The organism is Candidatus Krumholzibacteriota bacterium (assembly GCA_016931295.1).
Classification (GTDB): domain Bacteria; phylum Krumholzibacteriota; class Krumholzibacteriia; order Krumholzibacteriales; family Krumholzibacteriaceae; genus JAFGEZ01.
This window is the reverse complement of sequence record JAFGEZ010000022.1, coordinates 1-107,105: the sequence shown is the minus strand read 5'-3', so window position 1 is coordinate 107,105 and position 107,105 is coordinate 1. Positions and strand designations below refer to the sequence as shown.

The following is a 107,105-nucleotide window of genomic DNA, read 5'->3' as shown; positions in this document are numbered from 1 at the left end:
GTTCACGAGGAGATTGACGAGCACCTGTTCGATCTTCTGCGCGTTCCCGGTGAAGGTCGGGATGTCGGCGCCGAGATCGAGCTCGATCTCGGCCTTCTGGTGCACCTGGTTGTGCACGAGGCGGGCGCTCGCCTCGACGAGCGTGTTGATGTCGACCGTGTCGACGAGCAGTCCCTCGTCCTTGCGCACGAAGGTCCGGAGCCCCTCGACGATCGCCTTGATGCGTTCCGAGCCGTGCGCCATGTCGTCGACGAGCGTCATGATGTGCTCGCGAAAGAACCCGTACTGGAGCCTGGCGATCTTCAGCTCGGGGTGGGTTCGCTGGTAGTCGTCGACGATCGGGAGCATGTCGTCGAGCGCCTGCTTGATGATCTTGATGTTGCCGCGGATGAACTGGTTCGGATTGTTGATCTCGTGGCCGATCCCGCTGACGAGCTGGCCGAGGGAGGCGAGCTTGTCCGCCTGCTGGAGCTGCTGGTCGTAGGTGTGCTCGAGCGTCACGTCGCGATAGAACTCGAGGATGCCGTCGACCTCCCCCTCCTCGCTGTAGACGACCGGGAGCGCATGCACCTGGAGGAAACGGTCTTCGTGCTTCATCGTGAGGGTCAGGGGCGTCTTCTCGCTGAGGATACGGGCGAGCCGGCAGTTCTCGCAGGGCTTGTCGCGGCCGAAGAACCCCTCGTAGCAGGTGACGCCGGGCGTCACGTCCTCCCGGTTCGTCATCACGACCCGCCGGTTCCGATCGATGAGGACGACCTCGTCCGGGATCGCCTTGAACATCGTCTCGAGCTGGACCTTCGACTCCTCCCAGCCCCGGTTCACCCGGTTGATGTAGGAATCGACGATCTCGAGCTTCCGTCGCTGCCCGTCGAGCTCGATCGTCTTGGACGCGATCTCGGAGGTCAGCTCCTCGAGACGCCGGCTGTACTCGGCCTCCTCCTCCTGCTTCAGCACGAGGCGTTCCTTGAGCTCCTTGCGCTCGAGTGCGAGGTTGAGGATCCTCGCGATCTCGTCGAGCATCTTCTGCTCCTCGGGGAGGAGCTCGTGATCATCGTCGTGGTAGCCGACGCGGATCTCGCCCTTGTCCTGCCCGCCGACGACGAGGCGCACGGAGATGTAGTTGCCGGAGGAGGGCTTCTGCCCGTATTCCGTCCCCTGGTAGGCCGAGTAGACGACCGTCTCGTCGGGAAAGAGCATCCCCGGGGAGAGGAACTCGGGCAGTCGCGTGAAGAATTCGTGTATCGAGGAGGAGACGTCGATGAACTCGGCGACGTCGTAGAGGCAGGAGAGCTCCTTGACCCGCTCGTTCTTCTCCCATTCGGCGTCGGCGTGGAGCCCCTCGAGCCGCTTGCCGAAGAAGACGAAATCGATCCCGGCCTCGCCCTCGGTCATCCCCGCCTTCAGGGGGATGGAAACGGCGCTCTCGCCCGCGGGGGATATGACGGCGATGCCGCGATGTCCCCCGCGCGCCTGGGCCATCGCCGAGCGGACGGTGTCCAGCGAGGCGGGCGTCAGGATCTCCCCGATACCGCGGCCCTCGAGCGGGGCGCCGCCGGGATTCACGTCCCGTTCGAGCAGCGGGCTCGCGTGGAGGATCTTCTCCTGCTCGTCGAAGACGAGCAGGTAGTCGAAGTTGCTCTCCATGAACCTGAAGAAGCTGGGTATCCTGAGCATGCGAGCCCCCTTCGTCCGGGCCCCCGGAACGGGCCGGGCGCCGGTGTCGATCCGGTCACCGCACCCGGTAGCGCTGCGTCCCGACCTCCCTGATCTCCCGCTTGTAGTTTTCCGCGTGCGTGACGGGAGGCTGTATCGCGGGGGATTCGACCTCCGCGGCGACCCCGACGAGACGCGCCCCGCCGGGGGCCGTCCTCGCCTCTCCCGTATTCCAGTAGAAGGCCGCGAGGCCGTCCAGGTTCGCGGCGACGGCGCGTCGGAGTCCGCCGGCGTCGCCGCCGTCGATCCCGATGCCGAATTCCGCCGCGAGGCCGCCGAGGATCTCGCGGCCCGAGACGCCCGCGGGCGGTTCGACCGCGCGGGCGTATTCGACGACCCGCCCCTCGAAGTTGCATCGCGTCCCCGCCGTCTCCAGGCAGGTGGACCCGGGAAGGACCACGTCGGCCGAACTCGTCGTCTCGGTCTCGGTCCAGTCCATCGCGGCGAGGAACTCGACGTTCCGCAGCCATGCGCCGGTCTTGTCCCAGGCCAGCGGGTCCTCGCCGATGACGAAGGCCGCCCTGATCAGGCCGTCGTCGAGACGCCGCCTGAGATCGGCGTGGCTCCGCGCCCCGGCGAGGTTTGCCGGACTGGGGACGCGTCCCGCGGCGAAGGCCGGGTCGGCTCCCGCCACCTCGAGGGCCGCGCTGTTCGCGATGTTCCGCGGCAGCAGCAGGTCGGCCCTGGCGCCGGCGGCGCGGAGCAAGACGACGAGGTTGGCGAGCGCGGCCATGTCGCCCGTCGCCGCGTCCTGCGTCCGGTCGGGGCTGTGCACGAAGACGATCCGTTTCGCCGCAGCGATGAGTCCGGCCGCCCGGCGGATCCGTTCCTCGTCGACGCCGGACATCGATGCCGCCCCGGCGGCGTCCGCGGCTTTCTCGAGGAGATCCTTCGCGCCGGGAAGCTTCCCGACGACGTCGGCGGCGATGTGCCCCTCGTCGATCAGGACGCGGGCGACCCCGCTCCAGAGGATCGCGGCGCGGCCGCGCATCGGATCGAGCGCGAGAGTCGAGAGGATCTGGTCCGCCGGATCGAGCGTCGAGTTGGCGACGATCATGCCCGCGCCCCGCCTGACCGCGTCGATGACGTCGACGGCGAGGACCAGGTGGTCCGACTCCATCGACGTGTTGTTGCAGACGACGAGATCGGCGTCGGCGAGGCAGGACCGGTCGGCCGTGGACGCGGTGAATCCGAATGACGCGTCGAGCGCGCCCGCCTCGTTGCCCGTCCCGATGATCGAGAGGGATGCGACGTTGTTCGTGCCCAGCCCCTCGCGGGCGATCCGCCCCGCGAGGTAGAGTTCCTCGCTGGTCAGCTCGGGCGAGACGAAGACGGCCACGGCATCCGCGCCCCCGGCGGCGACGGCGGCGCGCATCCCGGCGACGATCCTGCGATGGGCGTCGCAGGTCTCCACCGCGCGCCGCCCGGAGCCGTCGCGGATCCCCGCGGCGGCGATGCGGGCGCGCTTGACGAAGAGCTCGTGCCCGAACCGCCCGTAGCGGCAGAGGTACTCGCCCGGCGTCCCGGACGGCCCGATGTAATACCGCCCGTCGCCGAACCGCTTCACCGTGATCGGGCAGGCGAGCGAACAGAATCCGCAGTGCGTGGGCACATCCACGGTGGCGAGCGAGGCGCGACCGGCGAAGGGATACTTGACGGTGAGCGCCCCCGTCGGGCAGGCGTCCACGCAGTTGCCGCAGCTCACGCAGCTCGTCTCGACGAGCGGGTCGTTCATCGCGGGCCGCATCTCCGTGCGGAATCCGCGGTTGACGAGGCCGATGGCCGAGATCGGCAAAACGCGCGCGCAGGTGCGGATGCACCGCGAGCAGAGGACGCACTTGTTCGGGTCGTAGACGATGTACGGATGCCGCTCGTCCACCTTGTGCTTGCGCACGTATCCCTTGTACTTCTCCATGTCGACGCCGTACTCCTCGGCGTAGAGGCGGAGCGAGCAATCCTCGAACCGCACGCAGCCGCAGGAGAGGCAGCGGGCCGTCTCGTGGACGTTGTCCTCGTACTCGAAGCCCGTCGCCACCTCCGTGAAGGAGCCGCGGCGGTTTTCGACGTCGATCAGGTGAACCTCGTGGCGCGGGCTCTCGGGCACCTCGCCGAGCTCGGCCGTGCCGGGCTTGCTCCAGAATTCCTTGCGCACCACGAACGGTCCGGCGGCCGGCTTCTCGCCGGTCAGGAAGGCGTGGATCGCCCTCGCGGCGCGCTGGCCGTCGCGGATCGCGTCGATGACGACCGTCGGCCCGTCGTCGGCGGCGTCCCCGCCGGCGAAGACGCCGTCGACGCTCGTCTTCATCGTCGCCGTGTCCACGACGAAGGTCTTCCATCTCGTCAGTTCCGGGCCGTCGCCGTCGCCGGCGAGGCCGTCCATGACGGTGTCCTGCCCGATCGCCGCGACGGCGAGCTGGCAGGGCTGGTCGAACTCGGATCCCTCGATCGGCACGGGACGGCGGCGGCCGGAGTCGTCCGGCTCGCCGAGCTTCATCCGCCGGCATCGGAGCGCCTTGAGACGGCCCTTCTCGGCGACGATCCCGATCGGAGCGGCGAGCTCGAGTATCTCGATGCCCTCGTCGATCGCGTCCTCGATCTCCATCGCGTCGGCGGGCATCTCGGCCTTCGTGCGGCGATAGAGGATGATCACCTTGTCGGCGCCGCATCGCCAGGCGGTCCGGGCCACGTCCATGGCGGTGTTGCCGCCGCCGACCACCACGACCGTCCCCGCGACGGGGGAGGGGTCGTCGGCCTTCTCGACGAGGAAATCCACGCCGGAGACGACGCCCTCGGTCTCGAACTCCCCCTCGACGCGCATCGGCTTGCCCGTCCAGGCGCCGTTGGCGACGAAGACGGCGTCGTGCTTCCGCCTGAGCTCCTCCATCGTGACGTCTTTCCCGACGCGCACGTTGTATTTGATCTCCGCGCCGGCGCGGCAGATGTAATCGACCTCGTTGTCGATGACGTCGTCGGGGAGCCGGTAGGTGGGGATCCCGTAGCGGAGCATGCCGCCCGAGCGGGGCATCGCCTCGTACATGACGGCACGGTGTCCCCTGCGGCCGAGGAACCACGCGGCGGTGAGCCCCGCGGGCCCGGCGCCGACGATCCCGACCGTCTTGCCCGTGTCGGGCTCCCGGGCCGGGTCGGCGTCGTAGATGCCCGGCGTGTCGGTGACATGCCGCTTGATCGCGTTGATGCCGACGGCGCGGTCGACGTCCTCGCGCCGGCAGACGACCTCGCACTTGCGCACGCAGACGCGCCCGCAGACGGCCGGAAGCGGGTTGGCCTCGCGGATGAGATCGACGGCCTTCTTCGGAAGCCCCATCGCCGAGAGGGCGATGTAGCCCTGGGCGTCGACGTTCGCCGGGCATCCCTCCATGCAGGGAGAGACGCAGTCGGCGTAGTGATTGGAGAGCAGCAGCTCCAGCGCGGTCCTTCGCGAGGCGACGATCCGCTCGTTGCGCGTGACCACTTCCATCCCCGGCGCGATGCGCGTGGCGCAGGCGGGGACGAGGTTGGCCCGACCCTTCACCTCGACGACGCAGAGGAAGCACGAACCGTAGGGCGCGAGCTCGTCCGAGTGGCAGAGGGTGGGGATGTCGTCGAGGCCGAGTTCCCTGACCACCTCGAGGATCGTCTTCCCGGGAGCGGCCTCGATCTCCTGTCCGTTGATTGTGACGTTGATCTTCTCCATGGCCTCGCTCCTCCTACCGCTTGTACACGGCGCCGAAATTGCAGCTCGTCACGCACTTGCCGCACTTGACGCATTTCTCGACATCGATCGTGTGCGGCTGTTTCCGTTCGCCCGAGATCGCGTCGACCGGGCAGTTCTTCGCGCAGACGGTACAGCCGACGCATTTTTCGGGATCGATCACGAAATCGACGAGCGCCTGGCAATCGCCGGCCGGGCACCGGCGATCGGCGATGTGGGCGTCGTACTCGTTGCGGTAATACCGGATCGTCGAGAGGACGGGATTGGGCGCCGTCTGGCCGAGACCGCAGAGGCTCGCCTCCTTGATCTTCTCGCCGAGCTCGGCGAGCTTCGCGACGTCTCCCTCGCATCCCTCGCCCTTGGTGATCCGCTCGAGCACCTCGAGCATCCGCAGGGTGCCGATGCGGCAGAAGGTGCACTTGCCGCAGGATTCCTTCTGCGTGAAATCGAGGAAGAAGCGGGCCATCTCGACCATGCAGGTCGATTCGTCGAGGACGACCATGCCGCCCGAGCCCATGATGGCGCCGGTGGCCGGGATCGACTCGAAATCGACCGGCGTTTCGCCGAGAGAGGCGGGGATGCAGCCCCCCGAGGGGCCGCCCATCTGGACCGCCTTGAATTCCTTGTCCGCCTTGATGCCGCCGCCGATCTTGAAGACGAGGTCGTTGATCGTCGTCCCCATCGGCACCTCGGCGAGACCGCCGTGGCGCACCTTGCCGGCGAGCGCGAAGACCTTCGTCCCCGGGCTCTTCTCCGTGCCGAACTTTCTGTACCCGGCCGCCCCGTTCATGAGGATCCAGGGAACGTTCGCGTAGGTCTCGACGTTGTTGTTGTTCGTCGGCTTCCGCCAGAGCCCCTTTTCGGCCGGGAAGGGGGGACGGATGCGCGGCATCCCGCGCTCGCCCTCGATCGACGCGAAGAGGGCGGTCTCCTCGCCGCAGACGAACGCGCCGGCGCCCTGCTTGATCTTGATGTCGAAATCGAAGCCCGAGCCGAGGATGTTCGTGCCGAGGTACCCCTTCTCGCGGGCCGCATCGAGGGCGATCGTGAGGCGGTGGATCGCCATCGGGTACTCGGCCCGGCAGTAGACGTATCCGTAGCTCGCGCCGATCGCGCGCCCGCAGACGATCATCCCCTCGAGGACGGCGTGCGGATCGCCTTCGAGGACGGAGCGGTCCATGAAGGCGCCGGGATCGCCCTCGTCGGCGTTGCAGACGACGTACTTCCGGTCGGCGGCGTTCTTCGCGGCGAAGGACCACTTGAGCCCCGTCGGGAACCCCGCGCCTCCGCGGCCCCGCAGCCCGGCCTCCGACACCTCCCTGACGATCTCCTCCGGCGTCATTTCGAGGAGGGCCTTCCGGGCGGCCGCGTATCCGCCGGTCGCCTCGTACTCCTCGATCGACTCCGGGTCGATCACCCCGCAGTTGCGCAGCACGATCCGGTGCTGCAGATCGTGGAAGACCTTCTCGTCGCCGCCGGTCGTTCCGTCGGCGGCGATCGAGTACGCGACGTGGTCGCCGAGGACCTCGCCGCCGAGGACGTGGCGCGAGACGATCTCGCCCGCGAGCTCGGGGGTGACGTCGCCGTAGATGACGCGGTCGTCGCCGTCGCGGATCTCCACGAGCGGCTCGCGGTAGCACATGCCGATACAACCCGTGCGGGAAAGCTCGAAAGCGCCCGGGGAGGACTCGAGCAGCCCCGCGATCGCGTCGTAGGTCTGCTGGGCGCCGGCCGAGAGCCCGCACGTGCTCATCCCGACTATTACTCTCTTCATGGAAGGACTCCAGACTGTTCGTTGGTACCGGATCCGTCGACCGGGCCCGCTCAGGCCGACTCGCGGCAACTCGCCGCGGACGATTCGCCGGCCGCCTTCGCCTCGCGCCGGCGGTAGTCCCTGAGGAGCTTCCGCAGCGATGCGGGGGTGAGCTGGCCGTGCGTATCCTCGTTGATCATGACGACGGGGGCGAGCGAGCAGCACCCGATGCAGGCGACGGTGTTCAGCGTGAACAGGCCGTCCTTCGTCGTTTCGCCGACCTCGATGCCGAGTTCGTCCTGGATCGTCTCGATGATCATCCGCGATCCGGATACGTGGCACGCCGTGCCCGCGCAGGCGCGGATCACGTACTTGCCCATCGGCTGCAGCCTGAACTGGCTGTAGAACGTGATGACGCCGTACACCTCGGACTCCGGTATCCCCGTGACACCGGATATGTGGCTGATCGCCCTCCGGGGAATGTATCCGAAATGATCCTGAGCCGACTGGAGCAGCGGGATCAGTTCCCCGGGAGCGCCGTCATACCGCCACAGGCGGTAGCCGAAATTCTCTTTCCTGCCTGCCGTAGCGATCACTCCCTTCTCCGGCCTCGCGGCGCGTGAAGCGAAAACGGGCAAGACAGCCGCCCCCCCGGAAGGGAACGGCAGTCTTCGTCATTGATTCCGATGTGTCCGTCCCGGCCGCGTCCCGGAGGACGCGGCGATCAGTCGTACATCTTGATGACCTTGGCCTCGCGGACGCGGAGCACGCCGTCGATCTGGCTGAGCTTCTCGATGATGCGCGGCGTCTTGCCGACGGCCCCCTGGCCGGTGATCATCCCGACGAGCTTGGCGCCGTCCTCGATGACGTCGCAGAAAACGACCTCGTCGATGAAGAAGACGGTCGTGAAGATCTGCTGTATCTGGGCCGGGTCGACGTCGACGATGATGTAGCTCGTCGTCCCGGGCTGTTTCGCCGGCGTCGTCTTCTCTCCCTGCTTGACGGCCTGGGAGTAGATGTCGATGAACTCGTCGACGTCGCGGTCGAGCTTGGGACGCTCCACCCGCGAGACCGAGACGACCTCGACGCCCTTCATGGCGCCGATCCGGTCGAACAGGTCGTCGATCTCGTTCCGGGAGTTGCCCTGCGCGAGAACGATGATGTCGAAGTCGCCCCGGACGGCCTCGCAGGACTGGACGCCGGGCATGTCGTAGAGCTGCTGGTAGATCTCCATGCTCCGGCCGGGATCGGTGATGCGGATCGTGAGATAGGCGCTGACCGATTCGCGGATCGCCGGCTCCTCCTTCGCCGCCTCGACGGACGCGTCGGTCGAGCCGGGAGAGAGGGCCTCGAGGGCCTCGACGAGATCGGGGATCTCGAAGGGCTTGTCGAGGTAGCCGGTGTTGTGCTCGGAGAGGGCGGTCAGCTTGAGGGATTCGTCGCCGAATCCCGTGATGACGAGAACGGGCACCTCGGGGTACTGGATCTTGATCACCTTGAGTATCTTCAGCCCGTCGATGTCGGGCATGAAGATGTCGGTGACGAGATAATCGTAGTTGATCCCCTTCTCCCGGGCGGCGTTGAGCTCGTGGATCGCGGAGATCCCGTCGGGACAGGCGACGGCGGTGTAGCCTTCCTGGGTGAGACCGACGGTAAGGTTTCGCCTGATCTCGGCCTCGTCGTCGATGATGAGAACACGGCCTTTCAACGGGACCCTCCTGTTCGTCAAAACCTCGAGTCGCGGGCGGAAAACGCTCTCCCGCCTCCCGGTTCGAATCGCGGTAAACGGCATCCGTGTAAGGATACCGGGCGAAAAAAGCGATGTCAATTGAAATGCGGTTTTTCGGATTTTCCTGCGTTTTGCGTACGAGCCGGCCTGTCCGGGGATCGGAATCGACCGACGACGCGCGGCCGCATCGACGGCGCCGGCGGCGAGGCGACCGCCCCCGGTGTCAAAAAAAATCTCGCCGAGCGCACCCGTTTCCCGGCGCCGCGCAACCTCTTTTCGCGCTTGTCGTTCCCCGGCGGGCGCCACGGCGGACGGAAACCGTCGGGGCGTGCGCGCGCCGGCGGTCACGGCTCCGTAACATCCATGTACAAAATTCGTTACACGTGGCGTGCCGCCCGCGACGCACTGCCGGGACCGTCGCGGGGGTCACCACATTTAGTGTTGACATGAAAAAGTGACCCCCAATATATTGGGTCTTGCTCCCGGGGAACATCCCTGGACATCGAAACGCGAGACGGGAGATCCGGGGTTGGAGAGGCCCCGACACGACGGTTATCGCCCGGGTTCCCGAGGGTTGTTTTGCCGCCGGCCGACGCGTCGCCGCCCGGCCCGTTCCGGCGCGGACGCGGCCTCGACAAAACCGCCTTCGATCGACGGGGCATCCCGTCCGCCCTATCGCCGTCGCCACCGACAACAGAGAGGACATGGCATGGACGTTCTCACCCCCGGCGAACGACAGGACGCCGCGGCGGGGGGGACCGTCGGCTTCGACACGATCAGGAAGCGCGACGGCCGCCTCGTTCCCTTCGACGCATCGAAGATCACCTCGGCGATCATCAAGGCCGGCAGGGCGACCGGGGAATTCGACGAGGAGACGGCCCGGCGGCTGTCGATCCGCGTGCTCACCCTCACCCAGGCGATCATCGAGGGCGACGTCCCGATGGTCGAGCAGATCCAGGACATGGTCGAGGAGGTCCTCCTCGCCTCTCCCTTCAAGAAGACGGCGAAGGCGTACATCCTCTACCGCGACCAGCACGCGCGCATACGCGAGATGGTGCAGAAGGCCGACCTCGACCTCATCGACTCCTACCTTGAGAAGCTCGACTGGAAGGTCCGCGAGAACAGCAACATGGCCTACTCTCTCCAGGGGCTCAACAACTACATCTCGAGCGAGATCAGCAAGGTCTACTGGCTGAACAAGATATACACGCCGGAGGTCCGCGAGGCGCACCTCGACGGCGCCCTGCACATCCACGACCTCGGCCTCCTCTCGGTCTACTGCGTTGGCTGGGACCTGCAGGACCTTCTGCTGAGCGGGTTCCAGGGAGCCCGCGGCAAGGCGGAGAGCAAGCCGGCGAAGCATTTCCGCACGGCCCTCGGCCAGATCGTCAACTTCTTCTACACCCTCCAGGGGGAGGCCGCCGGAGCGCAGGCCTTCAGCAACTTCGACACACTCCTCGCCCCCTTCATCCGGTTCGACGGTCTCGACTACGAGCGGGTCAAGCAGTGCCTGCAGGAATTCGTCTTCAACGTCAACGTGCCCACGCGCGTCGGGTTCCAGACGCCCTTCACGAACCTCACCCTCGACCTCCAGCCCCCCTCGACGCTCGCCGGCCAGCACGTCATCGTCGGCGGCGAGTATCGCGAGGAGGTCTACGGCGACTTCCGGGAAGAGATGACGATGCTGAACCGGGCCTTCCTCGAGGTCCTCTCGGAGGGCGACGCGAAGGGCCGCGTCTTCACCTTCCCCATCCCCACCTACAACATCGCTCCCGATTTCGACTGGGACGCCCCCGGTCTCGAACGGCTCTGGGACGTCACGGCGAAGTACGGGATCCCCTACTTCGCGAATTTCGTCAACTCAGACATGTCGCCCGACGACGCCCGCTCGATGTGCTGCCGGCTCCGGCTCGACCTCCGGACGCTGGAGAAGCGCGGCGGCGGCCTCTTCGGCGCGAACCCGCTCACCGGATCGATCGGCGTCGTGACGATCAACATGCCGCGCCTCGGTCACCTCTCCGCGGACGAGGACGAGTTCCTCCGGCGGCTCGGGCACCTCATGGAGATCGGCCGGACGAGCCTCGAGACCAAGCGGAAGGTCCTCGAGCGCTTCACCGACAATGATCTCTACCCCTATACGAAATTCTATCTGCGGAACATGAAGGAGAGGAACGACTCCTACTGGCACAACCACTTCTCGACGATCGGCCTCGTCGGGATGAACGAGGCGTGCCTGAATTTGCTGGGCGTCGACATCGGCACGCCGGCGGGAAGCGGCTTCGCCGGCCGCGTCCTCGATTTCATGCGCGACCGCCTCATGCGCTTCCAGGAGGAGACGGGCAACATCTACAACCTCGAGGCGACGCCCGCCGAGGGGACGGCCTACCGGCTGGCCAGGCTCGACCGGCAGCTCTACCCCGAGATCCGGTGCGCGAACGAGCGCGAGGTCGTCGACGGCGCGGAGCCGGTCTACTCGAACTCGACGCAGCTGCCCGTCAACTACACGGACGACATCTTCACCGTCTTCGATCTCCAGGACGAGCTGCAGGCGAAATACACCGGCGGCACCGTCCTCCACGTCTTTCTCGGCGAGGCGGCGGCCGATCCGTCGGCGGTCAAGAGCTTCGTCCGGCGGGTCTGCGACCGCTATCGCCTGCCCTACTTCACCCTCTCCCCCACCTTCTCCGTCTGCCCGACGCACGGGTACCTGAAGGGACGCAGCGACACCTGCCCCGAGTGCGGGGCGGAGACGGAGGTCTACTCGCGTGTGGTCGGCTACCTGCGGCCGATCAACCAGTGGAACGAGGGCAAGCAGGCCGAATTCGAGCTCAGGCGGAATTTCACGATCGGCGTATAGGATGAGAATCGGCGGATTCCAGCGGTTCAGCCTCAGCGACTTTCCCGGCCGCGTCGCCGCGATCGTCTTCACGCAGGGGTGCAACTTCCGCTGCCCCTTCTGTCACAACGGCGCCCTCATCCCCGGGGAGGCCGGCGACGGCGCGGCCGTCGCCGAGGAGCTCGTGCTGCAGTACCTCGACAGCCGGCGCGGCCGGCTCGACGGGGTCGTCGTCACCGGCGGCGAACCGACGCTCCAGCCCGACCTGGCCTCGTTCCTGGGAAAGCTGGGATCGATGGGATTCGCCGTCAAGCTCGACACGAACGGCAGCCGGCCGGACGTCATCCGGGACCTGCTATTGCGCGGAGTCGTCGACTATCTCGCGATGGACGTGAAGGCCCCCGAGAGGCGCTACGACCGTCTCGTCGGCGTCCGGGCCCCGCTCGGCCGGATCCGGGAGAGCATCGCCCTCATCGCCGGAAGCGGCCTGCCGCACGAGTTCCGCACGACCCACGTTCCCGCCCTGCTCGACGAGGCCGACCTGCGCGAGCTGGCGCGGCTCGTTCCGCGCGGCTCGCCCCACCGCATCCAGCCCTTCGAGCCGGCCAATGCGCTCGACCCGGCCCTCCGGGAGAGCGCCCGCGCCGCGATGGAGGAACTCGGCTCGGCCTGACGGCCCTCCCCGCCTCCCCGAGAATCCTATATGGCCCAGACGGAATCGACGTAGACGATCTGCGCCTTCTCGCGAAGCTCGTTCAGCAGTCTGCCAACGACCTCCTGCTGGCGGGACCGCTCGAAGTCGGCCTCGATGTGCTGCCGGGCCTCGTCGAAGGGCACGGTCCGCGCCGGCTTGCGCTCGGTGACCTTGATGACGTGGAAGCCGAACTGCGTCTCGACGATCGGGCTGATCGAGCCGACATCGAGCGCGAAGGCCGCGTCGGCGAAGGGCTTGACCATCGAACCGTGCTCGAAGAACCCGAGATCGCCGCCGTTGGCGCTGCTCGGGCATTCGGAGGCCTCCCGCGCCTTCTCGGCGAAATCGGCGCCGAGGAGGAGCTCCTCCCGGATGTTCTTGATCTTGAGGAGCTTCTCGGCCTTCATCGCGTCGGTGTCGCTCGGCTCGACCTTGACGAGGATGTGGCTGGCCCTGACCTGCTCGGCCTCCTTGAAGCGGTCGACGTTCTCCTCGTAGAAGGCGAGGAGCTCCTCGTCGGTCTTCTTCGGCGCCTTCTCGAGCTCGGCCTCGAGCATCTCCTCGATGCCGATCCCCGACTTCATCTCGCCGCGCAGCTGCTCCATCGTCATCCCGCCGGCCGCGAGGCGCTCGTCGAAGGCCTCCGGCGAGGGATACTGCGCCCGCAGATCGGCGATCCGCTGCTCGACCTTCTCGTCGCTCGCCACGAATCCCCGTTCTCTCGCCGCCGCCTCGAGCAGGCGACGGTTGATGACGTTCGTCACCGACTGCGTCTTGATGGCGCTTTTCATCGCATCGACCTGCTGCGCCCCGAGCCGCTGCTCGTACTGGCTCTTCAGGCGCGAGACCTCGCCGGCCAGCTCGTCGGCCGTGATGGCGCTGCCGTCAACCGTGATCGCGACGTCTCCCGTGACTTCCTGCATGTCGCCCTTCCCCGCGGTCTCTTCCTTCTCGGAGCACCCGAATGCGGCGAGTACCGCGACCAGGAAGGCGACCGACACGAGTGCCTTGAAACGCATGGTATTCGTCCTTTCGACGAATGAGACGAGAAAAAGGCACCCCGACCGCGGGCATGCCTCGCCGTTGAGTGGACCGGATCCGTTGAACAAGGGATCGGCCCCCGCGCACGGAATGATAACAGACGGGTATGGCGATGTCCAGCGGCTTGGAAATCACCCCTCGCGCATCGAGAGGGAGATGCGCCCGCGGTCGAGATCGACGTCGAGAACGGTGACGACGACCCGCTGCCCCGCGCGGACGACATCGGCCGGGTCGGCGACGTAGCGGTCGGCGAGCTTGCTGACGTGGACGAGGCCGTCCTGGTGGACGCCGACGTCGACGAACGCGCCGAAGGCGGTCACGTTGGTCACGATCCCGGGAAGCCGCATCCCCGCGCGAAGATCCCCGATCTCCTCGATTCCCTCGGCGAAGGAGAAGGATTCGAAGGCCTTTCGCGGATCGCGGCCGGGGCGCGCCAGCTCGCGCATGATGTCCTCGAGGGTGGGCAGCCCCGTCTCGCCGTCGACGTAGCGTTCGAGCTCGATCTCCTCCCGCAGGGACGCGTCGCCGACGAGATCGGCCACGGCGCAGTCGCGGTCGCGGGCCATCCGCTCGACGACACCGTAGCTCTCCGGGTGGACGGCGCTCCTGTCGAGCGGATGGGCGCCGTTCCGGACGCGGAGGAATCCCGCCGACTGCTCGAAGGCCTTCGGGCCGAGCCGGGGCACGCGTCTGAGCTCGTCGCGCGAGGCGAAGGGCCCGTTCTCCTCACGCCACGCGACGATCCCCGCCGCGAGGCCCTCCCCCAGGCCGGAGACATAGGAAAGGAGTCGCCGGCTCGCCGTGTTGACCTCCACGCCCACGCTGTTCACGCAGGAGACCACGACGTCGTCGAGGGCGCCGCGGAGCCTCGATCCGTCGACGTCGTGCTGGTACTGACCCACGCCGATCGATTTCGGCTCGATCTTGACCAGCTCGGCCAGGGGGTCCATCAGCCGCCGGCCGATCGAGACGGCCCCGCGCACCGTCACGTCCTCGTCGGGGAATTCCTCCCGCGCCGCGCCGGAGGCGGAATAGACCGACGCCCCCGATTCGTTCACGGAGACGATGTCGATTCCCGCGTCGAGACCGAGCCCCCGGACGAAGCGTTCCGTCTCCCGGCCCGCCGTCCCGTTGCCGATCGCGATCGTCTCGGTTTCGAACCGTCCGACGAGCGAACGGACCCGCGCGGCCGCCTCGGCGGCCCGCTTCTCCCCCGTATGGGGAAAGATCGTCTCCCGGTGGAGGAGCTTCCCCTGGCGGTCGAGGCAGACGAGCTTGCACCCCGTGCGGAATCCGGGGTCGATCGCCATCACCCGCCGCTGCCCGAGCGGCGGCGCCATCAGCAGCTCCCGGAGGTTCGCCGCGAAGATCTCGATCGCCCTGGCGTCGGCGCGCTCCTTGAGCCACCGGCGGGTCTCGTTCTCCATCGAGGGGGCGATGAGCCGCTTCCACGCGTCCACGACCGCCTCGCGCACCTGGTCGGCGGCCGGGGACCGCCCCGTGACGAACCGTTTCTCGAGAAGGGCGACGGCCGCCTCGTCGTCGGGGAGCACGTGCAGGGAGAGGACCTTCTCCCGCTCGCCGCGGAACATGGCGAGCACGCGGTGCGACGGAGCCGACGCAGCGGGCTCGCGCCAGTCGAACCAGTCGCGCCACGTCGCCCCATCCTCTTCCCTTCCCTTCATCACGCGGGAGACGATGACGCCCTTCCGGCGGAAGAGTTCGCGCATCCCTTCGCGGATCCCGCGATCCTCGCTCGCCCGTTCGGCGATGATGTCGCGCGCCCCCTGGAGTGCGTCCGCGGCTGAGGGAACCTCTCCCGCCGGATCGGCGAACGGCCGCGCGGCAACCTCCGGATCGAAGGCGGGATCGGTCCGGTGGGCGAGGATCGCCTCGGCGAGCGGTTCGAGCCCCCGCTCGCGCGCGATGCTCGCGCGGGTGCGGCGCTTCGGCCGGAAGGGCAGATAGATGTCCTCGAGGACGGCGAGGGTGTCGGCCCCGTCGATCTCCTTCCGCAGCTCGTCGGTGAGGAGCTCCCGCTCGTCGAGCGACCGCAGGATCGCGTCCCGCCGGGCATCGAGCTCGAGGAGCGCGGCGAGCCGGTCGCGGACCGCGGCGACGGCCACCTCGTCGAGCGAACCGGTCCGTTCCTTGCGGTACCGGGCGATGAACGGGACGGTCGCCCCGTCGTCCAGGAGCGCGGCCGTCGCCTCGACCTGCCCGGCGGCGATGCCGAGCTCGCGGGCGATCCGCATGACGCGCCCTGCCCGTTGCGTATCGGTGGTCTCTCGCATATACTGCAATTACGCATGGAAGAGGAAAAGCACAAGGGAAAACTGGCCGGCGAGCCCGGATCGGCGGACGGCAAGGAGCCGGGCGACCCCTTCGACGGGCCGGTCGAGCTGCCGATCGACGGCGTTCTCGACCTGCACGCCTTCCCCGCGCGGGAGGTCGCCGACCTCGTTTCCGACTACCTCGGCGAATGCCGCCGGCGCGGGATCCTCAGCGTGCGGATCGTGCACGGGAAGGGGACGGGCGTCCTCCGCCGCGTCGTCCAGTCGATCCTCGAGGGGGATCCCCGCGTGCGATCCTTCCAGACGGCTGACGAATCCGGCGGCGGATGGGGCGCCACGCTCGTCGAGCTGTCAAAGCCGGACCGATGATCTACCCGCGTTCCCCCGACCTCTTTCCGCCGAAGAAGAGCCTGCCGAGCACCGCCTCGGCCGGGCAGAACCCCGTGAAGGACGACTGCACGAGGTTCAGTCCCACGAAGACGGCGAGCAGGAGCCACCTCGTCGAGGCGACGGCCGCCAGCGACAGGGACGCCAGTACGAGAAGACCGGCGAGCAGGCGTATCGATCGTTCGAGCGTCATGTTTTCTTCCTTTCACCCGGCGGCCCGGCGGCCCGCTCCTAGAATCCGTACGTGATCTTCGCCCAGACGTTGTCGTTGCGGTCGAATCCGCCGAAGGGGGTCCACGCGTCGCCGCCGAAGAGATTGGCGCCGAGGGCGAGGGTGACGGCGTCGGTGTACCGGTAGCTCGCCGAGACGCGGACGTAGCGATCCTCGTCGGAGGGCGACCAGAAACCGAATCCCGAGAGCTCGAGGTTCTCCATGAAGAGGCGCGCGGTCACCCGCGAGGTGACGAGGTGGCGCGTCTCGTCGGCCGCGGTTAGGCCCGGCGCGAGATTCGCCGCGTAGCGATCGTGGTCGAGCATCGTCTCGGCCAGGTACTGGACGTTCGCCGTCAACACCGGCGTGATCTGCCGCTCGAATCCCGCCAGACCGAGCATCGAGGAGTTCGGGACGGCGGGATCGTTTCCCCCGTCGTCGTCGAGCGAGTCGTAGAGGCCGCCCTCGAGCCAGGCGATGCCGCCGAGCGCCGGCAGGCGGAACGAGAATCCGGTCGCCTGGAGGGCCGGGTGATACGCCTCGAAGGTGGCCATGTCCATCGCGACGGGATCCTTGTAGAACCCCCGGTAGAAATAGACCGCCACGTCGAGCGAGCGGACGTACCGGCTGAACCGGACGGCCGCCTCCCCGTTGCCCAGTTCGGCGCCGGGGAGCCGCCCCTCGAACAGAACGTCCCCGCCGCCGACGATGCCGCCGGCGAGGGGGTCGTAGTAGGAGAGCCGCTCTCCCGTCGGCACCCGGTTCGGGGTGAAGCGCGGCGTGTAGACGACCGTGAAGCCGCCGAGCCCGGTGTAGAGCTCGGCGCGCAGCGCGTTCTGCGGCGCCTTGAGATACTGGTCGTCCCGCCCGCTGAAGAAGGAGCGGTAGTCCTTGGCGAACAGGTCGTTGACGAACACCATGTCGCCTGTCCCCCACGTGGCGATCTGCCGGCCGATCTTGAGGTCGAGCCGGTCGAAGAGGGTGATCTTCGCGTAGCCCTCGCGGAGCTCGAAGCGCTGCCGCGGCTCGAGATAATCCTCGTAGACGAAGTCGAGACGGCCGAAGAAGGCCGCTCCGTCGGCGAAGGATTCGAGACGCAACTGCAGCCTAGTCTCCGCCGCCGACAGGTCGGAGGAAACGGGATTGCCCGCGTCCGTGCCGGCCCCGTAGAGCCCCTGGAGGAATCCGCTCAGTTCGACCTCGCCCGCCGCGGCGGGCGGGTGAAGGAGGGCGAACAGGAGCGCGACGACCGCCGTCGATACTGTCAGTCGGTTCATGACGCCACCTCCCCTACCTGATGTACTCGCGGGGCGGGTTCTTGAGGTACCGCTCCGTGAAGATGCCCTCGTCGACGCCGACGTCGTACCGGATGTTCGAGAAGGTGACGAGGGTGTGCTGCCCCTTGCGGACATCCTCCATCCGCCGCAGCGTGGCCGTCGGCACGCCGGCGACCTCCTCGACGCGCTCGGCCGTGTAGATCCGCTCGAGGTCGCCGCCGGACCCGTAGTACTCCTCGCGGACGATCACGAAGTGCTCCCGGTTTACCCAGGAGACCTTGCGCGCGAACCCCCCGCCCGGGGCGCGGGGCGTCGACTCGATGACGTACGTATCCCGGCCGTCGAGCGCCTCCTCGCGGAGCAGCCGGTGCTCGTCCTCGCTCCAGTGGCGTCCGGAGACGTCCTCGTAGGTGAAATCGGAGCCGACGAAGCTCGACGTGCGGTCGTCGGCCGAGATCCGCTTGACGAGATCCACCGAGGGCACGTAGAGCCACCGCTTGTCGGTCTCGCCGGGAAGCTTGTGGACCATGAAGGTGAGACGCGACACGTCGTAGGGCTTGCGGAAGTAGGTGTAGTAGTCCTGCGCGCCGCCCTCCTCGAGGTCGAGCCGCACCATCGTGAACTCCCGCACGCGGACCTTGCCGCGCGAGTTGACGATCTGCATCTCGACGTCGGCGATGCCGTCCGTGGCGGCGTAGTAGGTGGCCAGATGGGCCTTCCTCATCAGCTCGTCGGCCGAGGGCCCCGGCGCCGCCCCGGGCTCGCCGGCCCACGCCGGGGCCGCGGCGAACGCCGCCAGGATCAGCGCGAGAATCATTCCGGTGGTCTTCATGACAGTGCCTCCGTTCGAGTGGTGACGGGTCAGGCGGCCTTCCGCTCCGCCCGGTCGAGTTGCCTCGCGGGGAACATCCGCTCCCCGAGGGCGATGAAGATCGACGGGAGCAGGAACATCGTCACGGCCCCCGAGACGATCATGATCGCGAAGAAGAAGGATCCGACGGTGACGTAGGGAACGAGCACCGAGAAGAACATCGGGACGAAGCCGATGGAGATCACGAGCACGTTCCTGCTGATCGCGCGGGCGAGTCCCTCGAACATCTCGGCGTACGTCTTCGCGAAATCCCCCGTCTCCCGGTGGATGCCGTGCGAGCGCTTGATGAAATGGATCGCGAAGTCGATCGACAAACCGAGGGTCAGCGACGAGAGGACCGCGACGGGCATGTCGTAGGGCTTGCCGGTGAAGCCGAGCGCCGCGTAGATCGCCATGATCGTGATGCTGAGGGGCAGCATCGAGACGAACCCCAAGAGCGGCGACCGGAAGAGCAGCATCATCATGAGAAAGACGACGCCGAAGGAGGAGAGGAGCGCGTTGCGCATCCCTCCCACCATCTTCTGCTGCCAGACGATGTTGATGTAGGGAAGCCCCGCCCATTTCACGTCCATCTCGACCGGCGGAGGCGTCTCGCGGATGAAACGCTCGGCGTCCTCGACGACCGACACGACGGCGCGGTTGTCCCCGTCGCGGAGCTGCACCCAGAGATTGGCCTTCGCGTAGTCCTCGGTGACGAACTTGTAGAGATCGTCGGCGTCGCCGCCGGAGATCTCGAAGAGGAAGAGCGACTGCGCGATCTCCTCGGAACGGTCGGGAATGTCGAATTTCGTGCGGTCGCCGTCGAAGAGCTCGTACCGCACCTTCTTGACGACGTCGGTGATGCCGGTCACGCCCCCGACGTGGGGATTCCTCTCGAGACGCCGCTGCAAGCGCTCGACGTACCGCAGCACGTCGGGATTCTTCATCGCGTCGGGCTCGAGCCCGTCGATGACGAGGTAGTTCATGTAGGTGCCGGCGAGGTGGCGGTTCAGCGTGGCATCGGCCACGCGCAGGGGATGGCCGGCCTTGAACCACTTCACCGGGTTGTCGTTGACGACGATTCGCCCGAGACCGACCGCCGATACGACCACGACGACGGCCGTCGCGGCGAAGACCTTGCGGTAGTGGCGCGCGTTGAAATCCCGCAGCGCGTGGAGGACGCGCGACAGCACCCCGTGGGCGTCGTCGTGCCGGCCGAAGTTGCGCAGCGCCCGGTCGGGGATCAGCACGGCGAAGGCGGGATTGAAGGTGATCGAGAGCAGCCAGGAGACGAAGATGCCGAAGGCCACGAAGATGCCGAAGACGCGGACCGGCGGGATGGGCGTCAACGCGAGCGAGGCGAATCCGACGATCGTCGTCAGGGAGGTGAAGAGCATCGGCGTGAAGAGCTTGAGGATCGTGTTGCGGATCGTCGTCTTCTTGTGCTTGTACCGCCGGTACTCGTCGTGGAACTCGGAGATGATGTGGATCGAGTTGAGCACGGCGATCGGGATGAGGAAGATCGGGATCATCGAGCTCATGATATGCACGGTGTTTCCCGTCGCCACGAGGAGCCCCATCGTCCAGATCGTGGAGACGACGGCGACGATCATCGGGGCGACGATGATCCTGAGATTGCGGAAGAAGACGAAGAGCAGCAGGAAGATGACGAGCCCGGCGAGGGGTGCGCTGATCGCCATCTGCCGGAACATCTCCGTGCCGAAGCTGTCCTCGGCCACCGGAAGGCCGGCGATGTGGTACCGCTCGGCGCCGGCGTGACGGTGGATGATCTCCTGCATCTCGCCGGCGATCCGGTGGGACATGCTCTTCGATTCGATCGGCACGTACAACGCGATGGCCTTGCCGTCGTCGGAGGCGAGCTTGCCCCGGAAGATCGGATTCTCCCGGATGCGCTCGAGAACGAACGCGGCCTCGGCATCGTTCGCCGGCTCGTGCGGGAGAAGCGCGGAGACGACCATCACGCCGTCGTCGTCCTGCCGGATGTCGTCGACCATCGACGGGGCGAGCATGTCGTCGGCCACGACGCCGTCGATGCGGGCGATCTCCGCCGCTATCCGGTACACTCTCCCCAGTGCCTCCTTCGTGAAGACGCCTTCCTCGGAGACCACGCCGACGGCGATGATGTCGGAGATGGCGAACTCCTCCTTCACCTCGTGATCGAAGAGGCGGGCCGGTTCGTCCGCCTCGAGCATGTTCTCCGGGTCCGTGTCGATACGGATGCCGGGGAGCTGGAACGCGAAGAAGACGGTGATGACGGCGACCGCCACGATGACCGCCCAGGGATGATCGATCGAGAATTCCTCGAGTTGTCTGCGCATGTCCTGCCTCCTGTGTAGGCCGGGCGGATGTCCCGGCATGTAACCCTTTTGATGGAACGGGAGGCGGAATGATTCTCGATTTATTCGTTTCGGTAGAAGAAAGTCTGTAACATGTAGATGGGGAAGGGATTGGAAAATGCCCGGCACGCGCGGCGCCGGTGGCGACGGGGTCGATGCCGGGCACGGCGCCGGTCGCGCGGGGAAACGGGGAAATCGACCCGGGGGCCCGCCGCTACGATCCGCCGCCGGGCTTCTCGCCGTCGCCGTCGCCGAACTTCTCGCGCCACTTGCGGTCGAGGAGGAGCTTGAGCTTGTCGCCGAGCGCGATCGGGATCGGCTCGGTATCCCCCTCGCGGCAGAGGAAGACGGTCTTGCGGAGGGTGTCCACCATGACGCGGCACCCTTCGCAGTCCTTCAGGTGCGTCTCGATCTCCTTGCAGGCCGCGTCGTCCGCCTCGCCGTCGACGTAGGCGCAGAGCTTTTCGAGGTAGTCCCTACAGTGTTTCATCGATCTTCTCCCTGAATCTCTCGCCCAGCCGCTCCCGCAGGGCCAGGCGTGTGCGCAGGATCCGCGACTTGGTGGCCGCCGGGGTGAGGCCCATGACCTCGGCGATCTCCTTCACCGGCAACCCCTCGACGTAGCGCAGCACGAATGGCATCGCGTGCTCCTCCGGAATCGCGGCGAGCGCCTCGTCGACGAGCCGGCGGAGTTCGCGCTCCTCGTAGAGCCGGTGGGGATCGCCCCAGTCGAAGAGCCGCGGATCGTCGTGCCCGTCGCCGGGCACGTACTCCTCTATCGGCTTGAGCTGCATCCGCTTCCGCGTGCCCGCCGCCGCCCGGACCGCGTTGAGCGCGATCGCGTACAGCCAGGTGCCGAAGGAGGACTCCATCCGGAACCGGTCGATGTTGTCGACCGCCTTGAGGAAGGTCTCCTGGAGGATGTCCTGCGCCTCGTCCTCGTCCCCGGTGAGCTTGAGGCCGAGCCGATAGATGCGGTCGACCCAGGCCGACGCGAGCTCGTCGAACGCGGCCCGATCGCCTCCCTTCGCGCGGATCACCAGCGTCTTCTCGTCCATGGGCCCGAATATACCCGGTCGCCCGCCGCGCGGCAACGGGGCATTCGCCGCCGCGCGCACACGGGGCGCCGCGGGTCGGACTGTGTGCCCGCGACCCGCGCCGCACCGAACCCGATTGTCATCCGGGCGCGAAAGGGGTATCATGCGCGGAGCGGGACGCCGCGGGACGCCGTTTGGTCGCGGCGCGTCCCGGGCAACCACTTCACGGATGACGATCGAACGATGAGCAACCCGGAAATCCGACGCCGCCGTCGCCCGTCCGCCGCCCCGCTTTTAGCGGCGGCGCTCGCCGCATCGATCCTCGCCGCCGGCCTCCTTTCCGTCCCCGCGCGCGCCGGCGGCGAAGAGGCGAGGCGGCGGCACATCCTCCTGCTCCTCTCGTACAATCGCAGCGTCGAGTGGGAGTATCGCGCCGAGCGGGGATTCCGCGCGCATTTCCGCTCCCGCGTGCCCCTCCCGGTGACGATCGACACCGAGTTTCTCGACCTCTCCCGCTACGACGGCACGCCCTACCGCGAGACGCTCGTCCACCTCATCGAGGCGAAATACCCCCCGGGATCGCTCGACGTCGTGGTCTGCATGGAGACCGAGGCGGTCACCTTCGTGATGCGCTACGGCGAACGGCTCTTTCCCGGCGTGGCGTACGTCTTCGCCGCGGAGGAGCAGCGCTTCATCTACAAGGCGATGGGGGATTTCGACATGACCGGCGTCTTCCGGAACGAGGATTTCGCCGGCACCATGAAAATCGCGCTCGACCTCTTTCCCGGCACGCGGCGCGTCTACCTCGTATCGGGGACGAACGCGTCGGAGTACATGCTCCGCAACAAGGCCCGCCGGGAGTTCGCGCTCTCCGGGGATTGCCCCGAGATCGTTTCCTGGGACGACCGCTCCCTCGCACGGATCCTCGACGAGGTCGCTTCCCTTCCCGCCAACTCGATCGTTTTCTACCTCGGGCTGCAACGCGACGCCGACGGCGTCGGCCACAATCCCCGGGAGGCGCTGCAGTCGATCGCCGCGCGCGCGAACGCGCCGGTCTTCGGCCTGTACGACACGGATTTACTCGGCCACCAAGGCATCCTCGGCGGATCGACCGTCTGCGCGCTCGACCAGGGCCATGCGGCGGCCGCCCTCGCCGCCAGGATCCTGAACGGCGAGGAGCCCGATTCGATCGACGTAGAGCGCCTCGAACGGTCGGTGAACTTCAACTGGAACCAGCTGCAGCGATGGGGAATCGACAAGAAGCGGCTTCCCCCGGGCAGCAGGATCCGCAACGTCATGCCGACCTTCTTCCGGATACACCGGAAAAAGGTCGTCGTCACCGCGATCCTCGTCATCGTGCAGGCGATGTTCATCGTCCTTTTGGTCATCAACAACACTCATCGGCGGCGCATGCAGAAGGCCCTCTCGGAATCCGAGCGGAACTACCGCGAGATCTTCAACGGCGCGAACGACGCGATCCTCATTCACGACGACGCCACCCTGTCGATCGTCGATGTCAACGAGCGCGCGGCGGTGCTGTTCGGATTCTCGCGAAACGAGATGATCGGGAAATCCCTCGGCCTGCTTTTCCCCGGCGAGTCCCCCCGGTCGGAGGATGAGGCCGAGAAACGACTCTCGCTGGCGCGGGAAAAGACGCCGCAGATCTTCGAGTGGCGCGCCAGGCGGAAGGACGGCGGCCGTTTCTGGGTCGAGGTGACCGCCCGGCGGGCCGTCATCGGCGGCAGGAACCGGATCCTCGCAGTCGCGCGGGACATCGCCGAGCGGACGCGGGCCAAGGAGGCCCTCCGGGAGAGCGAGGAACGGATGAGCGTCGTCTTCGACGCATCCGAGGCGGGAATCGCCCTCGTCGACGCCGAGGGCAGGATCGATTTCGCCAACCACCGGATGGCGCGCATGCTGGGGCACCGGTCGCGGGGCGAGATCATCGGCGTGGATTTCCGGTCGTACCTGCACCCGTCCTCTCTCGAGGCGAACGAGCGCACGACCGGGCAGTTGCGGGACGGATCCCTCGATCATCTCCTCTTCGAGCGGCGGTTCGTCCGGGCGAACGGCGAGGAATTCTGGGGGCACGCCTCGGTCCGGGCGCTTCCCGGAACGGACAAGTCGTTCCGGGGCATGGTCGTCGTCGTCACAGACATCACCGAGCGGAAACACATGGAGGAGATGACGGCCCGGCTCGAGGAGCAGGTCCGCCAGGCGCAGAAGATGGAGGCGGTCGGCACGCTCGCAGGCGGCATCGCCCACGATTTCAACAACATACTCACACCGATCCTCGGCTTCGCCGAGATGGCGCTCGAGGAGACCGAGCAGGGCTCCCTCGCGCACGGGGACATCGGCGAGGTGATCAAGGCCGGGCAGCGGGCCCGGGCTCTCGTCCGGCAGATCCTCACCTTCAGCCGCCAGTCGGACGCGGACCGCATCCCCGTGCGCATCCAGTCGGTCGTGCCGGACGCCCTCGCGCTGATACGGGCGTCGATCCCCCCGTCGATCGAGCTCGTCTCCGGGATCGATCCGGATGTCGGGCCGATCCTCGCCGATCCGACGCAGATCCAGCAGATCGTCATGAATCTCTGCATCAACGCCTATCACGCCATGGCCGGATCGGGCGGCGTGCTGCATGTGGAGCTGGAGGAAACAAAGATCGCCAGCAAGGATCCGGCCGTCGAGGAATCGCTCGTGCCGGGGCCCTACGCGAAACTGATTGTCCGCGACACGGGAAAAGGGATGAGCCAGGCGGTCGCCGAACGGGTCTTCGAGCCCTACTTCACGACGAAGCACCAGGGCGAGGGCACGGGGCTCGGCCTCTCCGTCGTCCACGGTATCGTCAAGAGCTGCGCCGGCGCCATCTCTCTCAGCAGCGAGCCCGGCGCGGGAACGACCGTCACCGTCCTGTTGCCGGTCATCGAGCCGCAGGGACCGGAAGCGAACGAGGACGAGATGTCGGCTCTGCCCCTTCCCTCGGGCACCGAGCGGATCATGATCGTCGACGACGAGGAGACGATCATCGAGATGGAACGCAAGATGCTCGAGGGCCTCGGCTACCGCGTGGCGGGATTCCTCGACAGCGAGGAGGCGCGCGAGGCCTTCCTCGCCGACCCCGGCGCCATCGATCTCGTGCTGACCGACCTCGCCATGCCCAGGCTGACCGGCATCGAGCTCGCGGAGGAGATGCTCGCCGCGCGCGGCGATATCCCCATCATCCTCTGCACGGGGTACGGGGAGATGGTCGACGAGAAACGTCTCCTGCGCGTCGGCATCCGCGAGCTCTACCCGAAACCCGTCCGCCGCCGCGAACTGGCCGAACGGATCCGCCGCGTCCTCGACACGGACCGTTCACGGCATCGACCCGGTTGACAAGCCCCCGGCCCGATCGTATATTCAATAACCTACTGTTTTGGTCATCATTAACCGGAGCGACCGCCCGATGCCGTGGAGAATCGCCGTACGAACCCGGAGAAGCGCGGGGGCGAGGTATCTCTCGATCCTCACCCTGCTCGTTCTCGTCGCCGGGCAGGCGATCTGTCTGTCGCACGACCACTGCCCGGGCGATCCCCGATGCGCGTCGCACGAATCCGGGTTCCCCGACGGACACCGCGGAGACGATGATCGCCACGACGCCGCTGCCGGGTTCCACGGGGAACCGGCCGCCCACCTCGACGGGCACGGCGCGATAGACCGGCCGATCCCCCCGCGCCGATCGCTCGACCCCCCGCCGGCCGTGGCGCCGGCCCCGTCGACACCCCCGTTTGTTTCCGGCGCCCGGACGGGGCCCGTGCGCGGCGCCGACCGCGTGTCCTTCTCCCCCGTCGACCGGTACGGCTTCCTCTTCGCCGGCCGGAGCCCGACCTCCGCCTGAATTCCCGTTTCCGTTCACCGTCATCGATCGAACACCATTGACCCGGAAGAACCCGCCGCGAGTCCGTTCCCGCCCCGTGCGGGAAAGGCGGACAGGCGGGCGCCGGGCGACTGGAGAAGACATGCTCCGGAAGACGATTCTCTGCTGCTGTCTCATCGCCGCCGGTCCACGCTGCGCGGCGGCGGACGCCGACGTGCGCCTCCGTTTCGACGGGATCGGCGCGTACGCGCTCGATCACAGCCCCCACGCCCGCATCCTGCGGCGAAACGTCGACCTCGTCGAGGCGCGGCGCGACGCCTCCCTCACGTGGTCGAACCCCGAACTCTCGTGGGAACTCGAGAAGACCGGGACCGGCCCGCTCTCCGACCGGGAATACACCATCGCGCTCGCGAAGGAATTCACGTTGCCGTGGGCGGGAGCGCCCCACCGCGCCGCATGGGAACGCAGGCTCGAGGCGGCCCGCCGCGGGCGCTCCGCCGACACGCGTCGCCTCGTCTCGGAACTCCGGTTCGGCTTCGTCGCCCTCGCGATACGCGATGCGGAATCGGCCCGCCTCGAGCGATTCGAGACGCTGCTGGAGCGCGTGTCGCGCGTCGCCGGATCGCGGGAAAGCGAAGGTGCGCTGTCCGGCGTCGAACGCCGTCTCGTCGATCTGTCGCTCCTCGGCGTCCGCCGCTCGATCCTGGAGATCCGCGACGAGCGCCGAAGCCTCCTGGCCCGCTGGAAGACGGATATGGGGATCCCCGCGGGCGCCGAGGTGACGCTGGAAGCGGGGGAGTCCGTCTGGGGCGGTTTCCGGGAGGTGGATCTCTCAGGGGCGTCCGGCCTGGACGCCACCGCTGATTTCGCGCGGCGGCAGCTGCTCGTCGAGGCGGCCGGGATGGACGTGCGATCGGAACGAGGCGGGATCCTGCCCGCCGTCACCCTCTCGGGCGGATACCGGAACGCGGGGGACGACCGGGACGGATTCGTCGTCGGGCTCTCGGCGCCCCTCCCCTTCCTCGGCAGGAACACCGGCGCGGTGAACGAGCGGCGGGCCGCGTTCGAGACGGCCCGGCTGCGACTCGACCTCTACCGCGCCGGGCGCGATCGGCGCGTGGCCCTTCTCGTCGAGACTGCCGCGGGGAAGGCCGCGCTCCTCGACCGGCATGCCGGGATCGTCGAGGATATCGACGTCCAGATCGAGAATCTCGCCGCATCCTACATCGAGGGCTGGCTGTCCCTGGCCGGCTTCTTCGAGGGGATCGAGATATGCGCCGGCGGCGTCGCCGACTTTTTCGGGCTCCTCGGTGAATTCTACGAAATCGTCTTCGAACTCGAGGCGCTGACCGAGCGCGAGCTGGTGCGCTCCGTCTCGCCGGAACGCGAAGGGAAGGAACGATGAAGAAACCAATCGGCCTCTGCGCGCTCCTCGCCGCGATCCTGCTCGCGTCCTGCGGCGGTGAACGGCCCGCCGACTCCCCGGTTGCGCACGACGACCACGAAGGCGGCGTCTCGTCGACGATCTGGAGCGATTCGCTCGAGGTCTTCGTCGAATGCGGGAAACCGGCGCCGGACCGCGGAACGACCGTCTCCGTCCTCTTGACGCGACTCCCGGATTTCACGCCGCTCCGCGAGGGCGCGGTGACCGTCCGGTTCGCCGGAGAGTCGGGTTCCGTCGCGACGGCGAGCACGCCCGCGCCGGTTCGTGCGGGGATCTGGGAGGTTTCGCTGCCCGATCTCGGGCCGGGCGAGTACGACCTGGCCGTCGACATCGCCGTGCGCGGCCGCGTGGAACGCTTCGACGCTGGCCGCGTCCGGTTCGGCGGCGACGAGCGCCACGAAACAGAATCAGGCCCGGGCGACGCAGAGAAACCGGACATCGAGGAGGATCACGACGCCCACGGGGATAACCCGGCCCACGAGCCGGCCGGCGAACAGATCGTCTTTCTCAAGGAACAGCAGTGGAACGCCGGGTTCGGCGTCGAACCGGTCCGCCGCGTCGAGATGCAAACGACGATCCCCGCCGTCGCGGAGGTGACCCCCCGGATGAACGGATACGCCGAGATCGTCTCGCCGGTCGATGGGCTGCTCTCCGTCGCCCACAACCGCGGCATGGCGTCGCCCGGCATGCGCGTCGCCGAGGGGGATCCGGTCATGATCGTCTGCCCGCCCCCGGCCGGCGACGGGACGTGGGCCGGGATGCACCTCGGCTACCGGCGCGCGAAAGAGGAATTCGACCGCGCCGGGCGTCTCCGCGAACGCGACGCGATCGCGGCCCGCGACTACGAGGCGATCCGCGAGGCATGGCTCGTGAAAAAGGCCGGCTACGAATCGATCCTCCAGGGAGGGTTCGTCGTTCCCGTCGAGGCGGAGGGAACGAAAGAGATCCATCTCGTGATCAAGGCTCCGATCGGCGGCGTCGTCGCTTCCGTCGAAGTCCTGCCCGGCCAGGCCGTCTCGGCCGGCCGGAAACTCGCGACCGTCGTCGATCCCTCGTCGGTCCGGCTCCGGGTCGACCTCTTCGAGCGGGATTACTACCGCATCGACGAGCCGCGGGGGGCGACGATCGCCGTGCCGGGACTCGATCGAACGCTCCTCGTGGAGGGCGATGATTTCAGGCTCGTCAGCCGCGGCGACATCTTCGACGCGGCGAGCCGGACGATCCCCGTCGTCTTCGAGACGGCCAATCCCGGCGGAGTCCTCAAGATCGGCCAGATCGTCTGCATCGATATATTCACGGCGGCCGCCGCCTCGTCGATCGCCGTGCCCGAGGCGGCGATCATCGACGAGGATTACGGAACGTACGTCTTCGTGCAGACCGGCGGCGAAGTTTTCGAGAAACGGGCCGTCCAAACCGGCGCGCGATGGAACGGCCTCGTCGCCGTCTCCGGAAACGTCGAGGAAGGCGAACGCATCGTCGTGAAGGGCGCATACGGCGTCAAGCTCGCGGCGACGCAGGAAACTGTCGGGGACCCGCACGCCCATTGACGGGGCCCGTCACCAAAGAAAGAGACGACCGATGCTCGACCACCTCATGCAGCTGAGCCTGGACAACCGGGCCGTCGTACTGCTCGCCGCCGCGGTCCTTTTGGCCGTGGGCGTCCTGGTCGCCCTGGACATGCCGATCGACGTCTTTCCCGATCTCACCGCCCCGACGGTCACCGTGCTGACCGAGGCGCACGGGATGGCCCCGGAGGAGGTCGAGATGCTCGTCACGTTCCCGATCGAGACGGCCGTCAACGGCTCCTCGGGGGTCAGGCGCGTCCGGTCGACGTCGATGCAGGGCTTCTCCACCGTCCACGTGGAATTCGACTGGGGAACGGACATCTACAAGGCGCGCCAGATCGTCAACGAGAAGATCCAGACCGCGCTCGCCTCGTTGCCGGAGGAGGCCGGGCAACCGATCCTCGCCCCGGTCTCGTCGATCATGGGAGAGATCATGGCCGTCGGCCTCACCGCCGACACGACCTCGCTGATGGATCTCCGCACGCTCGCCGATTACACGATCCGCACGCGGCTGCTCGCCGTGCCCGGCGTATCGAGCGTCAAGGTGTACGGCGGCGAGGTGAAGCAGTACCAGGTCCTCGTCGATCCCGGACGACTCCGCACGCACGGAATCGGTCTCGGCGATCTCCTCGACGCGGCGGGCGGCGCGAACCTCAACGCAAGCGGCGGCTTCTTCGTCCACTCGGGACGCGAGTACATGATCAGGGGACTGGGACGCATCCGCGACGCGGGGGAGCTCGGGGAGACGGTCGTATCGGTGCGGGAACACGCGCCGATCCTGCTCCGGGATCTCGCTCGCATCGAGACGGGCGCGGCGACGCGCCTCGGCGAGGCCTCGATCAACCGCAAGGAGGGCGTCCTTTTCGTGATCGGCAAGCAACCCGACGCGAACACACTCGAATTGACCGGGCGCATCGACGCCGCCCTCGGCGAGATCGGCGCCGCCCTCCCGGAGGACGTCCGCCTGCACGCGGAGATCTTCCGGCAGTCGGATTTCATCCAGCGCGCGGTGAACAACGTCATGCGCGCCCTGCGCGACGGCGCGGTCCTCGTGGTGATCGTGCTCCTGGTCTTCCTCGCCAACGCCCGGACCACGGTGATCTCGGCCGTCGCGATCCCCCTCTCCCTCGTCATCGCCGTGCTGATTCTGAAGATGCTGGGCCAGTCGATCAATACGATGACGCTCGGCGGCATGGCGATCGCCATCGGCGTGCTCGTCGACGACGCCATCATCTACGTCGAGAACGTCTTCCGCCGGGTCAGGCAGAACGCCGGCCGCGAACCGGGCGAGCGCCGGCTTTTCTGCGAGGTGATCACGGCGGCGTCCGCGGAGATCAGGGCGCCGATCGTCAACGCCACCTTCATCATCATCGTCGTCTTCATTCCCCTCTTCTTCCTCGACGGCGTCGAGGGCCGGATGCTCAAGCCCCTCGGCATCGCCTACGTCGTCTCCGTCTTCGCCTCCCTCCTCGTGGCGGTCACCGTCTCCCCCGCGATGAGCGCGATCCTTTTGAAGAACGGCAAACGGCGCGAGGCGAAGGAGAGCCCCGTCGTTCGCGCGCTCGAGGCGGTTTACCGACCCGTCCTCGGGTGGAGCACCCGCCACGGGGGACCGATCATGACGGTCGCCTCCCTGCTCGTGATACTGACCGTCGTGATGTTCTCGATGCTCGGCCGCTCCTTTCTTCCCGAATTCAGCGAGGGGACGCTCAACATCAGCGTCGCCACGCTGCCCGGCACCTCTCTCGAGGAGTCCGGTCGCATCGGCGCGATGGCCGAACGCCTCCTCCTCGATCTCCCCTCCATCCGGTCGGTCGCGCGGAGAACGGGGCGCACCGAGCACGACGAACATTCGCTCGGCTCCCACGCGCACGAACTGGAGGTCGTCTACGACGAGACCTCGGAGAAAAACGCGCTCTTCGAGGAGATCCGGGATCGCCTGACCTTGCTTCCGGGCACGGTCTTCATCATCGGCCAGCCGATCGGCCACCGCATCGACCACATGCTCTCCGGCACGCGCGCGAACATCGCCGTGAAGATCTTCGGGCCCGACCTCTCCGCGCTGCGGTCGATCTCCTCGGCCGTGGAGAAGGTGATGGGCGGAATCGACGGCGTGACCGACCTGTCGGTGGACCAGCAGGTCGAGATCCCGCAGGTGCGCATCAGGCCAAACCGCCGCATGATGGCCGTCTACGGCCTGACGATGAGGGACATCGACCGGATCATCGACGTCGCCTTTCTCGGGGCGAAGGTGTCGGAGGTCTACGACGGGCAGAACCGGCACGCCCTCGTCGTCCGCTACGACGAGGCCTTCCGCGACGATCTCGAGGCGATCCGCTCGAGCCTCGTCGACACGCCGTCGGGCGCCGTGGTGCCGCTCGACATGGTCGCCGACATCCGCGTCGATCGGGGGCCGAACTACGTGAGTCGCGAGAACGTGCAGCGGAAGATCGTCGTCCAGGCGAACGCGGGGGGCCGCGACGTGGGAGGCGTCGTCGACGAGATCAAGACGGGCATCGCCGCCGCGATCGACCTGCCCGAGGGATACTTCATCCAGTACGGCGGCCGGTTCCAGAGCGCCGAATCGGCGTCGAGGATCATCGGGCTGCTCAGTCTCCTGTCGCTGCTTTTGATCGTCGTCGCCCTCTTCCTCGAATTCGGCAACGCCCGCGACACCCTGCTCGTTCTCGTCAACCTCCCCCTCGCCCTCATCGGGGGGGTCCTCGCCGTCTACCTGACGGGAGGGGTGCTCACCATCGCGGCCCTCGTCGGATTCATCACGCTGTTCGGCATCTCCGTGCGGAACGGGATCATGATGGTATCGCACTACAACCATCTCATGGCCGTCGAGGGGCTTTCCCGCCGCGATGCGGTCATGCGGGGATCGATCGAGCGTCTCAGCCCGATCCTCATGACCGCCCTCACCACCGGGCTCGCGCTCCTGCCGATGGCCCTCGCCGCGGGAGAGCCGGGAAACGAGATCCAGGCGCCCATGTCGATCGTCATCCTCGGCGGCCTCGTCACGGCCACCTTCCTCAACATGATCGTCATCCCGGTTTTGTTTTATCGGTACGGAACGGGGGGCTCGGCGGCGTGCGCGGCGTCGTAGACCGGGCGGGCGGCGGTCACCGCATCCCGGCGATCATCCGCCCGAGGGCCTCCCGGAGGGTCGCTTCATGCTTTCCGTCGAGGCCGGGGATCGCACTGCCGTCGCGGAGACAGGCGGTGAAGAAGGCGGGCGCGCCCGCATCGAGGAGCGCGCCGATCGCCCCGTTCCCCCCCGCCTCGGCGATCTGCTCGCTCAGTTGGTACCCGAGGGCGTAGAAGGGGCCGTTCGAGCGCAGCCCCGCGGCGAGGAGGGAATCGATGCCGGGATCGCCGCGCGCGTAGAGCTCGTCGATGACCAGCGCGAGCAGTTCGCCCCCCGCCCGCGCCTCGTCGGGCGAAAAAGGCGCGTCGCCCGAGCCCCCGACGTAGGTGGCCGTTCCCTCGAGGAAGACGCATGCGAGCGCCTCGTACAGCTTCCTGTCGCGATCGTCGGGAAACGGCCAGGCGACGAGGTCCTCGAACCGGCGCGGAGACTGGCCGAGACGGGAGTGGTGCACCGGACAGAGCCTGAGCTGCAGGCGATGGTAGATCTCGTGCGTGGCGGTGCGGCGGAGCGCCTCGTAGTCGTCCTTGAACTGGACGACGTTCGTGCCGAGCCCGGTGGACGTCGCCCAGCTTCTGACGCCGAAATTGACGCCGAAGCCGATTGTTTCGCTGAGTTCGATCCCCGCCGGCGCGAACTGCGCGATCCGCCCCATCACGTCGTCCGAGAACCCGGCCCGGTGCCGCTCGAGGCGTCCGAGGATATCACCGTAGACGCGGCTGTTCAGGGCGAGATCGGCCATGCAGAAGAGATTGCAGGGATTGATCCATTTCCAGATCATGTCGATCGGCTCGGCGCTCGCCGCGAGGAAAATGAAGCGCGCGAGATCCTCCTCGTCTGGCAGCGGCGGCGGCACGTAGCCGAGATCGCGGCGGTGCCGGAGCATCTCCCGCAGGACCGGGTGCCGGGCCGCCTTTCCGGCCTCGTCCGCCGTCGCCCCTCCCCGGTCGAAGAGGGCGAGCAGCGCGCGGATCGCCGCGGTGTCGATCGAGAGATCGAATCCCTCCGGCGCGCGGTTGAGATAGGGGATGACGAGTGAATCCCCCCGGAAAGCGAGCGGGTAGCCCGTCGATTTTTCGATGGCGCGGCGATTGCGATCCCGTATCTCGGCGAGAAAGAGCGCCGCCTCGACGAACGAGTCGAGATCCCCGATCGACGGGATGCTGTCGGGATCGACGGGAAAGGGGGGCAGGATCCCGTGGAAGGACCCGCCCCGCGCGTCCTGCTCTTCCTGGTACGCGGCGAGGCGGCGCAGGGCGTCGGCCCCGTCGAGCGCCGCGAGCTGTCCTAGAAGGAACCGCGCCTCGACGAGCGTGACGTCCTCGCGGAGGATGGCGAGATGCTTGCGGGCCCCGGCGCCGGCGAGGCTCGAATCGAGTTCCTCCCAGGTCCAGGCGCGCCCTGGATCGAAGAGGCCGGGGGCGTCGGCCGCCGGCGCCGGCCACCCCGGCGCCGCGAGCGAGACGAAAAGACAGATGGCCGCGATTCCCGACATGGATGCCTCCACGGACGCGATGATGGCACACCGCGCCCGCGCGAGGCAAGGATCGCGTGCCGGCCGCCGTCAGCGCTCGAGCATCTTCCGGACGGCCGCGGCGGCGGCCTTCACCAGCGGGTAGGCCGCGGGGGACGCGGTCAACAGCGGGTGCGTGCCGATCTGAGCGGTCATGATCGAGTTGAGCGTCGTGCGCCCCTGGATCAGGAACCCGATGATGTTGGTGATCTCGCCGGCGCTGACGCCCCCCATCACCTCGCCGCCGAGGAGCACGCCGGAGTCGCGCGAGGCGACGAGCTTGACCATCTGCGTGTGGGCGCCGGGCAACGAGCCGGGGTGCTTGTCCATCCCCTCGAAAACGCCGGTGACGATCTCGAATCCCGCTTCCCGCGCCTTGTCCTCGGTCAGGCCCGCGGCGCCGAATCCCGTGTCGCCGATGCCGGTGGAGAAGATCGATATCGTGCCGCTGAAGGTCTTGACCGACGAGAGCCCGTAGAGGTTCATGCCGGCCGTCCGCGCCTCGGCGCAGGCGGTGGAGGCGAGCATGACGGGGACGGGCTTCCTCGTGGTGAAATCCCGCTTCTCCGCGCAATCGCCGGCGGCGAAGACGTCGCGGTCGTCGGTGCGCATGTACTCGTCGACGCAGATGAAGCCCCCCTCGTTCACGCGGAGGCCTGCCTCGCGGGCGAGCGCGGTGTTCGGCCGATAGCCCACCGAGAGGACGACGGCGTCCGCCTCGAGGGTCTCGCCGTTCTCGAGCAGCACGCCGGTGACGGCTTTCTCGCCGAGGATCCGCGTCACGCCCGTGCCGGTGACGACGCGCACCCCGCGCTCGACGAGCAGCCGCTGGGCGCGGGAGGCGATCTCCTCGTCGAAGGCCAGGGCGAGGATGGTGGTCAGCTTCTCGACGAGCGTGATCTCCTTGCCCGTCTTGTTGAGCTCGTCGGAGAACTCGACGCCGATGAAACCGCCGCCGATGACGACGATCTTCCGGTGGCCGTTCAGCGTCTCCTGCGCCTTGTCGAGGTAGACCTTGTTCTTCGGAACGGTGAAGACGTTCTCGAGGCCGGCTCCCTCGAGCCATCCGGGCACCGACGGGGTCGAGCCGGTCGCGATGACGAGCTTGTCGTACCCGATCTTCGTGCCGCCCTCGATCGTGACCGTCTTCTCTTCGCGGTCGATCGAGAGGACCTCGCCGACGATCTGCTCGATGCCCGCGCTGTCGAACGCCTTGTCGGCGGGCATGATGTTCTTCTCGGTGCTCCCCACGGTCCCGAAGACGTACGGAATACCGCAGGGAACGAGCACCTTGCCGTCCTTGCGGACGACGAGGACGCTCCGATCGGGATGGATCGATTTCGCCGTCGTCGCGGCGACGAGCCCCGCCGCGCTGCCGCCGATCACCAGGATGTCCTTCTTCTCCATGTCCGGTCTCCCTTCCGCTCCGCATCCACGGACCGCGAACGATGTCACATAGCAGAATCTGCAAACGGTGTACGATGCGGAATGCCGGAGGCCAAGTCAAGCATCCGCGGCGTATTTCCGTAAAATTTTCCGGTAAATAGGGGATTCCCCCTGCGCGAGCGGGAGTTACGGGACGCGAGTGCGGGCCGGCGGGGCCCTGCGCGAGCGGGCCGACACGGACGACCGGACGGAAACGGCCGCGGAAAGGCGGGCGTTCCGCGGCCGTCGTCATCCGTCATGATCCGATCCCGTCAGAAGGCGAAGCCGACGTTGATGAGGCGGATCGTCGGCAGCACCACGTCGGAGGCGTCGAGATCGCCGCCGAAGAGCCGCATGGCGCCGGCGCCGATGCTCACGTACATCCGTTCGTCCTTCCCGAGAAGCCAGCTGTAGCCGATGTCGATCCCGGCGCCCATGACCCCCTCGGAATCGTCCTCGCCGACGAGCTCCAGTTCCTGGTCGGTCACGCTGTAATACCCGGCGCACAGGCCGAAGAAGAACCCCTTGAAGGCCGCAGTGGGATAGTACCGGACGAAGGCCGTGCCGTTCGTGTAGGTTTCCTGGTCGCCGTCGTCCTCGTCGCCGAAGGCGAGGTAGGTGCCAGACAGGCCGGCGGTCATCGTTGGGGCGAGGGCGAATTCGACCTCGCCGGTGAACCAGGTGAACATCGCGAGGATGGGGTTGATCGAGATCGCGACCTTTCGTTCGGTCCCTTCCTCGCTCATCGCCGCCGCCGGCGCGAGACAGGCGAGCAGGGCGGCAAGGCAGATCGCGGGCAGGATGCGTCTCATCGTCATGCGGGCTCCTTTTCTGTCGGATCGATCGCGGTGATATCCCACTGTCGGAACTGCGTCGCATCAGTATGCGCATCAATCGCACGGCATCGTCAAGCGGATATTCCATCGGCGGCCCCGGCCCCGGGCGCACGAAAACAGAGGGTGAATAATCCTCTTCTCCCGCGGTATAGTGAACGAATCGATGTTTCATTTACACTGGGGAGGGAAGATTGATGAACGCAGGCAGGATCGTCTTCGAATTCGTCGTCACCTTCGCGATCGCCTTCGTCGCCTCGGCGATCGTCTCCGCCGCTTGGGCCGCCGTCGCGCACGGATCCCCGGCAGTCGACTGGGAGACCGCGGCGCGCTTCGGCCTGATCTTCGGCATCGTCTCACCGTGGGTCATCTCCCGCGGCGCGAAACGCTGACCCGGCCTTCCGGCGGCAAAGAACGCTCCGCCGCCGGGGCCCGTCCGGCTCCGGCGGCTCTCCCCCGGTTTTTTTCTGTCGCTGGACCGGGAGGACGTTGTACGCTGCGGCATGACGCTCGCGGCCGTGCCGGTCGGACTCGCCGGCAAACCCTGACCGCCGCCGGCGGGCACCCAGCCGGAAATACAGTCGCCAGGAGGCCCGATGATCGAACCGTCGGCCGCCGGATCGCCCCTCCCGCCCGCGGAGCGGATCGCCGAGATCGACGCGCTGCGCGGCTTCGCCGTGCTCGGCATCCTCGTGATGAACGTCCAGTCCTTCTCCATGCCGGCGATGGCGTACATGAACCCCGCCCTCTTCGGCGATCTCTCCGGCGTCGACCGCGTCCTCTGGTTGCTGAGCCATCTCCTGGCCGACAAGAAGTTCATGACGATCTTCGCGCTCCTCTTCGGGGCGGGAATCGTCCTTTTGACCGAACGCATCGAACGGCGCGGCGGCAGCGCGCGCGGCGTCCACTACCGGAGGACCTTCTGGCTCATCGTCATCGGCCTCGTCCACGCCTACGGGCTCTGGCACGGCGACATCCTCGTCACCTACGGCATCTGCGCCCTCGTCGCCTACCCCTTCCGGCGCGTCCGCCCCGGCCGGCTTCTCGCGGCGGGGCTGTCGATCTTCGCCGTCGCGTCGATATTCTATCTTTTCGTCGGGCTCAGCATGCCCTGGTGGGAACCGGCGAAGATCGAGGGCCTCATGGAGACCTGGCGGCCGCCGGCCGGGCGGATCGCCGGGGAGATCGCCGCGTATCGCGGCGGCTGGCTCGACCAGATGCCGCACCGGGCCGGTCTCTCGTTCTTCATGGAGACCTTTCTCCTGGTCGTCCAGACCGGCTGGCGGACCCTCGGACTGATGCTGACCGGGATGGCCCTCTTCAAGTGGGGCATCCTCTCCGGCCGCCGATCGGCCCGCTTCTACCGGTGGATGGTCGCGCTCGGCCTCCTCGTCGGCCTCCCGGTCGTCGGCTGGGGAGCCATGCGCAACTTCGCCGCCGGCTGGTCGCTCGAGTACTCGATGTTCATCGGCGTCCAGTACAACTACTGGTTCAGCCTTCTCGTCTCGGGGGGATGGATCGGCGCGGTGATGCTCGCGTGCCGTGCAAACGCCATGAAGCGCCCGACACGCACGCTCGCCGCCGTCGGGCGGATGGCCCTCACCAACTATCTCCTGCAGACGGTCATCTGCACCACCCTCTTCTACGGACACGGCTTCAAACTTTTCGGCCGCCTCGGACGCGCCTGGCACCCGCTCGTCATCCTTTTCGTCTGGATCGTCGAACTCGCCTGGTCGCCCTGGTGGCTTGCACGGTTCCGCTTCGGGCCGGTCGAATGGCTCTGGCGGAGCCTCACCTATCGCGCGCGGCAACCGATGCGGCGCTGACGGCGGGAAAGGCGGCAACAGCATGACGACCGTCACGCGTTCCACGATCGCGGGGATCCTCCTCGGCATCGCCGTTCTGGTTGCCGCGGGCTGCGGCGAGTTGTACGAGCCGACCGTCGTCGCCGTCGATCCCGGTATCGACACGGCCCTCGCCGCCGCGGCAGCCTCGGCGATCGACACGGCGGCCACCCTGGCGAGCGTCCGCCGCGCGGGGGCGATCCGCACGATCGTCGTCTACGGCGACTACCGTGCGGCGCTCCGCGAACGCCACCGGCGCACCATCGACCAGATCGACCGCCAGGAGGCGATGCGGCGGCGCATCGGGTGCAGCATCTTCTCCTGGTTCGGCTCCCCGGGCCGGCCCATCGTGGGGCGCAACTTCGACCACGACGAGTCCGGCGTCCTCGTGGGCTTCTGTTTCCCGCCCGGCGGGTACGCATCGGTCGCCGTCAGCCCGATGTTCGCGCTCGGGTTCGCCGGGCCGGTCCGGTTCGACGACGAGTCTCCCCTCCACCGGGAGATCCTGCTCGCCGCCCCCTTCTTTCCCATCGACGGGATGAACGAGCGCGGCCTGCTCGTCACCGTCGCCTCCTACGGCCGCCAGTCGTACGGTCTCGATCCCGGCAGGCCGAGGGGCCACATGCTCTTCGTGATGCGCGAGATGCTCGACAAGGCCGGCGACCTCGACGAGGCGATCGCGATCGCCCGGTCGTACGACATCGTCGACAACGGCTCGAACGTGATCTCGCACCATCTCTTTCTCGCCGACCCGTCGGGCCGCTCGGCGGTTGTGGAGTATTCCGGGGGAAAGATGCAAATCATCGAAAACGACGGCCCGTGGCAGGTGGCGACGAACTCCCGGCTCTTCGAGCGGCCCGAGCGGACGCGCCGGGCGAGCTGCTCGCGCTACCGGACCCTCGCCGGCATCCTCGCGGACGCCGACTCCTCCTTCGGATGGCTCGACGGGATGGCGGCCCTGCGGCGCGTCTCGCAGGAACGGGTGTCGCACGTGGAAGGGGGACGGCGCCTCCTCGTGAGCACGCGGTGGTCCTCGGTCTACGACCTCGAGGCGCGGACGCTGCGCATCGCCGTCGACCGCGACTGGGACACCGTCTACGAGCTGCGCCTGCCGGCGCGACGATGACGTCCGTCGGCCGCGTTCCGCGAGAGACTTGCGATTCCGGTCGGCCGCCTCCCCGAAGACGGCTCGGCCCCGCTCACTTCTCCCCGATGACGAAGATCCTCCCCGAGAGGAAATCGCTCACGACGAGGCGGCCGCCAACGTCGACGGCGTGCCGCGTGATCGCGGGGAGGGCGTCGGCGAACTGCCCCCGGAGGTAGAAGGAGACGTTCGCCGAATCGAAGGCCGTGTCCCCGTACGGGTATCGCTCGCGCCACAGCGTGGAGAAGGTCCCTCTCGCGAGATCGTATTCGGCGATGACGAGTTCGCCTGGAGAGTGCACGGTGACGACCAGCGTGCCCCGCCACGCGAAGAGGTTGTCGGGGAGCCCGTCGAAGGGGATCGAAATCGCCTTCCCCGGCGGCTCGATCCGCTCGAGGGTGCGCCCCCGGTGGGTGATCGCCCACACCTGCTCCAAGCAGCGGCAGAGGCGAAGCGGCCGGGCCGCCGTGGCGACCGACGAGACGGCGAGCGTTGTCTTGTTTACGACGTCGATCCGGTCGTCGTCGAAGGCGGTTACGTAGATCCGAAGGTCGTCCACGGCGAGGTCCGTCGCCGTTCGGCCGAGCTCCACCCGGCCGACGGCCGCCCGCGTCGCCGGGTCGACGACGACGAGGACACCCGGATCGCCGTCGCGCTCCCCCGCACGGACGCGGTAGAGCCGCTTCGCCGCCGGGTCGTACCGGAGAATGCGCTGGGTGTTCTCGCGGTCGACCGTGTCGGGGAGAACGACCCGCCGGGCCGGCTCGAAGAGCCGCACCCCGTCGGGGAGCGTGCCGAGGAAGGCCGCCTCGCGCCCCCAGTTGTTCTGCGTGAAGAAGAGCTCCTCTCCCACGAGTGCCGCCTCGAGCGCCTGGCGCGGGATGCGCCGGTCGTAGAAGGAGAGGTCCTCGTCGCGTATCGTGAGGATCCCGTCTCTCGCGTCCCAGATGTAGACGTTCGGCCAGTAGGACTGGTGGGGGCCGTAGGAGAGGTAGACGTCGTCGCCGGGCGCGGCGACGGCGCGGACGGGGTAGTCGACGGGAAGCCGCCGCATGACGGCGGGCCGTCCCGGGCGCCACTCGAGCATCTCGTCCTCGGCGCCGAAGACGAGGACGCTCCTCCTGGCGGGCACCATTCGGAGATCGACCGGAGCGTGGCCGGTGTGGATCTTTTCGATGTCGCCCGTGGCCGGGTCGAAGACGCTCACCGCCGAACCGAAGGTGCCGTTGACCGCCGAGGCCCCCTTCGGGAAGTACAGGCGCCCCGAGGCCGGGTCGATCGCCATCGAGAACATGTGGGGGATGATCCCGAGCCCCGTGTGGCGCCTGACGAGCCGGCGGGCGGCGAGGTCGACGACGTCGATCTCGCCGTGCGCCCAGCTCGCCACGTAGAGGGTGTCGCCGGTGGCGTCGATCGCCGTGGCGTCGTTGCCGTAGGCGGGGATGGCGATCTCGAAGACGTCGCCTCCCGAACGGACGTCGACGACGTGCACCGTGGCGGCGTTGTCGTAGGGGATGCAGATCTCGCCCCGCGCGGGATTGTAGACGATCCCCACTCCCTCGGTGAGGCCGGGAAGGGCGACGACGAGATCGTCGTCGCCGGCGAGATCGATCCGGCCCGCCTCGACGACCCGGCGGCGAGCCGTCTCCACGACGACGTAGATCGCCTCGTCGTCCGCGCCGGCGAGATGCCACCTGGCCTTGGCGGCGAGGGGAAGGTCGCGCCGCTTCCTCAATTTCCCCGTGGCGCCGTCGAAGAGGGCGAGGGTGGAGGTGAAGCCGTCGATCGCCGCGATCCGGCCCGATGCCGGGTACGCGACGACCTTGCGGATCGGCGGCGGCGGGGTCTGGTTGAGGTTGACGAGGGGCTCCTCGCGGTCGGTCCAGGGGAGGAGCTCGAGTTCGCCGCCCGGCCGCCACATCCCGAGCTTGCTCGACTCGCGGCCGGCGACGAATACGTTCCCCGTCTTCTCGTCGACGGCGATCGACTCGAACTGCGCGGGGGTCTCCACGCGGACCGCCGTTTCCTCCTCCGGCGAGACGACGTAGAAGCAACGCGGCCCGATGAGGCAGATCTCCCCCGTCAGGCGCCGGATCGCGAGCGCCTCGTCCTTGAGATGCTGGAGGGCGCGCCCCCCGATCGGGATGTTCGTCACCGCCCCGGTCGCGCAGTCGATGAACGTCATGGACGAACTGTTCGCGTTCGCCGCGACGAGCCGGCCGCGATCAGCGTCCATCCGGACGAGGACCGGACCGGCCGCGTTGACGTCGAAGCCTTCCGCGGCGAGCATGTCGATCCTCGTGACCTCGATCTCCGCCGCCGCCGGCGCGGCGGCGAGCACGAGACACAGCAGGGCGGCCCATCTCCTCATCGGTCCTCCTTCGATACCGGCCGGGCCCCCGCGGGCACGGCCGTCACTTTTGTCTCCCCCTCGCGGTTCCGTATTGTATAGTGAACGGGCGCGATCCGACAACACGCGAGGCGGGGACGGCCGGCATGATCAAACGATTCTCCCTCTACGGGTTCCTCAAGAACCAGCGCTACTTCGAGCCCTTCATCGTGCTCTATTTCCTCGAGCTGGGATTGTCCTTCACCGAGATCGGCCTCCTCGTCGCCTTCCGCGAGATCTGCATCAACCTCATCGAGGTGCCGAGCGGGGCGCTCGCCGACATCTGGGGACGGCGCCGCTGCATGGTCGTCTCCTTCGCCGCCTACATTTTCTCCTTCGCCCTTTTCGCCGCGGCCCGCTCCTTCGCCGGGCTCTTCCCGCCCCTCTTCCTCTTCGCCGCCGGGGAAGCCTTCCGCACGGGGACGCACAAGGCGATCATCTTCACCTGGCTGCGGCTCGAGGGGCGCACGCCCGAGAAGGCCCGCGTCTACGGCTACACCCGCTCGTGGTCGAAGATCGGCTCGGCCGTCTCGATCGTTTTCGCGACCCTCTTCGTCTTTTTCGCGCGGGATTACCGGATCGTCTTCCTGTTGTCGATCCCCCCGTACGCCGTGGGGATCGTCAACTTCCTCCTCTACCCCGCCGCCCTCGACGGCCGCGCCGCATCGGCGCCGGCGCCGGGCGACGTGTGGCGCCACCTCGCCCGGACGATCCACCGGACGGCGGCCGAGAAGCCGCTCCGCCGGCTCGTGGCCGAGTCGATGGGCTTCGAGGGGATCTTCCGCGCGGTCAAGGACTTTATCCAGCCCCTCATCGCCAGCGCCGCACTGGCCCTGCCCCTCGCGGCAGGCCTCGACGACACCCGCCGGACGGCGCTTCTCGTGGGCCTGGTCTACGTGGTCCTCCATCTCGGCTCCGCCGCGGCGAGCAGGCGCGCGCACGTCATGGCCGAACGGGCCGGCGGCGAGGAACGCGCCTCGCGTCTCCTGTGGCGGAACGCCCTCGTCCTCTACGCGGCCCTCGCCGCCTTCCTGTACGCCGGCGTGACCGCCGCGGCCGTCGTCCTCTTCGTATTCCTGCACCTTCTCCAGAACGTCTGGCGGCCCCTGCTCGTCAGCCGCTTCGACGCGTTCGCCGACGAGCGGTCGGGGGCGACCGTCCTCTCCATCGAGAACCAGGCGAAGACGATCTCGACGATGCTCGTCGCCCCGGCGGTCGGCCTGGCGGTCGACCTCGTCCGGCGGCGCGGGATCGGGGGCGAATTCTGGCCGGTGGGGATCGCCGGCGCGGTCGTCGCCCTCTTTTTCGTGTGGACCGGCGCCCGCCGGGGCAGTTTGAACTGAAGACCGACATCACCGCGCGAGGGGCCGGGCACCGCGCATGTCCTGTTCCGCCAAACCGTTGCAACCTTCGTGGAATAATTGCCAATCGAGAACATTTTTTATTGACGTGCGCCGGGTCGTCTTTTTATACTGTGAATTGTTCACGGCATCAACCGTCGCCGTGGACGGCCATCGATCCCGCCCGTCGCGCCGGAAGTTCCGCCGCCGGGACCGGGACACCAGACAGGGGGAAGAGAACGATGAAACGGATCCTGGCGACGATCGCGGTCCTCGTCGCGGCGGCGCTCCTCGTCCCGGGAGGCGCGTCGGCGACGAACGGCATGAACCTCGAGGGATACGGGCCGATCGCGGCCGCCATGGGCGGCGCCTCGCTCGCCTTCGACAACGGCACGGCGGCCATGATGAACAACCCGGCCACGATGGCCCTCTTTCCCACGGGGCTGCGTTTCGACCTCGCCCTCGGCAGCCTCGGCCCCGACGTCGACGCGATCGTGACGACGCCGATGGGCGCCCTCACCGCGGAGTCCGACGCCACCGCCTTCTACATGCCCGCATTCGGGATGATGTACCGTCGCGACGCGTGGGGCGTCGGGCTGGGCGTCTTCAGCCAGGGCGGCATGGGCACCGAGTACGGGGCCGGCACGTGGCTCGCCGACCCGAGCATGGGCGCCAACACGGCGCTCGACGGCGGGCTGGTCAACCGCTCCGAGCTCAGCGTCGGCCGGGTCATCGTCCCCGGCGTCTACGCGGTGAACGAACAGCTGAGTCTCGGCGCGTCGCTCGAGTTCGTCTGGGCCGGCCTCGACCTCCGGATGGCCCTGAGCGAGGCGCAGTTCCAGGATCTCGCCAATCCGATGGCGCAGAACATCGGCACCGCCTCGGGCACCCTCCTCGGCGCCTTCGGCTCGCTCTACGAGCCCTTCGGCGGCACGGGGATCAGCCGTGTCCACCACGCGTACTTCGACTTCTCGAACGACAGCGACCTCTACGGCCAGGCCCGCGGCGTCGGCGTCGCCGGCAAGATCGGTTTCGTCTTCGAGGTGAACGAGAAGGTGTCGATCGGCGCGACCTACCACAGCCCGACGGCCCTCGGCGACCTCGAGACCGACGAGGCGACGCTCTCGATGGCGGTCAACATCGACCCCGGCGTCCTCCAGGGCCTCCCGACGGGCGAATACGTCGACATGGAGATCCCGGTGAGCGGATCGATCTCCGTCAATGATTTCCAGTGGCCGGCCGTCTACGGGATCGGCGCGGCCGTCCGGCCGAACGACCGGCTCCTCGTCGCGGCCGACCTGCGCTACATCGACTGGTCCGGGGTGATGGAAAACTTCTCGATGACCTTCACCGCCGACGACACCCCCGCCAACGGCGCCTTCGCCGGGCTGGCGATGGACGCGGTCCTCTTCCAGAAGTGGGAAGACCAGGCGGTCGTCTCTCTCGGCGGCGCCGTCAAGGCCACCGACGCCCTCACCATCCGCGCGGGATTCAACTACGGCTCGAATCCCGTCCCCGACGACTACCTGAACGCCCTCTTCCCCGCCATCGTCGAGAGCCATCTCGCCGTCGGCGGGGGCTGGGACTTCGCTGAGCGCGGCGAGGTGAACGTCTCCTTCGTCACCGCCTTCGAGAGCGACGCGACCAACCCCGGCAACGGATCGACGATCCCGCCGGTCGAGTCCACGCATTCGCAGTTCAACTGGATGGTCATGTACAGCTATGGATTCTAGCATCGAACGTCCGGCCGGGGAAACGCACGCCCCTGCCGGGCACGACATCGCGGCGGAGCGGCGGCGGCGGATCGAACGGCTGGGAGAGCTGATCTTCCATCTCCGCCAGAAGTGCGCCCTCAAGGACATGCATCTCGTCCGCGAGCACGGCATCTCGACCGCGGAGTACAACTGCCTCATCCAGTTCTTCGACCGCTCGACCGCGGGGATGAAGGAGCTCGGCGAGCGGCTCGAGATCACGCCGGGCGGCGTGACGCGGATCGTCTCGTCCCTCGAGCGCAAGGGGATACTCGAACGCCGCATCTCGCCGGAGGACCGGCGCGGGATCGACGTCGTGCTGACGAGCGAGGGCGCCAGGATCGTCGGCGACATCCACCGGGCGACGCAGGAGCTGCACGCCGAGATCCTCGCCGGCATCAGCGACGACCGGCAGCAGGACATGATCGGGGCGATCGAGCTGCTCTCGCGCGCGATCGGACGATGGCTCGAGTCGCGCGCGGACGACGGCCGATAAACCAGGTGACGGGCCCGGCAGGCCGGGCTACAATCAAATCGCGGCCCCCAAACCGCGCGGAGGGACCCTGCAGGTGGGAGACGGACATCGCAACCCGATCGAACAAACGCTGACGGCCGTGCTCGTGGCGGCGGCCCTCACCGGCGTCTATGTTTTGTGGACCCGCTCGCTCGAGCCGGCAAACCTCGCCGTCGTCGGATTCTCCGCCCTCGTCGTGGCCGGCCTCTTCACCACCGCGCGGCGGTTTCCCCGCATCACGCCGAAACGGATCCTCTACTCGATCCTCTACCTCTTCTACCTGCTCGGCGCGATCGTGCGTTCGAACCTCGACGTCGCCATCCGCGTCGTCAGGCCGCGCATCCCGATCGACCCGGGCATCGTCGCGGTGACGACGCGGCTCCGATCGCCGATGGGACGGACCGTCCTCGCCAACTCGATCACGCTCACCCCCGGCACGCTCTCCGTCGAGATCCGCGGCGACCGTCTCTACATCCACTGGATCGACGTCGCCGGTCGCGACCGCGAGGCGGCGACCCGCGAGATCGTCCGCCCCTTCGAGCGGTTCCTGGAGGTCATCTTTGGCTGAGCTGCTGATGCATATCGCTGGCGCCGTCGCGCTCGCCGGCGTCCTGCTCGCCGCGGCGCGCTTCCTGCTCGGCCCGAGCCCGGCCGACCGCACCGTCGCGCTCGACACCCTCACGGTGATCTCGATCTCCCTGATCGCCCTCGTGGCGCTCGAGGCGGGACGGGGCATCTACCTCGACGTCGCCATGGTCTACGGCATCCTCAGCTTCATCGGGGTCGTCGCGGTCGCGCGCTACCTGGAAGGGGGACTGTGATGGCGGCGATGCAGCTCGCCGGATCGATCGTCTCGCTCGCCGGGTCGCTCTTCCTCTTTCTCGGCGCGCTCGGCGTCCTCCGCATGCCGGACATCTACAACCGGATGCAGGCGGGGACGAAGGCGACCACGCTCGGCAGCATCATGACGCTCGTCGGCATCGGCATCTACCGCCCCGAATGGCTCCCGCAGACGCTCATCCTCGCCGGGTTCGTCCTGATGACCAATCCCCTCTCCTCGCACGCCCTCGCGCGGGCCGCGCACGCCGCGCGCATCCCCCTCGCCGCCGGCACGGTCGTCGACCGCCTCCGCGAGGACGAGGACGCCGCGGGCGTCGCGGGACACAAGGCCGCGGAGAACGCCCCGGCCGCGGGCGCCGGCTTGAACGACGGGGAGGCGCCGTGATCACCGCCCTCGTCGTCGTCTCCGGGATCGTGATGGTCGCCTCCGCGCTGGCGGCGATGCACCTGCGCAGCCTCGTCGCGGCGATCGTCGCCGTCGGGCTCATGAGCCTCTTCGCGAGCGTCCTCTATCTCGTCCTCGCCGCGCCCGACGTGGCGATGACCGAGGCGGCGATCGGCGCGGGCCTCTCGACGGTGATCTTCCTCTACGCCCTCCGGCGGACGCGAGACCGGGAGGCCGACGATGATTAAGCGCATCATCGCCTTCCATCTCGTCGCCGCGGCGGCCCTCCTGCTCTGGGGGATCGTCGACGGCCGGGTCCCGCCTGGATCCCTCGGCGGCGTCGGCCGCGACTACGTCGAGCGCACGCCGGGGGAGCTCGGCGCGGCGAACGTCGTGACGGGCATCGTCGTCACCTGGCGCGGGCTCGACACCCTGGGCGAGGTGACCGTCCTCTTCCTCGCCGCGGCGGGCGTCGCCCTCGTGCTCCGGCGGCGGGAGGGCGCGGCGGAAAACGCGGCGGCTCCGGAGGCCCCGCGGCGCGACTCGAGCGAGATACTCGAGACGGGAAGCGCCTTCCTCGTCCCGGCGATCGTGATGTTCGGCGTCTACATCTTCCTGAACGGGCACCTCACCCCCGGCGGGGGATTCCAGGGCGGGGCCGTCGTCGCCTCCGCCGTGCTGCTCCTCTTCCTCGTTCACCCCGGTTACCGGACGGCGCATCGCGCACTCGAGGCGGTCGAGTCGGTTTCCGGCGCCCTCTACGTCGCGGCGGGCCTGCTCGGGCTCCTGCTCGCCGGGGGCTTTCTCGACAACCGGTTCCTGCCGCCCGGCGTCTTCGGGACGATCCTCAGCGCGGGAGCCATCCCCGTGATCTACACGCTCATCGGGCTCAAGGTCGGCGCCGAGCTGGCCGGGATCCTCGACTCGTTGCGGGGAGGCGGCGAATGACCGGAGCCCTCGTCATCGGCGCGCTGCTGATCCTCGTGGGGCTGTGGGGGCTCATGACGCGGCGGAACATGATCCGGATGGTGCTGGCGATCGCCGTCGCCGAGACGGGGCTTCAGATCGTCATGATCGCCGTCGGCTATGTCCGGGGCGGCACGGCGCCGATCATAGACTCGGCGCTTTCGGCGGAGGCGGCCGCCGGGGCCGCCGTCGACCCGGTGCCGCAGGCGCTCGTCCTCACGGCGATCGTCATCGGCGTCGCGGTGAACGCGCTGATCCTCGCGCTCGTCGTCAGGCTCCACCGCCGGGGCGGATCGCTCGACGTCGACGATTACACGGAGTCGAGATGGTGAACCCGATCCTCATCGTCGCCCTGCCGCTCGGCGCGGCCTTCCTCCTGCCACTCGCGGCGAGGCTCGGCAAAGCCGCGTCCGCAGCGCTTTTCTACGCCGCCCTCCTCGCCGTCGCGGCGATCGCCGGGCAGTGGACGTACATCCTCGTCGCCGCGGGCGGCGATGCGGCGCGGATCTTCACCGCGGGAGCCCGCCCGCCCCTCTCGATCGAGCTCGCCATGGGACCGGTCGAGGCGGCGCTCGTCTTCGGCGCCGCTCTCGTCGCCCTCGCCGGGAGCGTGTACATGCACCGCGAGATGGAGGGGCCGCGCGACCGGGCCCTCGTGCTCCTCTTCGTCCTCGGCGCGTCGGGGATCGTGATGACGCGCGACGTCTTCAACCTCTTCGTCTTCCTCGAGATCCTCTCGATATCGAGCTACGCCCTCGTCGCCGCGGACGGTTCCCGGCGGGCGACGGCGGCGGCCTTCAAGTACGCGGTGGCGGGAAGCATCGCCTCGATCGCCTTCCTGCTCGGGACGATCCTCCTCTACGCGCAGACCGGCACGCTCGGCCTCGACGGGATGATCGCCCGGGGGGCGGCCGGCCCGGCAATCTTCCTCCTCATGCTCGCGCTCGTCGTCGAGATGAAGCAGTTTCCGGCCAACGGCTGGGCGCTCGACGTCTACGAGTCGGCGCGCCCCGGCGTGGCGGCGCTGATCTCCGCCGCGGGATCGGGGGCGGTTTTCTTCGCCCTCTGGAAAGCGCTGCCGCTGGCGGGGGAGGCCTGGCGGCTGACCGTCGCGATCGCGGGGGGAACGACCTTCGTCGTCTCCGGTTTCATGGGTCTCCGCCAGGGCGGCGCGCGCCGGCTGCTCGGCTATTCCTCGATCGGCCAGATGGGCCTGCTGCTTCTCGTCGCCGGCCTCGCCACCCGGCTCGGCGCGGGGGCGGCGGTCGTCGCGGGCGCCCTCTTCCTGAACCACCTCCTCGCGAAGGCCGGGCTCTTCTGGCTCGCCGGCCTCGTCGACGGCGACCGGCTCGAGTGCTGGAGCGCCCTCGGGCGGCGCCCGGCGATGCTCGCCTTCTTCGGACTCTTTGTGCTCGCCCTCGTCGGGATGCCCCCCTTCGCCGGCTTCTGGGGCAAGTGGTCGCTCGTCACCGCGCTCGCCGGCACGGGCCGCGGGTGGATGTGGACCGTCCTTCTCGGTTCCCTGCTCGAGGCGGCCTACCTCTTCAGGTGGCTCGGGATGGCCGCGCGCCGGGAGCCCGCGGAGGCGGCGCCGGCCGGCGGCCCGCTCCGCCTGGCGCCGATCGGGCTCTTCGCCGCGATCGCCCTGCTGCTCGGCCCGATCTTCGCCCACGGCGCCACGCCGCGCGCCGGGCAGCTCATCGCGGCATTCCCCGGGGGCGCGGCCCCGTGGTGCCCCTTCGCGCGCCTGGTTTCGCCGGCCGTCTTCGCGGCGGGCGAGGCGATCCGCGCATGGCCGGGCGCCTTCCACCTGCCGTGGATCATCGCCGGCCTCCTCGCCGCGCTCGGCGGGCTGCCGGCCCGCCTGCGCGCCGCGCTCGCCATCGCCGCCGTCGCGGGGATCGGCGCGCTCGTCGTCCCGCAGCTCACCGGCCTGCCCCTCGTCTTCGCCGCCTTCTTCGCGGGCGGCGGGCTCGTCCTCTCGATCGCGCTTTTCTCGCGGCGCACGGCCGACGCGGGGCTCTTCCCGCTCGTCGTCCTGATGCTCGGCTCCTTGATCTTCCTTCCCGCCTCGCAAAACACGCTGCAGTTCTTCTTCGCATGGGAGATGATGACCCTCTCCTCCTACCTGCTCGTCCTCCGCGGGCGGCGGGCGGAGAAGGCGGCCCTCTCCTACGCGCTCTTCTCGATCGGCGGGGCCTTCCTCGCCCTCGCCGGCTTCGCGATCGCCTTCGCGTCGACCGGGGGAGACGCCTCCCTCGCCGCCGTCGCCGCCGCCGGAACGCGTTCCTTCGGGCTCGTGGCGGCGGGGATGCTCGTCAAGCTCGCCGCGATCGGCGTCCACGTCTGGGCCCCGGGAACCTACGCCGAGACGGAGGACGACGTGACGCCCCTCTTCTCGGGGCTCCTCTCCAAGGCGGGGATCGCCGGGCTCGTCCTCTTCGGCGCCACGGCCGGATCGATGCGCGCCGGGCCGATCGACCCGTGGACGATCCTCGGGTGGATCGGGGCGCTGACCGCCTTCTTCGCCACCCTCTACGCGGTCTTCCAGGAGGACGCCAAGCGGCTCCTCGCCTGGTCGAGCGTCGGCCAGGTCGGCTACATCGTGCTCGGGCTCGCCGCGATGAGCCACCTCGGCTGGGTCGCCGCCCTCTATCACACGGTCAACCACTTCCTCTTCAAGGCGCTGCTCTTCCTCGCGATCGCCGGCGTCATCCGGCGGACGGGGACGCGCCTGATGTACGAGATGGGCGGCCTCATCAAGCGGATGCCCTTCTCGTTCGTCTCGGTCCTCCTGGGGATCATCGCCCTCTCCGGCGTGCCCCCCCTGACCGGCTTCGGCGGGAAGTGGCTCCTCTACGAGGCGCTGATCGAGCGCGGCTGGCTCCTCCAGACCGGCGTGGCCTTCATGGCGAGCACGATCGCCTTCCTCTACTGCTTCCGCCTGATCCACGCGATCTTCCTCGGCCAGCCGAAACCGCGGTTCCGCTCGGTAAAGCGGGCCCCGCTCGCCCTGCTCGTGCCGCAGTACCTGCTGATCGCGGCGATCATGCTCGTCTCCTTCTTCCCGAAGACGCTCCTTTCCCCGCTCTCCGCGGCGGTCGCCGGCCGTTTCCCCGAGACACTCTCGTGGAGCGGACAGACGGCGACGAGCTCGCTCGGCCACTGGAACGCGACGATCCTCATGATCATGGTGATGACCGTCTTCGCCCTCTCCCTCGTCTACCTGATGCTGATCCTGCCCCGCCCGCAAAAGGTCAGGCAGTTCAACATCGTCTACGCGTCCGAGCGCCCCGACCGCCCCGAGACGACCCACTACGCGTGGCGCTTCTTCGCTCCCTACGAGCGGGCGATGGCTCCCGTCCTCAGGCCCCTCGTCAGGCGGTTCTGGGAATCCGTCGCCGAGTGGGCGCTGACGGCCGGCGGCGCGCTCCGGCAGGTCTACACGGGGAACGCGCAGACATACGCGATCTTCATCCTCCTCCAGGGGGCGATCCTGTGGCTCATCTCGCGGGGGGTGGCGCGATGACGTACTGGCTCGCCGCCGTCGGACGGGCGATCGTCTCGCTCTTCTTCATCATGAACGTCGGCCTTCTCACCTTCGGGGTCGTCGGGCGCATCGTCGCGCGCGTCCACGGCCGCATCGGGCCGCCGGTCTGGCAGCCCTACGTCAACATCGTCAAGACGATCTCGATGCGGACCGCCGTGTCGCACGGCGTGATGTTCTATCTCGGACCGGTCTTCCGCATCACCGGCGGCGTGGGCCTCTACCTGCTCATTCCCGCCGTCCACGGCTCGACGTGGCTGGGGAACTTCCACTTCACGGGCGACCTCATCCTCGTCGTCTACTTCATCTTCTTCGGCATGCTCGGCATGGCGCTCGGCGCCGCCGAGAGCGGGCACCCCTACTCGGCCATGGGGGTCATGCGCGGGCTCACCCAGGTGACCGCATCGGAGGTCCCCTTCGCATTCGCGATCATCGCGCTGGCCGCCCGGCACCACAGCCTCTCGATCACGGAGATCGTCGCCGCGCAGCAGGGCGGGCTGCTGCACTGGAACCTCTTCGTCGCGCCGGTGGCGACGGCGGCGGGGCTCTTCTCGCTGCTCGGGATGATGATGCAGTCGCCCTTCGACATCCATCTCGCCCCGCAGGAGATCCCGATCGGCCCGCCGACGGAGTTCCACAGCTCGTACCTGGCGCTCCTGCAGACCAACCGCTCGATCTTCGCCACGGCGAAGCTCGTGCTCTTCGTGAACCTCTTCTTCGGCGGCGCGACGTCGATCGTCGCGCTCGTCGTGAAGGTGTTCGTCCTCTTCCTCTTCCCGGTGGCCGTGGGGGTCGTCTTTCCCCGCTACCGGGTGGAACAATCGGTGCGATGGTTCCTCGGCGTGCCGACGGCGATCGGCATCGCCGCGGTGCTGATCGAGACCTTCTGATCGGAGAGACCATGACCGACGACGAACGGCGCATCATCGATCCGCGCGAGGCGACCCCCGCCGGCGCCGCGGCCGACCGGCCCGCCGGCGGATCGGCGGCCGGGGAGATCGACGAGATGGCCGAGCTCTTCTGCGACGCCAGGCCGCAGGCGGTCGATCCGGCCGCCAACCGCGTCGTGCGCGCCTTCTACAACTGGGCCCAGGCGAACTCCCTCTTCATCCTCGCCTTCGGCACGGGATGCGGGGCGATCGAGCTGCGGCCGCTCTTCACGGCGCGCTACGACATCTCGCGCTACGGGATCATGCCGCGGCCGACGCCGCGCCAGTCGGGGCTCTTCATCATCGGCGGCTACGCGTCGATCAAGACGATGAAGCGGATCATCCGGTCGTACGAACAGATGCAGAACCCGAAGTTCGTCATGGGTCTCGGCTCCTGCACGGTGAACGGCGGGATGTACTGGGACTCCTACAACACGATCAACCGGCTCGACTACTACCTTCCCGTGGACGTCTACGTGGCCGGGTGCATGCCGCGCCCCGAGTCGCTGATCGCGGGATTCGGCCGGCTCAAGACGCTGATCCGCGAGGGCAGGGCCGAGGGGGCCAACCGGTACGCCGAGAACTTCGACTGGTACAAGGCGAACCAGAAGCGGATCATCAAGGACTGGAACATGCCGGAGTACAACTGGTAGGCCCGTCGGGCCCGCCCGGAGAGACGACGATGGAAGACACGCTGCGCACACTCGTGGAACGCTTCGACGCGACCGGCGTCGACCGCCGACGCGACCGGCTCGCCTTCGCGATCGTGCCGCCGGACCGTCTCGTCGACGCGGTCACGTGGCTGCGCGACCTGGCCGGCTATCGCCACCTCGTCCTTCTCACCGCCGTGGACCGGATCGAGGAGGGGATCTTCCGTCTCCTCTACCTGCTCCGCGCCCCGGAGGAACGGGCCGACATCGGGCTCCACGTCGATGTGCCCCGCGAGGGGGCGTCGATGGAGAGCATCCACCATCTCTGGGCGGCGGCGCGGGTCTACCAGCGCGAGTTGCGGGAGATGTTCGGGATCGATTTCCCGGGCAGCCCGGAGGTGGACGTCTCCATGATCCTCGAGGGATGGGACGGCCCGCCGCCGATGCGGCGGGATTTCGACACGAGAAAATACAGCGAGGAGACTTTCTACCCGCGGGAGGGGCGCGAGACGCGCGATCCGGCCGCACACGCGGCCGTCACCCGTTACCCCGCGGACGAGCAGGTGAAGGATGAGATACGACGAGTCGCCAGGGAAAACCGGACGCGCGGCGAATAGCCCGGGGCCGGCGCCCGATCCGGGCGCGCCGCCGAGGGCAGCCGTTTCCCGCCCCCCCGATCCGTGGCCTCCCGTCCGGGGAGAGCGCCCGGCGCTCGACCTCGACAGCGGCCGCTACCTGAAGATCTGGCAGGGGCCGCAGCACCCGGGGAGCACGGGCAACATGGCCCTCGAGCTGACGCTCGAGGGGGACGTCGTCGTGGACTGCCGCACGCACGTCGGCTACCTGCACCGGGGCTTCGAGAAGCTGATGGAGCGGCGGCGCTTCATCCAGTGCTTCCCGATCGTCTGCCGCATCTGCGTGCCGGAGCCCGATTTCAACGAGTACCTCTTCGCCGCGGCGACCGAGGAGCTGGCCGGGATCGCGATCCCCGAGCGCGCCCGCTGGATCCGGGCCCTCACCCTCGAGCTCACACGGATCGCCTCGCTCACGATGGGGCTCGGCGGCCAGGCGGGGGCCTTCGGCCTCGGCACGGTCGGGCAGTGGGCCGTCGCCCACCGCGATTTCGTCCTCGACCTCTTCGAGGAGCTGAGCGGCCACCGCATCTACCACATGTACATCATCCCCGGCGGCGTCCGCGACGACCTCCCCGAGGGATTCGCCGGCCGGATCGAGGACGTCCTGGGGAAGATCGAGACGCTCGTCGGCGACATCGAGCGCGTGATGTTCGCCAACGCCGTCTTCAAGGCCCGCGCGCGCGGTCTCGGCCGGATCCCCCCGGAATGGATCGAGTTCTTCGGCGTCACGGGGACGACCGCCCGCGCCGCCGGCGTCCGCCGGGACGTCCGGCGCGACGCCCCCTACCTCGTCTACGACGAGCTCGCATTCGAGCCGATCGTCGGAACGCGGTCGGACGTCTACGAACGGTCGCTCCTGCGCAAGGAGGAGATCCTCCTCGCCGTCCGCCTCGTCCGCGAGATCCTCGCGCGGATGCCGCGCGGCCCGGTGCGCGAGCGCCTGCCCAACCCGCTGCACTGGCGGATCCCCGCGGGCGAGACCTACGTCCGCGCCGAGAGCGGGCGCGGGGAATACGGATACTACCTGGTCGCCGACGGCACGGCATACCCCCGGCGGGTCTGCGTGCGCGGCGCGAGCTACACGCACGCGATGGCCCTCCTCGAGGAGCTGGCCGTCGGCGTCAGCGTGGCGGACGTGGCGGGGCTGATGGCCTCGCTGCAGACCTGTCCGCCCGAGATCGAGAGATAGGATGAACCTGAGAGACGTCATATCGCCCTTCTACGCCTGGAAGCGGGCGCTCGAGAAGCCCTTCACGATCCGCCGCCCCGTCGAGGACCGCCCCGGCTCGCCGCGCTACCGCGGCTTCCACGTGAACGACGTCGACCGCTGCATCGGCTGCGGCACCTGCGAGGCGATCTGCCAGAACGAGGCGATCGACATGGTCTTTGTTCCCGGGGCCGACCCGGCCACGGGCGCCGCCGCCGGCGACAGCGGTTTGCGCCCCCGCGTCGACTACGGACGCTGCTGCTGGTGCGCCCTCTGCGTCGACGTCTGCCCGACCGGCTGCCTCGGGATGGCGAGCGAGTACAACTGGATCACGCTCGACGGCGACGACTGGCGGTACGTGCCGGGCGTCGAGACGAAGCCGTGGGACGGCGACGGCCGCGGCTACCGCCGCGGCGGGGAGGCGTGGCTGCTCGACCCGGCGCGGACGGCGATGCCGATGCTCGAGCCGGCCGCCCGGAGCCGGACCTTCGACGAGATGACACTCGGCTACGACGACGATCTCGCCCGGGCCGAGGCGATGCGGTGCATCGAGTGCGGCCTCTGCGTCGAGGCCTGCCCCACGCACATGGACGTGCCGCAGTACATCCGCGCGATCCGGGAAAACCGTCTCGACGACGCCCTCGAGCTCCTCTACGACACCAATCCCTTCTCCGAGTCCTGCGGCCGCGTCTGCACGGCGCGGTGCGAGGAGGCCTGCGCCCTCGGCCGCGAGGGCGAGCCGATCGCGATCCGCTGGCTGAAGCGCCACATCACCGATTCCACGCTCGCGCGCCGCAACGAGGTCATCGCCCCCTCGCGCACGCGCGCCGACACGGGAAAGCGCGTCGCGGTCGTCGGCGGGGGGCCCTCCGGGCTCACCGCGGCCTTCTACCTCCGCCAGTTCGGGCACGCCGTGACCGTCTTCGAGATGAACGGGCAGCTCGGCGGGATGCTGCGCTACGGGATCCCCGCCTACCGGCTCCCCGACGAGGTGCTCGACCGCGAGATCGGCGTGATCCTCGACGCCGGCGTCGAGACCGAGCTCGGCGTGCGCGTCGGCGGCGACACGGGGCTCGCCGACCTGCGCAGGCGGTTCGACGCCGTCTACGTCGCCATCGGCGCCTGGGAGGGCAGCCGCATGCCGATCGACGGGCTCGACGAGGCCGGCGTCCTCATCGGGATCGAGTTCCTCGATCGCATCGCCGGCGGCGAGCGCCCCGACCTCGGCCGCTCGGTGGCCGTCGTCGGCGGCGGCAACACGGCGATGGACTGCTGCCGGTCGGCCGTGCGGCTCGGCGCCGGCGAGGTGCGGATCCTCTACCGCCGGACCGAGCGGGAGATGCCGGCCGCCCGCGAGGAGATCGAGGAGGCGCGCGAGGAGGGCGTCGTCATGGACTTCCTCGTCACGCCCGTCGGCATCGCGCGCCGCGGCGGCCGCCTCGCGATCACCTGCCTCCGGATGGAGCTCGGCGAGCCCGACGCGAGCGGACGCCGCCGCCCCGTGCCGATCGAGAAATCGGAGTTCGTCGTCGAGGCCGACACCTGCATCATGGCGATCGGCCAGCAGGTCGTCGGCCGGATGGCCGAGGAGGCGGGCGTCGCCGTGACGCGCTGGAACACCGTGGAGACCGATCCCGACACCCTCCAGACCGACGTGGCGGGGATCTTCGCCGGCGGGGACGGCCGGACCGGCCCCGACGACGCCATCGCCGCCGTCGCCGACGGCAAGCGAGCCGCCTGGCGCATCCATCGATACCTGATGAAAGGAACGCCATGAGCCGGGATGCGAAACAGCCGCGTTTCGACACGATCGACGCGGTCTTCGACTTCGCCGTGGAGAAAGAGGAAGAGGCCGCCGCGTTCTACCGCGAGTGGGCCGACCGGGTCGCCCACGAGGCGATCCGGCGCGTCTTCGCCGAGTTCGCCGGCGAGGAGGAGAAGCACCGCGCGAAGCTCGTCGCCGCCCGCGAGGGCGCGTCGACGATCCACGAGGGCGGGCGCGTCCCCGACCTCAGGCTCGCCGACCACTTCGTCGACGTCGAGCCGCACCCCGACATGAGCTACGGGGACGCGCTCCGCGTTGCGATCGCCCGCGAGAAGGCCGCTCACGACATGTACCTCGACCTCGCCGCCGCCTGGTCGTCGACCCGGTTCGCCGGCCTCTTCGCCGACCTCGCCGAGGAGGAGGCCGGGCACAAGCTGAAGCTCGAGACGATCTACGACGACACCTTCCTGAAGGAAGGCTGACCCGCGATCACCGGGCCGTTTGCCCGCCCCGACGCCCGCGTTCCGGCCCGCCCCGCGCGTTACAGCGCCGGATCGCCGCCGCCCGTTTCACCGCGGAATCTTTCCCGCCCGCGAAAATTATTTGATTTTCCGATTAATGAACGCCGCCCCGCTCGCGTACCATGGACGTGAACGCGAAAGAAACACACGGGGAACAGGCGATCATGGACGAAACGGCTCCACGTATCGATATCGACGAGGCCGCCGGCAGGTTCCGGCGGGGCGACGAGGAGGCATTCCGCGAGATCGTCGAGACGATGACGCGCCCCCTCGCCGCCGCCGCGTGGCGGTACGCGCAGGACTGGGACACGGCGCGCGACCTCTGCCAGGAGACGTGGATCAGGGTCTGGGAGACGATCGATCGCTACGACCCGGGCCGGTCCTTCGCCGCGTGGCTCTTCACCATACACCGGAACAACTGCCTGAGCTGGCTCCGGCGCGCCTCGACGCGGCGCGAGGTCGCCACGGACCGGCCGCTGCGGATCGTCCGCGAACACGAGGGGCCCGACCGGCGCTGCGAGCGGGGCGAGTTCGTCCGGCGCGTCCTCGGCGCCGCCCGGACCCTCCCCGACCGGCAGCGGGAGGTCTTTCTCGCCGTCGACGTCGAGCAGCGCCCCCGCGTCGAGGTGGAAACGATGCTCGGCATGAGCGAGGCGACGCTCCGGACGACCCTGCACAACGCGAGGAAACGAGTCGCGCGCCTTCTCGGCGCGACGGAGGACCGATCATGAACGCACGAAACGACTGCGAACGCTTCCAGGATCTCCTCGACGGCCTGCCCGGCCTCGCGTTGGACGAGCGGGCGGAGCTCGACGCCCACGCCGCACGCTGCGGCGAGTGCGCCGCGATGCTCGAGATCCGCATGGCCTTTCTCGAACCGCCCGCCGGCACGCTCGAGGATCGGGTGCCCGACGGGACGGCCGGCGCGATGTGGCGCCGGGTCTCCGCAGGGATCGAGCGCCGGCGCGCGCACGCGATCATCTCCCCCGCCGGCGGCAGGCGGCGTGCCTTCGTCCCGGCCCTCGCCGCTGCGGTCGCCGTCCTCGTATTCACGCTCGGCTTCCTCTTGTCGGAAATCCGACATCTCCGGCAAAGCGAAACGCGCCTCCTGAGCATGGTCCAAAGCCAGGAGAAGGCGATCGATCTCGTCCTCGCCCGGAACGACGAAACGGCCGCCGGCGCACCGATGTCCTTCGGCGGCCGCGGCGAGCTCAAAGCGGGAGAGCTCCTCGCGATGCTCGGGAAACTCGACCCGGACGTATCGGTCCTCGGCGCCGCCGAGACCGGACGCCTGCTCGCCGGGTGGAACCGGTTCGCCCTCCTCGCCCTCCTCGCCGGCAGTGACCGGGTCGAGACGGAAGACGGGATCCAGGCGGGCGAGCTCGCGGCGCTGATCCGCGCATCGGGCGTCTCACCGGAGACGCGCATCCCCGCCCGGCTCGTGAACGCGGCCGCCCGGGGCCGCGGCAGACCGGGCATGACGCTGTGAACGGAATGACGGACACGATCGAACGCAAGGAGAAGACGATCATGAAAACGACACGAAAGAAGACGATCGCCCTCGCCGCGGCGGCCCTGCTCGTCGCGTTCCTCGGGGGATGCAACGAATACCGGATCGCGGTCTCGGTCGACGGGAACGGCGGCGGCACGAGGGCCGTGGAGCTCACGATGGAGGAGGTCTCCGGCGAGCAGGTCACCGTCGACGTGGACGAGATGCCCCGCATCTTCGCCATCGGGGACGATGCAACCGAACGCATCGAGCGTCGGACAACCGACGACGGATCGCAGCAGCTCGTCTACCGCACCTCGCGGACGATGAAGACGCCGGCCGACTGGGCGGCGGCGAAGACGGACGTGCAGATCGACGCGGCTCTCGCCGGCGGCGACTTCGCCGACGTGCGGTTCACGAACAGCGTCTCCGTCGAGACGGACCGTTCCGCCTCGGGCCGCCGGTACACCTACCGCGAGACCTTCGCCTGGCGCGGCCTGCTCGACGTGCTCGCCGAAAAGATGGCGGATCGGTACGTTTTCCGGATGGCCGAGCGATTCCCCGATCTCACCGGCGAGGAGAAGGCCGGGCTCCGCGGCGCCATGGCGGGGGTGATCACGGTGGGGTTCAAGAGCATGCGCGAAAAGGACGACGAGATGGAGAAGCTCCGCGAGTTCGCCTCGCTCGTCACCGAACAGTCGGCGGCGATCCTCGGCGACCGGATCACGGGAAGCGCGAAATCCCACGTCTTCGACCTCGCGCACGACGTCATCACCGATCCGCAGGACATCCTCGCCGCGCAGATCCAGCGCGTCCTGCCCGGGGTGCTCGTCGCCGGCCACACGGGGATCGTCCTCGAGGTGACGATGCCCGGACGGATCGTCGAGACGAACGGCACGATCTCGGGGGAGAGCACGGTCCGCTGGGAGATCCAGCCCCTCGACATGTTCTCCGTGCCGCGCGAGGCCCTGGCGATCTCCGAGATCGCCGACTGACGCGGCGCGCGTCATCTCATGACGACGACCTTCCTGCAGGCCTGGTAGTTTCCGGCCGCGACCTTCACGAAGTAGACGCCGGGGGCAACGGGCCGCCCCCGGTGGTCCCTCGTGTCCCAGACGACCGTCTTCAGCCCGCCGTACCGGCTCCGGCTGTAGAGGGTCCGCACGCGCCGGCCGGCCGCGTCGTAGACCTTGATGTCGACGAAGGTCTTCGCCTCCACGATCCCCCCGGCGTCGGGGTCGTCAGCCGAGTTCCGCCATTCCACCGGCACGTTCACGGTGAAGACGACGCGGTCGGTGGCGGGATTCGGCAGGAAGGGCGAGACGAGGCCGTCCCCGACCGGGACGATCGTCATCCCGCTCGTCTCGGCGCTCGGGAACCGGTACACGATCGGCTCGCCGCCGATGACGAGGGTGAACCGCGCGACGACGCGATAGCCGTAGCGGCGCCCCGGCAGGACGGTCCCGTCCTCGAACCGGTAGTGGCTCCTCCGGTAGCCCGTCTCGACGGGCGTATCGACCGTCGCGATGACCGTCGCCCGCTCCCCCGCCGTGATGTCGCGGCGCTCGACCTCGAAATCGGCCCCGAAGACCTCGCTCGACGTCGTCCATTCGAGGGTGTTCGATCCCTCCTCCAGCGCGAGCGACAGGGCGAAGTACCGGAGTCCGACGAAGAGCACGTCGCGCTCCGCGCCCCCCCGGTAGCCGGCGGCGTTCCGTCCCTCGACCCGCACGACGTTCAGCCCCGGCTCGAACCCCACGAGGGTATCCGAGACGTCCTCCCTGCTCTCGTTCCACGTACCGTCGGCCGGCGGGGCGCCGGGGCCGGAAACCTGCATCCCGTTGACGAACCACGCGCCGTCGACGAGCCGCTGGGCCACGTCGTTCATCAGGCCGGGAAAGAGGGCGAGCTGCGCCGGATTCGCGTTCGGCCGCGCGACCCCCTCGATCCGCGCCCCCATGACGAAGCGGTTCGCGTAGATCGTGTCGGGATTCACGCCGGGGGCGTCGATGAACTCGACGACGGGCGGCACTTCCAGGACGTCGGGGATCGAGTTCCAGTCGTCGTCGGCGAGCCCGATCTGCCCCATCGTCCACTCGCACACGGTCAGCGCCTCCTCGCCGGTGACGCCACGCATGACGCAGGGCGCGATCTCCGTGCAGGGAAGATACTCCGTGTTGCGGTTCGGCACGGCGAGGTATCCGGCGGTCGTGTCGCAGGTCAGGTGCGACCAGCCGTTCTCGTCGAGCGCCCAGAAGACGTGGCACAGCTCGCGGACGAACGAGCGGGCGAATCCCTCCCCGTACCCGAACCGGCATGCGGGAAAGGGCACGACGCAGTACGGGCCGCCGTGCATTGCCCATGAGATGACGGGGCTCGCGTTCCAGCAGCCCGGATCGTACACCCCCGCCGCGGGGTCGTAATGCGCGCTCTGGTCGACGATGAAGGCGGTGAAAACCCAGTCCGCTCCCTGCGCCGCTCGCTCGCCTTCGTTGAATTCGTGGACGGAGAGGTGGACGTCCGTCTCCGACGCCGCGAACCCGAGGGCGGTCATGGCCTGGGCGATCCAGCGGGGCGCCGATTCCCAGTTGGTCTCGATCGGCTCGCCCGCCACCGGGACCTTGATGAAACGATCGTAGTTCAAAACGAACTCGAGGTCCACCCAGCGCAGCTCCTCCCGCAGCTCGTCGAGCCCCGTTGCGACGCCCGCGACGGCGAGGCCGATCTCGTCGAGCGACCAGTTCTCCCCGTCCCCCTCGCTCTCGGGGAAGACGAGGTTGACCAGCACCGTGCCGTAGAGGATCTCGCTGTTCTGGTAGAACCGCCTGGTTGTCTCCGACGGGCTCCGGTCTCCGGCCGCCCCGCCGCCGGCGCGCGCCGCCGTCGCGGGCGTCGGCAGGAGAGCGGAGACCGGCCGCCGCTCATGCGCCGGTTCGCCCCGCGACCCCGCGAACCGTCCCGCGAGGAGCGCGCGGACGGCCGCGATCGTCGGGCGCGGCGCGTCGAACGCAAACAAACCGCCGGCGTCCCGGAGGAGAACGACGGGGAGACCGGCGATATCGCCGCGTTCGACGCCTGCGGGAAACCGTCCGAAGAGAACGTCCGGTGGAAAGGAGACGGCGATGCGCGCCCCGCTCCGCACGAGAGCGGCACGGGCGGCGCGAAAGACGGCCGGGTCGCCATCGGGAATGACGCAGGCCGCCGGCGTGCAGTCGTCGAATTGCGCACGGGCCGGCAAATCGGCCGGCACGGCGGCGCCGAGGACGAGCATCGCGAGAATCGCGCGCCTCATCAGCATTCCTCATCGCATGCAACGGCGGGGTCACTTGAAATATACGGTACGCCGCGCGACGCCACAATGAATGTTCGTAACCGGCGGGCGCGCCGGGCGACGAGTGGACGGGGGCCCCACCCCCCCCTGCTTTCTTCACGGACCGACGCGAAAGGCAGTTTGCATGACGACTCGAATACGGGGGATCGCCCCCTGCCTCCTTCTCGTTTCCCTGTTTGCCGGTTGCGGCGACCAGGAGATCGGCAGCGTCCGGCTCGACCGGACGATCACGATCGACGGCAGCGCCGCCGACTGGACCGGTGTCGTGACCTACCTCGAGCGCGAGACGATGACGGTCATGCGCTTCGCCAATGACGACCGGTTCCTCTACATCCTCGTCTCATCCTCCGACGTGACGATGCAGCGACGGGTCCTGGCCGCCGGGATGACCGTCTGGTTCGACCCTGACGGCGGCGGCGACAAGACCTTCGGCATCGCCTACCCCCGGAAGATGCCGATGGCGATGGCCGGCGCCGCTCCGGGGATGCCGGGGACGGATCCCCGCGCCGTCCCCGGGACGGGCGACGCGGCGAGCGGCGGCGCCAGGGACGATGCCGCGGGTGACGGAGAGGGCAGGGGCCGGGCGGGCGGCGCCGGGATGATCGAGCGACTGATGCGGGACCGGCGCGACGATCTCGATATCCTCGGCCCGGCGAAGGACGCATGCCTGCTGGCGACGGTCGACGAAGCGGCCGCGTACGGGATCGAGGCGATGATCGGATACGAGAACCGTGCACTCGTCTGCGAGCTCAGGATACCGCTCGCGGGGATCGGCGGATCCCCTTACGCTATCGGCGTCCCGGAAGACGCGGCCGTCGGCGTCACGATCGCGACGGGCCGCATGGAGCGCCCGGCGGGCGGCATGGGCGCTCGGCCCGGCGGCGGTATGGGCGAGGACATGGGCGAGCCCCCCGGCGGCGGCATGGGAGGACGGCCCGGCGGCGGCATGGGCGGACGGCCCGGCGGCGGCATGGGCGGACGTCCGGGCGACGATGCGGGTGGTGGGATGCAGGCGTCCGCCAAGCCCTTCTCCTTTCACGCGAAACTCATTCTCGCCGGGGCATCCGGCGAGGCGACGGGGAAAAAACGGTAACCGCTTTTTCCTGCACGTATTACAAGGGAATCACGTGTACCCGGCCGGCCTGGTGTTCCGGCCGGGCGTCGTTTTTTTACTGAAATTAGTTGTATATATACAATATTTCGTGATATATTACCGACATGGAAACGCGGAAGCTGTACAACCGGATCGCCGTCCTCCGCAAGGAACGCGGCGTCTCGCGCCGGGAGCTGGCCGACCGGATCGGCGTCAACGTCCAGACCGTCGGCTACCTCGAGCGCGAAGAATACAACCCGAGCCTCGATCTCGCCCTGCGCATCAGCGAATTCTTCGGCCTGCCAGTCGACCTGGTCTTCTCGACGGAGCCGATGCGGGCGCTGAGCGAGGAATTGCTCGACTACCGGAACCGGGGAGGGAATTCTCGATGAAACGCGAACACTCGATCGGCACGCGCCGCGCGTGGATCGTCCTGAACTATGCGGCCCTCGTTCTCTTCATCGCCGTCTTCGCCGCGGCGGCGCGCGCGGGATGGGGATTCAGGCCGGCCGCCGCGCTCGTCTGCCTCGCCGCGGTGGGCATCTGGAGCTTCGTCTCCCTCTACGGCCGCACGGGGCTGTGGCGGCTCGTCCATGCGCCCGGCGATCGCCTGGACGAGCGCGAGGTGCAGCTGACGCGCGAGGCCCTGCGGTACGCCTACGCCGTCTTCACCGTCATCGCGCTGGTCTATCTCCTGCTGGCGAACATCGTTTCGCGTTTCCCGCTGCTCTCCTTCGAGCCGAAGACGCGTGGCTCGCTGGGAATGATCGCCGTGATGGGGCTCCTGTATCTCGCGCATACGCTCCCCGCGGCGGTGATCGCCTGGCGAGAGCGGCGGATCGCCGTCGACTGAAACCCGCCGGCTCTTCCCCTGTCCAACCGTGCACCGGACGGATGAATTCCTGAAACTCCGCCCGCCGACATTCCGTATCCCTGTCGAGAGGGAACCATTGCAATCCATTCAGGGAGTAACGCACGATGAAACGGAACGTGAGCCTCATTGCCTTCGTTCTGCTGCTGACCGCGCTCGCATCGGCGCAATGGGGCTGCAGCAGGTCGAACTCGACCACGACCGACAAGGGAAAAAACAAGCTCGTCGTGCCCGTCGAGATCGGCGCCGTCATCTCGGGTGACATCGCGGCCTATTTCACCGGCACGGCCACGGTCGAGGCCGAGCAGGAGACCGAGGTCGTCGCCAAGGTCGGCGGCGTCGTCGAGCGGATCCTCGTGGAGGAGGGGGACTACGTGCAGGCCGGGCAGGTCATCGCGAAGCTCGACGAGGAGAAGATCGCCGTCCAGCTCGAACAGGCGCAGGCAAATCTCGCCCGCCTGGAGAACAGTTACCGCCGGAACGAGGACCTGCACGCGAAACAGCTCGTCTCGACCGAGGTCTTCCAGCAGGCCAAGTACGATTACGAGCAGCAGAAGGCGGCCTTCGACCTGGCCAGGCTCGACCTGAAGTACACCGACATCCGCACGCCGATCGCCGGCGTCGTCGCCGAGCGGCTCGTCAAGGTCGGCAACATGATCCTCCCCAACCAGCCGGTCTACCGTGTCACCGGGCTCGATCCCCTGATCGCCGTGCTGCACGTGCCCGAGAAGCAGATCTCGCGGCTGCGGGTCGGCCAGGAGTCGCGCCTGCAGATCGACGCCCTGCCCGGGGCGGACTTCACCGGACGCATCAAGCGGCTCAGCCCCGTCGTCGATCCGGGCACGGGGACGGTCAAGGTGACGGTCGAGATGCGCGACCCGTCGCGCCGGCTCCGGCCCGGGATGTTCGCCCGCGTCAAGATCATCTACGACGTGCACGAGAACACCGTTCTCGCCCCGAAGGACGCCATCATGGCCGAGGACCGCGAATCCGCCGTCTTCGTCGTGCAGGACAGCATCGCCGTGAGGCGCTTCGTGACGATCGGCTACGAGAACACGACGCACGTCGAGATCCTCGAGGGGCTGTTGCCGGGCGACACGCTCGTGACCACCGGCAAGAGCAGCCTCAAGGACAGCTCGACGGTCGATATCGTGAGCCGGCGGGGGGCGAAGCGGTAATGAACATCATCGACCTCTCGATCAGGCGCCGCGTGACGGTGGCCATGTTCACGCTCGCGGTCCTCCTCTTCGGCGCCGTCTCCTTCTCCCGTCTCAAGATGAACCTGCTTCCCGAGCTCACCTACCCGACCCTCACCGTCCGGACGGAATATCCCGGCGCCGCCCCCGCCGAGATCGAGAACCTGATCTCGAAACCGATCGAGGAGGCCGTCGGCGTCGTCAAGAACGTGACCCGCGTCTCGTCGATCTCGCGCTCCGGCCAGTCCGACGTCATCCTCGAATTCGAGTGGGGCACGGACATGGATTACGCCGGCCTCGACGTGCGCGAGAAGCTCGACGCCCTCGAGCTGCCCCTCGACGTCCCCCGGCCCACGATCCTGCGGTTCGACCCCTCCCTCGAGCCGATCATCCGCTTCGGCTTCTGCCGGAAGAAGGACGCCGCCCCGGTCGCCCCGCCGGACGTCATCCTCGCCGGCTCGGACGCCGACACCGTGGCATACGGGGCGTCGGTCGGCGCCGCGCCCGCGCTTGCCGGCATCTTCGACGAGGAGGAACTGAAGTTCCTGCGCCGCTTCGCCGAGGAGGAGATCAAGAAGGAGCTCGAGGCCGCCCGGGGCGTCGCCGCGGTGAAGGTCAGCGGAGGACTCGAGGACGAGATCCAGATTCTCGTCGACCAGGGGCGCCTCGCGCAGCTCGACCTGCCGATCGACCGGCTCGCCGCCCAGATCGGCGCCGAGAACGTGAACCTCTCGGGCGGACGGCTCGAGGAGGGCACCCAGCAGTACCTCGTGCGGACGCTCAACCAGTTCCGCTCGATCGGGGAGATCGGCGACGTCATCGTCTCGACGAAGGACGGCAAGCCGGTCTACCTGCGCGACATCGCCACGGTCTTGCACGGCTTCAAGGAACGGGAGGCCGTCACGCGCCTCGACGGGCGCGAGGCGGTGGAGATCGCCGTCTACAAGGAGGGCGACGCGAACACCGTGAGCGTCGCGCGCGACGTGGAACGCCGGCTCGCCCGGGTCCGCGACCTTCTTCCCGACGGCTACGAGCTCGTCGAGGTCTACGACCAGTCGACCTTCATCTCCCAGGCGATCACCGAGGTCATCCAGGCCGGCGTCATCGGCGGACTGCTCGCCGTCTTCGTCCTCTACTTCTTCCTGCAGAACTTCTGGGCGACGGTCATCATCTCGCTGTCGATCCCCGTGTCGGTGATCGCCACCTTCAACCTGATGTTCGGCGCCGACCTGACGCTCAACATCATGTCGCTCGGCGGCATCGCGCTCGGGATAGGCATGCTCGTCGACAACTCGATCGTCGTGCTCGAGAACATCGCCCGGCACCGGGAACGGGGCAAGACGGCCGGGGACGCGGCCCGCGACGGGGCGAGCGAGGTCGGCACGGCCGTGACGGCCTCCACGCTCACGACGGTCGCCGTCTTCCTCCCCCTCGTGTTCGTCAAGGGGATATCCGGGCAGCTCTTCCGCGACCAGGCGCTGACCGTCACCTTCGCCCTGCTCGCGTCCCTCTGGGTCGCCCTCACCCTCATACCGATGCTCGCCTCGCTGCACGGGCACGCGGCCGCGGCGCCACCGCCCCGGCCGAAGACGCCGCCGCGCAACCGTATCGCGCGCGTCTTCTCCCGGATCGGCCGTGCGCTCTTCACGACGGCGCCCGTCTGCGTCGTCCGGGCCCTGCGGTTCGCCGCGAAGATCCTGTCCCGCGTGGCGCTCTTTCTCGTCAAACCCTTCCTCCGGCTCTTCCTCGCCGTCTACTCGCGCGTGGAGAAACGATATCACGCGGCGCTCGACTGGTCGCTCGACCACCGGGCCGCGGTGCTTTTCATCGCCTTCGGCCTCTTCGTCGTCTCGCTGGCCGCCGCGACGCGCATCGGCGTCGAGCTCATCCCGCAGCTCTCGCAGGGTGAATTCCAGGTGGAGTTCCGCCTCTCCCCCGGCACCCCCCTCGAGGCGACCGACGAGGCGATCGCCGGCATCCAGGAGGCCGCGGGGAACATCGACGGCGTCAAGACGACCTTCGCCGTCGCCGGCACGGGCAACCGCATGGACGCGGACCCCGAGCAGGGCGGCGAGAACTGGGGGGAATTGAACGTCTCCCTCGCGCCGGGATCGGGCCACGAGGACGAGGCGAGGGTGATCGACCTTCTGCGCCTCGAGCTCGCCGCGCAGCCCGACCTGCAGTACAAGTTCGCCCGGCCGACGCTCTTCAGCTTCAAGACGCCGATCGAGATCGAGGTCGCCGGCTACGAGCTCCGCCACCTGCGCCGCGTCTCCGACGAGATCGCCCGGCGTCTCGACGCCTCGCCGCGCTTCGCCGACGTGAAGAACACGATGAAGAGCGGCCACCCCGAGATCCAGATCCGGTTCGACCGCGAACGGGCCGCTTCGCTCGGTTTCGCCGTCTACGAGGTGGCCGACCGCGTCGTCTCCAAGGTCCGCGGCGACGTGGCGACGCGCTACTCGTGGCGCGACCGGAAGATCGACGTCCTCGTGCGCGCCCGCGAGAACGACCGGAATTCCGTCGAGAAGATCCGCCGGCTGATCATCAACCCGGAGAGCGAATACCCCGTCACGCTCGACGCCGTCGCCGACATCGTCATCGAGACCGGCCCCGGGGAGATCCGCCGGGTCGACCAGGAGCGCGTCGCGATCGTCACGGCGAATCTCGCCATGGGGGACCTCGGCGCGGCGGCCTTCGAGATCGAGGAGATCATCCGCCAGACCGCCGTTCCCGCGGGGATAACGGCGAGCCTCACGGGGCAGAACCGGGAGATGTCAGCCTCCTTCCGTTCGCTGCAGTTCGCCCTGCTGCTGGCCGTCTTCCTCGTCTACCTGGTGATGGCGAGCCAGTTCGAGTCCTTCCTGCACCCCTTCGTCATCCTCTTCACGATCCCGCTCGCGCTCATCGGGGTCGTGCTGGCCCTGTCGATCACCAAATCGACGATCAGCGTCGTCGTTCTGATCGGGTTGATCCTTCTCGCGGGCATCGTCGTGAACAACGCGATCGTCCTGGTCGACTACGTCAACCAGCTCAGGCGGCGCGGCATGGAGAAGCGCGAGGCGATCGTCGAGGGGGCCCATTCCCGGCTCCGGCCGATCATGATGACGATGCTCACCACCTCGCTCGGCCTCCTGCCCCTGGCGATCGGGATCGGCGAGGGGGCCGAGATCCGCGCCCCGATGGCGATCACCGTGATCGGGGGGCTCACCGTCTCGACCCTGCTCACGCTCATCGTGATCCCGGTCATGTATTCCGTGCTCGACCGGACGAAGAGCGGCGCGGGGCCGGCGGGAACCGGGAAGGGCGGGCCGGGATGAACCTCGCCGAGTTCTCGCTCAAACGCCCCGTGACGACGATGATGTTCTTTCTCTGCTTCGTCGTCGTCGGCGCGATCTGCGCGCGACTGCTCCCCCTCGAGTATTTTCCCGACGTGGACGCCCCCTTCATCTACGTCGACATCCCCTACCCGGGGTCGACGCCGGAGGAGATCGAGCGGCAGATCACCCGCCCCGCGGAGGAGGTCCTCGCGACGATCAGCGGGTACAAGCGGATGCGTTCGTGGTCTCGCGAGAACGGCGCGGGAATCCAGTTCGACTTCAACTGGGGCATCAACGCCAACCTGAAGGCCCTCGAGGCGAAGGAGAAGCTCGAGGGCATCCGGACACTCTTCCCGGACGATCTCGAGCGCTTCCACATCTTCAAGTTCTCGACGAGCGACATGCACATCCTCCAGTTGCGCATCTCGAGCAACCGCGAGCTCTCGAACGCGTTCGACATGCTCAACCGGAACGTCAAGCGGCGCATCGAACGGATCGCCGGCGTCTCCAAGGTGGACCTCTACGGCGTATCGCGGCGGGAGATCCGCATCCAGCTTCTCGCCGACCGCGTGATCGAACACCGTATCGACCTCGCCAGACTCACCGAGACGCTGCGGCGGGAGAACTTCCTCGTGACGGCCGGCAAGATCACCGACAACGGCCGTCGATTCGTTCTGCGCCCCGTCGGCGAGCTGAAGACGGTCGAGGAGATCGGCTCGATCGTCGTCGGCGAGCACAACCTGCATCTCCGCGACATCGCCGAGATCGCCTACGACCACCCCGACCTCACCTACGGCAGGCACCTGAACCGCAAGTACGCCGTCGGCGTCGACATCTTCAAGGAATCGGGGGCGAACCTCGTCGACGTGGCCGACCGCGTGATCGAGGAGATCGACCGGATCCGCGGCCTTCCCGAGATGGACGGAATCGCCATCTACTACATGGACAACATGTCCGAGGGCGTCCAGAGCTCGCTGCGCGAGGTGCTCAAGGCCGGGCTGCTCGGCGGCGCGCTCGCCATCGTCCTGCTCTACCTCTTCCTCCGGCGGCTCGCGACCACCCTGATCGTCGCCCTCGCCGTGCCACTGTCGCTCCTCATCACGCTGAGCTTCATGTATTTCCTGGGGCTCTCGCTGAACATCCTCTCGATGATGGGTCTCATGCTCGCCGTGGGAATGCTCGTGGACAACGCGGTCGTGGTGACCGAGAGCATCCACCGCCACCAGATCATGCACGAGCAGCCGCGGAAGGCGATCCTCCGGGGCGTCAACGAGGTCTCCCTCGCCATCACCGCGGGAACGGCGACGACGGCGATCGTCTTCCTCCCCAACATCGTCTCCGACAACAACGACATCGCCATCTATCTCAAGCACATCGCCTTCTCGATCTGCATCGCGCTGGGCGTGTCGCTCATTCTCGCCCAGACGATCGTGCCGCTCCTCGCGTCCCGGCTGAAGCCGCCGGCGGGCAGACCGAAACGGACGGTGATCGACGGCCTGATCGACCGGTACCACCGCGTCCTCGGCTGGTCGCTCGACCACCACAAGGCGAGCGTCGGCATCATCCTTCTCGTGCTGGTGAGCGTCGCCGCGCCGATGGCCCTCGTGAAGAACGAGTTCTTCGCCGACCCGGAAGACCGCCGCCTCCGTCTGCGGTACAACATCAACGACAGCTACACGGTCGAGAAGGTCGAGGCCGCCGTCGACGTCTACGAGGAATACCTCTTCGACCACGAGGACGAGTTCGAGATCGAATCGATCTACTCCTACTACCAGGGCAACTACGCGATGTCCACGATCAACCTCCGGAAGGGGGACGCGGCCAGGAAATCGATCGAGGAGATCAAGGAGGCGATCCGGGACAGCCTGCCGAAGATGGCGATCGCCAATCCCTCCTTCGAGCGGATGGACGAGGGACGCGGAAACACGGTCCGCCTCCAGCTCACCGGCAAATCCAGCGAGCAGCTCGTGGAGATCTCCCGCGACATCGCCTGGACGCTCTCGCAGGTAACCGGCTTCTCGGACGTCCGCTCCGACGCCGAGACGGGCGAGCGCGAGGTGCAGGTGGTCGTCGACCGCGACCGCGCGCGGCAGTACGGCGTCTCGGCGCGGGAGGTCGCGACGGTCGTCTCGGCGGCGATGCGCGGCATCAACCTGCGGCGCTTCCGGAACGAGACCGGCGAGGTCGAGATGCGGCTGATGTTCCAGGACACCGACCGCCAGTCGCTCGACCAGCTCCGCAACGTGCCGATGATCCTCGAGAACGGACAGCCGATCTCGATCGGCACGCTGGCCGATTTCCGGCTCGCGCGCGGCCCGCGGACGATCTACCGCGAGAACCGCACGACGTCGCTCGGCGTCACCGCCCACGTCGACGGGATCACGACGGGGGACGCCCGGGATCTCGTCCGGCAAATCATGGGCAACTACACCCTCCCCTCCGGATACACGTGGAATTTCGGCGAGCAGTTCGACTACGAGCGGGAGGCGATGAACACGATGCTCGTCAACATGCTCCTCGCACTCGCCCTGATCTATTTCGTGATGGCGGCCCTCTTCGAGTCGCTGCTCTTTCCCGCCGCCATCTGGACGCAGATCATCTTCGCCGTGATCGGCGTCTACTGGTTCTTCCTCATCACCGGCACCGTGATGTCGCTGATGGGCATGATCGGGATACTCATCCTGATCGGCGTCGTCGTGAACAACGGGATCGTTCTCGTCGATCACATCAACCGGCTCCGCGCGTCGGGGCTGCCCCGGAACGAGGCGATCCTCCAGGCGGGACGCGACCGGCTCCGGCCGATCCTCATGACGGCCGGCACCACCGTACTCAGCCTCGTCCCCCTCTGCGTGGTGCGCACGCAGATCGGCGGGGACGGACCGCCATATTTTCCGATGGCCCGCGCGATCGTCGGTGGACTGACCTTCTCGACGGCGATCACCCTGCTGATCCTGCCGACGATCTACGTCCTGCTCGACGACCTGCGCGACTGGTCGGAGCGGGTCCGTTCGATGGCGCGGTGACGAGTCGAATACGCCGGGCGGGGAAACAGGACCGGCGGTGGGATCGTAGTACAACCGTGGCGCACGGGTAGGGACAAACGAAGGAGGGACAATGAGACGCATCTTCCTGCTGGTTCTCGCGGCGGCCGTTTTCGCGGCGATTCCCGCGACGGCCGGAACCGACAGCAGCGGCCGGATCTACGGCACGCTGACGGCCGCCGACGGCGAAGTCTTCGAGGGGCTGATCCGCTGGGACACCAACGAGGCGTCGTGGGTGGACATACTCGACGGCAACAAGGACCGGTTCCGCTCGAACGACCGGGGCAGACGACGGGGCAGCCGGCGCACCCGTGACCGGATCGAGTTCTTCGGCATCAGGATCGAGGGGTCCGGCATCTACACCGAGGACGACCGGTCGCTCTCCGGCATCTGCTTCGGCCACATCGCCTCCCTCGAGGTGATCGGCGACGACGAGGTGGCCCTCACCTTGAAATCCGGCGACGAGCTCGAGTTCTCCGGCGGCTCCACCGACATCGGCGACGAGATCCGCGGGATCGTCATCGAGGACGCGAAGAAGGGGGAGGTCGAGTTCGACTGGGAGGACGTCGACCGGATCGATTTCAGCGCGTCGCCGCCCGGACTGGCGTCGAGCTTCGGCGATCGGCTGTACGGGACGCTGACGACCCGCAGCGACGACACCTTCACCGGCTGGGTCTGCTGGGACGTCGACGAGCTCTTCACCACCGACGAGCTCGACGGACGCAGCAGCCGCCGGCGCCGCCACATCGAATTCGGCGACATACGCATGATCGAGCGGAAGGGCTCCGACGGCGCGCGCCTGACCCTTTGGGACGGCAACACGATGGTGCTCAGCGGGTCGAACGACGTGGACGACTCGAACCGCGGCATCGCCATCTTCGTGGAGGGATTCGGCCGGGTGACCGTCCGCTGGGACGAGTTCGAGAGCCTCGAGTTCCTCGAGCCGCCGGCGGCGCCCGTCTACGGGGATTTCGACGGCGGCCGACGCATCATGGGCACCGTCTACACGACCGACGGCGGAAGCGTCTCCGGCGCGATCCGGTGGGACGACGACGAGGAGTACACCTGGGAATACCTCGACGGGGAGTTCCGCGACATCGAGATGGACATCGAGTTCGCCAACATCGCCGAGATCAGGCGGAAGGGCTTCCGCTCGGCGATCGTCTCGGTCTGGGACGGCCCGGCTTTCCGGCTCCGCGGCTCCAACGACGTCGACGAGGACAACCGGGGGATCTTCGTCACGACGGCAGAGGGCGAGGAGGTCGACATCGACTGGGAGGATCTCGACCGGGTGGTCTTCTCCCGGTAGGAACCGGAAACGGCAAGCAGTCGAACGGGCCGGTCGGCGACGCCGACCGGCCCGTTCTCGTTCACGCCGATTCCGCGCACACTACCCGATATACTTCCCCCTCGGCGTGTACCCCGTGTGGAGCAGCGAGTGCGACAGGTGGCCGCACGGCCCATCCGTGAGGAACTCCTCGTAGATCCTGGCGATGGCCGGGTTCTCGTGCGACTTCCTCGCTTTGCCGGCGCGTCCGTAAGCCGCGTCCTCGTTGTAGATCGCCTGCGCGCGCTTCGCGCGGATCTCCGGGCTCGTCGGGATCGGCTGCCCGCCGCCGCCGAGGCAGCCGCCCGGGCAGGCCATGAACTCGATGAAGTGGCACTCGGAGAACTTGCCGCCGGCCTTGATGTCCTCCATGACCTTCTTCGCGTTCGCCGTGCCGTGGGCCACGCCGAGCTTCAGGGTGGCCCCCTTCAGCCAGTTCCAGTCGGGAACGAGGTGGCTGATCAGTCCGGGCACCGGCCCGACCTCCTCGGGGATCGTGAGCTCGGCGTACTTGACGCCCTCGAAACCGCGGACCGGGATGATGTCGGCGTGATCGTAGAAATCCTCCACCTGCTTGCCCGTGACGAACTCGATGACGCTGCGCAGCGCCGCCTCCATCACGCCGCCGGAGGCGCCGAAGATGACGCCCGAGCCCGAGGCGGTGCCGAAGGGATCGTCGAAATCGCTCTTGGGCATGTCGGGAAGATTGATTCCGGCCTCGCGGATCATCTGGGCGAGTTCGCGGGTGGTGAGGCCGTAGTCGACGTCCTTGAACCCGCTGTCGGACATCTCGGGCCGGTTGCACTCGAACTTCTTGGCCGAGCAGGGCATGAGCGCCACGCTCACGACATCCTTCGGATCGATCCCGTTGAGCTTCGCGTACCACGTCTTGATGACCGCGCCGAACATCTGCTGCGGGCTCTTCGCCGAGGAGACGTGATCGAGGTAATCGGGATAGAAGTGCTCGATGTACTTCACCCAGCCCGGGCTGCAGCTCGTGAACTGCGGCAGGGGCATCGAGCCGTCGCCCTCGACGAGGTTCCTGTAGAGCCTGAGGATGAGCTCCGTTCCCTCCTCGATGATCGTGAGATCGGCCGAGAAGTTGGTGTCGAACACCTTGTCGAATCCGCAACGCCGGAGCGCGGTGTTCATTTCCCAGGTCATCGGGGTGCCCGGCTCCTGGCCGAACTCCTCGCCGATCCCGGCGCGCGGGCTCGGCGCCGTCTGGATGACGACGTGCTTCGTCGGATCGTCGATCGCCGCCCAGACCTCGTCGGTCGGATCGTTCGCGCGGAGCGCGCCGGTCGGGCAGCGGTTGATGCACTGGCCGCAGTTGATGCAGATGACGTCGCTCAGCCCCCTGTCGAGGTAGGTCGATATCCTCGCATCGGCCCCGCGGCCGATCGTCTCGAGCACGCCGACTTCCTGCAGGTCGATGCAGGTGCGCACGCAGCGACGGCACTGGATGCACTTGTTGTCGTCGCGGACGAGGGCGTAGCTCGTGCGGTCGATCTCGTAGAGGGGCTTTTCGGGATGCCCGAACCGGTAGAAATCGACGCCGTATTCCTTCGCCAGCTCCTGCAGCTCGCAGTTGTTGTTGCGGAAGCAGGAATAGCATTCCCCGTAGTGCTCGGAGAGGAGCAGGTCGAGGATGTGCCGGCGCGCCTGGCGCACCTTGCGCGTGTGGGTCCAGATCGTGATCGGCTGCGTGATGGGGTATGCGCACGAGGCCTGGAGGGTGCGCTGTCCCTCGACCTCGACCACGCAGATCCGGCAGACGCCGGCCACGCAGAGATCCTCGTGGTGGCAGAGGGTCGGGATGCGGACACCGATCTTCCTGGCCGCCTCGAGAATCGTCGTGCCGAGCGGCACCTTGACGTCGTTGCCGTCGATCGTCGCCGTCACGAGGGTCCCGATCGCGTCGGTATCCGCCGGCGGCTCGACCACGTGCGGCTTCGTGCTCGACGAGGCGTGCGCGGTGTCGTCCGTGCAGGGTTTCTTCTTGTCGGTCATGTTCCTGTTCCTCCAGCGGTTAGGCCGACGCGGGCGTGCGGCCCATGATCTCATCCTTGAAATGCTCGACGATGGACAGGAAGGCATTCGGGCTCGACTGGCCGAGCCCGCACTTGGACGCGATCTGCATCGTCTCGCCGAGCCTGCACAGCTCGCGGAGGTAGGCCATGGAGCACTTGCCCTCCTTGAGCATGCGCACTCCCTCGAGGAGCTTCGAATTGCCGATGCGGCAGGGCGTGCACTGCCCGCACGATTCCTCGACGAAGAAGTCGCAGAAGTTCTCGGCCACGTCGAGCATGTCCCGGTGGTCGCCGAAAACCATGACCGAGCCGCCGGTCGGAACGTCCTCGTAGGCGATGGTGCGCGCGAATTCCTCGGCCGGCACGCAGTGGCCCGAGGCGCCGCCGATCTGCGCCGCCTTGGCGTCGGCGCCGCCGGCCTGCTCCAGGAGCTCGGCCACCGTGATGCCCATCGGGAACTCGTAGACGCCGGGAAGATCGACGTCGCCGGAGACGCTGAAGAGCTTGAGGCCCGTCGAGCGCTCGGTGCCGATGCCCTTGAACCAGTCGGCGCCCTTGATCATGATCGTCGCCGCCCAGGCGAAGGTCTCGACGTTGTTGACGATCGTCGGCTGGCCGAAAAGCCCCGTGTTCACGGGGAAGGGCGGGCGGTTGCGCGGCTCGCCGCGCTTGCCCTCGAGGCTCTCGATGAGGGCCGTTTCCTCGCCGCAGATGTAGGCGCCGGCGCCGAGACGAACGGTGATGTCGAAATCGAAGCCCTTCTTGCCGCAGACGTCCGTGCCGAGCTTGCCCTCCTCGCGGCGCTTCTCGAGCATCTCGTGGAGATCCTTGACGAGGTAGGTGTACTCGCCCCGGAGGTAGATGATGCCCTCCTTCGCGCCGATGGCGTACCCGGCGAGTGTCATGCCGTCGAAGACGAGCTCGGGCCACTCGGTGAGGATGAGACGGTCCTTGAAGGTACCGGGCTCTCCCTCGTCGGCGTTGCAGACGACGTACTTCGCGTCGCCCTGCGCGCCGGCGGCGAGGTTCCACTTGACGCCGGTGGGGAATCCGGCCCCGCCGCGTCCCTTCATGTTCGAGTCGCGGATGACGCCGATCGCGTCGGCGCGCGGCATGCCGAGCGCCTTCTTCAGCCCGGCGTCGGGCTCGACCGACGCGAAGGTGATCTCGTTGCGGATGGTGTCGCTGGTCATAATGCGATCCCCTCCTTCTGCATGGAGGACGGTCCGAAGGACCGGCGGCAGGCCTCGAGGATGTCGTGTACCTTCTCGGGCGTGACGTGCGTGAAGACCTGGTCGTTCACGAGCATCGCGGGGCCCTGGTCGCACATGCCGATGCAGTTCGCCCACTCGAGGGTGAACCGGCCGTCCTCGGTCGTCTCGCCGAACTCGATGCCGAGATCGTTCTCGAGCTGGCGGGCGACGGCCTTCTTGCCGGCCATGTCGCAGCTGATCGTCCGGCAGAGACGGATGACGAACTTGCCGTGGTATTTCTCGTTGAGGAAGGCGTAGAACGTGACCACGCTGTAGACCTCGACCGGGTGGATGCCGAGCATGTCGGCGATCGCCTGCATCGTGAAGTCGGAGATCTGACCGTAGTGTTCCTGGACTTCCATGAGAATGGGAATCAACGACGGACGCCCGGAGCCGTGTTTCCCGACCAGCGCCCGGAGCTCCGCAAGGAGCTTGTCCTGTTTCGTGAGCATGGAACTCTCCTCGTTACCGGTTCAACAGGGCTTTCACCTTTTCGACCAGCGTCGCCGGCGCGACGGGCTTCTCGATGAAATCGTCGACGGGAGTCACCTCGTCGTCCTTGTCGTAGTGCATGCCCGTCACCTTGTCGATGCTCGACATCATGAGGATCGGGCGCTCGAACCCCGACTTGCGGAGTTCCTGGGCCATGAAGATGCCGTCGTCCGGCTCGTCCATCATGACATCCAGCACGAGCAGGTCGGGGTGTTCGGCGGCGATGTGCTTCATGCCCTCGTCGCGGCTGAAGGCCGTCGCCACGTCGTGCCCTTCCTTCTCGAGGTACATCTTGGTCGCCTCGACGACATCGGGATCGTCGTCAACCACGAGGATCCGCGCCATATCGGCTCTCCTTCTGCTGCTGATCTGCGCGCGGTCCCGCCGGTCCGACGCCGCGGTGACCGCCCCTGCACGTTCGTTTTGGCGCCCCGCGTCGCGCACGGGACAGTTCTCTCCCATCGCGCCGCGCGGAGCATGCCTATAAGTAATGACAAACGACGGCGGATGGCAACCGGGAAGTGAAGTATAACGCAATATTTTCGTTAAAGTATAACCTGTTATCCTGCAAGGTTTCCGGACGCGGTATCGGCGTATGCGAATGTCGCTCGCCTCTATTGAACGAGATGCCCGGGAGGGTGGATGATTTCCCTTGATGCGGAGACAACCGCCCGTTCACGAAACGGGACGGTCCGATGACGGAGCGTTTCACGGCGAGACGCGGGCGATGTCGGAAATGAAGAAACCGCGCCGGGCCGCACCACGATCCTTCAGGTAAAGAGGGCGGCCGGGGCTTGGGGCGGGGGCGAACCGCCGAAGGGGACGGCCGGGGCCGGGAAGGCGGCGGCCGTTCCCCCGCGGGTTGGACGCGACCCTGGGGCAAGGCGGCGCCGCGCGGGTCCGGAACGGCGCGTATGGCGCCTCGCCGTGCCGCTCGCCGTCAGCGCATCGCGCCGGCGAGGGTGTCGGGCCGCGAAAACAGCACGGTGAGACGCGGCGGGGGACCGGTCGCCATGCTGCGGAACTCGACGACGGTGCCCCCCGTCTCGATGAGCGTCGCGGGCACCATCCTGAGGTTGAACCCGATGCAGGTGTCCCCGGCGCTCGATGTTCACGTACTCGTCCGGGCTGGCGTTGTTCGAGACGAGGATCTGCTGGTGCTCATAAATGAAATCGCCCACGCCGTCCTTCAGGTAGATCGTGTTCTGGTAGCGCCCGCCGTCGGCGATGTAGGCGTCGACGGCCGGCTCGATCACGACGGTGACCTGCGTTGTGCAGGGTGGACAGCCGGGACAGGTCGGGTCGACGCAGAGCGGACAATCCTCCTCGCAGCCCCCGGCGAGGCAGGCGAGCAGAAGGACGGCGCACGCGGCGAGAAACGCGCGGACCGATTCGCGTGGTTTCATGGTATCTCCTCTGTGCGGCGGAGTCCCGTCTCAACGATACGTATTCGCGATTTCAGGTGCAACACCGATCCACCGCGGTGTCAGACGCGAACCCGCCGCGACGCCGGACGCGCTTGATCGCTCCGCGAGCAGAAAACGGCGCACGGCGCCCACTGGCACCGCCGCGGCGCGGCCGCCTTCATAATCCCTGGCCCCCCTCCCGCCCCTCGTGCTACGATTCCCGCGTCGGCGCCGGCCTTCCGGCGCCGCGAAAGGGGATCATCATGAACGAACGAAACGTTGTGCCGGTCGTGCTTCTCGCGGCCGGTATCGCCCTTGCGGGCTGGTTCGTCGGCAACGGCTTCATGAAGGGCCGGGCGGCCGATCGCTTCGTCACGGTGAAGGGGGTCTCCGAACGCGAGGTGACCGCCGACGTCGCCCTCTGGCCCCTCTCCTTCGCCGCCACCGACGACGATCTCGCGCGGGCCCAGGCGGGGATCCGCGCGGCGAAGAAGACCGTCGTCTCGTTTTTGAAGGAGCGCGGGTTCTCCGACGGGGAGATCGAGGTCCAGCGACTCTCGGTGAGCGACGCCTTCACCGACCGCTACCGCGACGGCGCGGTCCGGAGCCGCTACGTGATCGAGCAGACGCTCATGGTACGCACGAGCGAGTGCGCCAAGGTGCAGGAGGCGAGCCAGGCGCTCGACGCCCTCGTCGAGCAGGGCGTGGTCCTCTCGTCGAACCCCTACGCGGGTGGCCCGACCTACCTCTTCACCGGCCTCAGCGACCTCAAGCCGGAGATGATCGCCGAGGCGACGGCCAAGGCCCGCCGCGCCGCCGAGCAGTTCGCCACCGACTCGGGGAGCGAGGTCGGCGGGATCCGCCGGGCCAACCAGGGCGTCTTCGTCATCCTCGCCCGCGACCGGGCCCCGGGAATCAACGAGGCGGCCCAGCTGCACAAGACGGTCCGCGTCGTCTCGACGATCGAGTACTTCCTCGAGGACTGAGGCGCGCTGCCGCAACGCGGACGCGATCTTTTCCGGCCGCGCATCGCATCGCCCTTCCCCTTTCCCGCCGATCCTCGCCGGCCGGGACGCGGTACCGCCGGCGCGCCGTCCCGCCAGTACATGCTCGTCCGCATATATTTACCCGGATTATATTGACACCGCCTTTTTACCCGGGTATATTATTCCGCGAACGCCCGGGAGCACCGGGCGTGGACATCGCAAAGAAAGGTGCACCGGATGGCTGAACAGCGGACGGGCACGTATACCGCCTTCCTCGACCGGCGGATGATCGCCGCCGGGCCGATCGACATCGTCGTTCTCGAGGCGAAGCGACGTTACGACACCGGCGATCCGGGCCGTCTCGTCATCTATCGCGACGCCACCGGGGAGACGATCGACATCGATTACCGGGGAACCCCGGAGGAGAGCCTCGCACGGCTCGCCGATCACCCCGTGCTCCCCCGCGGGGAAAAGGACGCCCTTCGGCCTCGCGGCCCGGGCCGCCCGCGCCTCGGCGTGGTGGCCAGGGAGGTCACCCTCCTCCCCCGCCACTGGGAGTGGTTGCGCGGTCAGCGGGGCGGGGCGTCGGCGACCCTGCGCCGCCTCGTCGAGGATGCGAGCCGCGCGAGCCGCGGCGAGGATCTCGCCCGGGAGGCGATCGAGGCCGCGCACCGCTTCATGTGGGACATGGCCGGGGATCTCCCGCGGTTCGAGGAGGCCTCCCGCGCCCTCTTCGCCCGCGACATGGACGCCCTCGAGCGAACGATCGACGGGTGGCCGACCGATGTCGCGGGATACCTGCTCTGTCTCGCGAGAGGGACGGCCGTCCCGGGAAAGGGAAACTCCGCGGAACCGAAGGCCGGCCTCTGACACGCCGGCCGGGACGCGACGGCGCCGCCCGCACCGGTCACTCCGGGCGCCCCGCCCGTGTTTCGTCGGCGGGCGCCGCGCCCTGCGCCTCCACCGACAGCCCGAGGGACCGCCATTCGGCGACGCCGCCGGCGCAGCGCAGGGCGCGCATCCCGGAGGCCCGGAGCAGGTCCACCGCGCGATCGGCGAGCAGGCAGTACGGCCCGCGGCAAAAGGCGACGACGGGACGGTCCCGGGGAAGCTCGTTGAGCCGCGCCTCGATCTCCTCCTCGGGAATCGAGACGGCCCCCGGCAGATGGCCGCTGGCGAACTCTTCCGGGGGACGCACGTCGATCACAAGCACCTCCCGGCGCGCGACGAGCCGCGCGAGATCCTCGGCATTCATCGTCCGGTCGGGCGCGTCCCAGTCGATATCCATCGTCGCGGAGACGCGATCCTCCGCGAACCGCCGGATCATCACCCACAGCGACGTCACCCGCTCGTCGGCGATCGAGTAGATCGCGCGCCGCCCGCTCTTGACCCGTTTCACCAACCCGGCGGCGAGAAGGCGCCGCAGGTGATGCGACACGTTCTTGAGCGGCTGGTCGCACGCGACGGCGAGCGAATCGACCGTCCGCGGCCCCTGCGCGAGAATCTCGATGATCTCGAGCCTGAGCGGATCGGCGAACAGCTTCGCCGTGTCGGCGACCTGCCGGTAGCCCTGCACGTTCCTGTCGTCCTTCACGACGCCCTCTCTCCCGTTGCCGGGGGACGCGGCGGCCGGTCGCCCCCGCCGTTCATGCTACTCCCGCACCAGGGGAACATCGCACGTCGGGCATTTCTTCTGATTGCAGGGGCGGCCGCGCTCATGCGGCTCCCGGTGTCCGCAGCGCGGGCACACGCACGAGCCGCCCGAGCCGGCGCCCCCGGCGCCCCTGCCGCGTCCGCCGCTTCTCGGTCCCGAACCGTCGAAATCAGGCATCGTCGCACCTCCTTGCCCGGCGTGGCCGGGTCGTCTTCTCGCACAACCATCCAATGTACGTTGGATAATGATACGCCACATTTTCATGAAGTCAATGTATTTTTGGGTTGTTATGATATCGCTCCTGGTATATCATTCCAATCCATTGTGGAATGAAAGGAGCGTGTACCCGTGGCGAACACGAAACTGACGATCGGGCTCTTCTCCGGCGGTCTCGACAGGCTGACCGCGGCCGGCGTCATCGTGGGCGGGGCGGCCGCCGACGACATGGAGATCGAGGTCTTCGTGCTGATGCAGGGGGCGCGGGCGTTCCTGAAAGACGTCGCCGCGAAACCGGTCGAGCTGCCCCTCGCCGAGAACGACGCGATGCGCGACCGGTTCGTCGAGTCCCTCGGCCGACTCAACGTGACGCCGTGGCTCGAGGCCTTCAGGGAGGCGAAGGAGCTCACCGACATGAAGGTCTACATGTGCGGGCTCGCCGGAAAGATCTGGGGCGGCATGGAGAAATCGGACTTCGTCGACATCGTCGACGACATCGTCGGCATCGGCGAGTGTCTCACCTCCATGCAACACGCCGACATCCACCTGTTCATCTGACGGAAGGAACGGACATGGACGCTGCCGAACTGGCGAATCTCACCGTGGACAAGACCGTCGACGCGCGGGCGACCGCCTGCCCCGGCCCGCTCCTGGCCGCCAAGAAGGCAATCAGCACGATCGCGTCGGGCCAGATCATGGAAGTGCTGTCGTCCGACGCGGCAACGAAACGCGACGTGCCGAAGTGGGCCGAGAAGAAGGGGCACGAGTACCTCGGCACCATCGAGGAATCGGGCTTTTTCCGGATCTTCATGAAGAAGCAATGACGGACGCGGGCGGCAGGGACGGCGTCTCGATCCTCGTCTTCTCCACCGAGAAGATCTCCGATCCGGCGATCGACCTCGCGGGTTTGCTGAAGCAGCACTACCCGCCGACGGTGGACACCATCAGCGTGCCCTGCTCCGGCGGCATCAAGCCGAGATGGATCATGCGCGCCTTCGAGCGCGGATTCGACGGCGTCTTCATCGCCGCCGACGGCACCGACTGCCCGTACGGGGAGTCCTGCGCCGAAAAGACCGCCGAGATCGTCAGGCGGACACAGGAGATGATGAAGGAGCGGGGGATGGATCCAGCGCGACTGCGCATGGCCGCGATCTGTTCCGTCTGCTCCGAGACCTTCGTGAAGATGGTGACGTCCCTGACCGACGCCCTGGCCGGAGCCCGAAAACAAACCTGAGGAGAGCGCGGCTTCGTGAACGAAGAGACCGGCACCATGCAGTTCGACGCGGTCGTGATCGGCGGCGGCATCGCCGGCCAGGAATCGGCCCTGAACCTGGCCGACACGGGACGCACGGTCCTCCTCGTCGAGAAGGATCTCTCCATCGGCGGCAGGATGATCCACCTGAGCAAGGTGTTTCCGACGCTCGACTGCGCCGCCTGCATCACCACCCCGAAGGTTTCCGAGACGGCGCGCCACCCGAACATCACCGTGATGACCAACACCGAGATCGGCGACGTCGCCCGGCGGGCCGACGGCGCCTTCGAGGGAACGTTGACGACGCGGCCGCGGTACGTCGTCGAGAAAAACTGCACGGGCTGCCAGAAGTGCGAGGCGGTCTGCCCGGTCGTCGTCGACGACCAGTACCAGTACGGCCTCGTCGGCAGGAAAGCCGCCTACGTCCCCTTCAGCATCGCCAACCCGCGGGTCGCCGCGATCGATCTTGATCATTGCATCCTCTGCGGCGCGTGCGAACGGGCGTGCCCATCCGAAGCGATCGATTTCACGCAGGAAACCCGGACGACCGGCGTGATCGCGGGCACGATCGTCGTCGCGATGGGCTTCCGTCTCTTCGAGCCGGCCCGCATCGAGAACTACGGCGCGGGCCACTTCGGCAACGTCATCACCTCGATGCAGATGGAACGGCAGCTCGTGCCGACGCGGCCGTTCAACAACGTCCTGCGCCCCACCGACGGCAAGATCCCCGACAACATCGCCTACGTCCTGTGCGCCGGCTCGCGCGACGCTACCCTCGGCAATCCCATCTGCTCGCAGGTCTGCTGCATGTACTCCATGAAGCAGGGTCAGCTCCTGCTCGGCGCGCTGCCGATGGCCGACATCACGATCTACTACATAGACATCAGGGCCTTCGGGAAAGGATACGAGGAGTTCTACCGCAGCACCGAGGGGATGGGCGTCGAGTTCGTCAAGGGGAAGGTGGGAACGATCGAGGAGCGCGACGACGGGGACCTGGTCCTCCGGTACGAGGACATCGTCGAGGGAACGGTGAAGGAAGCGGTACACGACCTCGTCGTGCTTTCCGTCGGCATGCTCTCGAACCCGGAGGCGGGCGGAATCTTCCGGGGCGGCGCCCTCGAGCTCGACGACTACGGCTACGTGCGGCGGGCCGACCGGTTGAGCGACCCGGCGGGAACGAGCATCGCCGGCGTCTTCGTGGCGGGGACCGCCTCCGGCCCCATGGACATCCCGGACTCGATCGCGTCGGCCGGAGCGGCCGCCGCGGGGGCCCTGGCATACCTGGAGAGCACGCCATGACCGAACGGATCGGCGTCTACATCTGCCAGTGCGGATCGAACATCTCCGACTACGTCGACGTCGAGGCGGTCAGGGCGGCGGTCGAGCAGGTGGACGGGGTCGCCTTGGCGAAGGTGACGATGTTCGCCTGCGCCGACTCGACGCAGCAGGAGATCGTGCAGGACATCGAGGAACAGCGGCTCGACGGCATGGTCGTGGCATCCTGTTCCCCGAAGCTCCACCTCTTCACCTTCAGGAACGTCGCCGAGCGCGCGGGCATCAACAGGTACAACTACGTGCAGGCGAATATCCGCGAGCAGGGCTCCTGGGCGCACTCGGACACCCCCGCCGAGGCGACGGCGAAGGCGATCCGCACCGTGAAGGCCGCCATCTCGCGGGCGCTGCTCTCCGAGCCCCTGGAGCCGGCCCGCATCTCCTCCGAGACGGCGATCCTCGTCGTCGGAGCGGGCGTCTCCGGCATGCAGACCGCCATCGCCCTGGCCGACGCCGGCTCGCGCGTCTTCCTCGTCGAGCGGGACCATTTCGTCGGGGGGCGGACCGCACAGTGGGGCGAGCTCTTCCCCACCGGCGAGACGGGCGCCTCGGTCGCGTCGGGCCTCTACGGGCGGATCGAGGAGCGCGACGACATCGAGCTCCTCACCGGGTGCGAGATCGTCTCGGCGTCGGGCAGCGTCGGCAATTTCGAGGTGCGGCTCCAAACGACGCCACGCGGGCTCGCCCCCGGCGCGCGCGGTGAAGAAGACGACGACGGCTTCGAAGAACGTCTCGCCCGGGCGATCGACGCCTGCCCCGTCGTCGTTCCCGACCCGTTCGAGTTCGGCCTCGGCGAGCGGAAGGCCCTGTACAGCCGCGGCGGCGGCTCGCCCTCCCTCCCCGTCGTCGACCGCGAGCACTGCACGCGGTGCGGTGCGTGCGTCGAGATCTGCCCCGAGATCGATCCCGGCCTCGAGGAAGAGTTCCGCGACATCCGCGCCGGGGCCGTCGTCATCGCGACCGGCTTCGATCCCTACGAGCCGGCCGAGGGGGAGTTCGGCTACGGCCGGATCCCGAACGTTATCACCCTGCAGCAGTTCGAGCGGCTCCTCGCCACGGGAGGCGACAGCCTCGCCTTCAACGGACGCGCGGTGCGGAACATCGCCTACATCTTCTGCGTGGGCAGCCGGCAGGACGAGGCGGTCGAAGGCGTGAACACGTACTGCTCGCGCTACTGCTGCGCCGCGGCGATCCACGCGGGGCTCGTCGCCCGGCGCCGCTTCGGCGACGTGCTGAACTACCACGTCACCAGGGGCGTGCGGACGTACGGGACGACCGAGGAGATCTACGAGGAATCCTCGAAGCTCGGCGACATCTACCTGCAGACGGCCGACGACGATCCGCCCGTCGTGACCGGATCGAACGGCACGGCGACGGTGACGGCTCGCGACCTGCTCACCGGCGGCGCCGAGCTCGAGATCGAGGCCGATCTCGTCGTCCTCGTCACCGGGATGGTCCCGCGGGCGGACGACCGGATCGGCGCCATCCTGAAAGCCCCCGCCGGCAGGGACGGCTTCTTCAACGAGGTGCATCCCAAGCTCAAGCCGGTCGAGACCGTCATCGACGGCGTCTTCCTCTCGGGGGCCGCGCAGGGGCCGAAGAATATCGTCGAGGCGGTGACGGCGGCGAGATCGGCGGCCGTCAAGGCGCATGCCCTGGTCAGGACGGGGGAGATCGAGCTCGAACCGACCATGGCGAAAATCGACCCGACAATCTGCGAATGGTGCGGCGCCTGCGCCGAGGCCTGCCCCTTCGACGCGATCGCGGAGACGAGCCGGGATGGCGCGACGATCGCCGTGGTCGACGAATCGATCTGCAAGGGCTGCGGCATGTGCCTTCCCGTCTGCCCGGTGAACGCCATCCAGCTCATCGGGTACACCGACGGGGAGATCGAGGCGATGATCGACGCCATGGCCGAGTGAGCTGGAGCGAGACGACCATGAACGACAGGAAACGGACGATCGATCACATGAAAGAGCGGCGCGAGGCGCCCGCCGAGGCAAGGGAGCTGGCGAAGCGCTTCGCCCGGATGCGCAAAACCATCCTCGGCGCGCTCCGCGACGGGCCGCTGACGATCCCCGAGATCGCCGAACGGACGGGCCTCCCGCCGGCCGAGGTCACGTACGGTCTCATGACGCTGCGCAAGTTCGGCCAGGTGGAGACCCTCGTCGAGGACGACGTCGACGAGTACTACCGCTATCGAGCGAAGGACTGATCGCATGGCGCTGATACGCCCGGATTTCGCGAAGGAGATAGAGAAGTACGGCGGGGTCGACTTCTCGGCCTGCTTTAACTGCGGCAACTGCACGGCGGTCTGCCCCCTCGCCGAGCGGGACAACACCTTCCCCCGGCGCCTGCTCCGCTACACCGTGCTCGGCCTGGAGGAGGATCTGCAGCGCGCGCCGGAGCCCTGGCTCTGCTACTACTGCGGCGATTGCAGCACGACCTGCCCGCGCCAGGCGAACCCCGGCGAGATCATGATGTCCCTCCGGCGCTACCTGACGGCCAGCTACGACTGGACGGGGCTCTCCAGGAGATTCTACACGTCGAAGCTCTGGGAGATCGGCGTGCTCGCCGCCGTCGCGGCCGTCGTCGTCCTCCTCTTCGTCTTCTTCCTCCCCTTCACCGCCTACCCGGCCGCCCTCATCAACGAGGACGGGGGCGTCAGGATCAACTCCTTCGTCGAGGGGATGGCGGCCGAGCGTTTCGTGCGCTACATCGAGCTGGGCGACTGGGTCATGGCGGCGATCATCTCGTTCTTTCTGATCTCGAACATCTTCAACATGTACCTGAAGATCGTCGTCAGGAGCGGCAGGGGGAAGGTGCCCCTCCGCGCGTACGTGACCGAGGCGTGGAACCTCGTCTTCCATTTCGCCACGCAGATCAGGTTCGCCAAGTGCACCGACCGGAGCTACTGGGCCCTCCACTGGTGGCTCATGTCGGGGTACACGATCATGTTCACGATGATCGTCGTCTTCCTGCCGTGGTTCCAGACCGAGCGCATCCATCCGATCATGCATCCGCAGCGGTTCCTCGGGTACTACGCGACGATCGGCATCCTGCTCGCCATCGTCGTCTGGTCGGTGAAGCGGATCAGGAAATCGGGCGAGGCGCACAAGCACACCCACGAGACCGACTGGATCTTCCTCATTCTCCTCTTCTGCACGACGCTCACGGGCATCCTCGTGCACTTCTTCAGGCTCGGCGGCATGGTCCGGACCACCTACTACACCTACGTCGTCCACCTCGCCATCCTCGTGCCGATGCTCGTGGTGGAGGTCCCCTTCTCGAAGTGGTCGCACCTCGCCTACCGTCCCCTGGCGATCTATTTCACGAACCTCGTGAACGTCGCGCAACGGAGCAAACGGGCCTGACGGGAATTCTTCCGGCGACAACCAACCGATTTTCCGAGAAAACTGTTGTCATATCCCGCGGCATCGGCCACCATACCCCCTTTGCATCACCAGGCGACTTCGAGCCGCCGGCCCCCGGGGCCGGCACGTTCACGGGGGAGGGAACATGCATCCATCCGATACGGCAGCATTCCTCAATCAGAAGGGCGGCGTCGGCAAGACCACGTCCGTGGCGAACACGGGCGCGGGACTGGCGATCATGGGCAAGCGCGTCCTCATCGTCGACCTCGACCCGCAGGGCCACCTGACGAGCTTCCTCGGCATCGATCGCGGCGACGTCGAGACGTCGACGGGGGACATCCTGCGCGGCGAAGCCCATCCGCACGAGGCGATCGTCACGCGCGAGCTCGGCGCGCGTCTCTGCCTCGACGGCGAGGAGTCCCGGATCTCCCTCTCGGTGATCCCGGCGACGATCGACCTCGCGGACGTCGAGACCGATCTCGCGGGCGCCCCCGACGGCGCGCTGCTCCTTCGCCACGCGATGGCGACGGTGGCGGACGACTACGACTACATCCTCTTCGACTGCCCGCCGAGCCTCGGGCTCGTCACGATCAACGCCCTGGCCGCCGCCAGGAAGGTCTTCATCCCCGTCCAGGCGGAGCAGCTGGCCCTCTTGAGCCTCGAGAACCTCCTGCGCCGCATCGAGTCGGTCTCGAACGAGCTCGGCCTCGACCTCGTCGTCGGCGGCCTGATCGCCACGCGCTACGACGGGCGAAAGGTGCTCAACCGGACGGTCGTCCAGACCCTGCGCGAGCGCTACGGCGCCCTCCTCCTCGAAACGATGGTCCGCGAGAACATCGCCCTCGCCGAGTCGCCCCGGTTCGGGAAGGACATCTTCAGCTACAGCCCGCGCAGCTACGGGGCGGCCGATTACCTCAACCTCTCCCTCGAGGTCATGGGACGGATCGCCAACGCGGACGAGCTCTTCTCGGTGGAGCGGGGCGTGATCACGGGGAACCGCGTCGCGGAGCCGGCGCCCCCCGAGGAATCGGCGGACGACGAATACACCGGCGGGGAAGCGGCGGCCGAAACCAAGCCGGCCGGGCCGGACACGCTCGACTCATGGGACGACTCGTACCTGCGGGAAGCGGGCGGCGAGGGCTACTGGAACTGACCCGGCTTGGAAACGTTGATCTCCCCGCCGTGTCCTCGAGCGTAGCGGACCATGGTCCATGAATCACGGACGATCTTGGCGGCGCTCGTGAAAATGATCATGAATTCCAGCCGTCCCAGGAACATGCCCGCGGTCTCCGCCCAGAGAACACCGGGAGGTGAGGCGGAGGACGTGATTCCGACGGACAATCCCACGGTACCGAGCGCCGACGCGAATTCGAAGAGAGACTCGCGGACACCGAAGCCGTGCGCGCAGAGCACAGCCGTACCGAAGAGAAACCCCGTCAGGTAGAGGAACAGGAACGTGCCTATCTGTCGCAGGCGTTCATCGTCTACGAAGATGCGACGTCCAGCATGCCAGACGTAATTACCGGTCACGGCGGTCCGCGGCAGCAACCCGCGACGGAGCTCCCACACGAGATTCTTCCAGAGCAGGTGGACCCGATACTGCTTGATCCCTCCCGCCGTCGAGCAGCTGCCGCCGCCGATCAACATGAGCGTGATCATCACGATCCAGCCGAACGAATTCCAGTCATCGAACACGACGGTCGAGAATCCGGTTGTCGTCAGGGCGGTCACCGTCTGGAAAATCGCGACACGGGCGCTGACGCCGAGCGTCGGGTAGATGGTGCGTGCAGTGAGCACGGTGACGAGAACGGCACACACCGGAACGACAATCGCCATCAGGCGCACCTCGCCGTTCCTGCCCGCTGCGCGGAACTCCCGGCGCAGCAGGAGCCAGGCGGTGATGAAGCTGGTACTCCCCAGCACCATCAGCACGACGACGACGGCTTCGACGGCGATCGAGTCCCAGTAGCCGATACTCGACGCGCGCGTCGAGAACCCGCCGGTCGAGAGGGATGCAAGGGCATGGTTCACGGCGTCGAACCAGCCCATGCCGGCGATCCGCAGGGCGATCACGCCGGCCAGTGTATAACTGCTGTATATCGCAAGAACCAGTTTCGCCGATTCCCGGACGTGCGGCACGAGCTGCTCCCGACCTTCGGCGACCGACAGGGCGGGACCTCTCGGGCCGGCGATCGCCGAGAGCATGATGATCGCGAGTCCGGCGCCGCCGGCGAACTGCAGCACGCTGCGCCAGAGAAGGATGGCCGGGTTCGCCCTCGAGACGTCCAGGACCGACAATCCGGTCGTCGTCCACCCGCTGACCGACTCGAATACCGCCTGCGTGAACGTGAACCGGCTGATCGACATGAAGGGCCACGCGGATATGAGGCACACGACGACCCAGCTCAGGAGAACGATCAATCCTCCCTCTGGAACGGTGAGCACGACATCTCTGCGGGGCGACATGAACCGCCACGCGGAAAATCCGGCGATCGCCATCGCCGCCGAGGTGAAAAGGAACGCCCACGCGGGGCCGGTCGCGTTTCCTTCGTGCATCGGCAACGCGAGCAGCGGGATGAGAGCGAGTCCGGCGCAGAGAACGAGAACGAGGCCCGTGTACGAGCAGATCGCCCGGTAACGGGCCCGCAGATGACCGGTCCGGCGGAGGTGCGATGCGCTCAATTCTCCTCTCCCGTGACGGCTCTGAGAACGGGCCCGTGGTTCTCGGGCAACGTGATCAGGATCGTGCTGTCGCCCGCGCGGAGCACCGTATCGCCCCGGGGTATGATGGCTTCATCGCCACGAAGCACGACGGCGATGAGGCTGCCGGCCGGCAGTGACACTTCGTGGAGGGGGTTGCCGATAACGGGCGAGTCGTCTTTCAGTTTGACTTCCGTGATGTTGACCTTTCCCTCTCCGGCGGGAATCAGGTTGATGATGTCGTCCAGGGCGGTCCGCTGCTCGATCATGCTCGCGATATTCCGCGTCATCGAGATCACCTCGACTCCCAGTTTCCGGAACACCGCCTCGTTGTCCGGATCCTCGACAAGCGCGACGACGCGGGGCACTCCGTACCGGACCCTGCCCAGCTGGCACGCGACGAGATTGTCCTGATCGTTCGGCGTGACCGACAGGATCGCGTCGCTGGAATGCGCTCCCGCCTCGTCGAGAATCGTCGAATCCGTGCCGTCGCCGTGGACCACGGTGATCTTCATGGTTCTGGCCATGGCCACGCACTCGGCATGGTCCCTGTTGATCACCGTGACATCGTAGCCCTTGGCGATGAACGCCTTGCAGAGGAAATACACCGGCTTGCCGCCGCCGACGATGAGAACCTTCATGCCGGACCATCCGTTTCGGCCAATTTCAGAAGTTGATCCGCGGCGAGGAGCGTGGGGCTGACGACCTCGATATCGAGATGCCGGTATATCGCTTCCCGATGCGGATCGTAGACGCGCGCGAGAACCCGCCGGACGCCGAATTCCACCCGGGCCACCTGGGCGACCATGATATTGACATTGTCGTCCCGGGTCGTGGCGAACAGGATGTCCGCCTTGTCGACCTTGGCCTGCTTCAGCACGGACATTTCGGTCGCGTCCCCCTCGGTCCAGAACCCGCTGTAATCGGGCGACAGCGCGCCGAACGACCGCTTGTCGACGTCGATCGCCATGACGCCGTGCCCGTTCCGGCTGAGCCGGTTCGCGAGATGCGCTCCCAGCCGCCCGCATCCGATCACCACGACGAAGAGTTGTGCGGCCACTCAGCTCCCCTTCTTCCCGGAACCGCCAGATTCCCCGAGATCGATGTTGTCTCCCCGCTCGTGCCGCTGCACGATCCTGTCGATATTCTCCGCGGCCGGCCGGTAGGCCGGATCGAGAGCCGCCGCGGAGCGGTACTGCTTCAGCGCCTCCAGCCAGTCTCCCTGCCGCTCGAGAATGGCCCCCAGCAGGTTCAGCGCCTCCGGCCTCGTCGAATCCCGGGAGATCGCCATTCTCACATGCTCCTTCGCCGCGGTCAGATTGCCCCCGGCCAGACTCTTCCTGGCCGATTCGACGTGTTCGTCGTATCCCCCCTCGTTTGAACCGCGGTCGAGAACGTTCGACACCATTTCGCGGATTTCCTTCGGGGTGAAGGGTTTCTGTATGAAATCCACCGCGCCGAGCTTCATCGCTTCCGTTGCCGACTCGACGGTGCCGTGCGCCGTGATGATGATGATCTTGATGTCCGGACGGGTCTCGCGCACTTTTCTCAGCACATCCATTCCGTCCATGCCCGGCATGCGGAGATCGAGCAGGATCAGATCGTACTGTTTCTTTTTCAGCTTGGCGAGCGCTTCCTCGCCGTTTATCGCCGTATCGGAATCGAGATCGAGCGATTCCAGCGCCCGCGACAATGTCATCCTGATATTCTTCTCGTCATCGACGATCAGAACGGGTGTTCTCGTCATAATTTCTCTCCCGTGTTTCCTCGTCGATCGGCAAGGTGAACGTGAATTCGCTCCCCTGACCGGGACTCGAATCCACCCAGATCGTACCCTTGTGGGCGCGGACGATCTCCCTGCAGATCGCAAGGCCGAGTCCCGTGCCTCCAACGCTCTCATCGCTCTTGACACGAACGAATTTCTCGAAGATCCGGCTCTGGTACTCCGGGGGAATACCCTCGCCGTCGTCGGCGACCGATATGTGCACCCACCGGCCGACGCGGGATGCGGATACAACGATGCCGCTCCTGGCGTATCTGAGGGCGTTGCCGACGAGGTTCGTCAGCACCCACGTGATCTTCGTCGCATCAGCGGAGACGTCCGGCAGACCGTCGGGCGCATCGACGCTGAGTTCGATGCCCTTCTGCTCGGCCTGCGTTTTGAGCAGACCGGCCGCCCGCTGGGCGAGCGCCGTGACGGACGTCCGCTCGATCTCCATCTCGACCTTTCCCGCCTCGATCCTGGACAGATCGAGGAGGTCGCTGATGAGGCTCTTGAGACGTGTGAGCTCGTCGTGCGCGGCGTTGAGCAGCTGCTGCTGCTTCTCGTCGAGCCGGCCGCCCGCCTCCTCGGCGAACAGATCGATGCTCATGCCGAGACTCTGAAGCGGCGTCTTCAACTCGTGCGAGGCCGTCATCACGAATTCGCTCTTCAGGCGATCGAGCTCCTTGAATCTCGTCACGTCTCGAAGCAGCAGCACGACGCCGAGCATTCCCCCGCCTTTCGACACGACCGGTGTCACGCTGAAGTGGTAGTGCTTGCTGCTCTCCTCCGTACCGATCGTGATGATGTTTCCGCCGTCATCGAGTATCGGCTGCCGCCCGGTCTCCGTCGTCCGCTGCATCAGCTCGTACACGCGCTCGTCCCTGACGATCTCGAGAACATGCTTTTCCAAGACATCATCCGGATCGACGCCGAAAATCCTTCCTGCCTGGGGATTCATGTTCGTTATCCGGTATTCCGCGTCGACGACGACGACTCCGTCCTCGATGCTCCGGAGCACGGCATCACTCTTCCGCTTCTCCGCGATGACGTGCTCCACATTGATACGGTGATAGACGCCGAGCTTGCCCGCCATCGCGTTCAGGCTCTCCGCCAGCCGGCTCAGTTCGTCCGACCCGGTCGCCGGGACATGGACGTCGTAATTCCCCTCCGCGAGCGCCTCCGTCACTTCCATCATCCTGCGGATCGGTCGAACCAGCCTCTTGCTGAGCAGGAGACTGAACGCGAGGCCGAGACCGATCGCGGCGAGCGCGACCGCGGTCGTCGACCAGATCGCCTTCTGCGCCACGGCCTCTGCGCGCCGGCTGGCGACGAACATGGTCTCCTGGTTGATTTCGCGCAGACGGACGGCCTCGTCGCGCACGAGACGAAACGACGGAAGAACGATCTCGTGGTAGAACTCCCCGGCCCCCGCCGGCGATGAGCCGCGGATCTCGCGGAGCCTCGAATACTGCACCAGGTAATCGGAATAGCCCGCCTCGATCGCTTCGAGGATGTCCCGCTCGCCGTCGATCGTGATGTTGTCCTTCGCCCGGCCGAGCCACTGGAGAAAGTTGTTCTCGTTCTCGCGGAACTGCGCCAGGCCTTCCTCGGTGTAATCGAGCATCTCGAGGAGAACCGCGCTGTCCTGGCGCTCTATCGCGTCTATCATGTTTTCGGCGGCCAGGATGCTCTTGTAATTCTCCCGCAGGATGGCATCGCTCGCCTTTCCGAGGCCGACGAGATTCACGACGGCCCAGACGAGCACGACGGCAACGAGGGCGGGGGCGATTCCCTGCCCCAGGAGAATGCGTTTTCGCAGACCGGTTTGCATGCGCCGATTGTAGTGAAGTGTGGATATTCCGTGCAAGCGGCTTTTGCGGATTCGTGGCGCGTCAGTTGCCCGACGTCCGCACGGCGGCGCCCGCCCCACCGCTTCCTTCGGATTCATCGCCGGAGCCGCGGAGCCGCCTGACGAGCTTGAGCACTTCCCATGCGCAGGCGAATACCACGCAGGAGATCCCGACGGACACCCAGTCGGAGAACCGGAGACCGCCGAAACGCAGGAAATCCCTGACGAACGGGCCATACATCGCCACGATCACGATGCCGATCGACGCGAGGATCGAACCCAGCAGTATCCGGTTCGTGAAGAAAGTCCGGCTGAAGAGGGAAGCGAGATGGTGCCGGCGTTCCATGGTGTTGACATACTGGCAGAACACGATGGTCGCGTATGTCAGTGCAGTGACTCGCAGGTAGGCGGCCCCCGTATCCCCCATGGTCAGCCGTATACCCTCGCGCTGCATGAAGAGAAGAAAATTCGCGAATGCGAGACCGCCGATCAGGGCGCCCAGGGACATGACCTCGATGCCGGAAGCGGCATTGAGCATCCGGCTTGCCGGATCGCGCGGCCGCCGTCGCATCACGCCCCGTTCCGGCGGGTCGAAGGTCAGGAACGTCAGCGGCATGATCTGCCCGAGGAGATCGATCGCGAGGATCTGCACGGCGAGGATCGGAATGGGGAGATTGCCGAGTGCCACGGCCACGAGCCCGCAGACGACCAGCGTCAGCTCGGCGGTGTTCGTCGTCAGTGTCGAGAAAACGGTTTTCCGCAGGTTGCCGTATATCGTGCGGCCTTCCCGGATCGCCTCGACAAGCGTCGAGAAACTGTCGTCGAGCAGGATCAGCGTGGAGGCCTCCTTCGCCACGTCCGTGCCCGTTTTCCCCATCGCCACGCCGATATGCGCCTTCCGCAGGGCGGGGGCGTCGTTCACGCCGTCTCCGGTCACGGCGACGATCTCCCCCGAATCGACCAGGAGAGAGACGATCCTGAGCTTGTCCTCGGGGTCCACGCGCGAGAAAATGATCGACGCGTTCTCCGAGAGTATCCTCTTCAGCGCATCGTCATCCATCTCTTTCAATTCCACGCCGCCCACGTCCTGCAACTCATCGTGCCCGACGAGTCCCACCTCGTTCGCGATGGCCCTGGCGGTGATGGCGTGGTCCCCCGTGAGAATGAAGATGCGGATGCCGGCCTTCAGCGCCTCGCCGATGGCTTCCGGAACACCTTCCTTCGGCGGATCGATCATTGCCACGAGACCGAGCAGCGTAATGTCACGTTCCGCTTCCTCGATGGCGAAATCGCCGGTTTTCGCATCGAGGTCGCGCCGGCCGACCGCCAGCACCCGCATGCCGTTCTCCGAGTAGCGCTCGTTGATTTCGCGAAGCCGCTGTTCGTCCTCGGCGGTGATCGGCACCGCCTCTCCATCCCGGTATATGTGCGTGCTGATCGAGAGGATGCCGTCCAGGGATCCCTTCACGGCGAGAGCGACCTTGTCGCCGAAGCGCCGGACCGAGCTCATCCGTTTCCGCTCTGAATCGAAGGGAAACTCCTGGAGCTCGGGATTCTCCTCGTCCTCTTTCGGCGACCGGGTGCCCAGCTTCGTTGAAAGCGCAATGAGGGCGGCTTCGGTCGGATCTCCGACTCCGTACCAGTCGGCATGGTCCTCGTCCGGTTCGTGGATTTCCGCGTTGGACGCCATTGTCGCGGCATCGAGAAGGATCTCCATCTCGTCGATCGCTTCCTGACCCAGGCGTTCGCCGCTCTCGTCGAGAATCTCACCCGCCGGCTCGTAGCCGGAGCCGGTGACCTGATGATCGGCGCCGTCGAACCAGACGGCTCGCACGGTCATCTCGTTCCTGGTGAGCGTCCCCGTCTTGTCCGTGCAGATCACGGTCGTCGAACCGAGCGTCTCGACCGACGGCAGACTCTTGACGACGGCCTTTCGCTTCGCCAGCCGGCCGCTGCCGGTCGCGAGCGCGACGGTCACCTGGGCCGGAAGCGCCTGGGGAACGACCGCCATCGCGACCCCGAGCGCATAGGCCAGACTCACGTAGATGCTGAAATCCTGCAGCAATCCGAAGGCGAAGAGAAGGATGCTGATGATGACGACGACGACGGTCAACTTCCTGGCGAGGTCGCGCATCTCCTCCTGCAACGGAGTCACGCTCGCGCCGGTTTCCTGGGTCATGCCGGCGATCCTGCCCGTCTCGCTGCTCATGCCGGTCGCGACGACGATGCCGACCGCGTTGCCGGCGGCGACGGATGTTCCGGCGTATGCCATGTTCGTCCGGTCCGCCAGGCCGGCGTCTTCCGCCACGGGGTCGGTCGTCTTCTCCCGCGGCACGGACTCCCCGGTCAACGCGAAATCATTCGTCTTGAAGGAGGATGATTTCAGCAGCCGGACATCGGCGGGGAGTGTATCCCCCTCGTCGATAACGATGATGTCGCCCGGCACCAGAAGCTCCGGATTGATCTCCACTAGCTCGCCGTCACGCCTGACCTTGACGCCGGACCGCAGCATGACCTTGAGCGCATCGACTATCTTGCCCGCCCGGTATTCCTGGGTGAAGCCGATAACGGCATTGACCAGTACGATGAGGAATATGATCGTACCGCCCCGGTAATCGCCGATCAGGAGCGATGTCAACCCTCCCAGAACCAGGATGATGACCAGCAGCTCCCTGAACTGCCGCAGGAACAGGAACCAGACCGGCGCCTGCATGCGAGCCTGCAACTCGTTCCTGCCGTATGTCCGCAGGCGGCTCTTCGCCTCCCCGGCGGTCAATCCGTCCATGGACGAACCCAGGGCGTCGATCACATCCCGCCCCTGCATGCGGTAATGCTCATTATCGGCCACGGATCGCTTCCTCTCGACTGGAACCGGTAACCTGCATGGAAGGTACCCGCGATCTCGAGCGTTTGTCAAGGAAAGGACCGGCCGGGAGAATGATCAGGATCTCGACGCCATGACGTACAGGCACGGCATCAGGAGCAGGGCGACGAACAGTTCCATGCCCAGCCCTCCGATGGCCGCGACCGCCATCGGCTGCAGCATGTCGCCGCCTTCCTCGAGATTCAGGGCCAGAGGAAGAAATCCCGCAATCGTCGTCATGGTGGTCATGAGCCGGGGCCGAAACCGCACCTGCGCGGCCTCGATCACCGCCTGCCGGCCGGCGAGCCCCCGTTCGGCCTCGACCTCACGGGCATAGGCGAGCAGGAGCACCCCGTCGTTGACCGTCGCGGCAACGACGACCAGCACGCCGATGACGACCGTCGCACCGAGCGGCAATCCGGTGATCGACATCATGAACACGACGCCGGCGAGGCAGAACGGGAGCCCGGCGAGTATCAGGCCCGGCACCGTGAGGCTGTCGAATTGCACGGTGAGAACGAGAAACGAGAAGAAGATCGCGAAGGCGAGCACCGCCAGCACCGTCCGCTTCATGTCGCCCATCATCTCCGCCGTGCCGCCGATATCGAATTCGTATCCGACCGGCAAATCGATTCCCGCGATCACGGCTTGCAATTCGCGCAGCGCTCCCGCGATATCGCCGCCTGAAACATCAGCTTCGATGGCGACCTGCGTGACCTGGTTCTTGCTGATGATCTCGACCGGACCGGTCGATGGAATAACGGCCGCGACATCCCCGACACGGATCGGCTCGCTTCCGTTGACGGGAACGATGGGGATCTCCTCGACGTCGCCGCGTGAGACGAAACGGTCTTTTGGCCCGACGACCCGGATATCGTAATAGTCGGCGCCGTCGCGATATCTCGTGACGATCGTCCCGTCGATCATCGTGCGGATCGTCTCCGCCAGATCGGACACGGTCGGCCCGAGCTCGGCGGCTTTCATGCGGCGGTGAAAACAGAGATGCGGCGGCATCGTCGAACTCCGCGCGCTCGGTGGCGGCGCCGGCCGTCGAGCGATCCCGGATCGCGGGGCTGCCGTCGTGAGCGTGCTCCGCTGCCCTCACCCCCCGATCTTCTCGAGGAGCTTCTTCGCCTCCTCCGGCGCGGCGCCCTCCAGCTTCTCCCTGATCTTTTCTCCGACGCCGGCCGAGCCGATCGCCGAGGCGGCGTTCCCGGCGAGGGCCTTCATGAGGATCGCGGCGATCTCGCCGGGGAGCGCGCCGTCCGCGCCGCCGACATCCGTGAGCTCGATCGAGGGCAGATCGACCGAGCGCGTGCCGAGCCCCACGGCCGAGGCGTCCAGCTCGATCCGGCCCTTCTCGAAGACGAAACGCGCGATCCTGATGCGCTTCTCATCGCCGCCGCCGGCCTCCCCGTCATGCGACGAGTCGAACCGTTCCTGCGCGTTCCGGCGGAGAACGTCGAGGTTGTTTGTCCCGTTTGCCGCGATCTCGGCGACGATGACGGGGGCCGATACGCGGATCTCGTCGATCACGATCGGCTCGCCGCGCAGGCTGCCGGGGTCGATGTCGATGGTCGCTTCCCCGAGGGTGAAGGCGTCACCGGCAGAGAATCCGTCGGGATTCTCCACGCCGATCCCCTCGATCGTCGCCCGTCCCTCTCCGAGGGAAAGCGACACGCCGGCGACACGGACGCTCGTGCCGGTCGCCTCGCTGCCGCCCCGCGCGATCGCCTTCGCGACGATGGAGTCGAGATTGGAGAACAGGTAGAAGACGCCGGCGACGACGAGAACGACGACCGCGGCGATGACGATGAAAACGACCTTCTTCATGACACACCTCGTTTTGTTCGTGGGACGCTGTTCATGCCGATTCGGACAACAGTATAGGCCTCCGTCATGTGCCGGGACAATACCCGATCGAACTCGAGCTACAGCAACTGGGATAGGAAGGTCCGGGCGGGAACGATCACCGGCCCGCGGGGACGGGCGAAGCAATCCGCATCCACGTAATCGGCGTCGATGACCACCTGGAAGGCATACGGCGCCCCCAGCTGCTCCTGGAAGAACCTGAGGGACGGGGCGAGCGTCGTCTCCCGCTGCTTGACCTCGACGAGAAACCATGGACGACCGTCCCGGATCACCACGAAATCGACCTCCCGCCGTTCCCGATCCCGCAGATATCCCATCTCGAACTTCCCGAACCCCATGTCGTTCCAGCCGTCGACCGCCTTGCGGATGTGACACCCGACGAAGGTTTCCGCCCGATCCCCGTCATCCCGGATAAACGACCAATCCCGCAGAAACCACTTTGGTTCCTTGCGGAGCGAGCGCGTGACGTTCCTGTGCCACGGTCTCACGAGGAATCCGAGATGCAGCGATCCCATGATATCGATCCAGCGGCGAACGGTGTCGACGGAAACCCGGACACTCTTCGCGAGATTGCTGAAGATGATCTGCCGGGATGACCGCTCCGCCAACAGGCGGGCGAGCATCTCCACCTGTCCGAGGTGCTGTATCCGCGTCAGATCGCGGATATCCTCACGGACAAGCTGCTCGAAGCGCAATGATTGCCACCGAAGGCTGAAACGTGTATCGCGCTTCAGAAACGGCTCGGGATACCCGCCGTGTGTCCAGAGAGCGTCGAAATCGTCCGGGCGGATCTTCTTCGGCCGCCGAACGATTCGTTCCGGATCGGGGATGTCGGTGCGCATCGTCTCGGCGACGGAGAACGGGTGCATCCTGTAGATGAGATATCGTCCCATCAGGCTGTCGCCCCCGCACCGGTAGACATCCATCCGTCTGCTGCCCGTCACCATGATCCTGACCCGGTCGGCGTAGGAGTCGAAAAAACCCTTGAGGAATCCTTTCCAGCCCGGGTACTTGTGCAATTCGTCGAACAGGGCCGACGGAACGGTCTCCGACAACCGGTTCAGGCCGAATTCCTCCGCCAGCGCGGCCGGGCCGGCCAGGATCAGCGCCCGATCGTCCAGATCGTCCCAGTTGACGTGCGCATCGGCATGATTCAGGCACGTGGTCGTCTTGCCCACCTGGCGAGGCCCGCTGATCAGTGCCATCTGCCTGTGGGTGGCCAGATGCTCGGCGAGCAGCGTATCATAGAGACGAGGCGTGATGTCCATGAGTGAACATTATCGACACTATCGTAAAATTGTCATGAATATTTTACTGCATTGTCTAGAATTGTCATCTTCTCCCGGAAGCCGTTTCTCCAGTCGCGAGTGTTGGCCGCCCGCGTGCCGTTCATGATATGGTATGCCCACGAATTCCGTGACCGTCATCAGTGGATCGCGCCGATTCGCCGGCGAATGCCGCTCCCCGGATCGAATGGAATCCAACGATGAACGTCGACATCCCCGCGACCCTGATCTTCGTCTTCGTGACGACCTTCACCCCGGGGCCCAACAACCTCGTCAGCGCCTCGATGGGCGTCATCCACGGCTACCGGCGCGTCTTGCCCCTCATGCTCGGTATCGCGACGGGCTTCGTCGTCATCATGCTCTTCTGCGCCACCCTCTCCTCGCTGCTCGCCGCCCGCCTCCCGGCGGTGGCGCCGTATCTCCGCTACGCCGGCGGCCTGTACATCCTCTGGCTCGCCCTCGGCGTCTACCGCGGCAGCGCATCGCTCCTCGAGGACCCCGAATCCGTTCCGCCCCCGCGGTTCCGAACCGGCGTTCTCCTGCAGTTTCTCAACGTGAAGGTGATCCTCTACGGGCTGACCGTCTTCTCGGCCTTCCTCTTCCCAGTCATCGACCGGCCGGCCACCTTCATCCTCGCGCCGCCCCTCCTCGCCCTCGCGAGCTTCTCCTCGATTTCCGTCTGGGCGCTCGCCGGGCACCTGGTCCGGAGACACGTGAGCACGCCGGGGCGCGCGAAGGCGGTCGGGCTGGTCCTTGCCGCCGCGCTCGTCTACACGGCCCTCTCGCTGGCGGGGCTCATCCCCTGGTGAGCGATTCTCGCCAGTTGCCCATAGGCCGCGGCCGAGAAGAGACAGCGGTTCGCCCGAAAGGCGAACGAAGATCCGGCGTCCCGGGCGGCATGCCCCCCGCATGCCGCCCGGTCGCCGCTCACGGGCTAGTTCTCCGCCTCGTGGAGAGCCGCGATCTCCGAGGCGCTGAGCGCCCGGTCGTAGAAGCGCACGTCGTCGATGATCCCCTTGAAGAAGAAGGGGGACGACGCGAGCTCGTACCTGCCGATCAGGACGTTTCCGTCAGTCTGTATCGCTTCCGACATCGACGAGCTCGTGCACGCGAGCGCGCCGTCGACGTAGCATCGTATCTCGTCGGACATGGTGACGACGACGTGATAGTACCGGTCGAGGATGATGTTCTCGTAGCAGACGGTGACCCAGTTGCCGATATCGGTTCCATGGCTTACGGTGAGGTTGCAGTAACTCGCGCCGCCGAACTTGGCGAGGCGGATCGTGTAGTTTCCGAGGTTGACGCCCGCCTTGCTGACGGCGCAGAAGTACCCGGGCTTCGAGGGTTCCGGCAAGGTCGGCAGCGTGACGATGCGCGTCCAGAAGCTGATGGTGTACGAAGTGAAATCGAAGGCTGCCTCGTCGGAGAGCTCGATGTAATCGTCCGTACCGTCGAAGTCGTATGCCGCATCGGCCGCGCCGAACCGGTCGGTCGTGAGCGAGGCGCCGTGGACGGTGCCGTGGTGCTCGTTGCCGCTCGCATCGTCTGCATCGCCGTCGAAGGGATAGTAGGCGACCAGGTCCGGGATCACGATGTACTCCGCATCGACGACTGGGCTGGGGTCCATCCCATCCTTGTATGCGCGCGCCCGCAGGGTCGCCATGGCATCCACGATGATCGAATCCCCGGGCGAGCAGGAACAGTCGGACTCGGTCGGATCGACCCCGTCGATGGTGTAGTAGATCGTGGCGCCGTCCGTGGCGCACCCGATCGTGACGTGCTGCACGCTCATGTACGTGCCGCCGGGAGGATCGAATGTCGGCGCGGAGACAACAGGCGTCGGGGGTGCGGTGGCGGAATCGTCGTCGGAGCAGCCGAGCGACAGCAGCAGCGCCGCCGCAAGGAGGAGCAGGAACGGGCGTTTCATGAGGTACCCCCTCATCAGAGAAGCGGAATGCCGGCTTCTCGCCGGGCTCGAGTTCAGGAAGCCGTAACATATCTTTACTTGTCTTGCAACCGTCCGCTACGAGACGTCGCGCTTCGGCGGCAGCCGTTCTCCTCAAAAAAAGCGCGGTACATCGATCCGATACCGACAGAGCGGAATGCCGATCCGGAAATACGGCCGCCGGAACAATACATGCAAAAAAGCGGATTATCTGCTATACTATGGGTGCCCCGCCTTCGCAAAGGAGGATCCGGTGAAACCCAATGCGATCGCGTGTACCGTCATCGCCGTCGTCGCGATGCTGCTGCCTCGGCCCGGCCTCGCGCAGGCGGCCTTCTCGGACATCCAGAAGTATCACGTCGGCGACATCCAGCTGTTCGGCGGATTCGTGTCCGATCCGGACGGCATCCTCCACGAGTTCGACGGGGACGGCATCGGGGATCTCGTCCTGTTCAGATCCTGGGACGAGGGATCCGACACCCTGAAGGCGGTCATCCTCCGCGGCAACGCAGACGGCACATTCCTGGCGCCGATGACGGTCGCGCTGGGCAGCTTCGACACCTCGAAGCGGCCGGCGACCCTGATCCTCGACCTGAACGGCGACGGTCTCGACGACATCCTCGTGAAAGAGCTCTCCGCGACCGACCCGGGCTGGCACGAGGCGATCAACACCGGCACCGACGTCTGGTCCTGCGGCATGAACTTCTTTGATTTCGTGATCGACATGCTGTTCGGTTTTTCGATGTCGGTGCCGCTCACCGGGATCGACTGCGACGGCGACGGGATCGAGGAGATCGTCGGCGGCAGCCAGGATTGCCCGTCACAGGGCGCCTTTTGTCAGCCGGTCGTCCTGTACAACCAGCGCGTCGATCCCACCGAGGAGAATCTCTACACCGTCCCGACCGACGGCTTCGTCTGGTGGACCGATGCCGGCACGGGAGATTTCAACGGCGACGGCGTGCGGGATTTCATGGAACGGAGCTACTACGACGGCGTCCGCATCCATTACGGCGACGGGGCGGGAAGCTTCTCCGGCCTGGACGGCGCCGGCGGGGGGCTCGGCGGCTGGGCCATGATCGGCGATTTCAACGGCGACGGGATCGACGACATCATCCACACCTTCGAGTACACCGCCTACCAGAAATACGGATCGGTCTATTTCGGGGGGAGCGGGGGGCTCGAGGCGGGGCCGCACGTCCGTCTCGCGGACGAGGACGACTATCTCTGGTGCGCCGCGCCGCCCGCGATCATCGACGCCGACGGCGACGGGCTGGACGACGTCGCGAGCATCGATCACGAGATCGTGGACGGATATTTCCACATGCACATCAGCTACAGCGAGGGGGACACCTTCTGCGTCGCCGCCGACGTCGACACGATCGCCCTGCCGACCGCCTTCACCGATACGACCCACATCTTCGGTGTCTACGGCGCCGACTTCGACAACGACGGCTACGGCGACATCTGCTACATGCATTCGCCAGACACCCTGGCCGTCCTCCTGAACATCACGCCGACGGCCGTACCGGAACGCGAGACGCCGGCGGCCGCCATGCGGCTGCTGTGGAACTACCCGAACCCCTTCAACCCGCAGACGACGATCTCCTTCGTCCTGCGTGCGCGAACGAGCGTCGACATCGCGATCTACGACGCGACGGGTGCGCTCGTCAGGCGCCTCGCGGACGATACCGTGATGGGACCGGGCACCTGCGAGATCTCCTGGGACGGCACGAACGCGGCGGGGACGCCGGTCGCCTCGGGCTGCTACTGGTGCCGCCTCTCCGGCGGTACGCGTTCGCTGACGCGCAAGTTGTTGCTGCTGCGTTAGTACCGGGCGGGCTTCGCCCGGTCGTCACCGGATCGAGCCGTTCTCCCTCGAATCCTTCGCCATGCCGCCGTCGGCCGCCGCCGCCCGGATCAGGCGGCAGGCGAGCTCCCAGCCGTTCGTCGCCTCGTGGTCGAGGATGCAGCCGCCGACGGTGAGATCGAGCGAGGGAACGTGGTAGGCGAAGGTGTTCCAGAATCCCTGGTGGCCGAAGGCCAGCCGCCCGTCGCACTCGTGCACGATCAGACCGAGGCGGTACGGGCGGGTGCCGCGCGTCGTCATCTCGACCAGGCTGGATTCCCGTTCGAGGACCTCGCCCCGCATGAGCAGCCGCATGAAGCGCGTCAGATCCCGGACGTCCGCGACGATCCCGCCCCCGCCGTAGAGATCGAAGGAGGCATGCCACGCCGTCACGTCCACCGCGCCGAGGTACTGGTGCGCGCGGGGGCCGGCCCCGGCCGGGGGCTCCTCCATGTACTCCCAGAAGGTGGCCTGCAGCCCGAGCTTCTCGAAGTCGAGGAGGTCGCGGACGGCGGGCCCGAGCCGCCGCCCCGTGAGTTGCTCGACGATCGTGCCGAGGATGATGTAGCCGGTGTCGGAGTAGACGTACCGCTCCCCCGGCGCTCCCACCGGCTCGCGCCACTCGACGAGGAGGCGGATCTTCTCGTCGGCGGTCCACACGTGCAGGGTGTCGGCCATGATGCGTCCGATGAACCGCGGATCCTCGGAATGGTCGCCGAACCCGGCGGTGTGGCTCATGACCCGGGCGATCGTGATGGCATCGGTGTCGTAGCCGCCTGCCCGCAGGAGCGAGTCGTGCACCGGCGAGATGTACCGCGACAGGGGATCGTCGAGCCCGATGCGCCCGTGTTCGGCGAGCCGCAGGATCGCCGCGGCGACGTACGTCTTCGTGTTGCTGGCGATGCGGAAGGTGTGCGCGGGGGTCATCGGCACCGACCCGCCCCGTGCCTCCGCGCCGGCCCCTCCCGCCCAGTCGAGCCCGAGCGCCGGGCAGACGACGCAGGCCGAGACTCCCGGCGCCCCGGGATTCTCCGAGAGGAACGCATCGAGGACGCCCTGGAGCTCCGACTCCAGGACCGGGTTCTCCGCCGCGGCCGGCGCCGCGGCGATGCACAGAACGAGAGCGAGAGCGGATAGCGTTCGTTTCATCGCGATCCTTTCAGGAACGGTCCCGGTCACGAAACGATTCACGTGATGATATATCGATCGCGCCGGCGCGTGTCGACAGATAATTCGACCGGTCCCTGGGGGGGGGTGCCGGACCGGTGCGCACGGACGATCGCCCCGGCCGTCGATGCGCCGCGGACATATCAATGACGGATTGATTCCGGCGCGTCCGCCGTGAGAGGATATGCGGGCATCGATCGCAACGACTACAGCGGGAAAGGAGATCCCATGCCCCGTCTCCATGGGTCGCTCGAGATGAACAGCCCGGTGGGACGCCTGCTCCTTGTCGCCTCGAGAAAGGGACTGACGCACCTGTTGTTCCTCGACCGGCCGGGCTGTCCTCCACCGGCGGCCCGCAGGCCGGTCGGCGATGGCTCGCCGGAAGCCTCCCGCGTCCTGGCCGCGGCCGAAACGCAGCTCCGCGAATACTTCGCCGGCCGGCGGCGGGAATTCGACGTACCCCTCGCCCCCGTGGGAACCGCGTTCCAGATGGCGGTGTGGCGCGGCCTCCGCGAGATCCCCTTCGGCGAGACGGAGAGCTACGGCGGTCTCGCCCGTCGCATCGGGCGCCCGAAAGCCGTTCGCGCCGTGGGCGCGGCCAACGGGGCCAATCCGATCTCGATCATCGTCCCGTGCCACCGCGTCGTCGGGCACGACGGACGCCTCACCGGCTTCGGCGGCGGGCTGCGGAACAAGAAGATATTGCTGGAGCTGGAGGGCGCGACGGTGAACGGGGATCGCCTCGTCTGACGACGGAGTGTCGTCCGCCTCAGCGCCTGCTGCCGCTTCTGCTTCTACCCCGGTAACCGCTGAACGAGGTCGGTATACGTCCGCCGCTCCACGCCCGTCCCCTGGCGGAGCCGCCGGTCTTCGGGGCGGTCTGATCCGACCGGAACGCCGTGTCGCTGTGATAGGCGTGTTCCATGTCGGCGGGCACGGGCTCTCCCAGCAGGCGTTCGATCTCCCGCAGATAGGCCCGATCCTCGCCGCTGCAGAACGAAATGGCGTTGCCGCCCGCTCCCGCGCGGGCGGTGCGCCCGATGCGGTGCACGTAGGTCTCGGCTTCCACGGGAAGATCGTAGTTGATAACGTGGGTGATGTCGTCCACATCCAGGCCTCGCGCAGCCACATCGGTGGCGACCAGCACCTGGAAACGGTCCCGCTTGAACCCGTCGAGCGCCCTCGTCCGGGCGGCCTGGCTCTTGTTTCCGTGGATGGCTTCGCCACGGATGCCCGCCGATTTCAACTTCCTCATGACCCGGTTCGCGACGTGCTTCATCTGCGTGAAGACGAGGGCCTTGTCGATCCGGGAATCCTTCAGCAGGGAGACGAGCAGGGCATCCTTGTCACGTCTTCCCACGAAGAACACCTTCTGGATGATACTCTCCACCACCGGCTTGTCGGGCGCGATGCTCACCCGCACCGGGTCGTGGACCATGGTATGGGCCAACGCCTCCATCTTCGGGGCCATGGTGGCCGAGAAGAAGAGGGTCTGGCGCACTTCCGGAATGCAGTACAGCAACCGCTTGATGTCGGGAATGAACCCCATATCGAGCATCCGGTCGCCTTCGTCGAGGATGAAGACCTCCACCTCGTTCAGGTGGATGAATCCCTGCTGCATCAGATCGAGCAGCCGGCCGGGAGTGGCCACGAGGATATCGATCCCTCGGCCGAGGGCCTCGACCTGGTGGCACTGGTTCACACCGCCGAAGACCACGGCATTGCTGATGCGGAGATAGCGCCCGTACGTCCGGATGCTCTCCCTGATCTGCGCCGCGAGCTCCCGGGTGGGAGCGAGGATGAGGGCCCGGGGGGTTCCCTTTTGGAGCGGCCGGGGATTCTGCGCGAACCGCTGCAGGAGCGGCAGGACGAAGGCCGCCGTCTTGCCGGTTCCGGTCTGGGCGCTGCCCACGAGATCCCTGCCCTCCAGCAGGTGCGGAATGCACTGCTCCTGGATGGGCGTGGGGGTATCGTATCCTTCGCCGGCGATCGCCCGCTGGATCTCCGGCATCAAGGTGCTGAAGACGCCGAGACGATACCGGGGCTGTGGTTGCTGGATGGAATTGCGGGGCTTCACGCGTCGCGCGTTCACGGGTTCTCTCATGTTTTTCCTGGTCCGGTGTTTTACAAATCTCTACCCGCCGGACACGTGGAAAAGAAAGGACCGCAATGATCGCGGTGATTGTCGATGTATATCGGTACGGGAAGGATAACGGAATGGCGGCGGCGACGCAACCGAAATCCATCAGGGCGAGTACCGCTTCCCCCGTTTTCCGCGGATCCCGCCGCCGTCATCCGGGCGACGGGGACGCCGTTTCATCGCACCAGCACCATCCTCTTCGCCTCTCTGCAGCCATCGGCCTCGAGACGGTAGAAGTAGACGCCCGCGGCGACGTGTCGTCCCGCATCGTTGCGGCCGTCCCAGGCGACCTCGTGGCGGCCGGCGACGAACCGTCCGCGTGCCAGCGTGGCCACGCGTCGACCGTCGAGCGCGAACACCACGAGCTCGATTCGCGCGTCGCGCGGAAGCTCGAACGCGATGGTCGTCGACGGGTTGAACGGATTGGGCGAGTTCTGCGCCAGACGCGGGGCGCCTATCCGCGGCGTGTACGGATCCGCGCCGGTTGCCGCCTCGCACTCGTCGGGCACGCCGTTGCCGTTGAGATCCTCGCTGGCACCGCTCGAGATGTCGCACTCGTCGAGGGTGCCGTTCCCGTTGCAGTCCGTGAAAGATGCGCAGGCATTCAGCACAAGCCCGACAATCGATTCCGTGATATCGAGCGCCGGTTCCGTCGAATTGAAGTGGATGCCCCCGGTGGAGTCTGCAAGGGCCTGGGCAAGGTTCTTGACGGTCGAGGTCGCGCCGGTCCCCGTGATCGGCGAGACGATGACGTCCGCCGTTTGCGCGACGGAGATGGCGTGCTCGATCGCGGCCTCGTCGTATTCGGTGACCGGATCGCCACACCAGGGTCCTTCGTCGCTGAGAGGAATGATCAGCCTGATGGACTCGCCGTGCGGCTGCCAGGGGTAGAGGCCTGCCACGACGGCCGTCGCGAGGGCCCAGTCCTCCGAGCATCCCTCGTTGACGCCGGTGCATGCGCCGAGAATCTCCAGACCCGGCGGCGGCGAACCGGGAACGATCGTACCCAGCAGATTGACGATATGATCCTGCAGGCAGCCGTAGATCCCGCCCGGCAGGTCGCAGACACCCAGCAGCAGCGGGACCACGTCGAGGTCGGCGGCCTCGAGGGTCGTTATGACCTGGTCCATTCTTCCGCACAGGATGCTCGCCTCGTCGTCCATCGAGGCCGAAGTATCCATGATGAATATCACTTCCACGGGAGGGCAATCCGGGCAATCGTCAGGGATGCCGTCGAGATTGCAGTCATCGCTTGCACCCGACTCGATGTCGCAGTCGTCCGGCACGCCGTTGAGATTGCAGTCCGGCGCTCCGCTCGCGATGTCGCACGCGTCGTAGATGCCGTTATCATCGCAATCCAGTTCGGGGTGCCCCGCGGCGTCGCAGCGGGCGAACACGTAGACGGCATCGCCGTCGAACGCGGATACGACGAGCTGGCGTCCGTCGGCGGTGATGTCCACGCCGGCCCATCCCTGGCTGCTGACCGCGACTCCGGTGAGCACGTCGCTCACCTCGCCCGTCGCCGGATCGATCCGCACCAGCCTGCCGTCGCCCATGTCGAGGACGAGGAGATCGCCGTTGACCGGATCGTAGGTGATGCCGCACGGATCGGCCAGGGGCTGCGAGGTCGCCAGAAGCGTGAGAACGCCTCCGGCGCCGACCGAATAGATCGCGCCCGGGTCCGTCTCGCAGACGTCTACGAGGTGGATGGTCGAAGGCCCGACCGCTATATCCACCGCCTCCACCAGCGTCCCATCATCGGCGTGGATCAGGATCTCGCCTTCGCTCGTAACGGGCGACCAGATCCAGATCTCATCGGGGCCCCCGTAACCCCCGTCGACGACGATGGCCTCCCCGGGCGCGAGCACATCGCCGGTATAGTCCATCGGCGCGATCGCCAT

The 107,105-nt window shown here is 67.3% G+C and carries 87 protein-coding genes; 51 read left to right on the top strand and 36 right to left on the bottom strand.

The window, feature by feature from the left end; all coding sequences use genetic code 11:
- From JW876_06585 to JW876_06565, 5 genes are all read right to left on the bottom strand, one after another.
- The coding region (locus JW876_06585; GenBank protein ID MBN1885174.1) for a hypothetical protein at positions 1 to 1,674 on the bottom strand (1,674 nt) is incomplete at its 3' end.
- Positions 1,675 to 1,729: 55 nt separating this feature from the next.
- Positions 1,730 to 5,407 carry an FAD-dependent oxidoreductase gene (locus JW876_06580; GenBank protein ID MBN1885173.1) on the bottom strand — a complete coding sequence of 1,226 codons (3,678 nt, stop codon included), beginning with the start codon at positions 5,405 to 5,407 and terminating at the stop codon, positions 1,730 to 1,732.
- A 13-nt stretch (positions 5,408 to 5,420) separates the two neighbouring features.
- Complete coding sequence (locus JW876_06575; protein ID MBN1885172.1) at positions 5,421 to 7,199, bottom strand: NADH-quinone oxidoreductase subunit NuoF; 1,779 nt, start codon at positions 7,197 to 7,199, stop codon at positions 5,421 to 5,423.
- Between the two features lie 50 nt (positions 7,200 to 7,249).
- Positions 7,250 to 7,732, bottom strand: a complete 483-nt coding sequence (gene nuoE, locus JW876_06570) for an NADH-quinone oxidoreductase subunit NuoE (GenBank protein MBN1885171.1) — start codon at positions 7,730 to 7,732, stop codon at positions 7,250 to 7,252.
- A 170-nt stretch (positions 7,733 to 7,902) separates the two neighbouring features.
- The gene (locus JW876_06565; GenBank protein ID MBN1885170.1) at positions 7,903 to 8,886 is read right to left on the bottom strand and encodes a response regulator; all 984 of its coding nucleotides are present in this window, start codon (positions 8,884 to 8,886) and stop codon (positions 7,903 to 7,905) included.
- A 730-nt stretch (positions 8,887 to 9,616) separates the two neighbouring features.
- Here JW876_06565 and JW876_06560 point away from each other — a divergent pair.
- Both JW876_06560 and JW876_06555 read left to right on the top strand, forming a co-directional pair.
- Positions 9,617 to 11,764, top strand: a complete 2,148-nt coding sequence (locus JW876_06560) for a ribonucleoside triphosphate reductase (GenBank protein MBN1885169.1) — start codon at positions 9,617 to 9,619, stop codon at positions 11,762 to 11,764.
- 1 nt (position 11,765) lies between these two features.
- Complete coding sequence (locus JW876_06555) at positions 11,766 to 12,416, top strand: anaerobic ribonucleoside-triphosphate reductase activating protein (GenBank protein MBN1885168.1); 651 nt, start codon at positions 11,766 to 11,768, stop codon at positions 12,414 to 12,416.
- 26 nt (positions 12,417 to 12,442) lie between these two features.
- Here the strand turns inward: JW876_06555 and JW876_06550 are convergent, their stop codons facing one another.
- Together JW876_06550 and JW876_06545 are read right to left on the bottom strand one after the other, a co-directional pair.
- Positions 12,443 to 13,456 (bottom strand): peptidylprolyl isomerase, encoded by a 1,014-nt coding sequence (locus tag JW876_06550; protein ID MBN1885167.1) that lies wholly within the window; start codon positions 13,454 to 13,456, stop codon positions 12,443 to 12,445.
- A gap of 153 nt (positions 13,457 to 13,609) precedes the next feature.
- Positions 13,610 to 15,772 carry an RNA-binding transcriptional accessory protein gene (locus JW876_06545; GenBank protein MBN1885166.1) on the bottom strand — a complete coding sequence of 721 codons (2,163 nt, stop codon included), beginning with the start codon at positions 15,770 to 15,772 and terminating at the stop codon, positions 13,610 to 13,612.
- 15 nt (positions 15,773 to 15,787) lie between these two features.
- On the opposite strand from JW876_06545, the gene JW876_06540 reads away from it, so the two are divergent.
- Positions 15,788 to 16,141 (top strand): Smr/MutS family protein, encoded by a 354-nt coding sequence (locus tag JW876_06540; protein MBN1885165.1) that lies wholly within the window; start codon positions 15,788 to 15,790, stop codon positions 16,139 to 16,141.
- Position 16,142: 1 nt separating this feature from the next.
- Here the strand turns inward: JW876_06540 and JW876_06535 are convergent, their stop codons facing one another.
- From JW876_06535 to JW876_06510, 6 genes are all read right to left on the bottom strand, one after another.
- Positions 16,143 to 16,352 carry a DUF2892 domain-containing protein gene (locus JW876_06535; protein ID MBN1885164.1) on the bottom strand — a complete coding sequence of 70 codons (210 nt, stop codon included), beginning with the start codon at positions 16,350 to 16,352 and terminating at the stop codon, positions 16,143 to 16,145.
- Positions 16,353 to 16,390: 38 nt separating this feature from the next.
- Positions 16,391 to 17,647, bottom strand: a complete 1,257-nt coding sequence (locus JW876_06530) for a hypothetical protein (GenBank protein ID MBN1885163.1) — start codon at positions 17,645 to 17,647, stop codon at positions 16,391 to 16,393.
- A 13-nt stretch (positions 17,648 to 17,660) separates the two neighbouring features.
- Complete coding sequence (locus JW876_06525; GenBank protein MBN1885162.1) at positions 17,661 to 18,479, bottom strand: outer membrane lipoprotein-sorting protein; 819 nt, start codon at positions 18,477 to 18,479, stop codon at positions 17,661 to 17,663.
- 29 nt (positions 18,480 to 18,508) lie between these two features.
- Positions 18,509 to 20,836: an MMPL family transporter gene (locus JW876_06520; protein MBN1885161.1), complete on the bottom strand. Its 2,328-nt coding sequence runs from the start codon at positions 20,834 to 20,836 to the stop codon at positions 18,509 to 18,511.
- Positions 20,837 to 21,068: 232 nt separating this feature from the next.
- On the bottom strand, positions 21,069 to 21,344 hold the full coding sequence (locus JW876_06515) for a zf-HC2 domain-containing protein (protein MBN1885160.1): 276 nt from the start codon (positions 21,342 to 21,344) through the stop codon (positions 21,069 to 21,071).
- Positions 21,331 to 21,912, bottom strand: coding sequence for a sigma-70 family RNA polymerase sigma factor (locus JW876_06510; protein MBN1885159.1), 582 nt, complete (start codon positions 21,910 to 21,912; stop codon positions 21,331 to 21,333). Before JW876_06510 ends, JW876_06515 begins: the two co-directional genes overlap by 14 nt.
- 222 nt (positions 21,913 to 22,134) lie before the next feature.
- Here JW876_06510 and JW876_06505 point away from each other — a divergent pair, with 222 nt between their 5' ends.
- The 5 genes from JW876_06505 (at position 22,135) to JW876_06485 (ending at position 31,865) form a co-directional block, all read left to right on the top strand.
- Positions 22,135 to 25,266, top strand: a complete 3,132-nt coding sequence (locus JW876_06505; GenBank protein MBN1885158.1) for a PAS domain S-box protein — start codon at positions 22,135 to 22,137, stop codon at positions 25,264 to 25,266.
- 70 nt (positions 25,267 to 25,336) lie between these two features.
- Positions 25,337 to 25,768 (top strand): hypothetical protein, encoded by a 432-nt coding sequence (locus JW876_06500; GenBank protein ID MBN1885157.1) that lies wholly within the window; start codon positions 25,337 to 25,339, stop codon positions 25,766 to 25,768.
- 121 nt (positions 25,769 to 25,889) lie between these two features.
- On the top strand, positions 25,890 to 27,152 hold the full coding sequence (locus JW876_06495) for a TolC family protein (GenBank protein ID MBN1885156.1): 1,263 nt from the start codon (positions 25,890 to 25,892) through the stop codon (positions 27,150 to 27,152).
- Entirely contained in the window at positions 27,149 to 28,738 is a 1,590-nt protein-coding gene (locus JW876_06490; GenBank protein ID MBN1885155.1) for an efflux RND transporter periplasmic adaptor subunit, read from the top strand. Before JW876_06495 ends, JW876_06490 begins: the two co-directional genes overlap by 4 nt.
- A 31-nt stretch (positions 28,739 to 28,769) precedes the next feature.
- The gene (locus JW876_06485; protein ID MBN1885154.1) at positions 28,770 to 31,865 is read left to right on the top strand and encodes an efflux RND transporter permease subunit; all 3,096 of its coding nucleotides are present in this window, start codon (positions 28,770 to 28,772) and stop codon (positions 31,863 to 31,865) included.
- A 16-nt stretch (positions 31,866 to 31,881) separates the two neighbouring features.
- Here the strand turns inward: JW876_06485 and JW876_06480 are convergent, their stop codons facing one another.
- The 3 genes from JW876_06480 to JW876_06470 form a co-directional block, all read right to left on the bottom strand.
- The gene (locus tag JW876_06480; protein MBN1885153.1) at positions 31,882 to 33,402 is read right to left on the bottom strand and encodes a hypothetical protein; all 1,521 of its coding nucleotides are present in this window, start codon (positions 33,400 to 33,402) and stop codon (positions 31,882 to 31,884) included.
- Between the two features lie 69 nt (positions 33,403 to 33,471).
- The gene (locus JW876_06475) at positions 33,472 to 34,827 is read right to left on the bottom strand and encodes an FAD-dependent oxidoreductase (GenBank protein ID MBN1885152.1); all 1,356 of its coding nucleotides are present in this window, start codon (positions 34,825 to 34,827) and stop codon (positions 33,472 to 33,474) included.
- Positions 34,828 to 35,117: 290 nt separating this feature from the next.
- A complete protein-coding gene (locus JW876_06470) occupies positions 35,118 to 35,663 on the bottom strand; it encodes a DUF3575 domain-containing protein (protein MBN1885151.1) in 546 nt (181 codons plus the stop codon).
- A gap of 212 nt (positions 35,664 to 35,875) precedes the next feature.
- Between JW876_06470 and JW876_06465 the strand changes: the two genes are divergently transcribed.
- From JW876_06465 to JW876_06455, 3 genes are all read left to right on the top strand, one after another.
- The gene (locus JW876_06465; protein MBN1885150.1) at positions 35,876 to 36,070 is read left to right on the top strand and encodes a hypothetical protein; all 195 of its coding nucleotides are present in this window, start codon (positions 35,876 to 35,878) and stop codon (positions 36,068 to 36,070) included.
- A 204-nt stretch (positions 36,071 to 36,274) separates the two neighbouring features.
- Positions 36,275 to 37,504 (top strand): DUF418 domain-containing protein, encoded by a 1,230-nt coding sequence (locus JW876_06460; protein ID MBN1885149.1) that lies wholly within the window; start codon positions 36,275 to 36,277, stop codon positions 37,502 to 37,504.
- Between the two features lie 22 nt (positions 37,505 to 37,526).
- Positions 37,527 to 38,648, top strand: a complete 1,122-nt coding sequence (locus tag JW876_06455; GenBank protein MBN1885148.1) for a linear amide C-N hydrolase — start codon at positions 37,527 to 37,529, stop codon at positions 38,646 to 38,648.
- Positions 38,649 to 38,721: 73 nt separating this feature from the next.
- Here the strand turns inward: JW876_06455 and JW876_06450 are convergent, their stop codons facing one another.
- Positions 38,722 to 41,037, bottom strand: coding sequence for a hypothetical protein (locus tag JW876_06450; GenBank protein MBN1885147.1), 2,316 nt, complete (start codon positions 41,035 to 41,037; stop codon positions 38,722 to 38,724).
- 125 nt (positions 41,038 to 41,162) lie between these two features.
- Here JW876_06450 and JW876_06445 point away from each other — a divergent pair, with 125 nt between their 5' ends.
- The 19 genes from JW876_06445 (at position 41,163) to JW876_06355 (ending at position 58,589) form a co-directional block, all read left to right on the top strand.
- Positions 41,163 to 42,398 carry an MFS transporter gene (locus JW876_06445; protein MBN1885146.1) on the top strand — a complete coding sequence of 412 codons (1,236 nt, stop codon included), beginning with the start codon at positions 41,163 to 41,165 and terminating at the stop codon, positions 42,396 to 42,398.
- Between the two features lie 239 nt (positions 42,399 to 42,637).
- On the top strand, positions 42,638 to 44,128 hold the full coding sequence (locus JW876_06440) for an outer membrane protein transport protein (GenBank protein MBN1885145.1): 1,491 nt from the start codon (positions 42,638 to 42,640) through the stop codon (positions 44,126 to 44,128).
- Positions 44,118 to 44,642, top strand: coding sequence for a MarR family transcriptional regulator (locus JW876_06435; protein MBN1885144.1), 525 nt, complete (start codon positions 44,118 to 44,120; stop codon positions 44,640 to 44,642). Before JW876_06440 ends, JW876_06435 begins: the two co-directional genes overlap by 11 nt.
- Positions 44,643 to 44,739: 97 nt before the next feature.
- Positions 44,740 to 45,228: a Na+/H+ antiporter subunit E gene (locus JW876_06430; GenBank protein MBN1885143.1), complete on the top strand. Its 489-nt coding sequence runs from the start codon at positions 44,740 to 44,742 to the stop codon at positions 45,226 to 45,228.
- Positions 45,221 to 45,481 carry a cation:proton antiporter gene (locus JW876_06425; GenBank protein ID MBN1885142.1) on the top strand — a complete coding sequence of 87 codons (261 nt, stop codon included), beginning with the start codon at positions 45,221 to 45,223 and terminating at the stop codon, positions 45,479 to 45,481. The genes JW876_06430 and JW876_06425 overlap by 8 nt, the downstream gene beginning before the upstream one ends.
- On the top strand, positions 45,481 to 45,885 hold the full coding sequence (locus JW876_06420) for a Na+/H+ antiporter subunit G (protein MBN1885141.1): 405 nt from the start codon (positions 45,481 to 45,483) through the stop codon (positions 45,883 to 45,885). The genes JW876_06425 and JW876_06420 overlap by 1 nt, the downstream gene beginning before the upstream one ends.
- Positions 45,882 to 46,133 carry a DUF4040 domain-containing protein gene (locus JW876_06415; GenBank protein MBN1885140.1) on the top strand — a complete coding sequence of 84 codons (252 nt, stop codon included), beginning with the start codon at positions 45,882 to 45,884 and terminating at the stop codon, positions 46,131 to 46,133. Before JW876_06420 ends, JW876_06415 begins: the two co-directional genes overlap by 4 nt.
- On the top strand, positions 46,126 to 46,833 hold the full coding sequence (locus JW876_06410) for a sodium:proton antiporter (protein ID MBN1885139.1): 708 nt from the start codon (positions 46,126 to 46,128) through the stop codon (positions 46,831 to 46,833). The genes JW876_06415 and JW876_06410 overlap by 8 nt, the downstream gene beginning before the upstream one ends.
- A complete protein-coding gene (locus JW876_06405; protein MBN1885138.1) occupies positions 46,830 to 47,183 on the top strand; it encodes a cation:proton antiporter subunit C in 354 nt (117 codons plus the stop codon). Before JW876_06410 ends, JW876_06405 begins: the two co-directional genes overlap by 4 nt.
- Positions 47,177 to 50,380 carry an NADH-quinone oxidoreductase subunit F gene (locus tag JW876_06400; GenBank protein ID MBN1885137.1) on the top strand — a complete coding sequence of 1,068 codons (3,204 nt, stop codon included), beginning with the start codon at positions 47,177 to 47,179 and terminating at the stop codon, positions 50,378 to 50,380. Before JW876_06405 ends, JW876_06400 begins: the two co-directional genes overlap by 7 nt.
- Entirely contained in the window at positions 50,377 to 51,288 is a 912-nt protein-coding gene (locus tag JW876_06395; GenBank protein ID MBN1885136.1) for an NADH-quinone oxidoreductase subunit H, read from the top strand. The genes JW876_06400 and JW876_06395 overlap by 4 nt, the downstream gene beginning before the upstream one ends.
- Positions 51,289 to 51,404: 116 nt before the next feature.
- Positions 51,405 to 51,980: an NADH-quinone oxidoreductase subunit NuoB gene (gene nuoB / locus JW876_06390; GenBank protein MBN1885135.1), complete on the top strand. Its 576-nt coding sequence runs from the start codon at positions 51,405 to 51,407 to the stop codon at positions 51,978 to 51,980.
- 29 nt (positions 51,981 to 52,009) lie between these two features.
- Positions 52,010 to 52,594 (top strand): NADH-quinone oxidoreductase subunit C, encoded by a 585-nt coding sequence (locus JW876_06385; GenBank protein ID MBN1885134.1) that lies wholly within the window; start codon positions 52,010 to 52,012, stop codon positions 52,592 to 52,594.
- The gene (locus JW876_06380; GenBank protein ID MBN1885133.1) at positions 52,548 to 53,801 is read left to right on the top strand and encodes an NADH-quinone oxidoreductase subunit D; all 1,254 of its coding nucleotides are present in this window, start codon (positions 52,548 to 52,550) and stop codon (positions 53,799 to 53,801) included. The genes JW876_06385 and JW876_06380 overlap by 47 nt, the downstream gene beginning before the upstream one ends.
- A gap of 1 nt (position 53,802) precedes the next feature.
- Positions 53,803 to 55,596 (top strand): FAD-dependent oxidoreductase, encoded by a 1,794-nt coding sequence (locus JW876_06375; GenBank protein MBN1885132.1) that lies wholly within the window; start codon positions 53,803 to 53,805, stop codon positions 55,594 to 55,596.
- Positions 55,593 to 56,066, top strand: coding sequence for a ferritin family protein (locus tag JW876_06370; protein MBN1885131.1), 474 nt, complete (start codon positions 55,593 to 55,595; stop codon positions 56,064 to 56,066). The genes JW876_06375 and JW876_06370 overlap by 4 nt, the downstream gene beginning before the upstream one ends.
- Positions 56,067 to 56,269: 203 nt before the next feature.
- Positions 56,270 to 56,836: a sigma-70 family RNA polymerase sigma factor gene (locus JW876_06365; protein ID MBN1885130.1), complete on the top strand. Its 567-nt coding sequence runs from the start codon at positions 56,270 to 56,272 to the stop codon at positions 56,834 to 56,836.
- Positions 56,833 to 57,594 (top strand): hypothetical protein, encoded by a 762-nt coding sequence (locus tag JW876_06360; GenBank protein MBN1885129.1) that lies wholly within the window; start codon positions 56,833 to 56,835, stop codon positions 57,592 to 57,594. Before JW876_06365 ends, JW876_06360 begins: the two co-directional genes overlap by 4 nt.
- A gap of 41 nt (positions 57,595 to 57,635) precedes the next feature.
- Positions 57,636 to 58,589: a hypothetical protein gene (locus tag JW876_06355; GenBank protein ID MBN1885128.1), complete on the top strand. Its 954-nt coding sequence runs from the start codon at positions 57,636 to 57,638 to the stop codon at positions 58,587 to 58,589.
- Between the two features lie 11 nt (positions 58,590 to 58,600).
- On the opposite strand, the gene JW876_06350 is transcribed toward JW876_06355, so the two are convergent.
- On the bottom strand, positions 58,601 to 60,886 hold the full coding sequence (locus tag JW876_06350; protein MBN1885127.1) for a hypothetical protein: 2,286 nt from the start codon (positions 60,884 to 60,886) through the stop codon (positions 58,601 to 58,603).
- Between the two features lie 163 nt (positions 60,887 to 61,049).
- Between JW876_06350 and JW876_06345 the strand changes: the two genes are divergently transcribed.
- The 7 genes from JW876_06345 (at position 61,050) to JW876_06315 (ending at position 71,755) form a co-directional block, all read left to right on the top strand.
- Positions 61,050 to 62,018, top strand: coding sequence for a hypothetical protein (locus JW876_06345; GenBank protein MBN1885126.1), 969 nt, complete (start codon positions 61,050 to 61,052; stop codon positions 62,016 to 62,018).
- Positions 62,019 to 62,143: 125 nt separating this feature from the next.
- Complete coding sequence (locus JW876_06340; GenBank protein ID MBN1885125.1) at positions 62,144 to 62,410, top strand: helix-turn-helix transcriptional regulator; 267 nt, start codon at positions 62,144 to 62,146, stop codon at positions 62,408 to 62,410.
- The gene (locus tag JW876_06335) at positions 62,407 to 62,871 is read left to right on the top strand and encodes a hypothetical protein (GenBank protein ID MBN1885124.1); all 465 of its coding nucleotides are present in this window, start codon (positions 62,407 to 62,409) and stop codon (positions 62,869 to 62,871) included. The genes JW876_06340 and JW876_06335 overlap by 4 nt, the downstream gene beginning before the upstream one ends.
- Positions 62,872 to 62,996: 125 nt before the next feature.
- A complete protein-coding gene (locus tag JW876_06330; protein ID MBN1885123.1) occupies positions 62,997 to 64,067 on the top strand; it encodes an efflux RND transporter periplasmic adaptor subunit in 1,071 nt (356 codons plus the stop codon).
- Entirely contained in the window at positions 64,067 to 67,405 is a 3,339-nt protein-coding gene (locus tag JW876_06325) for an efflux RND transporter permease subunit (GenBank protein ID MBN1885122.1), read from the top strand. Before JW876_06330 ends, JW876_06325 begins: the two co-directional genes overlap by 1 nt.
- Positions 67,402 to 70,428, top strand: coding sequence for an efflux RND transporter permease subunit (locus tag JW876_06320; protein ID MBN1885121.1), 3,027 nt, complete (start codon positions 67,402 to 67,404; stop codon positions 70,426 to 70,428). The genes JW876_06325 and JW876_06320 overlap by 4 nt, the downstream gene beginning before the upstream one ends.
- A 91-nt stretch (positions 70,429 to 70,519) precedes the next feature.
- Positions 70,520 to 71,755, top strand: a complete 1,236-nt coding sequence (locus JW876_06315) for a hypothetical protein (GenBank protein ID MBN1885120.1) — start codon at positions 70,520 to 70,522, stop codon at positions 71,753 to 71,755.
- Between the two features lie 81 nt (positions 71,756 to 71,836).
- Here the strand turns inward: JW876_06315 and JW876_06310 are convergent, their stop codons facing one another.
- Genes JW876_06310 through JW876_06295 form a run of 4 tightly spaced genes read right to left on the bottom strand, consistent with a single transcriptional unit; the run spans position 71,837 to position 75,896 of the window.
- A complete protein-coding gene (locus tag JW876_06310; protein MBN1885119.1) occupies positions 71,837 to 73,786 on the bottom strand; it encodes an iron hydrogenase small subunit in 1,950 nt (649 codons plus the stop codon).
- A gap of 19 nt (positions 73,787 to 73,805) precedes the next feature.
- Positions 73,806 to 74,999 (bottom strand): SLBB domain-containing protein, encoded by a 1,194-nt coding sequence (locus JW876_06305; GenBank protein ID MBN1885118.1) that lies wholly within the window; start codon positions 74,997 to 74,999, stop codon positions 73,806 to 73,808.
- On the bottom strand, positions 74,996 to 75,511 hold the full coding sequence (nuoE, locus tag JW876_06300) for an NADH-quinone oxidoreductase subunit NuoE (GenBank protein ID MBN1885117.1): 516 nt from the start codon (positions 75,509 to 75,511) through the stop codon (positions 74,996 to 74,998). The genes JW876_06305 and nuoE (JW876_06300) overlap by 4 nt, the downstream gene beginning before the upstream one ends.
- 13 nt (positions 75,512 to 75,524) lie before the next feature.
- A complete protein-coding gene (locus tag JW876_06295) occupies positions 75,525 to 75,896 on the bottom strand; it encodes a response regulator (protein ID MBN1885116.1) in 372 nt (123 codons plus the stop codon).
- 668 nt (positions 75,897 to 76,564) lie between these two features.
- On the opposite strand from JW876_06295, the gene JW876_06290 reads away from it, so the two are divergent.
- The 3 genes from JW876_06290 (at position 76,565) to JW876_06280 (ending at position 78,813) form a co-directional block, all read left to right on the top strand.
- The gene (locus tag JW876_06290) at positions 76,565 to 77,074 is read left to right on the top strand and encodes a hypothetical protein (protein MBN1885115.1); all 510 of its coding nucleotides are present in this window, start codon (positions 76,565 to 76,567) and stop codon (positions 77,072 to 77,074) included.
- A 146-nt stretch (positions 77,075 to 77,220) separates the two neighbouring features.
- Positions 77,221 to 77,943, top strand: a complete 723-nt coding sequence (locus JW876_06285; GenBank protein ID MBN1885114.1) for an SIMPL domain-containing protein — start codon at positions 77,221 to 77,223, stop codon at positions 77,941 to 77,943.
- 237 nt (positions 77,944 to 78,180) lie between these two features.
- The gene (locus JW876_06280; GenBank protein ID MBN1885113.1) at positions 78,181 to 78,813 is read left to right on the top strand and encodes a DUF2239 family protein; all 633 of its coding nucleotides are present in this window, start codon (positions 78,181 to 78,183) and stop codon (positions 78,811 to 78,813) included.
- A gap of 37 nt (positions 78,814 to 78,850) precedes the next feature.
- Here JW876_06280 and JW876_06275 read toward each other — a convergent pair whose 3' ends face one another.
- Positions 78,851 to 79,537 (bottom strand): ArsR family transcriptional regulator, encoded by a 687-nt coding sequence (locus JW876_06275; GenBank protein ID MBN1885112.1) that lies wholly within the window; start codon positions 79,535 to 79,537, stop codon positions 78,851 to 78,853.
- Positions 79,538 to 79,945: 408 nt separating this feature from the next.
- On the opposite strand from JW876_06275, the gene JW876_06270 reads away from it, so the two are divergent.
- The 8 genes from JW876_06270 to JW876_06235 all read left to right on the top strand — a co-directional run bounded on the left by JW876_06270 (position 79,946) and on the right by JW876_06235 (position 86,924).
- Positions 79,946 to 80,371, top strand: coding sequence for a hypothetical protein (locus JW876_06270; protein ID MBN1885111.1), 426 nt, complete (start codon positions 79,946 to 79,948; stop codon positions 80,369 to 80,371).
- A gap of 14 nt (positions 80,372 to 80,385) precedes the next feature.
- On the top strand, positions 80,386 to 80,637 hold the full coding sequence (locus JW876_06265) for a sulfurtransferase TusA family protein (protein MBN1885110.1): 252 nt from the start codon (positions 80,386 to 80,388) through the stop codon (positions 80,635 to 80,637).
- Positions 80,634 to 81,047: a hydrogenase iron-sulfur subunit gene (locus JW876_06260; GenBank protein MBN1885109.1), complete on the top strand. Its 414-nt coding sequence runs from the start codon at positions 80,634 to 80,636 to the stop codon at positions 81,045 to 81,047. The genes JW876_06265 and JW876_06260 overlap by 4 nt, the downstream gene beginning before the upstream one ends.
- A 36-nt stretch (positions 81,048 to 81,083) precedes the next feature.
- Entirely contained in the window at positions 81,084 to 82,364 is a 1,281-nt protein-coding gene (locus JW876_06255) for a CoB--CoM heterodisulfide reductase iron-sulfur subunit A family protein (protein MBN1885108.1), read from the top strand.
- Positions 82,361 to 84,319, top strand: coding sequence for a CoB--CoM heterodisulfide reductase iron-sulfur subunit A family protein (locus JW876_06250; GenBank protein MBN1885107.1), 1,959 nt, complete (start codon positions 82,361 to 82,363; stop codon positions 84,317 to 84,319). The genes JW876_06255 and JW876_06250 overlap by 4 nt, the downstream gene beginning before the upstream one ends.
- 17 nt (positions 84,320 to 84,336) lie before the next feature.
- Positions 84,337 to 84,612 carry a helix-turn-helix domain-containing protein gene (locus tag JW876_06245; GenBank protein MBN1885106.1) on the top strand — a complete coding sequence of 92 codons (276 nt, stop codon included), beginning with the start codon at positions 84,337 to 84,339 and terminating at the stop codon, positions 84,610 to 84,612.
- 4 nt (positions 84,613 to 84,616) lie between these two features.
- Positions 84,617 to 85,771 carry a 4Fe-4S dicluster domain-containing protein gene (locus JW876_06240; protein MBN1885105.1) on the top strand — a complete coding sequence of 385 codons (1,155 nt, stop codon included), beginning with the start codon at positions 84,617 to 84,619 and terminating at the stop codon, positions 85,769 to 85,771.
- 145 nt (positions 85,772 to 85,916) lie between these two features.
- A complete protein-coding gene (locus tag JW876_06235) occupies positions 85,917 to 86,924 on the top strand; it encodes a ParA family protein (protein ID MBN1885104.1) in 1,008 nt (335 codons plus the stop codon).
- Here JW876_06235 and JW876_06230 read toward each other — a convergent pair.
- The 9 genes from JW876_06230 to JW876_06190 form a co-directional block, all read right to left on the bottom strand.
- Positions 86,912 to 88,453: a TrkH family potassium uptake protein gene (locus tag JW876_06230; GenBank protein ID MBN1885103.1), complete on the bottom strand. Its 1,542-nt coding sequence runs from the start codon at positions 88,451 to 88,453 to the stop codon at positions 86,912 to 86,914. The two genes, JW876_06235 and JW876_06230, sit on opposite strands and share 13 nt — an antisense overlap.
- A complete protein-coding gene (locus tag JW876_06225; GenBank protein ID MBN1885102.1) occupies positions 88,450 to 89,112 on the bottom strand; it encodes a TrkA family potassium uptake protein in 663 nt (220 codons plus the stop codon). The genes JW876_06230 and JW876_06225 overlap by 4 nt, the downstream gene beginning before the upstream one ends.
- Entirely contained in the window at positions 89,109 to 89,531 is a 423-nt protein-coding gene (locus tag JW876_06220; GenBank protein ID MBN1885101.1) for a TrkA family potassium uptake protein, read from the bottom strand. The genes JW876_06225 and JW876_06220 overlap by 4 nt, the downstream gene beginning before the upstream one ends.
- On the bottom strand, positions 89,532 to 90,218 hold the full coding sequence (locus JW876_06215) for a response regulator (protein ID MBN1885100.1): 687 nt from the start codon (positions 90,216 to 90,218) through the stop codon (positions 89,532 to 89,534).
- On the bottom strand, positions 90,187 to 92,067 hold the full coding sequence (locus JW876_06210) for a HAMP domain-containing protein (GenBank protein ID MBN1885099.1): 1,881 nt from the start codon (positions 92,065 to 92,067) through the stop codon (positions 90,187 to 90,189). The genes JW876_06215 and JW876_06210 overlap by 32 nt, the downstream gene beginning before the upstream one ends.
- Before the next feature lie 61 nt (positions 92,068 to 92,128).
- On the bottom strand, positions 92,129 to 94,909 hold the full coding sequence (locus tag JW876_06205; GenBank protein MBN1885098.1) for a cation-transporting P-type ATPase: 2,781 nt from the start codon (positions 94,907 to 94,909) through the stop codon (positions 92,129 to 92,131).
- A gap of 117 nt (positions 94,910 to 95,026) precedes the next feature.
- On the bottom strand, positions 95,027 to 95,962 hold the full coding sequence (locus tag JW876_06200; GenBank protein ID MBN1885097.1) for an efflux RND transporter permease subunit: 936 nt from the start codon (positions 95,960 to 95,962) through the stop codon (positions 95,027 to 95,029).
- An 87-nt stretch (positions 95,963 to 96,049) separates the two neighbouring features.
- A complete protein-coding gene (locus tag JW876_06195) occupies positions 96,050 to 96,781 on the bottom strand; it encodes a hypothetical protein (GenBank protein ID MBN1885096.1) in 732 nt (243 codons plus the stop codon).
- A 98-nt stretch (positions 96,782 to 96,879) separates the two neighbouring features.
- Entirely contained in the window at positions 96,880 to 98,025 is a 1,146-nt protein-coding gene (locus JW876_06190; protein ID MBN1885095.1) for an ATP-binding protein, read from the bottom strand.
- A gap of 281 nt (positions 98,026 to 98,306) precedes the next feature.
- On the opposite strand from JW876_06190, the gene JW876_06185 reads away from it, so the two are divergent.
- A complete protein-coding gene (locus JW876_06185; protein MBN1885094.1) occupies positions 98,307 to 98,915 on the top strand; it encodes a LysE family transporter in 609 nt (202 codons plus the stop codon).
- Positions 98,916 to 99,040: 125 nt separating this feature from the next.
- Here the strand turns inward: JW876_06185 and JW876_06180 are convergent, their stop codons facing one another.
- On the bottom strand, positions 99,041 to 100,048 hold the full coding sequence (locus JW876_06180; protein MBN1885093.1) for a chitobiase/beta-hexosaminidase C-terminal domain-containing protein: 1,008 nt from the start codon (positions 100,046 to 100,048) through the stop codon (positions 99,041 to 99,043).
- Between the two features lie 256 nt (positions 100,049 to 100,304).
- Between JW876_06180 and JW876_06175 the strand changes: the two genes are divergently transcribed.
- A complete protein-coding gene (locus JW876_06175) occupies positions 100,305 to 101,879 on the top strand; it encodes a hypothetical protein (protein ID MBN1885092.1) in 1,575 nt (524 codons plus the stop codon).
- 24 nt (positions 101,880 to 101,903) lie between these two features.
- Here the strand turns inward: JW876_06175 and JW876_06170 are convergent, their stop codons facing one another.
- Positions 101,904 to 103,046 carry a beta-lactamase family protein gene (locus tag JW876_06170; protein ID MBN1885091.1) on the bottom strand — a complete coding sequence of 381 codons (1,143 nt, stop codon included), beginning with the start codon at positions 103,044 to 103,046 and terminating at the stop codon, positions 101,904 to 101,906.
- A gap of 246 nt (positions 103,047 to 103,292) precedes the next feature.
- Between JW876_06170 and JW876_06165 the strand changes: the two genes are divergently transcribed.
- On the top strand, positions 103,293 to 103,814 hold the full coding sequence (locus tag JW876_06165) for a methylated-DNA--[protein]-cysteine S-methyltransferase (GenBank protein ID MBN1885090.1): 522 nt from the start codon (positions 103,293 to 103,295) through the stop codon (positions 103,812 to 103,814).
- 19 nt (positions 103,815 to 103,833) lie between these two features.
- On the opposite strand, the gene JW876_06160 is transcribed toward JW876_06165, so the two are convergent.
- Both JW876_06160 and JW876_06155 read right to left on the bottom strand, forming a co-directional pair.
- Complete coding sequence (locus JW876_06160) at positions 103,834 to 105,075, bottom strand: DEAD/DEAH box helicase (GenBank protein MBN1885089.1); 1,242 nt, start codon at positions 105,073 to 105,075, stop codon at positions 103,834 to 103,836.
- A 305-nt stretch (positions 105,076 to 105,380) separates the two neighbouring features.
- Positions 105,381 to 107,105: hypothetical protein (locus JW876_06155; protein ID MBN1885088.1), on the bottom strand; the 1,725-nt coding region annotated here is incomplete at its 5' end.

Bases quoted from the DNA above. Each gene is read 5' to 3' on its own strand.
- JW876_06580 (MBN1885173.1), bottom strand. From the start codon at position 5,407: ATGGAGAAGATCAACGTCACAATCAACGGACAGGAGATCGAGGCCGCT.
- JW876_06575 (MBN1885172.1), bottom strand. From the start codon at position 7,199: ATGAAGAGAGTAATAGTCGGGATGAGCACGTGCGGGCTCTCGGCCGGC.
- JW876_06560 (MBN1885169.1), top strand. From the start codon at position 9,617: ATGGACGTTCTCACCCCCGGCGAACGACAGGACGCCGCGGCGGGGGGG.
- JW876_06555 (MBN1885168.1), top strand. From the start codon at position 11,766: ATGAGAATCGGCGGATTCCAGCGGTTCAGCCTCAGCGACTTTCCCGGC.
- JW876_06550 (MBN1885167.1), bottom strand. From the start codon at position 13,456: ATGCGTTTCAAGGCACTCGTGTCGGTCGCCTTCCTGGTCGCGGTACTC.
- JW876_06545 (MBN1885166.1), bottom strand. From the start codon at position 15,772: ATGCGAGAGACCACCGATACGCAACGGGCAGGGCGCGTCATGCGGATC.
- JW876_06540 (MBN1885165.1), top strand. From the start codon at position 15,788: ATGGAAGAGGAAAAGCACAAGGGAAAACTGGCCGGCGAGCCCGGATCG.
- JW876_06535 (MBN1885164.1), bottom strand. From the start codon at position 16,352: ATGACGCTCGAACGATCGATACGCCTGCTCGCCGGTCTTCTCGTACTG.
- JW876_06530 (MBN1885163.1), bottom strand. From the start codon at position 17,647: ATGAACCGACTGACAGTATCGACGGCGGTCGTCGCGCTCCTGTTCGCC.
- JW876_06525 (MBN1885162.1), bottom strand. From the start codon at position 18,479: ATGAAGACCACCGGAATGATTCTCGCGCTGATCCTGGCGGCGTTCGCC.
- JW876_06520 (MBN1885161.1), bottom strand. From the start codon at position 20,836: ATGCGCAGACAACTCGAGGAATTCTCGATCGATCATCCCTGGGCGGTC.
- JW876_06515 (MBN1885160.1), bottom strand. From the start codon at position 21,344: ATGAAACACTGTAGGGACTACCTCGAAAAGCTCTGCGCCTACGTCGAC.
- JW876_06510 (MBN1885159.1), bottom strand. From the start codon at position 21,912: ATGGACGAGAAGACGCTGGTGATCCGCGCGAAGGGAGGCGATCGGGCC.
- JW876_06505 (MBN1885158.1), top strand. From the start codon at position 22,135: ATGAGCAACCCGGAAATCCGACGCCGCCGTCGCCCGTCCGCCGCCCCG.
- JW876_06500 (MBN1885157.1), top strand. From the start codon at position 25,337: ATGCCGTGGAGAATCGCCGTACGAACCCGGAGAAGCGCGGGGGCGAGG.
- JW876_06495 (MBN1885156.1), top strand. From the start codon at position 25,890: ATGCTCCGGAAGACGATTCTCTGCTGCTGTCTCATCGCCGCCGGTCCA.
- JW876_06490 (MBN1885155.1), top strand. From the start codon at position 27,149: ATGAAGAAACCAATCGGCCTCTGCGCGCTCCTCGCCGCGATCCTGCTC.
- JW876_06485 (MBN1885154.1), top strand. From the start codon at position 28,770: ATGCTCGACCACCTCATGCAGCTGAGCCTGGACAACCGGGCCGTCGTA.
- JW876_06480 (MBN1885153.1), bottom strand. From the start codon at position 33,402: ATGTCGGGAATCGCGGCCATCTGTCTTTTCGTCTCGCTCGCGGCGCCG.
- JW876_06475 (MBN1885152.1), bottom strand. From the start codon at position 34,827: ATGGAGAAGAAGGACATCCTGGTGATCGGCGGCAGCGCGGCGGGGCTC.
- JW876_06470 (MBN1885151.1), bottom strand. From the start codon at position 35,663: ATGACGATGAGACGCATCCTGCCCGCGATCTGCCTTGCCGCCCTGCTC.
- JW876_06465 (MBN1885150.1), top strand. From the start codon at position 35,876: ATGAACGCAGGCAGGATCGTCTTCGAATTCGTCGTCACCTTCGCGATC.
- JW876_06460 (MBN1885149.1), top strand. From the start codon at position 36,275: ATGATCGAACCGTCGGCCGCCGGATCGCCCCTCCCGCCCGCGGAGCGG.
- JW876_06455 (MBN1885148.1), top strand. From the start codon at position 37,527: ATGACGACCGTCACGCGTTCCACGATCGCGGGGATCCTCCTCGGCATC.
- JW876_06450 (MBN1885147.1), bottom strand. From the start codon at position 41,037: ATGAGGAGATGGGCCGCCCTGCTGTGTCTCGTGCTCGCCGCCGCGCCG.
- JW876_06445 (MBN1885146.1), top strand. From the start codon at position 41,163: ATGATCAAACGATTCTCCCTCTACGGGTTCCTCAAGAACCAGCGCTAC.
- JW876_06440 (MBN1885145.1), top strand. From the start codon at position 42,638: ATGAAACGGATCCTGGCGACGATCGCGGTCCTCGTCGCGGCGGCGCTC.
- JW876_06435 (MBN1885144.1), top strand. From the start codon at position 44,118: ATGGATTCTAGCATCGAACGTCCGGCCGGGGAAACGCACGCCCCTGCC.
- JW876_06420 (MBN1885141.1), top strand. From the start codon at position 45,481: ATGGCGGCGATGCAGCTCGCCGGATCGATCGTCTCGCTCGCCGGGTCG.
- JW876_06410 (MBN1885139.1), top strand. From the start codon at position 46,126: ATGATTAAGCGCATCATCGCCTTCCATCTCGTCGCCGCGGCGGCCCTC.
- JW876_06405 (MBN1885138.1), top strand. From the start codon at position 46,830: ATGACCGGAGCCCTCGTCATCGGCGCGCTGCTGATCCTCGTGGGGCTG.
- JW876_06400 (MBN1885137.1), top strand. From the start codon at position 47,177: ATGGTGAACCCGATCCTCATCGTCGCCCTGCCGCTCGGCGCGGCCTTC.
- JW876_06395 (MBN1885136.1), top strand. From the start codon at position 50,377: ATGACGTACTGGCTCGCCGCCGTCGGACGGGCGATCGTCTCGCTCTTC.
- nuoB (MBN1885135.1), top strand. From the start codon at position 51,405: ATGGCCGAGCTCTTCTGCGACGCCAGGCCGCAGGCGGTCGATCCGGCC.
- JW876_06385 (MBN1885134.1), top strand. From the start codon at position 52,010: ATGGAAGACACGCTGCGCACACTCGTGGAACGCTTCGACGCGACCGGC.
- JW876_06380 (MBN1885133.1), top strand. From the start codon at position 52,548: ATGAGATACGACGAGTCGCCAGGGAAAACCGGACGCGCGGCGAATAGC.
- JW876_06375 (MBN1885132.1), top strand. From the start codon at position 53,803: ATGAACCTGAGAGACGTCATATCGCCCTTCTACGCCTGGAAGCGGGCG.
- JW876_06370 (MBN1885131.1), top strand. From the start codon at position 55,593: ATGAGCCGGGATGCGAAACAGCCGCGTTTCGACACGATCGACGCGGTC.
- JW876_06365 (MBN1885130.1), top strand. From the start codon at position 56,270: ATGGACGAAACGGCTCCACGTATCGATATCGACGAGGCCGCCGGCAGG.
- JW876_06360 (MBN1885129.1), top strand. From the start codon at position 56,833: ATGAACGCACGAAACGACTGCGAACGCTTCCAGGATCTCCTCGACGGC.
- JW876_06355 (MBN1885128.1), top strand. From the start codon at position 57,636: ATGAAAACGACACGAAAGAAGACGATCGCCCTCGCCGCGGCGGCCCTG.
- JW876_06350 (MBN1885127.1), bottom strand. From the start codon at position 60,886: ATGAGGCGCGCGATTCTCGCGATGCTCGTCCTCGGCGCCGCCGTGCCG.
- JW876_06345 (MBN1885126.1), top strand. From the start codon at position 61,050: ATGACGACTCGAATACGGGGGATCGCCCCCTGCCTCCTTCTCGTTTCC.
- JW876_06340 (MBN1885125.1), top strand. From the start codon at position 62,144: ATGGAAACGCGGAAGCTGTACAACCGGATCGCCGTCCTCCGCAAGGAA.
- JW876_06335 (MBN1885124.1), top strand. From the start codon at position 62,407: ATGAAACGCGAACACTCGATCGGCACGCGCCGCGCGTGGATCGTCCTG.
- JW876_06330 (MBN1885123.1), top strand. From the start codon at position 62,997: ATGAAACGGAACGTGAGCCTCATTGCCTTCGTTCTGCTGCTGACCGCG.
- JW876_06325 (MBN1885122.1), top strand. From the start codon at position 64,067: ATGAACATCATCGACCTCTCGATCAGGCGCCGCGTGACGGTGGCCATG.
- JW876_06320 (MBN1885121.1), top strand. From the start codon at position 67,402: ATGAACCTCGCCGAGTTCTCGCTCAAACGCCCCGTGACGACGATGATG.
- JW876_06315 (MBN1885120.1), top strand. From the start codon at position 70,520: ATGAGACGCATCTTCCTGCTGGTTCTCGCGGCGGCCGTTTTCGCGGCG.
- JW876_06310 (MBN1885119.1), bottom strand. From the start codon at position 73,786: ATGACCGACAAGAAGAAACCCTGCACGGACGACACCGCGCACGCCTCG.
- JW876_06305 (MBN1885118.1), bottom strand. From the start codon at position 74,999: ATGACCAGCGACACCATCCGCAACGAGATCACCTTCGCGTCGGTCGAG.
- nuoE (MBN1885117.1), bottom strand. From the start codon at position 75,511: ATGCTCACGAAACAGGACAAGCTCCTTGCGGAGCTCCGGGCGCTGGTC.
- JW876_06295 (MBN1885116.1), bottom strand. From the start codon at position 75,896: ATGGCGCGGATCCTCGTGGTTGACGACGATCCCGATGTCGTCGAGGCG.
- JW876_06290 (MBN1885115.1), top strand. From the start codon at position 76,565: ATGCTGCGGAACTCGACGACGGTGCCCCCCGTCTCGATGAGCGTCGCG.
- JW876_06285 (MBN1885114.1), top strand. From the start codon at position 77,221: ATGAACGAACGAAACGTTGTGCCGGTCGTGCTTCTCGCGGCCGGTATC.
- JW876_06280 (MBN1885113.1), top strand. From the start codon at position 78,181: ATGGCTGAACAGCGGACGGGCACGTATACCGCCTTCCTCGACCGGCGG.
- JW876_06265 (MBN1885110.1), top strand. From the start codon at position 80,386: ATGGACGCTGCCGAACTGGCGAATCTCACCGTGGACAAGACCGTCGAC.
- JW876_06260 (MBN1885109.1), top strand. From the start codon at position 80,634: ATGACGGACGCGGGCGGCAGGGACGGCGTCTCGATCCTCGTCTTCTCC.
- JW876_06255 (MBN1885108.1), top strand. From the start codon at position 81,084: ATGCAGTTCGACGCGGTCGTGATCGGCGGCGGCATCGCCGGCCAGGAA.
- JW876_06250 (MBN1885107.1), top strand. From the start codon at position 82,361: ATGACCGAACGGATCGGCGTCTACATCTGCCAGTGCGGATCGAACATC.
- JW876_06245 (MBN1885106.1), top strand. From the start codon at position 84,337: ATGAACGACAGGAAACGGACGATCGATCACATGAAAGAGCGGCGCGAG.
- JW876_06240 (MBN1885105.1), top strand. From the start codon at position 84,617: ATGGCGCTGATACGCCCGGATTTCGCGAAGGAGATAGAGAAGTACGGC.
- JW876_06235 (MBN1885104.1), top strand. From the start codon at position 85,917: ATGCATCCATCCGATACGGCAGCATTCCTCAATCAGAAGGGCGGCGTC.
- JW876_06225 (MBN1885102.1), bottom strand. From the start codon at position 89,112: ATGAAGGTTCTCATCGTCGGCGGCGGCAAGCCGGTGTATTTCCTCTGC.
- JW876_06215 (MBN1885100.1), bottom strand. From the start codon at position 90,218: ATGACGAGAACACCCGTTCTGATCGTCGATGACGAGAAGAATATCAGG.
- JW876_06210 (MBN1885099.1), bottom strand. From the start codon at position 92,067: ATGCAAACCGGTCTGCGAAAACGCATTCTCCTGGGGCAGGGAATCGCC.
- JW876_06205 (MBN1885098.1), bottom strand. From the start codon at position 94,909: ATGCAGGGGCGGGATGTGATCGACGCCCTGGGTTCGTCCATGGACGGA.
- JW876_06200 (MBN1885097.1), bottom strand. From the start codon at position 95,962: ATGCCGCCGCATCTCTGTTTTCACCGCCGCATGAAAGCCGCCGAGCTC.
- JW876_06195 (MBN1885096.1), bottom strand. From the start codon at position 96,781: ATGAAGAAGGTCGTTTTCATCGTCATCGCCGCGGTCGTCGTTCTCGTC.
- JW876_06190 (MBN1885095.1), bottom strand. From the start codon at position 98,025: ATGGCACTGATCAGCGGGCCTCGCCAGGTGGGCAAGACGACCACGTGC.
- JW876_06185 (MBN1885094.1), top strand. From the start codon at position 98,307: ATGAACGTCGACATCCCCGCGACCCTGATCTTCGTCTTCGTGACGACC.
- JW876_06180 (MBN1885093.1), bottom strand. From the start codon at position 100,048: ATGAGGGGGTACCTCATGAAACGCCCGTTCCTGCTCCTCCTTGCGGCG.
- JW876_06170 (MBN1885091.1), bottom strand. From the start codon at position 103,046: ATGAAACGAACGCTATCCGCTCTCGCTCTCGTTCTGTGCATCGCCGCG.
- JW876_06165 (MBN1885090.1), top strand. From the start codon at position 103,293: ATGCCCCGTCTCCATGGGTCGCTCGAGATGAACAGCCCGGTGGGACGC.
- JW876_06160 (MBN1885089.1), bottom strand. From the start codon at position 105,075: ATGCCGGAGATCCAGCGGGCGATCGCCGGCGAAGGATACGATACCCCC.